121 protein-coding genes, 1 tRNA gene and 2 pseudogenes (2 of these 124 cut by a window edge) are annotated in these 113,187 nt (G+C 46.3%); 87 read left to right on the top strand and 37 right to left on the bottom strand.

Annotated features, from left to right (window positions below):
• From queE to AC3AP5_RS07210, 13 genes are all read left to right on the top strand, one after another.
• A protein-coding gene (gene queE / locus AC3AP5_RS07270; RefSeq protein ID WP_487326399.1) for a 7-carboxy-7-deazaguanine synthase QueE crosses the window boundary here: on the top strand, positions 1 to 256 show its 3' portion. Its footprint begins 416 nt before the window's first position; 256 of the gene's 672 nt are visible here — the last part of the coding sequence; its start codon lies off the left edge, out of view; its stop codon occupies positions 254 to 256.
• Positions 257 to 344: 88 nt separating this feature from the next.
• Positions 345 to 635 (top strand): Flp family type IVb pilin, encoded by a 291-nt coding sequence (locus AC3AP5_RS07265; protein WP_006955230.1) that lies wholly within the window; start codon positions 345 to 347, stop codon positions 633 to 635.
• Positions 632 to 1,864: a TadE/TadG family type IV pilus assembly protein gene (locus AC3AP5_RS07260; RefSeq protein WP_487326398.1), complete on the top strand. Its 1,233-nt coding sequence runs from the start codon at positions 632 to 634 to the stop codon at positions 1,862 to 1,864. Before AC3AP5_RS07265 ends, AC3AP5_RS07260 begins: the two co-directional genes overlap by 4 nt.
• Positions 1,848 to 2,411: a hypothetical protein gene (locus AC3AP5_RS07255; protein ID WP_487326397.1), complete on the top strand. Its 564-nt coding sequence runs from the start codon at positions 1,848 to 1,850 to the stop codon at positions 2,409 to 2,411. The genes AC3AP5_RS07260 and AC3AP5_RS07255 overlap by 17 nt, the downstream gene beginning before the upstream one ends.
• Entirely contained in the window at positions 2,399 to 2,902 is a 504-nt protein-coding gene (locus tag AC3AP5_RS07250) for a hypothetical protein (protein WP_040487724.1), read from the top strand. Before AC3AP5_RS07255 ends, AC3AP5_RS07250 begins: the two co-directional genes overlap by 13 nt.
• A complete protein-coding gene (locus AC3AP5_RS07245; protein ID WP_006955234.1) occupies positions 2,872 to 3,063 on the top strand; it encodes a hypothetical protein in 192 nt (63 codons plus the stop codon). The genes AC3AP5_RS07250 and AC3AP5_RS07245 overlap by 31 nt, the downstream gene beginning before the upstream one ends.
• Complete coding sequence (gene cpaB, locus AC3AP5_RS07240; RefSeq protein ID WP_487326396.1) at positions 3,060 to 3,740, top strand: Flp pilus assembly protein CpaB; 681 nt, start codon at positions 3,060 to 3,062, stop codon at positions 3,738 to 3,740. The genes AC3AP5_RS07245 and cpaB overlap by 4 nt, the downstream gene beginning before the upstream one ends.
• Before the next feature lie 13 nt (positions 3,741 to 3,753).
• Entirely contained in the window at positions 3,754 to 4,935 is a 1,182-nt protein-coding gene (locus AC3AP5_RS07235; protein WP_006955236.1) for a Flp pilus assembly protein CpaC, read from the top strand.
• A 2-nt stretch (positions 4,936 to 4,937) separates the two neighbouring features.
• Positions 4,938 to 6,149: a TadA family conjugal transfer-associated ATPase gene (locus AC3AP5_RS07230; protein WP_487326395.1), complete on the top strand. Its 1,212-nt coding sequence runs from the start codon at positions 4,938 to 4,940 to the stop codon at positions 6,147 to 6,149.
• 4 nt (positions 6,150 to 6,153) lie between these two features.
• Positions 6,154 to 6,999: a type II secretion system F family protein gene (locus AC3AP5_RS07225; protein WP_006955238.1), complete on the top strand. Its 846-nt coding sequence runs from the start codon at positions 6,154 to 6,156 to the stop codon at positions 6,997 to 6,999.
• 71 nt (positions 7,000 to 7,070) lie between these two features.
• On the top strand, positions 7,071 to 7,793 hold the full coding sequence (locus tag AC3AP5_RS07220; RefSeq protein ID WP_487326394.1) for a type II secretion system F family protein: 723 nt from the start codon (positions 7,071 to 7,073) through the stop codon (positions 7,791 to 7,793).
• Positions 7,794 to 8,120: 327 nt separating this feature from the next.
• Positions 8,121 to 8,558 carry a tetratricopeptide repeat protein gene (locus tag AC3AP5_RS07215; protein ID WP_083773239.1) on the top strand — a complete coding sequence of 146 codons (438 nt, stop codon included), beginning with the start codon at positions 8,121 to 8,123 and terminating at the stop codon, positions 8,556 to 8,558.
• Positions 8,545 to 8,943, top strand: coding sequence for a hypothetical protein (locus AC3AP5_RS07210; protein ID WP_006955242.1), 399 nt, complete (start codon positions 8,545 to 8,547; stop codon positions 8,941 to 8,943). Before AC3AP5_RS07215 ends, AC3AP5_RS07210 begins: the two co-directional genes overlap by 14 nt.
• On the opposite strand, the gene smpB is transcribed toward AC3AP5_RS07210, so the two are convergent.
• Positions 8,940 to 9,419 carry an SsrA-binding protein SmpB gene (gene smpB, locus AC3AP5_RS07205; protein ID WP_006955243.1) on the bottom strand — a complete coding sequence of 160 codons (480 nt, stop codon included), beginning with the start codon at positions 9,417 to 9,419 and terminating at the stop codon, positions 8,940 to 8,942. The two genes, AC3AP5_RS07210 and smpB, sit on opposite strands and share 4 nt — an antisense overlap.
• A 108-nt stretch (positions 9,420 to 9,527) precedes the next feature.
• Between smpB and AC3AP5_RS07200 the strand changes: the two genes are divergently transcribed.
• From AC3AP5_RS07200 to sixA, 3 genes are read left to right on the top strand one after another with little or no spacing between them, the layout of a single operon-like run.
• Positions 9,528 to 9,959, top strand: a complete 432-nt coding sequence (locus tag AC3AP5_RS07200; protein ID WP_006955244.1) for a type II toxin-antitoxin system RatA family toxin — start codon at positions 9,528 to 9,530, stop codon at positions 9,957 to 9,959.
• Positions 9,959 to 10,306, top strand: coding sequence for an RnfH family protein (locus AC3AP5_RS07195; protein WP_006955245.1), 348 nt, complete (start codon positions 9,959 to 9,961; stop codon positions 10,304 to 10,306). Before AC3AP5_RS07200 ends, AC3AP5_RS07195 begins: the two co-directional genes overlap by 1 nt.
• A 17-nt stretch (positions 10,307 to 10,323) precedes the next feature.
• Entirely contained in the window at positions 10,324 to 10,800 is a 477-nt protein-coding gene (sixA, locus tag AC3AP5_RS07190; RefSeq protein ID WP_006955246.1) for a phosphohistidine phosphatase SixA, read from the top strand.
• A gap of 3 nt (positions 10,801 to 10,803) precedes the next feature.
• Here the strand turns inward: sixA and smrB are convergent, their stop codons facing one another.
• Positions 10,804 to 11,379, bottom strand: coding sequence for an endonuclease SmrB (gene smrB, locus AC3AP5_RS07185; RefSeq protein ID WP_487326393.1), 576 nt, complete (start codon positions 11,377 to 11,379; stop codon positions 10,804 to 10,806).
• A 77-nt stretch (positions 11,380 to 11,456) separates the two neighbouring features.
• On the opposite strand from smrB, the gene prmB reads away from it, so the two are divergent.
• The 5 genes from prmB to AC3AP5_RS07160 are packed head-to-tail and all read left to right on the top strand — an operon-like array spanning position 11,457 to position 15,295.
• On the top strand, positions 11,457 to 12,383 hold the full coding sequence (prmB, locus tag AC3AP5_RS07180) for a 50S ribosomal protein L3 N(5)-glutamine methyltransferase (RefSeq protein ID WP_487326392.1): 927 nt from the start codon (positions 11,457 to 11,459) through the stop codon (positions 12,381 to 12,383).
• A 9-nt stretch (positions 12,384 to 12,392) separates the two neighbouring features.
• Positions 12,393 to 13,463, top strand: coding sequence for a chorismate synthase (aroC, locus tag AC3AP5_RS07175; protein ID WP_006955249.1), 1,071 nt, complete (start codon positions 12,393 to 12,395; stop codon positions 13,461 to 13,463).
• Positions 13,441 to 13,998 carry an elongation factor P hydroxylase gene (locus tag AC3AP5_RS07170; RefSeq protein WP_006955250.1) on the top strand — a complete coding sequence of 186 codons (558 nt, stop codon included), beginning with the start codon at positions 13,441 to 13,443 and terminating at the stop codon, positions 13,996 to 13,998. Before aroC ends, AC3AP5_RS07170 begins: the two co-directional genes overlap by 23 nt.
• 15 nt (positions 13,999 to 14,013) lie before the next feature.
• Complete coding sequence (locus AC3AP5_RS07165; RefSeq protein ID WP_006955251.1) at positions 14,014 to 14,145, top strand: entericidin A/B family lipoprotein; 132 nt, start codon at positions 14,014 to 14,016, stop codon at positions 14,143 to 14,145.
• A gap of 7 nt (positions 14,146 to 14,152) precedes the next feature.
• Positions 14,153 to 15,295 carry an ATP-NAD kinase family protein gene (locus AC3AP5_RS07160; protein ID WP_006955252.1) on the top strand — a complete coding sequence of 381 codons (1,143 nt, stop codon included), beginning with the start codon at positions 14,153 to 14,155 and terminating at the stop codon, positions 15,293 to 15,295.
• Here the strand turns inward: AC3AP5_RS07160 and AC3AP5_RS07155 are convergent.
• Complete coding sequence (locus tag AC3AP5_RS07155) at positions 15,292 to 15,612, bottom strand: 2Fe-2S iron-sulfur cluster-binding protein (RefSeq protein ID WP_006955253.1); 321 nt, start codon at positions 15,610 to 15,612, stop codon at positions 15,292 to 15,294. The two genes, AC3AP5_RS07160 and AC3AP5_RS07155, sit on opposite strands and share 4 nt — an antisense overlap.
• Before the next feature lie 109 nt (positions 15,613 to 15,721).
• On the opposite strand from AC3AP5_RS07155, the gene AC3AP5_RS07150 reads away from it, so the two are divergent.
• Positions 15,722 to 17,032, top strand: coding sequence for an NCS2 family permease (locus tag AC3AP5_RS07150; protein ID WP_006955254.1), 1,311 nt, complete (start codon positions 15,722 to 15,724; stop codon positions 17,030 to 17,032).
• A gap of 6 nt (positions 17,033 to 17,038) precedes the next feature.
• A complete protein-coding gene (gene gpt / locus AC3AP5_RS07145; RefSeq protein ID WP_487326391.1) occupies positions 17,039 to 17,524 on the top strand; it encodes a xanthine phosphoribosyltransferase in 486 nt (161 codons plus the stop codon).
• Between the two features lie 40 nt (positions 17,525 to 17,564).
• On the opposite strand, the gene AC3AP5_RS07140 is transcribed toward gpt, so the two are convergent.
• A complete protein-coding gene (locus AC3AP5_RS07140; protein ID WP_487326390.1) occupies positions 17,565 to 19,274 on the bottom strand; it encodes a proline--tRNA ligase in 1,710 nt (569 codons plus the stop codon).
• Positions 19,275 to 19,349: 75 nt separating this feature from the next.
• On the bottom strand, positions 19,350 to 20,063 hold the full coding sequence (tsaA, locus tag AC3AP5_RS07135) for a tRNA (N6-threonylcarbamoyladenosine(37)-N6)-methyltransferase TrmO (RefSeq protein ID WP_487326389.1): 714 nt from the start codon (positions 20,061 to 20,063) through the stop codon (positions 19,350 to 19,352).
• Between the two features lie 219 nt (positions 20,064 to 20,282).
• Between tsaA and AC3AP5_RS07130 the strand changes: the two genes are divergently transcribed.
• Positions 20,283 to 20,942 (top strand): hypothetical protein, encoded by a 660-nt coding sequence (locus AC3AP5_RS07130; protein ID WP_272977642.1) that lies wholly within the window; start codon positions 20,283 to 20,285, stop codon positions 20,940 to 20,942.
• Between the two features lie 19 nt (positions 20,943 to 20,961).
• Here AC3AP5_RS07130 and rcsF read toward each other — a convergent pair whose 3' ends face one another.
• The 11 genes from rcsF to AC3AP5_RS07075 form a co-directional block, all read right to left on the bottom strand.
• Positions 20,962 to 21,297, bottom strand: coding sequence for an Rcs stress response system protein RcsF (gene rcsF, locus AC3AP5_RS07125; protein ID WP_272977641.1), 336 nt, complete (start codon positions 21,295 to 21,297; stop codon positions 20,962 to 20,964).
• Between the two features lie 72 nt (positions 21,298 to 21,369).
• Complete coding sequence (locus tag AC3AP5_RS07120; protein ID WP_006955260.1) at positions 21,370 to 21,783, bottom strand: H-NS histone family protein; 414 nt, start codon at positions 21,781 to 21,783, stop codon at positions 21,370 to 21,372.
• Positions 21,784 to 21,945: 162 nt separating this feature from the next.
• Positions 21,946 to 23,592 carry an electron transfer flavoprotein-ubiquinone oxidoreductase gene (locus AC3AP5_RS07115; RefSeq protein ID WP_272977640.1) on the bottom strand — a complete coding sequence of 549 codons (1,647 nt, stop codon included), beginning with the start codon at positions 23,590 to 23,592 and terminating at the stop codon, positions 21,946 to 21,948.
• Positions 23,593 to 23,606: 14 nt separating this feature from the next.
• Positions 23,607 to 25,832, bottom strand: coding sequence for a putative bifunctional diguanylate cyclase/phosphodiesterase (locus tag AC3AP5_RS07110; protein WP_487326388.1), 2,226 nt, complete (start codon positions 25,830 to 25,832; stop codon positions 23,607 to 23,609).
• Positions 25,833 to 25,845: 13 nt separating this feature from the next.
• The gene (locus AC3AP5_RS07105) at positions 25,846 to 27,792 is read right to left on the bottom strand and encodes an acetoacetate--CoA ligase (RefSeq protein ID WP_487326387.1); all 1,947 of its coding nucleotides are present in this window, start codon (positions 27,790 to 27,792) and stop codon (positions 25,846 to 25,848) included.
• 5 nt (positions 27,793 to 27,797) lie between these two features.
• A complete protein-coding gene (locus AC3AP5_RS07100; protein ID WP_487326386.1) occupies positions 27,798 to 28,712 on the bottom strand; it encodes a hydroxymethylglutaryl-CoA lyase in 915 nt (304 codons plus the stop codon).
• Positions 28,713 to 28,714: 2 nt separating this feature from the next.
• Complete coding sequence (locus AC3AP5_RS07095; RefSeq protein ID WP_487326385.1) at positions 28,715 to 30,688, bottom strand: acetyl-CoA carboxylase biotin carboxylase subunit; 1,974 nt, start codon at positions 30,686 to 30,688, stop codon at positions 28,715 to 28,717.
• Between the two features lie 11 nt (positions 30,689 to 30,699).
• Positions 30,700 to 31,485, bottom strand: coding sequence for an enoyl-CoA hydratase/isomerase family protein (locus AC3AP5_RS07090; RefSeq protein ID WP_006955266.1), 786 nt, complete (start codon positions 31,483 to 31,485; stop codon positions 30,700 to 30,702).
• Positions 31,486 to 31,496: 11 nt separating this feature from the next.
• Positions 31,497 to 33,104 carry a carboxyl transferase domain-containing protein gene (locus AC3AP5_RS07085; RefSeq protein ID WP_286681762.1) on the bottom strand — a complete coding sequence of 536 codons (1,608 nt, stop codon included), beginning with the start codon at positions 33,102 to 33,104 and terminating at the stop codon, positions 31,497 to 31,499.
• An 11-nt stretch (positions 33,105 to 33,115) separates the two neighbouring features.
• Complete coding sequence (locus tag AC3AP5_RS07080) at positions 33,116 to 34,285, bottom strand: isovaleryl-CoA dehydrogenase (protein ID WP_286681763.1); 1,170 nt, start codon at positions 34,283 to 34,285, stop codon at positions 33,116 to 33,118.
• A complete protein-coding gene (locus AC3AP5_RS07075; protein WP_006955269.1) occupies positions 34,282 to 34,704 on the bottom strand; it encodes a MerR family transcriptional regulator in 423 nt (140 codons plus the stop codon). Before AC3AP5_RS07075 ends, AC3AP5_RS07080 begins: the two co-directional genes overlap by 4 nt.
• A gap of 77 nt (positions 34,705 to 34,781) precedes the next feature.
• Here AC3AP5_RS07075 and AC3AP5_RS07070 point away from each other — a divergent pair, with 77 nt between their 5' ends.
• Complete coding sequence (locus tag AC3AP5_RS07070) at positions 34,782 to 35,963, top strand: thiolase family protein (protein ID WP_006955270.1); 1,182 nt, start codon at positions 34,782 to 34,784, stop codon at positions 35,961 to 35,963.
• Here the strand turns inward: AC3AP5_RS07070 and AC3AP5_RS07065 are convergent, their stop codons facing one another.
• The gene (locus AC3AP5_RS07065) at positions 35,964 to 36,833 is read right to left on the bottom strand and encodes an EamA family transporter (protein ID WP_286681764.1); all 870 of its coding nucleotides are present in this window, start codon (positions 36,831 to 36,833) and stop codon (positions 35,964 to 35,966) included.
• Between the two features lie 66 nt (positions 36,834 to 36,899).
• Between AC3AP5_RS07065 and AC3AP5_RS07060 the strand changes: the two genes are divergently transcribed.
• The 11 genes from AC3AP5_RS07060 (at position 36,900) to AC3AP5_RS07010 (ending at position 46,805) form a co-directional block, all read left to right on the top strand.
• Complete coding sequence (locus tag AC3AP5_RS07060) at positions 36,900 to 38,396, top strand: CoA-acylating methylmalonate-semialdehyde dehydrogenase (RefSeq protein ID WP_286681765.1); 1,497 nt, start codon at positions 36,900 to 36,902, stop codon at positions 38,394 to 38,396.
• A gap of 23 nt (positions 38,397 to 38,419) precedes the next feature.
• Positions 38,420 to 39,577 carry an acyl-CoA dehydrogenase family protein gene (locus tag AC3AP5_RS07055; RefSeq protein ID WP_006955273.1) on the top strand — a complete coding sequence of 386 codons (1,158 nt, stop codon included), beginning with the start codon at positions 38,420 to 38,422 and terminating at the stop codon, positions 39,575 to 39,577.
• A 9-nt stretch (positions 39,578 to 39,586) separates the two neighbouring features.
• Complete coding sequence (locus AC3AP5_RS07050; RefSeq protein ID WP_287831885.1) at positions 39,587 to 40,723, top strand: enoyl-CoA hydratase/isomerase family protein; 1,137 nt, start codon at positions 39,587 to 39,589, stop codon at positions 40,721 to 40,723.
• Positions 40,724 to 40,752: 29 nt separating this feature from the next.
• Positions 40,753 to 41,649 (top strand): 3-hydroxyisobutyrate dehydrogenase, encoded by an 897-nt coding sequence (mmsB, locus tag AC3AP5_RS07045; RefSeq protein ID WP_487326384.1) that lies wholly within the window; start codon positions 40,753 to 40,755, stop codon positions 41,647 to 41,649.
• Between the two features lie 11 nt (positions 41,650 to 41,660).
• Positions 41,661 to 42,425 carry an SDR family oxidoreductase gene (locus tag AC3AP5_RS07040; RefSeq protein WP_071463645.1) on the top strand — a complete coding sequence of 255 codons (765 nt, stop codon included), beginning with the start codon at positions 41,661 to 41,663 and terminating at the stop codon, positions 42,423 to 42,425.
• Between the two features lie 89 nt (positions 42,426 to 42,514).
• On the top strand, positions 42,515 to 42,967 hold the full coding sequence (locus AC3AP5_RS07035) for a hypothetical protein (RefSeq protein ID WP_272978419.1): 453 nt from the start codon (positions 42,515 to 42,517) through the stop codon (positions 42,965 to 42,967).
• Between the two features lies 1 nt (position 42,968).
• Positions 42,969 to 43,877, top strand: a complete 909-nt coding sequence (locus AC3AP5_RS07030; RefSeq protein WP_006955278.1) for a transcriptional regulator GcvA — start codon at positions 42,969 to 42,971, stop codon at positions 43,875 to 43,877.
• A complete protein-coding gene (locus AC3AP5_RS07025) occupies positions 43,874 to 44,500 on the top strand; it encodes an alpha/beta family hydrolase (RefSeq protein ID WP_006955279.1) in 627 nt (208 codons plus the stop codon). The genes AC3AP5_RS07030 and AC3AP5_RS07025 overlap by 4 nt, the downstream gene beginning before the upstream one ends.
• Complete coding sequence (locus AC3AP5_RS07020) at positions 44,497 to 44,868, top strand: DUF423 domain-containing protein (protein ID WP_006955280.1); 372 nt, start codon at positions 44,497 to 44,499, stop codon at positions 44,866 to 44,868. Before AC3AP5_RS07025 ends, AC3AP5_RS07020 begins: the two co-directional genes overlap by 4 nt.
• The gene (rlmM, locus tag AC3AP5_RS07015; RefSeq protein WP_487326383.1) at positions 44,865 to 45,941 is read left to right on the top strand and encodes a 23S rRNA (cytidine(2498)-2'-O)-methyltransferase RlmM; all 1,077 of its coding nucleotides are present in this window, start codon (positions 44,865 to 44,867) and stop codon (positions 45,939 to 45,941) included. Before AC3AP5_RS07020 ends, rlmM begins: the two co-directional genes overlap by 4 nt.
• A gap of 339 nt (positions 45,942 to 46,280) precedes the next feature.
• The gene (locus AC3AP5_RS07010) at positions 46,281 to 46,805 is read left to right on the top strand and encodes a hypothetical protein (RefSeq protein WP_487326382.1); all 525 of its coding nucleotides are present in this window, start codon (positions 46,281 to 46,283) and stop codon (positions 46,803 to 46,805) included.
• Positions 46,806 to 46,841: 36 nt separating this feature from the next.
• Here AC3AP5_RS07010 and AC3AP5_RS07005 read toward each other — a convergent pair.
• Positions 46,842 to 47,084, bottom strand: a pseudogene (locus AC3AP5_RS07005) (transposase); the annotation flags it as partial.
• A gap of 315 nt (positions 47,085 to 47,399) precedes the next feature.
• Between AC3AP5_RS07005 and AC3AP5_RS07000 the strand changes: the two are divergent.
• From AC3AP5_RS07000 to AC3AP5_RS06985, 4 genes and pseudogenes are all read left to right on the top strand, one after another.
• Complete coding sequence (locus tag AC3AP5_RS07000) at positions 47,400 to 48,221, top strand: RHS repeat-associated core domain-containing protein (RefSeq protein ID WP_487326381.1); 822 nt, start codon at positions 47,400 to 47,402, stop codon at positions 48,219 to 48,221.
• 965 nt (positions 48,222 to 49,186) lie between these two features.
• Positions 49,187 to 49,807 (top strand): annotated as a pseudogene (locus AC3AP5_RS06995) (RHS repeat-associated core domain-containing protein); the annotation flags it as partial.
• Between the two features lie 392 nt (positions 49,808 to 50,199).
• On the top strand, positions 50,200 to 50,832 hold the full coding sequence (locus AC3AP5_RS06990; RefSeq protein WP_487326380.1) for a hypothetical protein: 633 nt from the start codon (positions 50,200 to 50,202) through the stop codon (positions 50,830 to 50,832).
• Positions 50,833 to 51,050: 218 nt separating this feature from the next.
• The gene (locus AC3AP5_RS06985) at positions 51,051 to 51,422 is read left to right on the top strand and encodes an RHS repeat-associated core domain-containing protein (RefSeq protein WP_487326379.1); all 372 of its coding nucleotides are present in this window, start codon (positions 51,051 to 51,053) and stop codon (positions 51,420 to 51,422) included.
• Here the strand turns inward: AC3AP5_RS06985 and AC3AP5_RS06980 are convergent.
• Positions 51,371 to 52,576 (bottom strand): IS256 family transposase, encoded by a 1,206-nt coding sequence (locus AC3AP5_RS06980; RefSeq protein ID WP_487326376.1) that lies wholly within the window; start codon positions 52,574 to 52,576, stop codon positions 51,371 to 51,373. The two genes, AC3AP5_RS06985 and AC3AP5_RS06980, sit on opposite strands and share 52 nt — an antisense overlap.
• 135 nt (positions 52,577 to 52,711) lie before the next feature.
• On the opposite strand from AC3AP5_RS06980, the gene AC3AP5_RS06975 reads away from it, so the two are divergent.
• The 7 genes from AC3AP5_RS06975 (at position 52,712) to AC3AP5_RS06945 (ending at position 57,619) form a co-directional block, all read left to right on the top strand.
• The gene (locus tag AC3AP5_RS06975; RefSeq protein WP_487326378.1) at positions 52,712 to 53,023 is read left to right on the top strand and encodes a M15 family metallopeptidase; all 312 of its coding nucleotides are present in this window, start codon (positions 52,712 to 52,714) and stop codon (positions 53,021 to 53,023) included.
• Positions 53,020 to 53,517, top strand: coding sequence for a hypothetical protein (locus AC3AP5_RS06970; RefSeq protein ID WP_487326377.1), 498 nt, complete (start codon positions 53,020 to 53,022; stop codon positions 53,515 to 53,517). The genes AC3AP5_RS06975 and AC3AP5_RS06970 overlap by 4 nt, the downstream gene beginning before the upstream one ends.
• A gap of 69 nt (positions 53,518 to 53,586) precedes the next feature.
• Positions 53,587 to 54,792 (top strand): IS256 family transposase, encoded by a 1,206-nt coding sequence (locus AC3AP5_RS06965; RefSeq protein ID WP_487326376.1) that lies wholly within the window; start codon positions 53,587 to 53,589, stop codon positions 54,790 to 54,792.
• A gap of 369 nt (positions 54,793 to 55,161) precedes the next feature.
• Positions 55,162 to 56,064 carry an RHS repeat-associated core domain-containing protein gene (locus AC3AP5_RS06960; RefSeq protein WP_487326375.1) on the top strand — a complete coding sequence of 301 codons (903 nt, stop codon included), beginning with the start codon at positions 55,162 to 55,164 and terminating at the stop codon, positions 56,062 to 56,064.
• Positions 56,057 to 56,290, top strand: coding sequence for a hypothetical protein (locus AC3AP5_RS06955; protein ID WP_487326374.1), 234 nt, complete (start codon positions 56,057 to 56,059; stop codon positions 56,288 to 56,290). The genes AC3AP5_RS06960 and AC3AP5_RS06955 overlap by 8 nt, the downstream gene beginning before the upstream one ends.
• Positions 56,291 to 56,376: 86 nt before the next feature.
• Entirely contained in the window at positions 56,377 to 56,928 is a 552-nt protein-coding gene (locus tag AC3AP5_RS06950) for a hypothetical protein (protein WP_487326373.1), read from the top strand.
• Between the two features lie 157 nt (positions 56,929 to 57,085).
• Entirely contained in the window at positions 57,086 to 57,619 is a 534-nt protein-coding gene (locus tag AC3AP5_RS06945) for an RHS repeat-associated core domain-containing protein (RefSeq protein ID WP_487326372.1), read from the top strand.
• Between the two features lie 386 nt (positions 57,620 to 58,005).
• On the opposite strand, the gene AC3AP5_RS06940 is transcribed toward AC3AP5_RS06945, so the two are convergent.
• Positions 58,006 to 58,224, bottom strand: coding sequence for a hypothetical protein (locus AC3AP5_RS06940; protein ID WP_487326370.1), 219 nt, complete (start codon positions 58,222 to 58,224; stop codon positions 58,006 to 58,008).
• A gap of 513 nt (positions 58,225 to 58,737) precedes the next feature.
• On the opposite strand from AC3AP5_RS06940, the gene AC3AP5_RS06935 reads away from it, so the two are divergent.
• Positions 58,738 to 59,886 (top strand): polymorphic toxin-type HINT domain-containing protein, encoded by a 1,149-nt coding sequence (locus AC3AP5_RS06935; protein ID WP_487326369.1) that lies wholly within the window; start codon positions 58,738 to 58,740, stop codon positions 59,884 to 59,886.
• Between the two features lie 3 nt (positions 59,887 to 59,889).
• Positions 59,890 to 60,414 (top strand): hypothetical protein, encoded by a 525-nt coding sequence (locus AC3AP5_RS06930; RefSeq protein ID WP_487326368.1) that lies wholly within the window; start codon positions 59,890 to 59,892, stop codon positions 60,412 to 60,414.
• Positions 60,415 to 60,734: 320 nt separating this feature from the next.
• Here the strand turns inward: AC3AP5_RS06930 and AC3AP5_RS06925 are convergent.
• A protein-coding gene (locus tag AC3AP5_RS06925; protein WP_487326367.1) for an IS3 family transposase occupies positions 60,735 to 61,822 on the bottom strand; the annotation gives its coding sequence in 2 pieces (ribosomal slippage) (positions 60,735 to 61,561 and positions 61,561 to 61,822; 1,089 coding nt in all).
• Between the two features lie 145 nt (positions 61,823 to 61,967).
• Between AC3AP5_RS06925 and AC3AP5_RS06920 the strand changes: the two genes are divergently transcribed.
• Both AC3AP5_RS06920 and AC3AP5_RS06915 read left to right on the top strand, forming a co-directional pair.
• A complete protein-coding gene (locus tag AC3AP5_RS06920) occupies positions 61,968 to 62,441 on the top strand; it encodes an IS3 family transposase (RefSeq protein ID WP_487326366.1) in 474 nt (157 codons plus the stop codon).
• Between the two features lie 44 nt (positions 62,442 to 62,485).
• Positions 62,486 to 62,875, top strand: coding sequence for a hypothetical protein (locus AC3AP5_RS06915; RefSeq protein ID WP_487326365.1), 390 nt, complete (start codon positions 62,486 to 62,488; stop codon positions 62,873 to 62,875).
• A gap of 418 nt (positions 62,876 to 63,293) precedes the next feature.
• Here AC3AP5_RS06915 and AC3AP5_RS06910 read toward each other — a convergent pair whose 3' ends face one another.
• The 5 genes from AC3AP5_RS06910 to AC3AP5_RS06890 form a co-directional block, all read right to left on the bottom strand.
• Positions 63,294 to 64,298 (bottom strand): isocitrate dehydrogenase, encoded by a 1,005-nt coding sequence (locus AC3AP5_RS06910; protein WP_006955288.1) that lies wholly within the window; start codon positions 64,296 to 64,298, stop codon positions 63,294 to 63,296.
• A 92-nt stretch (positions 64,299 to 64,390) separates the two neighbouring features.
• Positions 64,391 to 65,779 carry a hypothetical protein gene (locus tag AC3AP5_RS06905; protein ID WP_487326364.1) on the bottom strand — a complete coding sequence of 463 codons (1,389 nt, stop codon included), beginning with the start codon at positions 65,777 to 65,779 and terminating at the stop codon, positions 64,391 to 64,393.
• Positions 65,776 to 66,150, bottom strand: coding sequence for a DUF3192 domain-containing protein (locus AC3AP5_RS06900; protein WP_272977916.1), 375 nt, complete (start codon positions 66,148 to 66,150; stop codon positions 65,776 to 65,778). The genes AC3AP5_RS06905 and AC3AP5_RS06900 overlap by 4 nt, the downstream gene beginning before the upstream one ends.
• A 4-nt stretch (positions 66,151 to 66,154) precedes the next feature.
• Positions 66,155 to 67,510 (bottom strand): nucleotide 5'-monophosphate nucleosidase PpnN, encoded by a 1,356-nt coding sequence (gene ppnN / locus AC3AP5_RS06895; RefSeq protein ID WP_006955291.1) that lies wholly within the window; start codon positions 67,508 to 67,510, stop codon positions 66,155 to 66,157.
• A gap of 30 nt (positions 67,511 to 67,540) precedes the next feature.
• The gene (locus AC3AP5_RS06890) at positions 67,541 to 69,097 is read right to left on the bottom strand and encodes a GGDEF domain-containing protein (protein WP_272977915.1); all 1,557 of its coding nucleotides are present in this window, start codon (positions 69,095 to 69,097) and stop codon (positions 67,541 to 67,543) included.
• Positions 69,098 to 69,322: 225 nt separating this feature from the next.
• Here AC3AP5_RS06890 and AC3AP5_RS06885 point away from each other — a divergent pair, with 225 nt between their 5' ends.
• Positions 69,323 to 71,116 carry a M61 family metallopeptidase gene (locus AC3AP5_RS06885; protein WP_487326363.1) on the top strand — a complete coding sequence of 598 codons (1,794 nt, stop codon included), beginning with the start codon at positions 69,323 to 69,325 and terminating at the stop codon, positions 71,114 to 71,116.
• Between the two features lie 2 nt (positions 71,117 to 71,118).
• Here AC3AP5_RS06885 and queF read toward each other — a convergent pair whose 3' ends face one another.
• Positions 71,119 to 71,949: an NADPH-dependent 7-cyano-7-deazaguanine reductase QueF gene (queF, locus tag AC3AP5_RS06880; protein WP_487326362.1), complete on the bottom strand. Its 831-nt coding sequence runs from the start codon at positions 71,947 to 71,949 to the stop codon at positions 71,119 to 71,121.
• Positions 71,950 to 72,015: 66 nt separating this feature from the next.
• On the opposite strand from queF, the gene AC3AP5_RS06875 reads away from it, so the two are divergent.
• The 3 genes from AC3AP5_RS06875 (at position 72,016) to AC3AP5_RS06865 (ending at position 73,788) form a co-directional block, all read left to right on the top strand.
• On the top strand, positions 72,016 to 72,585 hold the full coding sequence (locus AC3AP5_RS06875; RefSeq protein ID WP_487326361.1) for a SecY-interacting protein Syd: 570 nt from the start codon (positions 72,016 to 72,018) through the stop codon (positions 72,583 to 72,585).
• Between the two features lie 144 nt (positions 72,586 to 72,729).
• On the top strand, positions 72,730 to 73,107 hold the full coding sequence (locus AC3AP5_RS06870) for a DUF3192 domain-containing protein (RefSeq protein WP_487326360.1): 378 nt from the start codon (positions 72,730 to 72,732) through the stop codon (positions 73,105 to 73,107).
• Between the two features lie 45 nt (positions 73,108 to 73,152).
• Entirely contained in the window at positions 73,153 to 73,788 is a 636-nt protein-coding gene (locus AC3AP5_RS06865) for a GNAT family N-acetyltransferase (protein WP_487326359.1), read from the top strand.
• On the opposite strand, the gene AC3AP5_RS06860 is transcribed toward AC3AP5_RS06865, so the two are convergent.
• Together AC3AP5_RS06860 and AC3AP5_RS06855 are read right to left on the bottom strand one after the other, a co-directional pair.
• Positions 73,785 to 74,096 carry a DUF3301 domain-containing protein gene (locus AC3AP5_RS06860; protein WP_006955298.1) on the bottom strand — a complete coding sequence of 104 codons (312 nt, stop codon included), beginning with the start codon at positions 74,094 to 74,096 and terminating at the stop codon, positions 73,785 to 73,787. The genes AC3AP5_RS06865 and AC3AP5_RS06860 overlap by 4 nt on opposite strands.
• Positions 74,093 to 75,115, bottom strand: coding sequence for a DUF3549 family protein (locus AC3AP5_RS06855; protein ID WP_487326358.1), 1,023 nt, complete (start codon positions 75,113 to 75,115; stop codon positions 74,093 to 74,095). The genes AC3AP5_RS06860 and AC3AP5_RS06855 overlap by 4 nt, the downstream gene beginning before the upstream one ends.
• A 93-nt stretch (positions 75,116 to 75,208) precedes the next feature.
• On the opposite strand from AC3AP5_RS06855, the gene AC3AP5_RS06850 reads away from it, so the two are divergent.
• Together AC3AP5_RS06850 and truC are read left to right on the top strand one after the other, a co-directional pair.
• A complete protein-coding gene (locus tag AC3AP5_RS06850; RefSeq protein WP_006955300.1) occupies positions 75,209 to 75,553 on the top strand; it encodes a YqcC family protein in 345 nt (114 codons plus the stop codon).
• Entirely contained in the window at positions 75,546 to 76,265 is a 720-nt protein-coding gene (gene truC / locus AC3AP5_RS06845; RefSeq protein WP_487326357.1) for a tRNA pseudouridine(65) synthase TruC, read from the top strand. Before AC3AP5_RS06850 ends, truC begins: the two co-directional genes overlap by 8 nt.
• A gap of 27 nt (positions 76,266 to 76,292) precedes the next feature.
• Here truC and dapD read toward each other — a convergent pair whose 3' ends face one another.
• The 3 genes from dapD to map are packed head-to-tail and all read right to left on the bottom strand — an operon-like array spanning position 76,293 to position 80,551.
• Positions 76,293 to 77,123, bottom strand: coding sequence for a 2,3,4,5-tetrahydropyridine-2,6-dicarboxylate N-succinyltransferase (dapD, locus tag AC3AP5_RS06840; RefSeq protein WP_286681780.1), 831 nt, complete (start codon positions 77,121 to 77,123; stop codon positions 76,293 to 76,295).
• A 10-nt stretch (positions 77,124 to 77,133) separates the two neighbouring features.
• A complete protein-coding gene (gene glnD, locus AC3AP5_RS06835; RefSeq protein WP_487326356.1) occupies positions 77,134 to 79,755 on the bottom strand; it encodes a [protein-PII] uridylyltransferase in 2,622 nt (873 codons plus the stop codon).
• 4 nt (positions 79,756 to 79,759) lie between these two features.
• Positions 79,760 to 80,551 carry a type I methionyl aminopeptidase gene (gene map / locus AC3AP5_RS06830; RefSeq protein WP_006955305.1) on the bottom strand — a complete coding sequence of 264 codons (792 nt, stop codon included), beginning with the start codon at positions 80,549 to 80,551 and terminating at the stop codon, positions 79,760 to 79,762.
• Between the two features lie 278 nt (positions 80,552 to 80,829).
• Between map and rpsB the strand changes: the two genes are divergently transcribed.
• From rpsB to AC3AP5_RS06750, 16 genes are all read left to right on the top strand, one after another.
• Positions 80,830 to 81,558 carry a 30S ribosomal protein S2 gene (rpsB, locus tag AC3AP5_RS06825; RefSeq protein WP_006955306.1) on the top strand — a complete coding sequence of 243 codons (729 nt, stop codon included), beginning with the start codon at positions 80,830 to 80,832 and terminating at the stop codon, positions 81,556 to 81,558.
• Between the two features lie 14 nt (positions 81,559 to 81,572).
• Positions 81,573 to 82,451: a translation elongation factor Ts gene (gene tsf, locus AC3AP5_RS06820; protein ID WP_006955307.1), complete on the top strand. Its 879-nt coding sequence runs from the start codon at positions 81,573 to 81,575 to the stop codon at positions 82,449 to 82,451.
• Between the two features lie 103 nt (positions 82,452 to 82,554).
• Positions 82,555 to 83,289 (top strand): UMP kinase, encoded by a 735-nt coding sequence (gene pyrH / locus AC3AP5_RS06815; RefSeq protein WP_006955308.1) that lies wholly within the window; start codon positions 82,555 to 82,557, stop codon positions 83,287 to 83,289.
• Between the two features lie 59 nt (positions 83,290 to 83,348).
• Positions 83,349 to 83,870 (top strand): ribosome recycling factor, encoded by a 522-nt coding sequence (gene frr, locus AC3AP5_RS06810; RefSeq protein ID WP_370215255.1) that lies wholly within the window; start codon positions 83,349 to 83,351, stop codon positions 83,868 to 83,870.
• Between the two features lie 66 nt (positions 83,871 to 83,936).
• A complete protein-coding gene (gene uppS / locus AC3AP5_RS06805) occupies positions 83,937 to 84,710 on the top strand; it encodes a polyprenyl diphosphate synthase (RefSeq protein ID WP_006955310.1) in 774 nt (257 codons plus the stop codon).
• 4 nt (positions 84,711 to 84,714) lie between these two features.
• The gene (locus tag AC3AP5_RS06800; RefSeq protein ID WP_006955311.1) at positions 84,715 to 85,578 is read left to right on the top strand and encodes a phosphatidate cytidylyltransferase; all 864 of its coding nucleotides are present in this window, start codon (positions 84,715 to 84,717) and stop codon (positions 85,576 to 85,578) included.
• Between the two features lie 2 nt (positions 85,579 to 85,580).
• A complete protein-coding gene (gene ispC, locus AC3AP5_RS06795) occupies positions 85,581 to 86,780 on the top strand; it encodes a 1-deoxy-D-xylulose-5-phosphate reductoisomerase (RefSeq protein ID WP_487326355.1) in 1,200 nt (399 codons plus the stop codon).
• Positions 86,773 to 88,128, top strand: a complete 1,356-nt coding sequence (gene rseP / locus AC3AP5_RS06790) for a sigma E protease regulator RseP (protein WP_006955313.1) — start codon at positions 86,773 to 86,775, stop codon at positions 88,126 to 88,128. Before ispC ends, rseP begins: the two co-directional genes overlap by 8 nt.
• Before the next feature lie 30 nt (positions 88,129 to 88,158).
• Positions 88,159 to 90,645 carry an outer membrane protein assembly factor BamA gene (bamA, locus tag AC3AP5_RS06785; protein ID WP_348671172.1) on the top strand — a complete coding sequence of 829 codons (2,487 nt, stop codon included), beginning with the start codon at positions 88,159 to 88,161 and terminating at the stop codon, positions 90,643 to 90,645.
• Between the two features lie 74 nt (positions 90,646 to 90,719).
• On the top strand, positions 90,720 to 91,241 hold the full coding sequence (locus tag AC3AP5_RS06780; RefSeq protein WP_272977452.1) for an OmpH/Skp family outer membrane protein: 522 nt from the start codon (positions 90,720 to 90,722) through the stop codon (positions 91,239 to 91,241).
• A 3-nt stretch (positions 91,242 to 91,244) separates the two neighbouring features.
• Entirely contained in the window at positions 91,245 to 92,273 is a 1,029-nt protein-coding gene (lpxD, locus tag AC3AP5_RS06775) for a UDP-3-O-(3-hydroxymyristoyl)glucosamine N-acyltransferase (RefSeq protein WP_272977451.1), read from the top strand.
• Positions 92,274 to 92,282: 9 nt separating this feature from the next.
• On the top strand, positions 92,283 to 92,741 hold the full coding sequence (fabZ, locus tag AC3AP5_RS06770; protein ID WP_006956098.1) for a 3-hydroxyacyl-ACP dehydratase FabZ: 459 nt from the start codon (positions 92,283 to 92,285) through the stop codon (positions 92,739 to 92,741).
• Positions 92,741 to 93,508 (top strand): acyl-ACP--UDP-N-acetylglucosamine O-acyltransferase, encoded by a 768-nt coding sequence (gene lpxA / locus AC3AP5_RS06765; RefSeq protein WP_006956097.1) that lies wholly within the window; start codon positions 92,741 to 92,743, stop codon positions 93,506 to 93,508. Before fabZ ends, lpxA begins: the two co-directional genes overlap by 1 nt.
• Positions 93,508 to 94,662, top strand: coding sequence for a lipid-A-disaccharide synthase (lpxB, locus tag AC3AP5_RS06760; protein WP_272977450.1), 1,155 nt, complete (start codon positions 93,508 to 93,510; stop codon positions 94,660 to 94,662). The genes lpxA and lpxB overlap by 1 nt, the downstream gene beginning before the upstream one ends.
• A gap of 75 nt (positions 94,663 to 94,737) precedes the next feature.
• Positions 94,738 to 95,658, top strand: a complete 921-nt coding sequence (locus AC3AP5_RS06755; protein WP_272977449.1) for a glutathione S-transferase family protein — start codon at positions 94,738 to 94,740, stop codon at positions 95,656 to 95,658.
• 10 nt (positions 95,659 to 95,668) lie between these two features.
• Positions 95,669 to 96,496, top strand: coding sequence for a pirin family protein (locus AC3AP5_RS06750; RefSeq protein ID WP_006956094.1), 828 nt, complete (start codon positions 95,669 to 95,671; stop codon positions 96,494 to 96,496).
• On the opposite strand, the gene AC3AP5_RS06745 is transcribed toward AC3AP5_RS06750, so the two are convergent.
• The gene (locus tag AC3AP5_RS06745; RefSeq protein WP_487326354.1) at positions 96,493 to 98,139 is read right to left on the bottom strand and encodes a response regulator; all 1,647 of its coding nucleotides are present in this window, start codon (positions 98,137 to 98,139) and stop codon (positions 96,493 to 96,495) included. The two genes, AC3AP5_RS06750 and AC3AP5_RS06745, sit on opposite strands and share 4 nt — an antisense overlap.
• Positions 98,140 to 98,244: 105 nt before the next feature.
• On the opposite strand from AC3AP5_RS06745, the gene AC3AP5_RS06740 reads away from it, so the two are divergent.
• Positions 98,245 to 99,207: an NAD(P)H-quinone oxidoreductase gene (locus AC3AP5_RS06740; protein ID WP_487326353.1), complete on the top strand. Its 963-nt coding sequence runs from the start codon at positions 98,245 to 98,247 to the stop codon at positions 99,205 to 99,207.
• A 10-nt stretch (positions 99,208 to 99,217) separates the two neighbouring features.
• Here the strand turns inward: AC3AP5_RS06740 and AC3AP5_RS06735 are convergent.
• Positions 99,218 to 99,302: transfer RNA gene (locus tag AC3AP5_RS06735), tRNA-Tyr, on the bottom strand.
• Between the two features lie 116 nt (positions 99,303 to 99,418).
• On the opposite strand from AC3AP5_RS06735, the gene AC3AP5_RS06730 reads away from it, so the two are divergent.
• The 7 genes from AC3AP5_RS06730 to AC3AP5_RS06700 all read left to right on the top strand — a co-directional run bounded on the left by AC3AP5_RS06730 (position 99,419) and on the right by AC3AP5_RS06700 (position 106,592).
• Complete coding sequence (locus AC3AP5_RS06730; RefSeq protein ID WP_487326352.1) at positions 99,419 to 99,901, top strand: VC2046/SO_2500 family protein; 483 nt, start codon at positions 99,419 to 99,421, stop codon at positions 99,899 to 99,901.
• Positions 99,902 to 99,937: 36 nt separating this feature from the next.
• Positions 99,938 to 100,837 (top strand): site-specific tyrosine recombinase XerD, encoded by a 900-nt coding sequence (xerD, locus tag AC3AP5_RS06725; protein WP_487326351.1) that lies wholly within the window; start codon positions 99,938 to 99,940, stop codon positions 100,835 to 100,837.
• 11 nt (positions 100,838 to 100,848) lie between these two features.
• Positions 100,849 to 101,571: a thioredoxin fold domain-containing protein gene (locus AC3AP5_RS06720; protein ID WP_272977445.1), complete on the top strand. Its 723-nt coding sequence runs from the start codon at positions 100,849 to 100,851 to the stop codon at positions 101,569 to 101,571.
• A complete protein-coding gene (recJ, locus tag AC3AP5_RS06715) occupies positions 101,568 to 103,280 on the top strand; it encodes a single-stranded-DNA-specific exonuclease RecJ (protein ID WP_487326350.1) in 1,713 nt (570 codons plus the stop codon). Before AC3AP5_RS06720 ends, recJ begins: the two co-directional genes overlap by 4 nt.
• A gap of 40 nt (positions 103,281 to 103,320) precedes the next feature.
• Positions 103,321 to 104,419 (top strand): peptide chain release factor 2 gene (gene prfB, locus AC3AP5_RS06710; protein WP_116287553.1). Its coding sequence is split into 2 segments (ribosomal slippage): positions 103,321 to 103,395 and positions 103,397 to 104,419, totalling 1,098 coding nucleotides; the frame shifts between segments, so codons are not numbered across the junction.
• A 46-nt stretch (positions 104,420 to 104,465) separates the two neighbouring features.
• A complete protein-coding gene (lysS, locus tag AC3AP5_RS06705; RefSeq protein WP_006956086.1) occupies positions 104,466 to 105,977 on the top strand; it encodes a lysine--tRNA ligase in 1,512 nt (503 codons plus the stop codon).
• Between the two features lie 132 nt (positions 105,978 to 106,109).
• Positions 106,110 to 106,592, top strand: coding sequence for a methylated-DNA--[protein]-cysteine S-methyltransferase (locus AC3AP5_RS06700; RefSeq protein WP_287831537.1), 483 nt, complete (start codon positions 106,110 to 106,112; stop codon positions 106,590 to 106,592).
• 38 nt (positions 106,593 to 106,630) lie between these two features.
• Here the strand turns inward: AC3AP5_RS06700 and AC3AP5_RS06695 are convergent, their stop codons facing one another.
• Both AC3AP5_RS06695 and ygfZ read right to left on the bottom strand, forming a co-directional pair.
• Entirely contained in the window at positions 106,631 to 107,113 is a 483-nt protein-coding gene (locus tag AC3AP5_RS06695; protein ID WP_006956084.1) for an FKBP-type peptidyl-prolyl cis-trans isomerase, read from the bottom strand.
• A gap of 5 nt (positions 107,114 to 107,118) precedes the next feature.
• Complete coding sequence (ygfZ, locus tag AC3AP5_RS06690; RefSeq protein WP_287831540.1) at positions 107,119 to 108,018, bottom strand: CAF17-like 4Fe-4S cluster assembly/insertion protein YgfZ; 900 nt, start codon at positions 108,016 to 108,018, stop codon at positions 107,119 to 107,121.
• A gap of 74 nt (positions 108,019 to 108,092) precedes the next feature.
• Between ygfZ and AC3AP5_RS06685 the strand changes: the two genes are divergently transcribed.
• Positions 108,093 to 108,365 carry an FAD assembly factor SdhE gene (locus AC3AP5_RS06685; RefSeq protein ID WP_006956082.1) on the top strand — a complete coding sequence of 91 codons (273 nt, stop codon included), beginning with the start codon at positions 108,093 to 108,095 and terminating at the stop codon, positions 108,363 to 108,365.
• A 248-nt stretch (positions 108,366 to 108,613) separates the two neighbouring features.
• Here the strand turns inward: AC3AP5_RS06685 and nadB are convergent, their stop codons facing one another.
• Entirely contained in the window at positions 108,614 to 110,218 is a 1,605-nt protein-coding gene (gene nadB, locus AC3AP5_RS06680; protein ID WP_286681786.1) for an L-aspartate oxidase, read from the bottom strand.
• 139 nt (positions 110,219 to 110,357) lie between these two features.
• Here nadB and rpoE point away from each other — a divergent pair, with 139 nt between their 5' ends.
• The 5 genes from rpoE to lepA form a co-directional block, all read left to right on the top strand.
• Entirely contained in the window at positions 110,358 to 110,936 is a 579-nt protein-coding gene (rpoE, locus tag AC3AP5_RS06675; RefSeq protein WP_006956080.1) for an RNA polymerase sigma factor RpoE, read from the top strand.
• Positions 110,937 to 110,953: 17 nt separating this feature from the next.
• Positions 110,954 to 111,628, top strand: coding sequence for a sigma-E factor negative regulatory protein (locus AC3AP5_RS06670; protein ID WP_487326349.1), 675 nt, complete (start codon positions 110,954 to 110,956; stop codon positions 111,626 to 111,628).
• A gap of 13 nt (positions 111,629 to 111,641) precedes the next feature.
• Complete coding sequence (locus AC3AP5_RS06665; RefSeq protein WP_487327291.1) at positions 111,642 to 112,607, top strand: MucB/RseB C-terminal domain-containing protein; 966 nt, start codon at positions 111,642 to 111,644, stop codon at positions 112,605 to 112,607.
• A gap of 3 nt (positions 112,608 to 112,610) precedes the next feature.
• Positions 112,611 to 113,051: a SoxR reducing system RseC family protein gene (locus AC3AP5_RS06660; RefSeq protein WP_006956077.1), complete on the top strand. Its 441-nt coding sequence runs from the start codon at positions 112,611 to 112,613 to the stop codon at positions 113,049 to 113,051.
• A 106-nt stretch (positions 113,052 to 113,157) separates the two neighbouring features.
• Positions 113,158 to 113,187, top strand: the 5' end (the start) of a protein-coding gene (lepA, locus tag AC3AP5_RS06655; RefSeq protein WP_286681789.1) for a translation elongation factor 4. Its footprint extends 1,782 nt past the window's final position; 30 of the gene's 1,812 nt are visible here — the first part of the coding sequence; it begins with the start codon at positions 113,158 to 113,160; its stop codon lies off the right edge, out of view.

Genomic DNA, 113,187 nt, shown 5'->3' with positions numbered 1-113,187 from the left:
CGATATGCCTGGGGGCTATTTAGTGCGCAGCGATTGCTTGAGTCGTGCCGATGAAATCAAGCACCCGATCGCGATGCAAAAACATATAGATGCTTTAGATAGATTGTTGCAAGGACAAAAGCTTAAATCGGATGTGGTTATTTGTTTGCAGCCTATTAGTCAACGTCCACGAGCCACCGAACTAGCGATGAAAACCTGTATTGAGCGCAACTGGCGTTTGTCGGTACAGATGCACAAATATCTGAATATCGAGTAAGTTAAAGTTAGATCGCCCTCGTTAGGTAGGGCGATACTCATATTTCCCTTCTATACTGCGGATTCCTTTCACAGCTCGAGGAATCAGTATGTGTCAATTTAATCACTTAACTCGAACCCATCACCGCCAACACGGTCAGGGAATGACAGAATACATCATTATTGTTGCCTTAATTGCGGTTGCTGCAATTGGTGTGTATTCCATGTTTGGGCAAAGCTTACGAAACCAAGTCGCGGGTCTGGCTAAAGAAATGACAGGTCAAAGTGCGTCTTCGGAAATCAATCAAGCAAGACAGTCAGCACGTACCGCATCAACGGTAGCGAAAAAGAATATTAACTTAGGCAATTACGACGAAGCTAACCAAACGGAAGAACAATGAACCGTCTTCTACGTAACCGAGGTATGGCACTACCGCTTTACCTAGCCTTATCAACCTTACTTTGTTTAGCGTTGCTCTCAGTCACTCAGTTAGGTCAACATGCGCGTCGACAGTTTTATCTACAAAGTGTCGCCGATAATGCTGCTATGAGTGCAGGTGTATTAATGGCGCGGCAGCTTAATTTTGCCGCGTTATTAAACCGAGCCCTGATTGGTAATCAAGTTGCACTTGCACAGTGGGTGGGCTTGCATAGTTGGTTCAATATGATGGTGTCATTAATCAACAATAGCGCCACGGTATTGTCCTTTGTTCCCGTTCTTACCGGACCTATGGTTACACTCAAACGAGCGCTTAAAGGTATTAAATTGGGCACTGAGCGTGGTTTGTCTGCCGTGGTTATGCTTCACGTTGCTATTATTCAAGCGATCTCGGCACTGCAGACCGTATTACAGCACACCTTAATTGCCGAAATTCCATTTTCGATCGAGGACGTGGTAGCGGCACATGACGACCGTTTAGAGTGGGACGCCTTTCATGGCGGTGGTATTGTTCCTTTTCCAGCGCTTTGGTGGCGGTTAACCCAAGTCGAGTCAACACGTGACAAAGAGCAGTCAGCGTTTTTTAAAACGCTAGTGCTGAAGAGCCGAGATCCGTTTTCTAAACAGCGAACCTACAATTGGCTCGATACTTATGCACTAAAAATTCGTCGAGCCGGAGGTAGTGACTTGGCAACGCGTTGGAATGGTGAATGGAATTGGCATGCTATCGATACAGTTTCAGCGCACTGGCGTAAATATTGGGCATTCGGCAGTATGAAAGAGCGTTTGCCGCTGGCGTGGGGGGCTTCGGCACAGTATGTTCGTGTAAAACGTTGGGCATCACTGTACGGTGAATCCGAGTGGATCAATCCTTGGGCAACGTGGCTAGGTTGGCAGTCGATGCCACGGCTCAAAGTGAAACAGCCTGCATTTCGCTTTGTTCGCTTACAACATAAAGCACGACTCGGTGCTGATAAAATTGTTATCAAAGTCACTGACCCTGAATCGGAGCAACAAGCCGTGGCAAAAGCCGAAGTGTTTTTTTCGCGTCCCAATAGTTTATTTCCGCGCTCCGACAGCAAACACGAGAAGGAAAATCTATTCAATGCGCTTTGGCAAACAAAGTTGTCGCCCCTATCGCTGATTGAACAAACTGTATTAGGCATCCAAGCCTATGAAAAGTCGACTTAACCTTCAATTAAATAGCGGTCACGTATTGGTCGAGTCGCTTATAGTGGCGGGGCTTTGGGTGCTGTTGGTGCTGTCTATTGCTGATGAACTCTTACCTGCTGTCAAGACGAGCGAGACGACGTTAGCTCAACAGCGACACCGCATCTTTTCTGAGCCTGAAGATTCCGAGCTATTGCAACGCTCAAGTGATTATACCTCGGCTCAGGTCAGTCATCGCGTTCTCGGACCGTTGGATAAACTCGTAAAGAATGAACTGGATATCGATAATTTCGTGCAGTCTGAACAAGAAACATCGCTATGGCCTATGGCGCAGATACGCAATGACTGGTCGGCGAGGGATGATGCGGCGTTACGCGACCGTCCTGCAGGTTGGGTGATTAATCGTGTATTAGACATGGGGTGGTTGAATGCAGTGCGTGACATCATCGCTATTTTGCCTTTTGCCAGAGAGTTCTCAAGTGATTCATTAATTTGGGGCCATATTGATGACGAAATCGTCCCTGAGGAGGAAGAAACGTGCTCGCGGATATTCCAATGGCTTTGTTGATGTGGACATGGGCTGACCCCGCTCCAGTCCATGAGCTGATACGTTTAGTAGAGCCGGCACAGCCGGACTGGCATCAATTAGAAGAACAGTTCCCTGATTGTCCTGTCACCACTGAACTCAAGCTATGGGTTTGTGAAATTGAACAAAAAATCTGGCTATTACATCAAGGAGAAAATAAGCACTGGTGGTTATCATCGATAGACATGAATAAGCCAACAACGCAACCTCCGCCAATAAATATTGGTCTGAAACCATTCGGCTACGGGACGCAACAAGGCTATCAATATTGGCTGTTTATTGAGCCTGTTGGACGCGTTGCTATGCGACGACAACTTGAATTTCGGTTGAGTCAGTTAAAACGTCAACGATTATCCGTAAATAGCTCGCACGAACTCATTCATTTGCCTGCATTAAACAGCTTACTTAGCCTCTATAACTATAGCCAATGGACGGTATTGATATGGTTAAAGCATCAGCAGGACAAGCGCTGACAGAGTCACTGATATTGTTATTAATGTGCGCTGTATTTTTGTTTGGCACCGATTGGGGACAGTCGGTTGTAGAGCAACTCAGGCAACTGGGAAACTTATTGACACTGCATTTTAAAACCATGCTCAACTTGATTAGCTTTGTACCAGGGAGTGGAATGTGAAAGCGAAAAAGCAATGGGTCATTTTATTGCTCATGAGTATTGTGTTGACGGCTTTCACCTTGTGGTTATTGCGCTCATACCTTAACTACGAGACGGCTAAACGTTTGAAGGCTGAGACACCTCCTGAACAAGCTATCGTGGTATTTAACCAAGACTTAGAGGCCGGCACCTTGGTTGATGCTTCGATGCTATCGCTACGTCAGTATCCGGCTCATTTAGTTAACCCAGGCTGGATGACAGAAGACTATGTCGGCACGATCTTAGATCTACCTATCAAACGCGCAGTAACCGCAGGTTCACCCGTTGAAGAGACTCAATTCGAGTTGAACTATCAAAAGCGGATGGCCGATCGCTTACCTGAAAACCACTGGGCGATTACCCTACCGGTCGACCTGATGCAATTACACGATGGACAGTTGCAACCCGATGATCGTGTTGACTTAGTCAGTAAAAAACCAATGCAAGATAGCTTAAGTGTGGTGGAGAATCTTCGCGTGCTCTCCGTAAATGGGACTGATCTTGGTCAAGGGATGTCGGTGACTTTGGCGGTTTCGGCAAAGCAACGGTTACGGTTAGGGCAGATGATCGGTGATGGCATACAGTGGTGGGTTCGTTCCACCGGTAAGCGGCAACCATGGCAGACATACGAGCGTCGTTCAGCAATTTTAGATTGGTAGGAGCATTGATAGGATGGTAAAGCGAATACTTATTATACTCTTTGCTGCTTGGGTTCAAACCAGTAATGCGGTCACCACCGAAAACTTGACCTTAACGGTGGGCCAAAGCGAACTATTAACTATCACACCCAGCACACAAGTGATGATTGCTGATGAAGCGCTCGCACAAGCCAAATTGATCTCGCAAGATACGCTCTTAGTTCGCGGTTTATTGCCAGGTACTACCGATATGTGGTTGATCGGACCGAACGATAAACGTGTCGTTATCACCATTGTGCATGCGGTGCCGAAAACTATCGTTACGCGTTTAAAAACCTGGGCACGGGATTATCCGAATTTTAATGTGCATGAAGAGGGTCAGCACATCGAACTGAGCGGAAGTTTACCAGCGCTAGAAAGAACGGCACTCAAGAAACTTATCGAACCTTATCCGAACATAATTGACCGAACCGTGTCGACGCGTGTCGACCACCCAATGCTTAGACTCAAAGTCACTATTTTGGAGATAAAGCAACAGTTTGTGCAGCAGTTAGGTATTCAATGGGACTCGCAAATAGACGGCCCGAATTGGCAGTGGGGCCGTCAAGGGGGCGTGCAGTGGAGTCCTCTTCTGATGTCAAACATTCAACTACTCGAACAGCAAGGCGCTGCAAAATTGCTCGCTACCCCCGTTTTGACTACACAGAGTGGACAGCCCGCCTCATTTCTTGCCGGTGGTGAAATACCGATTCCACAAGTGGTAGGACAAGGTATGCAGGACGTGAGCTTTCGAGAGTACGGTGTACGCCTAACAATCGAGCCTACGGTGTCTGCTGAAAGTAAAATTACAGCCAAACTGAGTGCCGAGGTCTCAAATATCGATCCGGCGGTAGAAGTCAACGGTGTTCCAGGCATCTTGACCCGTCGAACAGAGGCTGTACTAAGCTCGCGACACGGCGAAACTGTGGTTTTGTCAGGGTTGTTAAGTACCGATAGTAGTGAGTCAGAAGCGGGTCTACCTGGATTAAAGCAGTTACCTATCGCAGGAGAGGTATTTAAACATCGTGGTCAGCGAAATCAACATACCGAATTACTGATTTTTGTCACCAGCGAAATTGTTGCTTATGACCAACAGCGCCATCAACTGAAACAGCGCCATCAGCAACAAGCAAAGGAATGGTATTTACAAGCGGGTTGTATTGGACTCAAGGAGTGAGGATGAATAAGCAACAACTTAGACAAGCGTTGAAAAATCATTTGCAGCAACGCCAAAGCGGGCTTCAAGATATGCCAGCGAATCAGTTACGAGAGCACGCGAAACGCTATTTACTGGATTTGCACTCGCAACAAAGTGAAGTCTCGGAAGGAGCGGTGGCTGACGTGATTGACGAAGTTCTGGGCCTAGGGCCCATCGAGACTTTATTACGGGATGATAGCGTTTCTGAGATTATGGTTAATCGTCACGATCAAATTTTTATTGAACGTTCAGGTAGGCTTGCAGATTCGGGCTTAACGTTTAGTGATGAGCCGAGCCTACGTCGCGTGATCGAGCGAATAGTGTTACCACTGGGGCGGCATATCGACGATTCCTCACCGATGGTCGATGCACGCCTACCGGATGGATCTCGTGTGAACGCGGTCTTACAACCTCTAGCAGTAAAAGGGAGCTGTATTACTATTCGGAAGTTTTCTGCAAAGCCCTTAACCATTGATGATTTAATTAGCTATAAATCGCTATCACCTAAAGCTGCCGAATTTCTCAAACTGGCCGTTGAATGCCGACAGAATATTATTATTTCTGGAGGAACTGGCAGTGGTAAAACAACATTGCTCAATACGTTGTCTTCCTTCATTCCGAGTAATGAGCGAATCGTTACTATTGAGGATGCTGCGGAGCTTCGATTACAGCATCAAAACTTGGTCAGTCTTGAGGCTCGTCCGAAGAACCAAGAAGGCAAAGGGGCGATTCACATTCGCGATTTAGTTATTAACTCATTGCGTATGCGTCCTGATCGTATTGTGGTGGGTGAGTGTCGTGGTGCTGAGGCACTTGATATGTTACAGGCGATGAATACGGGGCATGCGGGGTCACTAAGCACCGTCCATGCAAACACCGCACGAGATGCCGTGCGGCGGTTGGAAATTATGGTTTTGATGGGGTCGATGGACTTACCTGTGTTTGCCATTCGACAGCAGATTGCAAGTGCGGTTGATATCATCGTTCAAACCGCTCGTTTAAGTACAGGTGAACGCGTCGTAACCAGCATTGATGAAGTAACCGGAATAGATGGTGAAACATTGCAAATTGGTGCCTTATTTGCTCGTGAACGAGGAAAATCGGGCTTAGTTAGTCAGGGAATGCCCGCGCGATTCGCCGCGTCACAAGCGTCAGAAGTGAAAGAGAAAATTGCTCAAACGCTGATGGAGTAAGGTGATGTTAATCGCTGTCGTTGGCTGCGTTCTAATGACTACCGTCGTGTGGCTGGCGTGGATGCGTCAGCTCAACAAGAATCGAATTCAAGCATTCGAGGGGACGCTTGCTCAACATACGCAGCGCTCACTACAAGAGTTTTTTGTATTTTTACCCGTTAAGTGGCTGATTCGAGGCTACTTGTTTGCGTGCGCTAGTTTACCTTTATTAGCGGGTTTGGTGTGGGGAGGCAAGGCAGCGCTAGTGACCCTGCTGGTATGCGTAGTGTCGCCTCCGGTTCTTTATCGAAGAATGAGAAATAAGCGCTATCGTGCGTTGCAAAGACAGCTGCCCATGCTGCTAATGAATCTATCCAATCAACTTAAATCTGGTATGAGTATGGTGAATGCGGTAACGAGTTTATTTGATGAATTTGAAGCGCCGTTGGGGCAAGAGGTCAACGAGCTTATACGTCAAGTCAGGTTGGGTGATGACTTACCAACCGCGCTGACTGACTGGCAACGTCGAGTACCAATTTTTAGCATCACGTTGGTCGTGCAGGCGCTCACGCTGGGTTATCGCAACGGTGGACAACAATCGCAAGTGCTTCGTCGGTTGGCTGAAAATTTGGGTCAGCAACAAAAGGTACGCGACCGGCAGCAAGCGCTATCGGCACAGGGACGGATGCAAGCTTGGGTGCTTATCTGTATGCCGCTGGCGTTATTCTTGTTGCTTAACTGGATGAAGCCGACACATACGGCTTATCTAACGAACACCTTGATAGGTCAGGTTGCACTCGGCGTGGCAATTGTGTTGACGCTGATAGGTGCGATGATGGTTAAGCGAATTTTAAATACCGATGATTTCTGATGCAGTTGATTGTCATTGTCGTTTGCCTATTTTTGTTGTGTTGTCTTACGAGTGCATTGCTAATTTGGCTAATGCGTAGACTTCGCCTTGGCCAATGGTGGGAATCGGTTTGCGACACGTTGTATCAAAAAATTCCGGTGCGAACACGTGTGATGTTACGTCGCTGGTTTGATTTAGAGCAGCAAGCCGATAATTTTCAGGTGCGTGTGGTCACTTTTGCATGCGTCATCGCACTGCTCGCTTTAGTGAGTCTCGTTTTACAGTTGAGCTGGTTAATGATGATGTTAACTTTACTTACTGCATTTATCATACAACGTGGTCAGCGGCAATTTCGTAGTAAACAAGCCCGAATATATCGCGAACTACCCGACTTTAGCGATTTGCTCGCGATGATGTTGGCGTCTGGACTGCCTTTGATTCCAGCGTTAGACCGAGTGTCTAAAGCATCTAGTATGGGCTACCTGGCTAATGAAATCAGCTATGTGGGGCAGCAAATTAGACGTGGACGAGATCTAACCAGTGCGTTCACAGGTTTAGCTGATCTTTATCGCGTGAACGCGCTCAGTGAGTGGTGCAAGTTGCTAAACAGAGGTTACCAACAAGGCAACAGTTTAACAGAGGCGCTGCTGTTCTTCTCTGAGCAGCTAAGAGATGAACAGCTCAATTTAGCAGAGAAGAAAGCGCAGGAAGCGCCTGTAAAACTCTTGCTTCCATTACTCAGTTGCTTTTTCCCGGTCAATTTCTTGGTCATTTTGGGTCCCATATTTATTCAGTTATACCAAGGGGGTTACTAATGTTCAGTGAGCTATTGTGGCCGGATACTCACTATTTGACCGGCTTTAGAGAGCGCTTTCGTGGAGTAAAGGGAGTACGAGAACTGACGCCTTTAAGTGCCTTTTGGTTTCCCCGCTGTCAAACCGTGCATACTTTCGGTTTGCGCTTTCCTATCGATGTTGTCGCTTTGGATGCGCATGCTCGAGTTATCGCGATTAAACGAATGCTAGAACCAAACCGAGTTTACTGGCAGTCACGGGCGCAAACACTCATTGAGGTCTGCGCGCTGTGTCCGTATCCGCTTGAGTCATGGATTGGCTTACAATTTCAGTTAGAAAGGAGACAAAATGAGAAGAATCGCTGGGCTATTCGCATTATCGTTGACGGCGTGCGCGAGCACTCCACAGTCCCCTCAGTACGCTCAGTACCAGCTAGGTAGTGCTAAATCGTGGTATGAGCAGGGCGACCTACTGTCCGCTGAACAACAGCTAAATGCGCTCCATCAGAATGGTGCAGGGAGTGCTGATAGCTGGCGGTTAATGGGGAACATTCATTTGCGTCAGCATCGGCTTGAGGCCGCGAGAGAAGCTTACAAACAATCCGTGAAGCTCAATCCTCATGAGGCCGATGTCTGGCATAACTTGGCATTAACAGAGTTGCGACAAACTACAGCAACCTTGATGCGGGCGCGCACGGAACTACAACGTTTACCGGACGAGGATGAGCGACTGCTTACCCTGTTACTTAAGCTGCAACGCGTCAAACTAGAGCATGAAAAAATTTAGTCACGGCTATGCGGTGGGCTTAATGCTGCTTGCTATTACAACTTTGATGATACCCGCTGGCTTTTACATGATCACTTTGCAGCGCGGACATTGGCTTGCCGGCGCATTGTTACGGGAGCGAATTACCATGCTCAATGACGCCTGGCAGGTTTTGTCATCACGGCTGCAAAGAACACCTTCACCCAGTGAATTCAATAACTATTTAACACAGTCAGAGGTGCCTTGGCGAGCTGATGTGACACTCGATAACGGCACGTACTTTGCGAAGATTCCATCAGTGACTCAGACTCAGGCGCGTTACCTGACGGACTACTTTAAAGTGATTCCACTTGATAACGCGATTCGCGTAGAATTGCTGACCCGCCCCGACATTGTGCAGTATTAACGGACAGAGTGTTTAAGAATACGTGACTTCTGACGTTGCCAATCACGCTCTTTTACCGTATCGCGTTTGTCGTGAGACTTTTTGCCTTTGGCTAAGTAGCACTCCAGTTTTACCCAGCAATGCTTCCAATACATGGCAGTTGCTACGACAGCAAAGCCCTCGCGCTCTGAGGCACCGATAAGTTTATCAAGCTCTTTCTTCTTGAGCAGTAGTTTACGAGAGCGGTCGGGCTCACAGTAGACATGACTGGATGCTTGGGTCAGTGGTTGGATCTCTGCTCCCAATAAATAAGCCTCGCCATTTTTCATAATGACGTAGCTGTCGCGGATGTTGACCTTTCCTTCACGAATGCTTTTAACTTCCCAGCCTTGTAGACTGATTCCCGCCTCGAATTTTTCTTCAAGAAAGTATTCGTGACGTGCTTTCTTATTCAGTGCGATGGTCGAACTATTTGTCTGTGATTTTTTCTTACTCATGGCAACTATTATACCCATGAAAAACTAAAAGAAAATTCATTTTAAGGGCTTCAATGAATACGTGTTTGAGTTATCATTGCGCTAAACGAAGTAAGCGATAGAGGATTCATGCCTAGCATATCAAAAAGCGCGCTTGTCTCATACAGTGCTGAGCAGATGTTTAATTTAGTTAACGACATCGAATCATATCCTGAGTTTGTGCCGGGATGTGTTGGATCACAAGTGCATGAGTCTGAGCCTGATTTTAAAATCGCAAGTCTTGATATTAGTAAGGCCGGCATTAAAAAAAGGTTCACTACGCGCAACCGTCTTTTCAAGCCAGAGCGGATAGATATGACGCTAGAAGATGGACCTTTTGAATCTCTAAGCGGTGGATGGCAATTCATTCCGCTTGCCGATGATGCCTGCAAAATTCAATTTGATTTAACGTTTGAGTTTTCAAACCGTTTATTGGGCATGGCATTTGGTAAGATATTCAGCGAAGTCACAGCGCGCATGGTCGATGCCTTTGCGAAACGTGCTAAGCAGGTTTATGGCTAATGATGGCGATGATGATGGTTGAAGTTGCTTATGCAACGCCAGAGCGACAAGCGATTGTTACGGTCACGGTTCCAGAAGGAACCGATGTGAAAACGTGTATCGAGCGGTCTGGAATACAGCAGCAATTTGTTGAAATCGATCTCGAACAACAAAAAGTGGGTATTTGGAGCAAGGCGACCAAACTAGATGCTCAGCCGCGTGATGGCGATCGCATCGAAATTTACCGTCCTCTAATAGCCGATCCAAAAGCGATACGTAAGAAGCGAGCGGAGCGGGCTAAACAAGAAGGACGCGCCGATAAGGTGACCGGTGGTCGTCCGGATACGAAACGTCGAACGAGCGAATAGGCGAAGTAGGAGTTGGGATGAAGCTTTATATCATGCGACATGGTCAAGCCGAACCAATGTCTGATGCGTGGCCAGACAGCGAACGCCGGCTTACGGACGAAGGTATTACTGAAGTCCAGCAGGCAAGTGAATGGCTGAGTCAGCAATGTGAAAGTTTGGAACAATGCTATGCCAGCCCTTATCGGCGTGCTCAAGAAACACAAAACGTGATGAATGAGCGGTTGAACTGCCAGCAACTTAAAACGTTATCTTGTTTAACACCAGAAAAGCGCGTTCATGAAACGGTGACTGAGCTTGCTGCTGAAATTTCGGTGGCGGGTGTGACCACCGCTTTGATTGTTACTCATATGCCCTTAGTGAGTTACTTGGTTGCTGAAATCGACAAAGCACAGCAACCACCGATCTTTGCAACGGCAGCAATCGCCGAAATTGAGTTTGATCCGCAGACGGGGACAGGACGCTTACAGCAACTGATGCAACCCGAGCATTGTTAGCACCTATTCTGGAGACTGCAAAAGAATAAGTATGGCTGCATCGCCGCCGTATGCTCGCGGCGCTTGATGGAAAGCTCGAACCGCGGGATGTTGAATAAGCCAATGAGGGAGTTGCTTTTTTAGAATCCCCGTCCCATGCCCATGCATTACTGAGCAGCACGTGATCAACTCGTTTTCGCAAGCTGTCAGCATTGCAGCAAGTTCTTGTTTGGCTTGCGCAACTGTCAGGCCATGTAAATCAAGTAACATCTCGGGGGCAAACTCGCCTCGCTTTAGTTGTTTCGTCAAGTAGCGACTTTCTCCAGGCGCTGTATAGTTGATTTTATCATCACCGAGATAGCCCTCGAAGTTGTCAGAGAAGGTATCGTTAACCACATCTTGAACTTGCTTTATCGCTTGTTTTTGCTGTTTGTGGCGCTTGCGGTTGACTTTTTGTCGCGCTGATAAAGGCTCAATCTCATCATTTTTTAACGGCTTGATACCCGCCATAGCTTGTCGAAATAGCTGATGTTCGTCAGCATCTGACCGGCTTTCTTGGTCGCCATTATTTTCCAGTTTTGCTTTGTATTTTGAGGCCATGATGGATGATTCCTAGCGCTGCTTAAGGTATCTTATACGGCAGTTAAGTATAACCGATTTACTAGCAGGGGATAAGTTTGGATTCAGAAGCTACTCAGCAAGCCGTGAATGAACTACACACCATTGACGATATTTTGCGTTGGAGTGTTAGTCAAATGGGCAAAGCAGGTACCTACTTTGGCCATGGGTATGCAAACGCAGTGGAAGAAGCGCGTGCGTTGCTTGGCTACGTTTTATCGCTCACACCGGATGAACTCATCGATATGAGGCATTGTCGTTTAACTCAGCAAGAAAAGACACAGTACGTCGAGTTGCTCGGAAAACGCATTGCTGATAGGAAACCAGCCGCTTATCTTTTGAATCAAGCGTGGTTTGCAGGTTTACCTTTCTACGTCGATGAGCGTGTGTTAGTGCCGCGTTCGCCATTCGCCGAGCTTATCGAGCAAGGTTTTCAGCCCTGGCTTACTCAAGCGCCTGAGCGTGTCCTGGACATGTGTACGGGCAGTGGCTGTATAGCGATCGCGTGTGCCTACGCGTTTCCAGAAGCCGAGATCGATGCGACAGATATTTCTGCCGATGCGTTGAGCGTGGCTGAATTCAACATCGGGGAACATGGGCTTGAAGAGCAAGTCTTTCCCATTCAGTCGGATATATTTGTCGGTTTGCAGGGTCAACTATATGACTTAATTGTAACTAACCCGCCTTATGTTGATGCTGAGGATATGTCTGATCTGCCAGATGAGTTTCGGCATGAACCTGAACTAGGTTTGGCGGCTGGCGACGATGGCTTGAGCCTCGTGGATACGATGTTGTTAGAAGCGGCTGATCATTTAACAGATAACGGCTTATTATTTTGTGAAGTCGGTAATTCAATGGCAGCACTCGATGAGAAGTATCCTGAAACAGGCTTTATTTGGTTGGAATTTGAGCGCGGCGGGCACGGTGTCTTTGTGCTCAATAAAGCGCAACTCGAACACCATCGTGCTTGTTACGGAAAGGCGTAGGAGCGAGAAATGGCCGGGAACACCTGGGGCAAATTATTTACAGTAAGCACTTTTGGTGAGAGCCATGGTGTGGGGCTAGGTGCAGTAGTCGATGGCTGCCCAGCCGGAATCGAGCTTAGCTGCGAAGATATTCAGCAAGCACTTGATCGGCGGCGTCCAGGGACCAGTCGCTATACGACACAGCGACAAGAACCTGACCAAGTTGAGATCCTGTCGGGCGTGTTTGAAGGGCGCACCACGGGGACTCCGATCGGTTTACTTATTCGCAATCAAGACCAACGCAGCCAAGACTACAGCGCTATCAAGCAACAATTTCGCCCAGGGCATGCCGATTATACTTATCAAAAAAAATACGGTATTCGCGATTACCGCGGTGGCGGTCGTTCATCCGCACGCGAGACCGCGATGCGGGTTGCGGCTGGCGCGATCGCAGCTAAGGTATTGGCTCAGCAAGGTATTAGCATTCGTGCCGCATTAACACAAATGGGGTCGGTTGTTGCGCCAGTTAAAGATTGGTCTGCTGTTAATGGGAATGCGTTTTTCTGCGCCAATCCCGATGCGGTCGAGCCTATGGATGCGTTAATTCGCGAGCTTAAAAAGCAGGGTGACTCAGTAGGCGCACGCATTTACGTTGAGGCCTGCGGCGTACCAGTGGGTTGGGGCGAGCCTGTATTCGATAGGCTTGATGCGGATATTGCTAAGGCACTGATGAGCATTAATGCGGCTAAGGCGGTCGCTGTGGGTGATGGTTTTGATGTAGTCACCCAACGCGGCAGTGAACATCGCGACGAAATGACCATAGAAGGATTCCAATCTAATCATGCCGGAGGTGTGCTCGGCGGGATTTCAACAGGGCAGACGGTAAACGCAGAAGTGGCGTTTAAGCCCACCTCAAGTATTAGTATTCCCGGTAAAACGATTACGACTGAAGGTGAAGCCGTTGATATCGTTACCAAAGGGCGCCACGATCCGTGTGTTGGTATTCGTGCTGTTCCTATCGTTGAGGCGATGATGGCTTTGGTTTTAGTTGATCATTTTTTACGTGATAGAGGTCAGAATGCAGGCGTCCAGCGAAGTTAGCTGTGAGCACCAGTCACGTCACTACCAGCAATTAGTCGATATTTTTAATCAGTGTTTTGCAGATACTGAGCACACGATATTGGTGCGCGGTGACGATGAGCCCTATTATCGTCCAGCCGCCGAAGGTGAAACTTATCATCAAGTGGTATTCGCTCACGGCTTTTTTGCTTCAGCACTTCATGAGGTAGCGCACTGGTGTATTGCTGGGCGGGTGCGACGCCATATCTTCGATTACGGTTATTGGTATGTGCCTGACGGGCGTAATGCAATGCAGCAGCAACAGTTTGAAAAGGTCGAAGTGAAGCCTCAAGCGCTCGAGAAGTTATTTTCCGTTTGTGCCGGGGTGCCGTTTCAGGTCAGTGTCGATAACTTATCGGGTGTTGAGGTTAATCGACAAGCCTTTAATAGTAAAGTAAGCGATCAACTTTTCGATTTTATGCGTACTTCATTACCGACAAGAGCGAAAGTTTTTGCTCAGGCATTATGTCGTTATTACCAACGACCTTGGCCTTCAGTCGAGTCGTTGGCACGTTAACAACGAGGAGGAATTATGAAACGCTATTTTGCGATGTTGATTGCGGTAATGGGTCTTGCAAGTTGCTCTACTATTGAGGGCATGGGACAAGATGTCGAAGATGCAGGCGAAGCTATCGAAGAGTCTGCGGATGAGAATGGAGCTTAGTTAATACATGCAGTATAGCCGTCGTTTCTCGATTGGATTAGTGATAAACCCTTTTGCAGGTATTGGTGGTGCTGTTGCACTGAAAGGAAGTGACGGCGAGCATACTCGCCAAACAGCACTCGCGTTAGGTGCAACGCCAAAAGCCAATCATCGAGTAACGACGGCGTTGCAGCAACTGCAGTATCTAGCTAACCAGATCCACTTTGTAACGGCAGCAGGGTCTATGGGAGCTGACGCCGTCGCAGGGTTGGGCTTTGATTATAACATTGCATATCAACCCCAAGCGCAACAAACAGAAGCGACTGATACACAGGCTGCGATCAGAGCCATTCAAGAACACAATCCCGATGTGATTGTATTTGCCGGCGGTGATGGAACTGCTCGTGATGTCTACACTGCGATTAAGCCGGAACAGTTGGTGCTCGGTATTCCTGCGGGGGTGAAAATTCACTCAGGTGTATACAGTATTAGTCCTAAAGCCGCATCTCGGGTTTTAGAAAATATGATAAGTGGTGGTCTATCCAGTGTCCGTTATGCAGATGTAATGGATATTGATGAAGATTTATTTCGTCAAGGTACGGTAAAAGCGAAACGTTTTGGCGAGATGTTAGTGCCTGACGAGTTGCAGTATATCCAAGCGGTGAAAATGGGCGGCAAAGAGAGCGATGAGCTGGTGTTGGCGGATATAGCAGCCGAAGTTGAAGAGCGTCTTGATGACGAACATTTAATTGTTGGTTCTGGTTCAACCATTAACGCCATTATGGAAGACATGGGATTGAATAATACGTTGCTCGGTGTTGACTGGGTCCACGATGGCGATGTTTTGGCACAGGATCTGACCGAATCAGAGCTCTATGAGCGTGTGAAGCAGGTTTCTTCAGGGCAGGTTAAGCTGCTGCTCACTGTGATTGGTGGTCAAGGTCATGTGATTGGTCGCGGAAACCAGCAATTAAGTCCACGTGTTTTAGACGCGGTGGGGCGAGAAAATGTTTGGTTAGTCGCCACAAAAAGTAAATTAAAAGGTTTGGAAGGGCGTCCGCTGCGAATCGATTCAGGAGATGATGCGCTCGACCACGCTTGGTCCGGCATGATTTCCGTTATTACGGGTTATCATGACGAGGTAGTCGTGCGCATTGAAGCGGTCGATTAAAACTGACGCTTCGGTAGGTGGACAACGAGACCATCAAGCTCTTCAGTCATTTCTATCTGACAACTCAGGCGGCTGTTATCTTCCGGATCTATTGCCATATCGAGCATGTCTTCTTCTTGCTCAGAGGCCTGAGGTAATTTACTTAACCAAGCTTTGTCGACATAAACATGACAGGTGGCACATGAGAGAACACCCCCACATTCACCGACGATCCCATCGATGAAATTTTCGGTAGCGGCTTCCATGACATTGGTGCCTACATCAACTTCGGCCTCGTGTTGACCACCCTCGGCATCAACAAAATATACGGTTGGCATGATTCATTCCTTATACTGCATTCATAATTATTGCCCGATAGGATAGAATACGCGGCTTTTAAGCTCAATCCAAAAATCGCATTTGTTGCACAAATAGGGTGGGAATTTCATGCAAGCAGTGGCGGCTTGGTTAGATAAGTGGTTTGGCTTTTACAGTCGCGGTAGTTCGGTGAAAAAGGAAGTGATTGGCGGCGCTACGACCTTCTTAACCATGGCTTATATTATTTTTGTGAACCCATCGATTCTGAGTGAAGCAGGGATGGATTACGGAGCCGTTTTTGTTGCCACATGTTTAGCTGCTGCAATAGGTTGTTTTGTGATGGGGTTTTGGGCGAACTATCCAGTCGCCTTAGCACCCGGCATGGGGCTCAATGCGTTTTTTACCTATTCGGTCGTTGGCGGCATGGGGTACGATTGGCAGACTGCCCTTGGTGCTGTGTTTTTCTCTGGTATTACTTTCTTTATATTATCGGTTTTTCGCGTGCGGGAATGGATCATCCAGTCCATTCCAATGACCTTGCGGCGAGCGATCGCTGCGGGGATTGGCGCGTTTTTAGCACTTATTGGATTAAAGAACGCGAATATTGTGGTGGCTAATGATGCCACCATCGTGACTTTAGGTCACTTAGGCGATCCATCGGTTATTCTCGCGGCGTTTGGTTTCTTTACGATTATTGGACTGGCAGCACGAGGTGTTCAAGGTGCTGCGTTGATGAGTATTCTTGCTATCACCTTAATCGCCTGGGTCCTAGGTTACGTAGATTTTACAGGTATAGCTTCGATGCCGCCTAGCTTGGCACCGACTTTTATGCAGATGAACATCGAGGCTGCATTTGACTTAGGTATGCTATCGGTCATTTTTGCGTTCTTGTTTGTCGACTTGTTCGACACCTCAGGTACGTTATTGGCGGTTGCTCAGAAGGCCGGACTGGCTAAAAGGGATGGTAGTCTTCCTCGTTTAGAGCGGGCTTTGATGGCCGACAGCACGGCGACAGTCGCTGGCTCAATGATGGGTACGTCGACTACCACCAGTTATGTCGAATCGGCCGCAGGTGTCGCCTCAGGCGGTAAAACGGGACTTGCAGCAGTGGTGGTCGGCGTTTTGTTTCTTTTAGCGATGTTTTTCTCGCCATTAGCCGGCATGATTCCACCGTATGCAACAGCCGGCGCAATTATTTATGTCGCAGTATTGATGTTGTTTACTTTGCAGGATGTTGATTGGAATGACATCACCGAAGCAGCACCGGTGATGGTGGTGCTACTCATGACACCACTCACGTTTTCTATCGCAGATGGTATTGCGCTTGGGTTTATCAGTTACGTCGTTATTAAGCTTCTGGCCGGTAAGACTAAAGAGTTAACCGTTAGCGTGGTATTATTGGCGTTATTATTTATTAGTAAATTTATTTGGTTGGGGTAACAGATTATGGGTTGGCACTCAAATAGAGAGTTTTTTGTTTCTTGGGAAGAACTACATCGCGCTACACGAGAGTTGGCACACCGCCAGTTACCCGCTGAACAATATAAAGGTGTAATCGCGGTGAGTCGTGGCGGTTTAGTTCCAGCTGCGATTATTGCACGTGAATTAAACTTACGTACTGTTGACTGTGTTGCGGTGAGTTCTTATGCACACGGTCAGCAAAAAGATGAGTTGGCATTATTGAAAGACGTATCAGCCACTGAAGATGGAGAGGGCTTCTTGGTTGTCGATGATCTTGTTGATACGGGGAATACCTTGAAGTTTTTACGTAAACGCTTGCCTAAGGCAAAGTTTATCACCGTTTACGCTAAGCCTGCGGGTATTGAGTTAGTAGACGATTATGTCGCTGATCTTGAACAAGAAACTTGGATTCACTTTCCGTGGGATATGCATTTGCACTATGTCGAGCCATTGGCGGGACAGGAAAGCTAAGCTGATAAAAAACCCCGCATTTGCGGGGTTTTTACTGTGATTATTCGTTGCGCAAGGTCTGATTCAAAAATTCAAGCACGCTGTTAATCGGCATTTTTTGTTTCTCACGGTCACTACGTGATTGATACTCGACCATTTCTTCATCGAGATTACGTTCACCAATGACGATTTGATGCGGCACACCGATCAATTCCATATCGGTAAACATAACACCTGGGCGTTCTTTGCGATCATCGAATAGCACATCAAAACCGGCATCGCGAAGTTGCTGATAAAGTTCGTTAGCAACTTTTTGTACACGCGCCGACTTATGCATATTCATTGGTACAATGGCAACCTCAAACGGCGCTAACTCATTTGGCCAGTTGATACCGCGGTCATCGTGGAATTGTTCGATCGCAGCTGCGACAACGCGAGAAACACCGATTCCGTAACAGCCCATGGTTAAGGTTTCGTGTTTACCCGTTTCCGACAATACACCCACCTTCATCGCATTGCTGTATTTCTTGCCTAATTGGAAAATATGACCCACTTCAATGCCGCGCGCAATCTGCAATGTGCCTTGACCACATGGACTAGGATCGCCTGCAACAACGTTACGAATGTCTTCTACAGCAGAGATTTCAGCATCGCGATCCCAGTTGACCCCAGTCAACCACTGACCCTGTTTATTTGCGCCACAAGCAAAGTCGGCTAGCACAGCGGCACTGCGATCAACGATGACCGGCATTGATGCATTAACAGGACCGATAAAGGAGCCGTGACAACCCATCAATTTATCGCTATCAAGCACCTCAATGGGCGCTGCGATCTGTGTTAGCTTTTCAGCTTTAATGGTATTCAGCTCGTGGTCCGCGCGCCAAACTAACATGACGGCCTCAGCCTCCACTTCATCGCTGGCTTTGACCAAAGTACATTGTACTGCTTGTTGTGCATCGACAGCTAATGGCTGCAGGAAAGCACTGACTTCATGACCTGTAACATCATGTACTTGTTTATCTTGACTGGGTTGTGAACGCTCAGTTTTTGGAGCGATTGCCTCTGCCATCTCCACGTTCGCCGCGTAGTCCGAACCATCAGAGAACGCGATGGCATCCTCTCCTGAGCCCGCTAGGACATGAAATTCGTGCGATGCGTGACCGCCAATCGAGCCTGTATCAGCAATAACCGGTCTAAAGTCTAGACCTAAGCGTTGGAAGATACGGCAATAGGCGTCGTACATTTCATCATAGGCTTGCTGCAGTGACTCATCCGTTAAGTGGAATGAGTATGCGTCTTTCATCATGAACTCGCGTGCACGCATCACCCCAAAACGAGGGCGAATCTCGTCACGAAACTTGGTTTGAATCTGGAACAGTGTCAAAGGCAACTGTTTATAGCTACTGACTTCTTTTCTTACCAACTCACTAATAATCTCTTCATGGGTCGGACCTAACAAGAAATCACGCTCATGACGATCTTTAATACGCAACAGTTCAGGACCATAGTCTTCCCAACGGCCAGACTCTTGCCACAAGTCAGCGGGTTGCACCATCGGCATTAAAATTTCTAAGGCGTTGATACGCTCCATTTCCTCGCGTACAACACGCTCAACTTTCTTCAATACACGAAGACCGGTCGGGGTCCATGTGTAGAGTCCCGATGCCACTTTTCGGATCATGCCGGCTCGCAGCATTAGCTGATGGCTGACAATCTCAGCATCAGAGGGCGTTTCTTTTAAAGTAGATAGTAAATATTGACTGCTGCGCATGGTCGAACAATCTCTATGTCAGTTGAACAAAATCGGAGGGAAGTTTAACAGCCTATCTGCAAGCGACAAAGCCTTTTACGGACAATAGCGGACAATTTTTTCTACGGTCACTTCGTTGTCCACAACTCGCCACTTTATATCTAAATCATATAGGCGGCTTGCGTAGGTTTTATTGTCAGTTTTGTTCTTTTTGTAGGCGGGACGCACATCAAAGCTAAGCAATTCAACAATTAACGACTCAAGCTGCGGATAAGTCTCTTTTTGCTGCTTTATGAAATGTGCCGCATCGCGAGCAAAAAAGACCGCGAAGCTGGCGCTAGGTGCTTCGGGTGCGAGCGAACTGCTAGCGTCGTCTATTTTGTCACAATACGGAATATAAGGCTTGATATCGATTAAGGGAGTGCCGTCAACTAAATCGGCACCGGCGACGACTAAATGAAAGTACGGTTCATTATTAACCGCTAATAATTTAACCGCCGACAAACCGATGTTGTTGGGTCTAAACGGTGAGCGGGTGGCAAATACGCCGACTTTTTGGTTTCCTCCAAGTCGCGGTGGTCTCACTTGTGCCTGCCACTGTGAGCCTTTGTTGTGATGAAACTGGAACACTAACCAAAGATGACTGTGTTGCTCGATTCCGCTGAACGCTGCGGGATAATCGTAATCACCGCAAGGCTTGATGATGCCCTGAACGTGGGTAGCGAGTCCTGGTTGGCGCGGTACAGAAAACTTTTCAGGAAAAGGTGTGTGTATATGAGCGATGGTTTGGGGCATTAGGTTGTTTGTCATTTATCTTAACTGTTAGCGGATTTAACTAAATTTTGGTGGTTGGAAAAAATAGAAGCATTGCACTAAAGCTATAAAATTTATCTAAGCTTCTGTATTTAAAAGAAAAAATAACTTTGGCACACGCTTTGCTAAATCTTTACTACAACATAACTGTTTAGTTTGACCTGTTCACGATGTTTGGAACGTCAGCTACAAAAATAACATAGAAAGGAAAGCAACATGATGAAAAATAAAGTATGGCCCATAGCAATTTTTTTAGTCGGTGGTTTGACCGTGACTTCAGCAGCTTGTGCGCAAGACGTTGTTAAGCGTTCACATACATTCAACGTGTCTTCAGATACAGAGCTGAGTGTTGAAGCAGCCGTCGGAACAGTTGAATTCGTGAAAGGCGATATAAACTCACAGGTTGTCGAAGTTGAGCTCGTTATAGAGGCCAATGATGATAGTTTTTTCTATGGTGGTGGTGATATTAACAGCGTGCACTTAGAGGCCGATCAACACGGTAATGAATTAGAATTAAGTATTGAACCGGATGACGAAGAGGTTGAAGTTACTTGGCGTATTACCTTACCCAAACTGAAAGGTGTTGATGCAGAGCTTGGTGTGGGTGAGATGTCTGGCGAACTGTATACCACTAATGCCTCTTTTGAAGTGGGCGTGGGTGAGATTGACTTAGTATTGCACGGTAGTGACGTAGAGCGAGTAAAAGCCGAAGCCGGCATTGGTGACACCCGTATCCGCGGTTCGGTGCGTGGAAACTCGAATCGCGAGCGCGTATTAATGACCTCAGAGAGTGAGTTGACGAGTTCGGGTGAATATCGCATTAAAGCGGAAGTCGGAGTAGGCGATATTACCCTAGATTTTGTGGAATTGAATTAACGCATTGGCGTGGCGACAGTTACTGCTTTGGTACTATCGCCTTGCCAACGCAACTGACTTGAGTGTAACACCGAGCGCTTGAATCTGTCGGAATATTAAAGCACTGTACAGCGAATACATCTGTCGCATTGAAACGTGCTGCATCGTTACGAAGTGCTTGTTGAGCATCTAGAGTTGAAGCAGGGGCGCCACGAAAGGTTGCTTGGCAACTATCTCCAGTAACAACACTCAAGATCTTATGGTGATTCGGGTTGAGCTGCTGGTCATGCAGCTCAACATCATTGGGGGCGACATTGAGGGCTCTTAGAGCAGATTCTTGTGAACCATATTGGTTACCAGTTGAACATCCAGCCATCAATGCACTGCAAAACACAACTGCTAAGAGTATTCGAATCCCCAATGACATTCTCCAATTAAATACTTTTCACTACTTTATCAAAAACTCTTCAAGTGCACGACCGTTGTCCAACGCGTTTTGTAGTGCTTTAGGCATACGCCCCTGACCTGTCCAAGTTTTTAACTCGCCGTTTTCGTCTTTAAATTCATACTTAGGGGGTTTAGGTGCGCGCTTACGTTTTGGTGATACGAGTTTATCACCACCAATTTCATCTTCTAAAATGTCAGAAATATCAATGCCGGCTTCTTGCATGTTGCGCTTAAGTTCGGCGACTTTCTGACGTTTTTCTTCAAGTGCTTTTTCTTGTTCGAGTGCGTCTTCTTCACGCTTGCTGATTACATTTGAGAGTTTCTTTTGAATGTCATATAGCTCGTTTAAATCTAATTCTTTAAGGGCTGCGTTCAAACGACGTTCGTGTGAAATTATATTAATAAACTCGCTCATGGATTCATCTCCGATAATTAAGTAATGGGTGCAGTGTTTATAAAACAATTCTCACTGGTAATTCTATAAGTAAATGCTAAATACGAGATATATTACAATTGGATTAGCTGTTTATTTATAAACATAAAAAAAGCGAGCTAAGCTCGCTTTTTTTCAATTGAATTACATATTGGGGTAAGTCGGGCCGCCACCCCCCTCAGGGACTACCCAAGTAATATTTTGACTCGGATCTTTTATATCGCAGGTTTTACAGTGGATGCAGTTTTGTGCATTAATCTTAAACACATCTTTACCATCTTCTTCTACGACTTCGTAAACCCCCGCTGGGCAATAACGTTGTGCAGGCTCAGCGTATTCAGGTAAGTTGACAGTTAAGGGAATATCCGCATCTTTTAATTTCAAGTGGCACGGCTGATCTTCAGCATGGTTAGTATTGGATAAGAAAACCGACGACAAACGATCAAACGTCAATTTATTATCTGGCTTAGGATAATCTATCGGCTGATAATGACTTGCCTTTTCCGTGCATTTATAGTCGGGCGTCCACTCTTTAAATTTAAATGGTAATTTGCCACCGAAATAGTTTTGGTCAAGCGTATTGTAAGCACCACCTAGTACCGTACCTAATTTGTGAACTGCGCCACCGAAATTACGTGAGCGGTACAACTCATCAAATACCCATGACTTCTCAAATGCGTTTTTATAGGCTTCCAAGTCATCATGCTGCTTGCCCTCAGCGAGCGCTTTAAATACCGTTTCTGCCGCAAGCATGCCAGACTTCATCGCCGTGTGATTACCTTTGATCTTAGAAAAGTTCAGCGTGCCGGCATTACAACCTAATAGAATTCCGCCTGGGAAAGTCATCTTAGGTAATGAATAATAACCACCTTTAGCGATCGCTCGTGCGCCGTATGTCACACGCTTACCATTTTCTAATACCGCTTTAATCGCAGGGTGGGTTTTGAATCGCTGAAACTCTTGGAATGGGTTGAGATAAGGATTCTTATAGTTCAAGTCGATAATTAAACCGACATACACCTGACCATCATCGGCATGATATAAATAACCCCCTCCTGAACCGTTGTCATTAAGAGGCCAGCCTGCGGTATGTACAACTTTACCCGGTTTGTGTTGTTCAGCCGGAATATCCCAGATTTCTTTAAAGCCGATACCGAAATGTTGTGGAGTCGCGTCTTTATCGAGTTGAAATTGTTGTAATAATTGTTTGCCTAAATGACCACGACAGCCTTCAGCAAAAAGCGTGTATTTTGCACGCAACTCCATGCCTGGCATGTAGCCATCTTTTTCTGAGCCATCTTTTGCAACGCCCATATCGCCAGTGATAACACCGCCAATACTACCGTCTTCGTTTTTAATTAACTCACTTGCGGCAAATCCCGGAAAAATTTCGATACCTAGGCTTTCAGCTTGCTCCGCTAACCAACGGCAAATGTTACCCATGCTAACGATGTAATTACCTTCGTTATGGAAGGTTTTCGGTACTGCAATATGCGGTAATTTACGACTATTTTGCGCATCATTTAATAGCAGTATTTCATCTTCTGTGACGGCTGTATTGAGCGGCGCACCGCGTTCCTTCCAATCTGGGAAGAGTTCGTTCATTGCGCGCGGCTCAAATACGGCACCTGACAATATGTGAGCACCAATATCAGCACCTTTTTCAACCACACAAATCATCAGTTCTTGCTCATTCTCTTGAGCAAGTTGCCCTAGTCGACATGCTGCCGCCAGCCCAGATGGACCGGCGCCCACGATGACAACGTCAAAGTCCATACTTTCGCGTTCCACGTTAACCTCCATAATCATGAGCTGATATCAATCGGCATCAGGCCATGATAGTTTTGCAATAGCTGTGTAATTTCGTCTGCGGGGACGGGTCGGCTGAATAAGTAGCCTTGTCCTATGCCACAGTCTCTACTTAATAAAAACTCGACTTGCTCGCTGGTTTCAATACCCTCAGCGACTAATTGAATATTTAGGTTTTTCGCTAAATTTATAATGGTTTGAACGATAACTGCATCGTCTTCGTTGTCTGGCAGATCGCGCACGAATGAGCGATCAATCTTGAGCGAAGTCACTGGAAAGTTTTTCAGGTAAGACAACGACGAATAGCCGACGCCAAAATCATCGATAGCAAGCGACATACCATGCTCACGCACGGAGTGCATAAAGTTGGTGTGCGATTGTATATTTTCGATAAACACTTGTTCCGTGAGTTCTAACTCAATACATTTGGGTGATAGTCGTGCTTCGCTTACATTATCAACAATGGTGTCAACTAAGTCAGGCAGGTGTAACTGCTTACCCGAGATATTGATTGCCATTGTGAGATCATTGAAGCCCATTTCGTGCCACCGTTTAAGTTGGTTACAGGCGGTCCGCATGACGTACTCGGATAGTGGTATAATTAAGCCTGTATCCTCGGCGATAGGAATAAATTGGTCAGGGCCAATCACTGTACCATCATCTTTTACCCAACGTACGAGCGCCTCAAGGCCTGTAATTCGGTGGCCAAGTAACTCTACTTTCGGCTGATAATAAACTTCTAAAGCCTCTTGCTCTACTGCATGACGTAGCTGTTTGACCATTTCTAATTTTTTTGCCAAATCGCGATGCACTGCTTGGCTATATATGTGATAGGTGTTGCGGCCATTATCTTTTGCTTGATAAAGAGCCGTATCAGCATTTCGAATTAAATACTCGGGATTATTGTCCGCATCTTCAGCGAATGCGATGCCAATGGATGCACTAATGAATAGCTCGTATTCATCGACATAGAAATGAGCGTCGAGTGCTTGCAATAATTGATCGGCAAGCGTCAGGATGTGCTCACGGGATGTCGAGTGAGGTACGGCCAATAGAAACTCGTCCCCGCCCGAACGAGCCAACACAGCTTCATTGGGCGCTAGCTTTTTGATGCGGCGAGCTACCCGCTTGATCAGCTCATCGCCAACGGTATGACCGAGCGCGTCATTGACTTCTTTAAAGCGATCCAAATCAATAAATAATATTGCAGTAAGGCCGTTCTTGGCGTCATCAGCGAGCCATTCGGAAAGAATTCGCATTAACGCATTGCGGTTTATTAGACGCGTCAGGGCGTCGTGTTCAGCAAGATATGCGATTTCTTTTTCAACGCGCTCTCGCTCGTCGATTTCTGAATAAAGTTCGATGTTCGCATCTGCGAGTTGCTGGGCTTTGTATCGGCTTTGAGCAACAATATAGAACACCAAGGTCAGCATCGCCGTGATGAATAACCCGGTAAATAACAAGGTGAGGGCAAGCCCTTGTCGTTCCTCTGCAAGCCTTGCGGGCGTCATCCACACATGCAATTGCCATTGTGAGCCTAGCAGCTGAAGGGTACGGCTAACGGCCCATTGGTCTCGCAAGGTGACGTCACCGGCAAACTGATAGAGCGTCTGACCGTCGCGACTAATAGCTACTTGATAACCTTCAGAAATATTCTGCCGAATGACATTATTTAATAAATCTTGCAGACTAATGATCAATCCTAAAAAGCCTTGGCGCGAGGCATTTTCGATGCGCGAAAACATAACAATGTCGCTACCGATTCGCCCTAAGTTACCGGCGCTACCTATCATCGCATGCTGATTACCCTCAGACTTCAGGAGTGTCGTTGTCAGTTCAGAACCTTTGAAAGGCGTGCCTAATAATTGCGCTTGACGATCGGGCGGATAGTATTTTTGAATGACTAAATCGGGGGATAACCACACCATCGCGGTGATACTTTGATAATAGAGTGAGATAATATTCGCATCGTCGTTCCATCTATCATCGAGCTCTTGTTTACTCTGTTTTAACTCACGCGCGAATAACTCAGTGGCGTATAAGTGCGCCACCAAGTTTTGTCGAACTTCGCGCTGAATATTATAAGCTTCGTTTTCAAGTGCCTCGCGTGCATCTATATTCTCTAGATAGCGTACATAGGAGAACGCGATGATTGAGATTAAGGCCCCTGTTACTATGGTAATAACGGCTTGCTTAGCACCTGCAAAAAGCTTTAAACGCATGAATTAGACTCTCTTAACGACTGAGCTCTGGACGATCCTTAAATTCGTTCAAGGCATCGGGGTTCGCCAACGCATCGGTATTTTGTACGGGTTGCCCATGCACAACGTTACGAACCGCAAGTTCAACGATCTTACCACTAATGGTTCTTGGAATATCGTTCACTTGTAATATAACCGCAGGCACGTGTCTAGGGGTAGCGTTTGCACGAATCGTTTGCTTGATGGTTTTTACTAAGGCGTCGTCAAGTTGCACGCCCTCACGTAGACGCACGAATAGTACCACGCGCTCATCGTCGTCCCATTGTTGACCGATAGCAATACTCTCTAGGACGACGTCCACCTTCTCAACTTGGCGGTAAATCTCCGCTGTGCCAATACGCACACCACCTGGGTTAAGTACTGCATCCGACCGACCGTAAATAATTACGCCGTCATGTTCGGTTAACTCGGCAAAGTCGCCGTGTGCCCAGATGTTATCGAAGCGTGCAAAGTAGGCGTTAAAATAGCGTTGGCCATCGTCATCACCCCAGAACCCAACGGGCATATTGGGAAATGAATTCTCGCACACCAACTCGCCTTTTTGTTGTTTAACAGCTTCGCCTTGATCATTGTACACATTGACCGCTAAACCGAGTCCTCGACATTGTAACTCACCGCGATAAACCGGCAGGATAGGGCAGCCTAGGGCGAAACACGAAACAATGTCGGTTCCACCTGAAATTGATGATAAGCAAAGGTCAGTTTTAATATCACGGTAGACGTAGTCAAAACTTTCTGGAGGCAAGACTGAGCCTGTGGTCAATATGCTCCGCAATGCTTTTAGCTCGTGAGATTGACGCGGTTTGACATCGGCTTTTTCTAGCGCAGATAAATATTTTGCACTGGTACCGAACACGCTGATGTGCTCTTCGTCGGCAATATCCCAAAGCACTTCCGGTTTAGGAGCGAATGGTGAACCATCAAACAAGACTAACTTAGCACCTAATGCGAGCCCGCTGACCAGCCAGTTCCACATCATCCAGCCACAGGTTGTAAAGTAGAACAGCGTATCTTCACGACCTAAGTCAGTATGCAAGCCGTGTTCTTTGTAATGTTGTAATAACGTGCCGCCAGCACCGTGAACAATACATTTAGGCACGCCTGTGGTACCTGAAGAAAACATAATATAGACCGGATGGTTGAACGGCTTTCTTACAAAATCAATATGGCTAGCATCATTATCTAGGAAATCCTCGTAACGCACCATGCGAGCGTCATCGACCACCTCTGACTGACCGCTAAAGTTAACAAGTACCAAATGCTCAACAGTCGGCAAGTTGTCTGCAATTTCGCTTACTTTATCCTTTATATTGAGATTTTTTTGGTTATAAAAGTAGCCATCGACTGTAATCAGGACTTTCGGTTCAATCTGGCCAAAACGGTCGAGTACACCTTGCACACCAAAATCCGGTGAACAGGATGACCAAATTGCACCTAAGCTCGTTGTGGCAAGCATCATTACGATGGTTTCAATGCAATTGGGCATCATTCCTGCGACACGATCGCCACTCGATACACCCTGCGTTTTTAGTGCATGTGCAGCACGAGCAACTTGCAAGTAGAGTGCTTCATAGCTGAGCTCTTGGCGCTCACCGTTCTCGCCGCGAAATACCAGTGCGCTGTGGTTATCTTTATGACGCAGTAGGTTTTCCGCAAAGTTCAACTCCGCCTCTGGAAACCACTTGGCACCTGGAAGCTTGTCTTTATCTTGAACAATGACGTCACCCTTGTCGCCAATCACATCAAAGTAATCCCAAATCAGCGACCAAAATGCTTCGTTGTTATCAATCGACCACTGATAGAGTTCGTGATAATTCGCAAGACCCGCGTCATTATGCACGTTTATCTGTTGCAGGAAATCGCTCATGCGCGCTTCAGCGATTTGATCCGCACTGGGTTGCCAAAGTCGTTCTGCTGCCATGTTAATTATCCTTTTTTTGCCAGTTCTGCGAGTGCCACTTGAGAGCGAGGGCCATGTCCGAGGTGCTGACAAATATCAGCACCTGCGCGGACGAGTGCATCAAGCTCGACGCCCGTTTTAATACCCATTCCGTTTAACATGTATACCACATCTTCGGTCGCCACATTACCGCTGGCGCCTTTTGCGTAAGGGCAACCGCCTAAGCCTGCCACCGCACTATCAACGGTATTCACGCCGAGTTCCAAACAGGCAAGAATATTAGCCAAAGCCTGCCCGTATGTATTGTGAAAGTGCAACGCCAACTGATCCGCCGGCACTACCTCAAGCACGGCTTTAACCATTTCAGCCGCTTGTAGCGGTGTACCGACACCAATTGTGTCGCCAAGAGACACTTCGTAACAGCCCATTTCGATCAATTGCTGCGCTACATGTGCGACATCTTTGAGTGGTACATCGCCTTGGTAAGGACAGCCTAGAACACACGAGACGTAGCCGCGCACGCGTACATTCGCTTGTCGTGCTTGGCTGATTACCGGACGAAAGCGCTCCAGTGACTCGTCGATAGAACAGTTGATATTACGCTGACTAAATTGTTCTGATGCGGCACCAAAAACGGCAACCTCATCAGTATTCACCGCGAGCGCGTTCTCCAATCCTTTTAGATTGGGTGTCAGAGCGGAGTAAGTAATCCCAGAGTGACGTTCTATCTGTTCCATGATCTCGCCACTGTCGGCCATCTGTGGCACCCACTTCGGGCTGACAAAACTAGCGCTTTCTATATATTTTAGGCCCGTTTTAGACAGGGCATTAATCAGCTCTATTTTAGCGGCGGTCGGAACCGCCACTTCATTTTGTAAGCCATCGCGTGGACCGACTTCGACGATATTGACTTCATCCGGCATAGCGCTGCGTTTAAACATGCTTACTCCTTCTCGGCAATAGCAACGAGTTCGTCACCATCACTCACTAAGTCACCCGAGGCAAAAAATACGTCAGTTACTTCACCTGCGCAATGCGCTTTAATGGTGTACTCCATCTTCATTGCTTCCATGATGACAAGGGCTTGGTCTTTCTCAACGTGGTCGCCTTTGCTGACCAAAACATCTGTGATTGTGCCATTCATCGGCGCGACCAGGCCTCCACCGGCATTGTCATCGACCAAGGTATCAGCCACCTTATGGCGATGCAGTGTCACTGGACCTTGTTCGGTAAATACAGTGAGTGTGTCATCACAGGTCGCAATGTAGCGCTGATAGCGATGACCGTTCACAACAACGTTGAGCTGATCATCTCGGATACTCGCTTGGATGGCAAAGCGCTCTTCGCCAATTGTCACGCTAAAGCCATTATCTGTTTGCTCGAGCTCAACATGATTCAGTTCTTCGCCGTCACTGAATTCAACCACGTGCACGGCGGCTTCATTCAAGCGCAGTGCATCAGCACGATTCCACGGACTATTGTTGGTGTTGATTTGCGTTTGACGTTGTAATACATCAAATACTGCCGCTTCAGTGCGTACCCAATTAAGATCTTGGGTCGACTCTGGGAATAACGATTGTTCATACTGCTGGATAAATTCAGTCGTGAGATCCATGCGCATAAATGCTGGATGGCTTGCTAACCGGTGTAAAAACTCAATATTTGTATGCAAGCCCGTCACACGGTACTGCTTCAAAGCGCGTTGTAACTTCAGTAAGGCGCGATCTCGGTCAGTATCCCAAACAATCAATTTGGCGATCATCGGATCGTAGAAACTCGAGATTTCATCACCTTGCTCGACACCCGTATCGATACGCACGCCGGCATTGACTGCTGGGGTACGAAGGTGACGGATCGTGCCCGTGCTCGGTAAAAAGTCGTTGGCAGGGTCTTCTGCATAAATACGCGCTTCGAAAGCATGACCGTTAACGGTGACGGCGTCTTGCGTCAACGGTAAGCTGTCCCCAGAGGCGACCATGAGCTGCCATTCGACTAAGTCTAAGCCGGTAATCATCTCTGTTACGGGGTGTTCGACTTGTAAGCGAGTATTCATTTCCATGAAGAAAAACTCGCCACTGGCGTCGTATAAAAACTCAACCGTGCCTGCACCCACGTAGTCAATAGCTTTTGCTGCTTTGACGGCAGCTTCACCCATCGCTTGACGGGTTGTTTCCGATAGCGCCGGCGCAGGCGCCTCTTCAATGACTTTTTGATGACGGCGTTGTACCGAACAATCTCGTTCTGCAAGATATACCGCGTTGCCATGTTGGTCGCAGAATACTTGGATCTCTACGTGGCGTGGATTACGGATAAAGCGCTCAAACAAGACTTTGTCGTTGCCAAACGATGATTTCGCTTCACGTTTTGCCGAACTTAGTGCAGATTTAAAATCCTGCTCCGATTCGACCACGCGCATACCTTTACCACCACCGCCATAAGCGGCTTTTAAAAGCAGTGGGAAGCCAACCTCTTTCGCTTTGGCAAATAGTGTGTCTTCGTCTTGTTCGCTACCATGATAACCAGGAACTAAAGGTACACCCGCTTCTTCCATAATGGCTTTAGCGGCACTTTTAGACCCCATTGCAGCAATCGCCGAAACCGGTGGACCGACAAAAATAATATCATTCTGCTGACAGAGTTCAGCAAACGATTCATTCTCAGATAAAAAACCGTAACCTGGATGGATAGCATCGGCACCGGCAGATTTTGCGACGTTGATAATCGTGTCTGCTTTTAAGTAACTTTCGTTGCTCGGTGCCGGACCAATGTAATAGGCTTCGTCAGCAAGTTGCGTATGCCGTGCCTGTGCGTCCGCAGCCGAGTATACCGCAATGGTGCGGATACCCATTTGGCGTGCCGTTTCGATAACACGGCAAGCGATTTCACCACGGTTTGCAATAAGAAGTGATTGAATCATAAATAATCCCGTTAACTTTTGCTTTGCCACTGCGGCGCGCGTTTTTCTAGAAATGCAGTGAGGCCTTCTTGACCTTCATCTGATACGCGAATTTTTGCAATTTCTTCGATAGTAAATCGGCGCACCGGGTCACTAGTGGGTTGGTGTGCAACGCCACGAATAAGGCGTTTACACGCGCCCAAGGCTTGTGGTGAATTGTTTAATAGTGCCTCAAGAAGTGATGGCAAGGTGTCTTCAAATTCTTCAACAATTTCAGTGACTAATCCTGCTTGCAAGGCTTTTTCGGCAAAGAAACGTTCGGCGGTCAGCATATAACGACGCGCTTGGCGCTCACCCATAACACGTACGACATAAGGGCTTATCACAGCGGGGATGAGGCCGATTTTGACTTCGCTCAGGCAAAAGCTGCTTTTGGGTTGTGCTAAAACCATGTCGCAACAGGCGGCTAAGCCAACAGCGCCACCAAACGCAGCGCCTTGCACGAGTGCGATGGTGGGTTTGCTTAACTGATCAAGTTGGCTCATTAAGCGATCGAGACCAGCGGCATCATCGATATTTTCTTGATAATCCTTATCCGCCATGGAGCGCATCCAGTTTAAGTCGGCGCCCGCGGAAAAGTTTTTGCCATTGGAACGCAACACTAAAACGCGTGCCTGTTCAGACTCTTCAACTTCAGTTAATGCGGCAACGAGCTCAGCGATCATTTTATCGTCGAAGGCATTGTGCACCTCTGGACGATTCAGAGTAAGCCATGCGACACCACGAGAATCGATAGAAAATTCAGTGTATTCACTCATGATTGCTCTCCTTACATCCGGAATACGCCGAACTGGCTGTCTTCAATCGGTGCGTTAAGTGAAGCGGCAATGCTAAGGCCCAGCACATCGCGGGTTTGTGCAGGGTCGATAATACCGTCATCCCACAAACGGCCCGAAGCATAGTAGGGGTGACCTTGCTTTTCGTATTGTTCAACAATCGGTTGTTTCAGCTTGGCTTCATCTTCCGCACTCAGTTTTTCGCCTTTACGCGCAAGATTGTCCTTGGTGACTTGAGCCATTACACCGGCGGCCTGTTCACCACCCATTACCGAAATACGTGCGTTTGGCCACATAAACATCAGGGTCGGATCGTAGGCTCGTCCGCACATGCCGTAGTTACCTGCACCATAGCTCCCGCCAATGAGCACGGTGAACTTAGGTACTTTGGCGCAGGATACAGCCATTACCATTTTAGCGCCGTGCTTAGCGATACCCTCGGCTTCATATTTTTTACCGACCATAAAACCGGTGATGTTTTGCAAGAACACGAGAGGAATTTTACGCTGCGCGCACAATTCAATGAAATGAGCACCTTTTTGTGCACTTTCGGAGAATAAAATACCGTTATTTGCCACGATCCCGACGGGATACCCGTGAATACGCGCAAATCCCGTCACCAGCGTGGTGCCATAGTTCGCTTTAAACTCATCAAAATCAGAGTCATCGACGACACGCGCAATCACTTCGTGAACATCGTAAGGCTTACGTAAATCGGTGCCAACGATGCCATAGAGTTCTTTTGCATCATAACGCGGCGGCTTGCTTTCGCGTTGATCTAACTGAGTGGGCGCGGGGCGGTTTAATCGTGCCACTGAACGGCGCGCTAATGCCAGAGCATGCTCGTCATTATGGGCAAAGTGATCGGCAACACCAGAAACCCGCGTGTGTACATCGGCACCACCGAGTTCTTCGGCGCTGACTTCCTCGCCCGTTGCCGCTTTAACTAACGGCGGACCGGCAAGAAAAATAGTGCCTTGCTCTTTTACAATCACGCTCTCGTCGGCCATGGCAGGTACATAAGCACCGCCAGCTGTACATAGACCCATGACAACCGCGATCTGCGGAATGCCCTTAGCTGACATGTTGGCTTGATTAAAGAAGATGCGACCAAAGTGATCTTTATCAGGGAATACGTCATCTTGACGAGGTAGGTTGGCACCGCCCGAGTCGACTAAATAAATACACGGCAAATGGCATCGTTCGGCAATTTCTTGCGCGCGCAGATGCTTCTTAACGGTTAAGGGATAATAAGTACCGCCTTTTACCGTTGCGTCGTTAGCAACGATCATACACTCAACGCCTTCGACGCGACCAATACCCGCCACGACACCGGCTGCCGGTACGTAATCGTCGTAAACGTCCCATGCAGCGAACTGACCGATTTCTAAAAACGCTGAACCAGCGTCAAGCAGCTTATTAATACGTTGGCGCGGTAAAAGTTTACCGCGCGACAAGTGACGCTCTTGATATTTAGGACCGCCGCCTTGTTTAATTTGTTCGACTTTAGCGTTCACGTCATCAACGACCGCTTGCATCGATTCATAGTTCGCTTTGAACTGCTCGTCGCGGGTGTTGACTTTGCTTGCAAGAATAGCCACAGCGTCTCCTTTTATTTGGACTCGTTGAACAACTCACGACCAATCAGCATACGGCGGATTTCTGATGTACCGGCACCAATTTCATAAAGTTTCGCATCACGTAACAGACGTCCAGTCGGGTATTCGTTAATGTAGCCGTTACCACCGAGCAATTGAATCGCATCAAGAGCAAGTTGAGTCGCTAGCTCGGCTGCATAAAGTATTGCACCCGCTGCGTCTTTGCGCGTGGTTTCACCACGGTCGCACGATTGCGCCACCGCGTAAACGTAAGCACGCGCTGCGTTAGTGCGCGTATACATGTCTGCGACCTTACCCTGTACCAATTGAAACTCACCAATCGCTTTGCCGAACTGGTTACGATCGTGGATATAGGGAACGACGGTATCTAGACACGCTTGCATGATGCCCAACGGGCCCGCCGCGAGTACAGCGCGCTCGTAATCTAAGCCACTCATCAATACTTCAACGCCACCATTAAGTTCGCCGAGAATATTTTCCGCAGGTACCTCGGCGTCCTCGAACACCAACTCACAAGTATTTGAGCCGCGCATTCCAAGTTTGTCGAGCTTTTGGGCTTGGCTAAATCCTGGGGTGTTTTTCTCAACGATAAACGCGGTGATACCACGCGAGGCCTTTTCGGCGTCAGTTTTAGCGTAAATCACAAAAACGTCGGCATCGGGACCGTTAGTAATCCACATTTTATTGCCGTTTAGTACGTACTTGTCGCCTTTCTTCTCGGCTTTCAGTTTCATGCTGACCACGTCCGAACCCGCATTAGGTTCGCTCATCGCGAGCGCGCCTACATGTTCGCCGGTACAGAGCTTAGGTAAGTATTTTTGTTTCTGTTCTTCGTTGCCGTTGCGCGCGATTTGGTTAACGCACAGATTTGAATGAGCACCGTAACTTAAGCCGACAGAGGCTGATGCGCGACTTATTTCTTCCATCGCGATGACGTGTTCAAGGTAACCCATACCTGAGCCGCCATACTGTTCGTCAACTGTCAAACCAAGTAGACCCATATCACCGAGTTTACGCCATAAATCACTTGGAAACTCATTGGCTTCATCAATTTCAGCTGCACGAGGTGCGATTTCATCGCGTGCAAATGCGTTGACTGCTTCACGCAGCATGTCCGCGGTTTCGCCTAAGCCAAAGTTAAAAGAATTAAATTGCGTAATCATAATGACTCCTGAGATGAGACTACTTTCTTGGTTGTCGTTCGCACTGACTCAAGTTCGTCTTGGCAACGTTGCTCAAGACCCGAGAGCTCAGTCAGTAATACGTTGATATCTTCCATTTGTTGCTTGAGTGATGCCTTTTTCTCGGCGATTAACTCAAGTACCTTTTCTAACTGTGCAGCCGAACTATTGTCTGCGTCATACAACTCAAATAAACGTCGGGTTTCAGCTAACGAGAAACCTAACCGCTTGCCACGTAAAATAAGTTTTAGACGGACGCGATCTTTATTATTGTAAATTCGATGTTGACCTTGACGACGAGGCGACAGCAACCCTTCGTCTTCGTAGAAGCGGATAGAACGGGTCGTAATGTCAAATTGTTTTGCCAATTCGCCGATCGTATAAGTGATTTTGTTACTCATCAGACTTGCTTTTTAGTTGACCTAAGATCTAAGCTTAGAGGAAGTTTACGTTAACGTAAAGTGGTATTGGAGGAAAGATGTCAAACGATTCGGTCGTAATTGTTGCCGCAAACCGGACAGCAATGGGGGGCTTCCAAGGTAGCCTGAGTGAAGTCAGTGCGCCTAATTTAGGGGCTACTGCGATTAAAGCTGCGTTAGGAAATAGCGGCCTCAAAGAAACCGATGTTTCTGAGGTCATTATGGGTAACGTACTGCCGGCGGGGTTAGGTCAAGCGCCCGCACGTCAGGCGATGTTATATGCCGGTTTACCGCAAAGCACAGGTGCTACGACCATTAATAAAGTCTGTGGTTCAGGCTTAAAAGCAGCGATGTTTGCAACGGACCTAATTCGTGCAGGCTCAGCAGATGTTGTTGTGGCAGGCGGTATGGAAAGTATGTCGCGTGCGCCTTACTTACTTGACAAAGGCCGTAATGGGTACCGTATGGGACATGGTCAATTGTTTGACCACATGATGCTCGACGGCTTAGAAGACGCGTACGAAGGTAAAGCCATGGGCTGTTATGCTCAGGATACCGCAGACAAGTATGGATTAGATCGCGATGCGATGGATAACTTCGCGATTAACTCGTTAGAGAAAGCGCAGGCCGCCATTGAAAAAGGTTACTTCAAAGGTGAAATTACGCCGTTGACTTATTCAACGCGCAAGGGTGATGTTACCGTAGATACCGATGAGCAGCCGGGTAAAGCACGACTCGATAAGATCCCACAACTACGTCCAGCGTTTAAGAAAGACGGCACTATTACAGCTGCCAACTCAAGCTCAATCTCGGATGGGGCTGCGGCGCTTGTATTGATGCGCGAGAGTGAGGCTGCTAAGCGCGGTTTGAAACCGCTTGCTCGCGTTAAAGGGCATGCAACTCATTCTCAGGCGCCTGCTGAGTTTACTGTGGCGCCTATTGGCGCTATGGACGCGTTGTTGAACCAAGTCGGGTGGAGCAAAGAAGACGTCGATTTATGGGAAATCAACGAAGCGTTCGCCATGGTCACCATGTTAGCAATCAACGAAATGAAGCTTGATGCTAACCGCGTTAATGTCCACGGCGGTGCGTGTGCGTTGGGTCATCCGATTGGTGCCAGTGGCGCCCGCTTGCTGGTTACCTTGCTTCACGCATTGAAGCAACGCGGCGAGAAACGGGGTATTACCTCACTATGCATTGGTGGTGGTGAAGCCGTCGCACTTGCCGTTGAAATGATGTAGTCAACGGCTTAGGTTACGTTGCTGGCGCGAAGCCAAAATAACAGCAATAACAATTAAGCTCGCGCCCAGCAACCATCTTAACCAGTCGGTATCGTGTTGCCAAAACAATACGTTAACGAGAATCCCAGCGGGAATTAAGGCATTATTCATAGCCGCGAGCTGTCCGGTATTGACCCATTTGCTGGCTAGGTTCCAGCCGAGATAGCCAAGGCCGGAGGCGACAATGCCGAGCCACAACAAAATGCCCCATTGTAAGGGTGTAGTAGGTAGCATTTGGTGATTGCCAAACAGTAAAACACCTAAGCCAGAGACGAGGCTAGCACCGGCAAAAAATGCGGCGAATTGTTGAATTTGATTTTGCGTTGAGCCGAGGTCTAAGCGTTTGTATGCTACTTGGCCGGCAGCGAAGCATAAATTGGCGGCTTGAATCAAAGCAAAGCCAATAATGAAATCAGCGCTTAGCCCCTGGTAACGAATGATGGCAGCGCCTAAGACTGAGATGGCGGCTGCGAGCCACCAAGTGAATGGTAAGCGGCGGCGCCCTAAAATGATTTCGTCGATGAGTGTAATGTAAAGCGGGGTGAATATCGTGAACAATAGTACCTCGGCGACACTCAAATAAAGAAATGCGTGATACAAAAACAAGTACATTAAGCCGATTTGTACGGCACCAATTCCGGCAAGTTGGGTCAGTGTTTTAACCGAATAGGCTTTGAGCTGACGCCATTTGAATAATGGCAAGATAGTAAACAAAGCCAGTAGCATGCGGATAAACACGACCCAATAGCCATCAACTTGGCCGGCAAGGTATTCGCCAATGAGCGAGAAGCTTGCCGCCCAGAGTAACGTAATAAGAATTAAAAGTGGCACGGTATGCGTCTCTTTTAAGGATTATGAAAATTTGGTTTATAAAATAACACAACAAGAAGGTGAGTTATGTCTAAAAAAGTGCCTCTGTATATCGACGGAGAGTTTCGCGCTTCAAAAGCTGAGTCTTGGATTCCGGTAACCAATCCAGCGACCCAAGAAGTGATTGCTGAAGCTCCATGCGCGACTCAAGACGAGATGGAAGCTGCTGTTGCGAGTGCACGAGAAGCCTTTAAAACGTGGAAAGAAGTGCCTGTTTCTGAGCGTGCTCGTGTCATGATGCGCTATCAGGCATTGCTTAAAGAACACCAAGAAGAAATTGCAGAAATCTTAGCGCAAGAGACTGGAAAAACCTTTGAAGATGCCAAAGGTGATGTATGGCGCGGCATTGAAGTGGTTGAGCAAGCCGCGAACATTCCATCATTGATGATGGGTGAGACGGTCGAAAACGTAGCACGCTCTATCGACTCTTACAGCTACATTCAGCCGCTCGGTATTTGTGCGGGTATCACGCCGTTTAACTTTCCCGCGATGATCCCATTATGGATGTTCCCGATGGCTATTGCCTGTGGTAACACTTTCATCTTAAAGCCTTCAGAACAAGATCCATTGACGCCAACACGCTTAGTTGAGCTATTTGAGCAAGCGGGCGCGCCTAAAGGCGTACTGCAGGTGATTCACGGTGGTAAAGACCAAGTTGATTTCGTTTTAGACCATCCTGAAATTCATGCGTTATCGTTTGTTGGTTCAGTACCTGTCGCCGAATACATTTATCGCCGTGGTACTGAGAACGGTAAACGCGTACAAGCGTTCGCGGGCGCTAAAAACCATTGTGTCATCATGCCTGATGCTAACAAGCAGCAAGTCATTAACAACCTCGTCGGTGCTTCTGTCGGAGCGGCAGGCCAACGTTGTATGGCAATTTCAGTCGCAGTATTTGTCGGCGCGGCGAAAGAGTGGATCCCTGAAGTCGCTGAAGCGATTGCAAAAGTTCGTCCAGGCGCTTGGAACGATGAGAACGCAGCGTACGGACCTGTCATTAGTCCACAAGCTAAAGAGCGTATTGAACAAATGATCACCGACGGTGAAAATGAAGGTGCCAAGCTACTTGTCGATGGTCGTGGTTGCACCGTGGAAGGCTTGCCGGACGGCAACTGGGTTGGTCCAACGGTATTCTCTGAAGTCACCGCTGATATGGATATCTATAAAAAGGAAGTCTTTGGTCCCGTGCTTAGTATGATGGAAGTCGAGGATCTAGACGATGCACTGACGTTGGTGAACAACAACCCGTACGGTAACGGCACGTCAATCTTCACTTCGAATGGTGCGGCAGCGCGCAAATATCAACACGAAGTCACTGTCGGTCAGGTTGGTATCAATATTCCTATCCCGGTGCCATTGCCGTTCTTCTCGTTCACTGGTTGGAAACGTTCATTCTTTGGTGACTTGCATGCTTATGGTAAGCAAGCGATCCGCTTCTACACCGAAACCAAAACCGTGACTGCGCGTTGGTTTGAGAGTGATATTGAGGCGAGTGGACCTAATATGTCTATTCACCTGAAGTAATTGATAAGTTAAAGGTAGTTAGCATGAACTTTGAATTAACAGAAGACCAACAAGCCTTTGTCGATACTGCCAAAGCGTTTGCGGATAAAGAACTTGCACCTAACGCAGCGCGCTGGGATGAAGAAGCTCATTTCCCCATCGAGGTTTTCCGTAAGGCGGGTGAGATGGGCTTTATGGGAATGTATACCCCAGAAGAGGCGGGTGGTTTTGGCATGAGTCGTTTAGACTCAGCGCTCATTTTCGAACAATTAGCGGGTGGTTGTACAGCCACCACCGCGATGATGACCATTCATAATATGGTGACCTGGATGATTGGCTCATTCGGTCAACAAGACGTCATCGATGAATGGGTGCCAGAATTAGTGACGGGTGAAAAGCTCGGCTCTTACTGTTTAACTGAGCCAGGCTCTGGTTCAGATGCCGCAAGTTTACGCACCAGCGCTAAAAAAGAAGGCGATGAGTACGTTCTCAACGGTTCTAAGATGTTTATTTCAGGTGCCGGTTCAACGGATGTGATGGTGGTCATGGCACGCACTGGAGAGGCGGGCCCTAAAGGTATTTCTGCCTTTGTTGTGCCAGCCGATGCAAAGGGCATCAGCTATGGCAAAAAAGAAGATAAAATGGGTTGGAACGCTCAACCTACCCGTCTGGTAACCTTTGAGGATGTGCGTATCCCAGCCAAGAACTTGTTGGGTGATGAAGGAGAAGGCTTCAAGTTCGCGATGATGGGACTGGATGGAGGTCGTATCAATATTGCGGTCTGTTCCGTAGGTACCGCGCAGGCGGCATTGGAGACAGCATCTGCATATATGCACGAACGCAGTCAGTTTGGTAAACCGTTAGCAGCATTCCAAGCGCTTCAGTTTAAACTGGCGGACATGGCGACTGAACTGGTTGCCGCACGTCAAATGGTTCGATTGGCTGCTTCGAAAGTGGATAACAATGATCCCGATAAGACAACCTATTGTGCGATGGCTAAACGCTTTGCGACGGATATCGGTTTCCAAGTGTGTAATGAAGCACTACAAATCCATGGTGGTTACGGCTATATCAAAGAATATCCGCTTGAGCGCCATGTTCGTGATGTGCGCGTTCATCAAATTCTTGAGGGAACCAACGAAGTGATGCGACTGATCATTGCACGTCGCATTCTAGCTGATAGCGACCGCCAAATTTTGTAAGGAGTCGGCATGCAAACTCCCGTAATTCTTGAAACAATCAACGCCGGTGACAAAGTCATCGGCGTTGCTACGCTAAACTCTGAAAAATCACTCAACGCGCTCAGCTTGGCAATGGCAGAAACACTGCTGCCCCAATTACAAGCTTGGGCTGATGATCCTCAGGTGGCTTGTGTTTGGCTGCAAGGCGCAGGTGAAAAAGCGTTTTGTGCCGGTGGCGACATCGTTGCTATGTACAAAGCGATGCAAGCACAGCCCGGCCAATTAGTTGAAGAAGTCGAGAACTTCTTTACTACGGAATATCAATTAGACTATGCCATTCAGACCTATCCAAAGCCGATCATCTGCTGGGGTGATGGTATTGTGATGGGCGGTGGTATGGGCCTAATGAATGGCGCCAGTCACCGTATTGTAACGGAACGCTCATTGCTAGCGATGCCGGAAGTAACCATCGGTTTGTACCCCGATGTGGGGGCAACGTATTTCTTGAACCGGATGCCGGAAGGTTGTGGTGCATTCTTAGGGATGACTGGCGCGACTATGAATGCGTCTGACGCTCTTTTCCTTAATCTTGCTGATCAGTTCGTCGGTCACGAACATAAAGCTCAAGTCATCGAAGCACTACAGGCTATTGAATGGGGTGATACGGGCGCACTGAATCATCAAAAAGTGACCGATACACTCGAGCGTCTTGCTGAACAAGATGATACTGCGTTACCCACTCCTCAAGTTGAACCCCATCTTGAGACCATACAACAATGTATGTCTGCAAGTAGTGTGACGGAAGCGACCCAACGAGTTTTGGCTGAGCAACAAGATGATAAGTGGTTCCAGAAGGCGCAAAAAAATCTAAGTCATGGTTGCCCAATCACGCCTCACTTAGTGTGGCAACAAACTCATCATGGTGCGGATCTGTCATTAGCAGACTGCTTTAGATTCGAGCTTACATTATCGTGTAATTGCGCCGTGCGTGGTGATTTCGCCGAGGGTATTCGTGCATTACTCATCGACAAAGACAAACAGCCGCAGTGGCAGTTTGCAAGCGTAGGCGATGTGACGGAAGAGGCCATCGACGGGTTTTTCGATCCACCGTGGGGCGAGCGTACACATCCATTAGCAGCGCTTGAGCAAGTGTTGATGAAAAAATAATAACTATCGACAACAAGAAGGAGTCGAACATGGCGAATGTCGCATTTATCGGATTAGGCAACATGGGTGGACCGATGGCCATGAACTTGGCTAAAGCAGGTCACAATGTAAATGCGTTTGATTTATCGAAAGACGCCCTAGCACAGGTTGAAGCTGCGGGCGCCCGAGCCTGTACAAGCCCTCGCGAGGCGGTTGAAGGCGTGGAGTTTGTCGTCAGCATGTTACCCGCCGACCATCATGTCGAGTCGGTCTACTTAGGTGATGAGGGACTTGTACACGTATTGACGGATAAGCAGTTGGTCATTGATTGCAGTACCATCTCTTCGGAAGCTGCGATCTATGTGGGTGAACAATTACAACAAGCGGGTATTGCCTTTATTGACGCACCGGTTTCAGGTGGTGTCGGTGGCGCCAAAGCGGGGACCTTAACGTTCATCTGCGGTGGCACTGAGGGCAATGTGGATCGTGCACGCACCGTACTCAATGACATGGGCAAAAATGTGTTCCGCGCGGGTGATGTCGGTGCGGGTCAAATCGCCAAAATATGCAATAATATGCTGCTTTCAGTACTGATGGTAGGTACTTCTGAGGCATTGCAACTTGGTAAAGCCAATGGTCTTGATCCGAAAGTATTGAGTGAAATCATGTTGCAAAGTTCAGGTCGCAACTGGACATTAGAAGTCTATAATCCGTGCCCTGACGTGATGGAAGGTGTACCATCGAGTAATGATTATCAGGGTGGCTTTATGGTTGATCTGATGAGTAAAGACTTGGGTCTTGCACAGCAAACCGCATTAAAGTCGGGCGCTGCTACGCCGATGGGCGCTTTAACCCGTAACCTCTATCATGGATGGTCGCAGCAGGGCCATGGTCGACAAGACTTCTCGAGTATTTTTAACTATTTGACACCGATCTCGAAAAAATAAAGAGGCAGTTCATGCAAGTAAAAGATAGCGTAATTGTAATCACAGGTGGCGCACAAGGCTTAGGCTTGGCGATGGCAGAAGATTTTGCCAAGCAAGGCGCACAACTGGCGTTAATTGATATTAACGGCGATGTATTAGGTGATGCACAAGAAGCCTGTGAAAAGTTGGGTGCTAAAAAAGTGATCGGCTATGAAGTCGATATCACCGATGAGGAATCAGTCGAGACGGTATTTGAGCAAATTCAACAAGAGTTTGGTGGCATTGATGTCTTAGTTAATAACGCCGGTCTATTGCGTGACGGGTTATTGATTAAGTTCAAAGATGGCGAAATCAAGCAGAAGATGCCACTGCAACAATTCCAGTCGGTGTTGGATGTTAACCTTACCGGTACCTTCCTGTGTGGTCGTGAAGCGGCAGCGCAAATGGTTAAAGCCGGTAAGAAAGGTGTCATCATTAATATCTCAAGCGTCGCACGCGCGGGTAATATCGGTCAAACTAACTATGCTGCCACCAAAGCCGGTGTTGTAGCAATGACGGTTACTTGGGCGCGTGAACTCGGTCGTTATGGTATTCGCTGTGGTGCTATCGCGCCAGGCTTTATTGAAACACCGATGACTGCCCAAATGAAGCCAGAAGCGGTAGAACGTGCTTTATCCATGGTACCTCTAAAACGTTGGGGTCAGCCGACTGAGATCGCTCATAGCGCGCGTTATATCATTGAAAACGACTTCTTCAGTGGTCGCGTCGTGGAGATTGACGGTGGTGTGCGTTTATAATTAAACGCTAAACCGAACCCCATGTGGCTCATAGCTGAGCGTCTCTGTTATAGTATTCGTTGCTCGAGTGCTAACAGAGACGCTTAACTATGAAAATGACGTATCCCTTACTCTTTAAAACCATTCCTATCTGCGCGATTTGGCTCGCACTGTGCATTTTAGCGTTAGCTTATTTAGAGTGGCCAAACGATTTACTGTCGCAAATACTCACATCTATCGTTGCCCTTGCGAGCGTTGTTTTCGCGTTTAAGCTATCCGGCGAGATTTTCTTTAAACAAATTAATTTGAAGCAATCAGAGCTCAGTTACACGCAGGCATGGTCTCAACCTCGTACGCAACGCTGGGCTGATGTTACTGAGGTCGACTACTCACCTCTATGGCACTCATTTAAGCTGAAGTTCGATAACGGCGAGCAGTTAAATGTCAGCGTAATTTTGACCCACCTTACTGAATTTTTGGGCTTAATGGCACACGAACTGCCCCGCGATAAGTATATCGATGCGGTGAATAAGTTCAGTGGCGCGATGGGCGGGGATAAATGACATGCGAAAATTGCCGCCGCTGAACGCGCTTAAATCTTTCGAAGCTGCAGCACGCCATTTGAGCTTTACTAAAGCAGCAGAAGAACTATTCGTAACCCAAGCCGCGGTGAGTCATCAAGTCAAAGCGCTGGAAGAATTTTTGCAAATTAAGTTGTTTATTCGGCGTAATCGGACACTATTACTGACCGAAGAAGGCCAGGCGTATTATCTGCAGTTAAGAGATATTTTTGCGCAACTAATACAGGCGACTGACAAGTTAAGACTGGTCTCTGAGAAGGGTGCCTTGACCGTCTCAGTGCCACCGAGCTTTGCTATTTTGTGGTTCGTGCCCCGCTTGAGCAGTTTTCGGGAGGCGCACCCGGATATGGATATTCGTATTAAGGCCGTGGATGAAATTACCGGCTCACTCACCGACGACGTCGATGTCGCCATTTATTATGGTGATGGACGCTGGCCAGGGGTAAAGAGTTACCGTTTGCACAAAGAGTATTTGTGGCCAGTGTGTTCACCTATTTTGGCTGAACGCATGAACGTCCAGACCCCGGCCGATTTGCTAAAGCATACGCTGTTGCATGATGAAACACGGAATGCCTGGAACGACTGGTTTGAAATGGTGGGCGAAAGAAAACCGATAAAAGATGGTGGGCCTGTATTTAGTCACTCAAGCCTCGCATTACAGGCAGCGGTGCATGGGCAGGGCATTGCCTTGGCGAATCACGTTTTGGCTAAACCAGAAATTGATAGCGGGCACTTGATACGTATTTTTCCTCAGGCGCTGCGCCGTAATAAGGCATTTTATCTTGTCTGCCGTGACAATCAGTCAGAAATCGGTAAGATCGCCACCTTTCGCAACTGGATCATGCAATTGGTGCACGAAGAAGAACGCGCCTTCGAGTTGAAATCAGAATGAAGCATCTAAAGGGAACGACCTATCAAGTCGTAGGTGAAAGCAACGCGCAACGTATCGTCTTTTTTCATGGCTCGGGGGGTGGCCCAGATACCCCTTTTATGGAGTTTTTTACCGACCAGTGGCAAGCACTCGGTTTTGAGATCGTACGCCCGGACTTTCCGTACTGGCAAAAAGTCCGAGCAACTGGAGTTAAGCGTCCGCCGGATAGGATGGAACGTCTAGTAGAGCAAATGCAGATGTGGTTATCTGCGTTGCAGCAAGACGGTAAACCTACTTGGTTTGCAGGGAAGTCACTGGGAAGTCGAGTCATGTTGCGACTGGCGGATGAATTTGAAGCGCAGGGTCAAATCGCGCTGGGATTTCCATTTAATCCACCGTCTAAACCCGAGCGCTCTCGCTTAGACGAGTTAGGGTATGCACGTAGTCCCGGATTAATTATCGAGGGGACGCGCGATCCATTTGCAAAACAGGTTCGCAATAGCGCGTTAATATTGCCGTCACATTGGCAGATTCAATGGCTTGAGGGCGGTGATCATGGGTTTGAACCGACGGCCGCTAAACGTCATTTACGTGAGCGCTTATGGCTTCAGGCGAGCCGACTTACTGAGGAGTTTTTAAAATGATGAGTCAGTTATTGATAATTATTGCAGCACTATATGGTGCGGTAGCGGTTGCACTCGGGGCATTCGCGGCACATGGGTTAAAGAGTCGATTGAGTGAACAGTTACTGACGGTATTTCAGACCGGTGTAACCTATCAGTTCTATCATACACTCGCGTTATTGCTGGCGGGGTTATGGCTTCGATTTGCCCCCTCACCATGGGTCGCTGCCGCGGGCATCTTCTGGGCGTTAGGTGTGGTATTATTCTCAGGTAGTTTATATGCGCTGGCGCTGACCAGCATCAAATGGTTTGGTCCGATAACACCGCTCGGTGGTTTGTTATTTATTTTGGGTTGGATTTGCTTATTAGTTGGAGCAGTTAAAGCATGAATGGATTGGTATTGCTGTGTCGTGCAGGTTTTGAAGGAGATTGTGCGGCAGAGATCCAAGAAAAAACAGCCGCACTCGGTGTATATGGGTACTGCCAAACACAGGCTGATCAAGCCTATGTAGTTTATCATTGCCAAGCAGAAGAAGCGGATCATTTAGCCAAAAAATTACCACTAAAGGAACTGATCTTCACCCGCACGTTTTTTGTTCTTTTAGCAAGTGCTCAGCTTGCAGGTATTGAGGATCGTGTCAGTGTCGTTAAAGAAGCGTTAGAACCTCATAAAGAGTGGTTTGGGCTTGCGGGGGCGTTACGTGTAGAAACACCTGATAGCAATGAAGCGAACGCGATCGCTAAGTTTTGTCGTAAGTTTGCTGTACCGTTACGCCAGGGCTTACGCGCTGTCGACTTGCTAAGCAAGAAGCCACTCGCGAAGCGTCCGTTTTTACACGTGTTTTTTGTTAATAAGGCGTACGCTTTATTGGGGTATTCCTACAGCTTCAATCAGAGTCCTTATGAAGAAGGGATTTTGCGTTTACGCATGCCATCCAATGGACCGAGTCGCTCTACGTTGAAGTTAGACGAAGCATTTCATGTTTTCGTGCCAGAAGAGGAACGTGAGCAGCGAATTCAAGCCGGTATGCGTGCAGTCGACCTCGGTGCCGCACCGGGCGGTTGGACATATCAACTGGTACGTCGTGGCATGATGGTACAAGCCGTCGATAATGGTCCAATGGCGGATAGCCTAATGGAGACCGGTCAGGTAGAGCACATTCGTGAAGACGGTTTTAAATATCGTCCCAAGCGTCGCAATGTCACTTGGCTCGTGTGCGATATGGTCGAAAAGCCTGCGCGGGTAGGTGAGCTAATGACAGCCTGGCTGTTAGAAGAATACTGCAAAGAAGCAATATTTAACTTAAAGCTACCGATGCGTCAACGCTACGCCTCTGTAAAGCAGTATTTGGAACAAATAACCGAGCAGCTGCAAGAGCAGGGCGAACGGAGCTTCGAAATTCAAGCCAAACATTTGTATCATGACAGAGAAGAAATCACGGTACACCTACGCTGGCTATAACCCAAGCTGAAAAAATAGATGTTTTACGCGTACGTCGCGCACATTGCGCGACGATGCACAAGACCCACCTGATGAGTGTATCGGGTCGTAGGCATCGCAGTAGGTCGCGCATTTTGCGCGACTTTGCGCTGGACGCGTCACCCATACGGGCATAGATAGTTTAAGCTATAACGGAGCGGGGCGTTTAACGCAATTAGGGGATACTGATATTTCAGTAACAGGAATGTCGGGTGCAGATCTGTCTAAAGCTGCTGTAAATTCAGGAACTGTTCATCTTGACCAAAAAAATGTTGGTCCGAAAACTCAGTTTTACAAACAGTGGGTAAGGAAGCCAAATCCATGATAAAAATCATTAATTTGATAGCCATTTCATTACTAGTTTTGGCAACTAGTTCATGTTCTTGGAAAGCTAATGGCATGACAAAAGTCGCTTTAATTACTGAAAAAAATATTTGTGAGCTTTATTTAGGGAAAAGTGAAAAACTATTCCAAGATTCTTTTGAAAAGCTAACTGTTTATACAGAAGATGGTGAAAGCTATAAATTTAGAGGCAAAGTATGTAACGGCACTACATTGGTTGAGTTTGAAACAAACAATTATGTTGTCAGTAAAATATCAATACTTGAACCTGACTTTTGTAATAACGGTGTATGTATTGGAATGTCGTTTGAAAAAGTCAAAAAGCTTTTACCAAGTGCTAAGCTGTTTTTTAGTGGTGAGGAAGGAGGTATCTTCTCACTTGAAGATTTGAATGGCATTCGATATGAGTTTGCAACTGATGGAATAAGTATTGACTGTTATGTTAATCAAGATAATTGCACAGATAAGATTCAAAAAGCACAATTAGAAGCCATTATTATTTGAATCGAGAGTGTTCAATATTCTGTGTCAGCCAAGTTTTCATAAATCTATATGGCCATCCAGTCGACCTTCAAAGTGGATGGTTAGCTGAGACAGTGTCAGATTCCAGTTCTGCACCGGGTGCGACCAGCGCTCAGTTGCTTTTAACATACCCGCGTACAGCAGCTTAAGCAAGCTACTCTCATTGCTAAAACCGCCTTTGGTTTTGGTTAGTTTTCGGAATTGGCGGTGTACGGCCTCAACGGCATTGGTTGTGTAGATAACGGTTCTAACATAATCCGGATTGGACTTCCCAGCTTTCACTAGACAGTCTGTATATTCTCAAAGTACGCTTTTTAAAACTTATCACTACGATGCACAAGACCCACTGATGAGAGTACCGGGTCGTAGGCATCGCAGTAGGTCGCGCATTTTGCGCGACTTTGCGCTGGACGCGTCACCCATACGGGCATAGATAGTTTAAGCTATAACGGAGCGGGGCGTTTAACGCAATTAGGGGATACGCAGTACCAGTACGATGCGCACGGTCATCGCCTCACTGTAGAGCAGGGTGGACAAAAACGGCTAACGGTATACAGTCGAGAGGGTGCGCTGTTAATGAGCGCGCAGAACGGACATAGTAGCTATAAGATAATCCTAGATGGTGAAACAGTGGCTCAGGTGGGAGATGATTTAAGTCCAGCCAGCCAACAAGGATACACGGGTCATGTTGGCGATAACACCGGGCTCGTTTATATGCAGGCACGATACTATGATCCGGTGATTGGGCGTTTCTATTCGAATGATCCTCTTGATGTTCTAGGGCATATTGGAAAAGGTAACCCCGTTCATGGGTTTAATCGATACACTTACGCAAACAATAACCCGTATAAATATACTGATCCGAATGGAGAGTTCCCATTTCTCCAAGTTGGAGCTGGTGTAATTGGATTTGCCATAGGTGCAATTTCAGAAGCAGTCACAAATGAAAATGCTTCTTTTGGTTCAGTACTGAAAGCCGGAGGAGTTGGCGCTGCGGTTGGTGTTGCTACTACGTTTGGTGGTGGCCTTTTAGGAACAATGGCTGTTGGTGCTGGTGCAAATGGACTCGGCGAAGTTGCAAACCAAGCGATGGATGGTGAGTTTAACACTGGGGATGTTATCAAAGCGGCGGCTATCGGGGCAGTTGGTGGAGCAGTTGCAAAGACAGCCGCAAAAGTTGCTGTCGCAGGTAGAGGGTTGCCCAATAACTCTGCTACACAGGCATCTAATAATATGACAGGAGCTAACTCCCAACGTATATTGGCTGATTCAAAGACGTTGAGTACAACACCGGGTAATCGGGCCGTTGCTGAGGTCAAACTTGGCGGGGCATACGGAACAGGAGCTGCCGCAGAAGCAGCACATCAAAAGATTCAGTGTAATGATGATTCTTGTTAAAGTTGAGAAATATGAAAATAGATGTTTCAGAGGGTAAATCAAAGAAAGCTAACAGATTGAGAGCAATGATTGGATATAGCAGCTTGATTATTGCTAGCTTAACTATTTACTTCTTGGGAAGTCTGGTCGTCGGCTTCTACGGTTTTGAACTTCAAACTCGTATACGAGACGTTGACCTGTCGAGCGCATCTTTAGTATTCATATCAATGTTACCAATTGTTGCTTTAGTAATTTGGGCAACTCTGGCAACTGTGCGTTGGATGTTTAAGATACTCAACATATAGAATATCGAGCTTTTGAATCCAAAGCTTCGCCCTCAGGGAGCGGGGCTTTGTTTTCTTGCTCTCATCAAGGAGAGTAGTCGCTGTTCAATATTCAGATGAGGCGGTGCAAGGTTTCGTATCAATGCCATACTTGGTGGCAAAAGCCATCAGTTTCTTATCGTAAAATTTGATATCCCGTTGGTAACGGCAGAAGAACTTTATTTCTGCATTTTCTTGGTCATAGATAGCCCGAATATCGTTTTCCCCGGCATCAATCGAGAAAGTTCCTAGACTTCCCAGCTTTCACTAGACAGTCTGTATATTCTCAAAGTACGCTTTTTAAAACCTATCACTACGATGCACAAGACCCACTGATGAGAGTACCGGGTCGTAGGCATCGCAGTAGGTCGCGCATTTTGCGCGACTTTGCGCTGGACGCGTCACCCATACGGGCATAGATAGTTTAAGCTATAACGGAGCGGGGCGTTTAACGCAATTAGGGGATACGCAGTACCAGTACGATGCGCACGGTCACCGCCTCACTGTAGAGCAGGGTGGACAAAAACGGCTAACGGTATACAGTCGAGAGGATGCGCTGTTAATGAGCGCGCAGAACGGACATAGTAGCTATAAGATAATCCTAGATGGTGAAACAGTGGCTCAGGTGGGAGATGATTAAGTCCAGCCAGCCAACAAGGATACACGGGTCATGTTGGCGATAACACCGGGCTCGTTTATATGCAGGCACGATACTATGATCCGGTGATTGGGCGGTTTTACAGCAATGATCCTGTTGGATTTACAGGTGAAATTGACACTTTCAATCGATATTCATATGTTGCTAACAACCCCTACAAATACACTGATCCAACAGGTGAGGAAAAACTATCCATTGGTGTAAGTGCCGAAATAGCGGTAATCGGGGGTGCTAAAGTTTCTCTGAAGACTTCGTTTGATGCTGAGACATTGGAGTTATCTGTAACTGTCTCTGGCGGACCTAGAATGGGATTAGCTGCTGGTGTGGTTTATGAAGGAGGGATTTCCGAAAGTTCTTCGTCTCCAGCAAGAAATGGGACGTCGTCTGATGTTAAGGTAAATGCAGGGGCAAGCGCTGTTATTGTTTCAGTATCTAAAGATGTGATGTCTCAAAACGCAGATGGATCTATTACGCCTTCGGGTGGAGAAGAAGCAAGTATTGGGGTAGATGCTGTGAAAATCAAACCATCAGTAAAAGTAGGCGCTACAGTTGGCGTTGAGTTTTCTGGTATAGCGACAACTTCAATTGTGAAAGATACTGTCGATGCTATAAAAGATGTGTTTTAAGATGAAAGAAAATGAGCTGAACATCAATAACCCTGATATTAAATATTCAACCGCAAGGTTAAAATTCTGGGGGGTACTGAGTACCTGCTGGATATTGATTTATCCAGTAACAGCGGTTACAGATCCGTTACTTAGCTGGGTGTTTTTTATTATTTATGCTATCGGATGTATTGGTATTTCATTAATCCGGTGTGAAAATTGTGGAGTTTTACTATACAGGTATAATTCTACATCGCATGGCATGCCTGATATTAGGACTCTAAAACCAGTGCCTAAATGTCCAAACTGCGGCATAAAAAGGCTTTAAGTAGTTATTCTTTATTTCTACGTACTCCCATTCAAAGGTTGGATGACTCAAAAAGACTACATTGGCCCTATTAATAAAAATAATCATGAAGAAAATATATTTTTTAATTTTAATGACACTGACCATTACTTATTCTCATTTATCTGTTTCAAGTGAGGATATATTAGAAAATGAGTCTGTGGCACTTGAGAGTTTGGCGTATCAACTTAGAATAGACCCTTGGTTTCTAAATAAATTGAAAGACACTAACTCAGGTGAATTGTTAAAAGTTTACAAAAGAATAATTAAAAAGTTCGAAAAAATAGGTAGTTTAGAAGACCTGTTAGTGCAAGTCGGCCACTATTGCCGTATTCAAGCTGGATACGGGGAATGCAATTTTAATGGGACTGGAAAATTCGGTGATTTTCTTTACATTTTGGAAGACGCTGTATGGAAAGCCAAAATGATTGTCGTAATTTCTCAGAGAAGCCCGGAAAGAACAAGAGTGTTTCAGTGGGGTAGTAATGAACCAGTATCCCTATTATATGATTCATTTAATGAAAAAAATAATATTTGCAAAATTTCTGCTGATATTTCTCCTTTAAGATTAGTGAAATCATTAAAATATGACGATATGCGATTGATTATTTTAGATGAAGATAATGCTGCTATAGAACCTAAAAGGATATTTCAACTCGATATTACGGACTCACAATGCGCTATTAAAAATCTGAAATAATGTTTTGAATCCAATGTCCCGCTCTTCGATGGTGGGGCTTTTTTTAGCCTTTGAATGCTGGTTGGGGGTGTTACCAAAGCTGGGGAACTGGCTTCGTAGCATTGAATCGAACCCTAAAGCTTCGTCCTCTCGGGGCCTTGTTTTTGGTGCTTAATTGGAGAGGCATCGAGAACTAGACTATACTTCTAACACATTGGATTAACGTAAATTTTTTTACTATGCACTATGGATCGTACTGTCGATTAATGTATATGCAGGCACGATACTATGATCCGGTGATTGGGCGGTTTTATTCGAATGATCCTGTTGGTTTTTATGGTGAAGTTGACAGTTTTAATAGATACTCTTACGTTGGAAATAATCCGTATAAATATACCGATCCAACAGGAATGACTAAGGAATCTTCATATGATAAGTGTGAAAATGATCCAAATTGTACAAATGTAATACCAAAGCAAACGGAAAACAAAACATGGGATAAACATACTAATGATAGAATTTTAACGAGAGTGTTCAATATTCTGTGTCAGCCAAGTTTTCATAAATCTATGTGGCCATCCAGTCGACCTTCAAAGTGGATGGTTAGCTGAGACAGTGTCAGATTCCAGTTCTGCACCGGGTGCGACCAGCGCTCAGTTGCTTTTAACATACCCGCGTACAGCAGCTTAAGCAAGCTACCTTCATTGCTAAAACCGCCTTTGGTTTTGGTCAGTTTTCTGAACTGGCGGTGTACCGCCTCAACGGCATTGGTTGTGTAGATGACGGTCCGCACATAGTCGGGGTATTTAAAATACGCTGAGAGTGTCGCCCACTTATTGCGCCAGGATTGAATAACGATGGGATATTTATCGCCCCATTTGGTTTCTAAATCATCCAGCGCGCTTTCGGCAGCGGATAGCGTCGCGGCTTTATACACGCATTTTAAATCGGCCATGAAGGCTTTCTGATTTTTGCTGGCCACGTACTTCAGCGAATTACGAATTTGGTGAATGATGCAGTGTTGCACCTCGGTTTTCGGGTAGATGCTTTCTATGGCTTCAGGGAAGCCTTTTAAGCCGTCTACGCAGGCAATCAGAATATCCTGAACGCCTCGATTATGGAGATCGGTCAACACACTCAGCCAGTGATGAGCGCCTTCTGACTCGGATAAATAAAGCCCCAGAAGCTCTTTTTTACCGTCAATATTGAGGCCTAGAATGGTATAAACAGCTTTGCTGATAAAACGCCCATTCTCTTTGATTTTATAGTGAATGGCATCGAGCCATACAATGGGGTAAACCGCTTCTAAAGGCCGTTCACGCCATGCCTGAAGCTCCGGCAGAAGCTTATCCGTGACGGCATTAATGGTGCCGTTTGAGACATGAATGCCGTACAGATCTTCAATGTGCATGCGAATGTCTTGATAGCTGGTTCCAAGCGAAAACAATGCAATAATTTTACGCTCCAGCTCATCGGTTAAATGCGTCTGATGTTTTTTAACCAGTTGCGGCTCAAACGAGCCGGCTCTGTCGCGGGGCGTATCTAATTCAAAGCTGCCGGCAGGACTCTTGACTGTTTTTGACGTCGAACCGTTCTTGCGGTTAGATTGCTCTTTATCACTGAGATGCTCTTCAAGCTCAGCCTGCATCGCGGCTTCGGTGAGTTGTTTAATAAGCGGTGTCAGGATGCCGTCTTTGCCGGTGAGGTCTTTGCCTTCACGCAACTGCTTTAAAGCGGCATCCATGTCGAAATTGTTTTTGGTCATATGTCATCTCTTTTTTGCTTAGTTTAACGAAATGACACAGAATTCTGAACACTACCATTTTAACTTTACATCCTAAAGTTCAAGGTGCAGCTACAGATTTTATTAATGACGTTGAATCAAAAGAAAATATAAAATTTGAGAATTACTCAAGCATTAAGGTCAATCAAAAAACAAGATGCTTTATATGCACAGGGTAGAACTACTAAAGGTCCTATTGTTACCAATGCAAAAGGTAGCGAAAGCTATCACAACTATGGGCTTGCGATCGATGTAGTGGAGATAAAAGGAAATGTTGCGGTATGGAACACAAATTGGGATGCTGTTTCAAAGGTTGGTATTAGTCATGGATTTACATGGGGAGGAAATTGGACAACGCCAGATAAGCCACACTTTCAAATGACTTTCGGTTTAACTATTAAACAATTACAGCAAGGGAGTAAGCCATGAAAATAATTAATATGGCGAAAGTGATATTGATTGCAATTATACATGCTTATCCTAGTTTGGCATTTGCAGAAGATTCTAATGACGCATGCAAGTATAGTGCTTTAGAAAACCTAGAAAAAGTTGAACTGTCGAGTTTAAACAAAACAAAGTTAGAACTTTTAGATTCGTCCACAGAAGGTGCGGAAATTTATGTTTATAAAAATTCAAATAATGAAATTATTTCAATAGCTTCGCATTTTTATGGAGAAACAGGGAATACAGAAATAAGGTATTACTTTAAAGAGAATAGGTTGAACTCATATTTTGTTAAACTAATTGATTCATATTATACAGCTCCAATTTATGATACGAACTCTCGAGTAGCATCCAAAATAATTAATAGCTTTGTTGTTTGTAATGAGCATTTGCCGAATTACCCCAATAGTGATGAGCTAAATAAAGTTTATAGTAGAGCGGTTAACTCATTGAAAAAAATAGTGAAAAATATTCAATAATATTTTTTGAACCGGTAGTGTTCAGAATTCTGTGTCATTTCGTTAAACTAAGCAAAAAAGAGATGACATATGACCAAAAACAATTTCGACATGGATGCCGCTTTAAAGCAGTTGCGTGAAGGCAAAGACCTCACCGGCAAAGACGGCATCCTGACACCGCTTATTAAACAACTCACCGAAGCCGCGATGCAGGCTGAGCTTGAAGAGCATCTCAGTGATAAAGAGCAATCTAACCGCAAGAACGGTTCGACGTCAAAAACAGTCAAGAGTCCTGCCGGCAGCTTTGAATTAGATACGCCCCGCGACAGAGCCGGCTCGTTTGAGCCGCAACTGGTTAAAAAACATCAGACGCATTTAACCGATGAGCTGGAGCGTAAAATTATTGCATTGTTTTCGCTTGGAACCAGCTATCAAGACATTCGCATGCACATTGAAGATCTGTACGGCATTCATGTCTCAAACGGCACCATTAATGCCGTCACGGATAAGCTTCTGCCGGAGCTTCAGGCATGGCGTGAACGGCCTTTAGAAGCGGTTTACCCCATTGTATGGCTCGATGCCATTCACTATAAAATCAAAGAGAATGGGCGTTTTATCAGCAAAGCTGTTTATACCATTCTAGGCCTCAATATTGACGGTAAAAAAGAGCTTCTGGGGCTTTATTTATCCGAGTCAGAAGGCGCTCATCACTGGCTGAGTGTGTTGACCGATCTCCATAATCGAGGCGTTCAGGATATTCTGATTGCCTGCGTAGACGGCTTAAAAGGCTTCCCTGAAGCCATAGAAAGCATCTACCCGAAAACCGAGGTGCAACACTGCATCATTCACCAAATTCGTAATTCGCTGAAGTACGTGGCCAGCAAAAATCAGAAAGCCTTCATGGCCGATTTAAAATGCGTGTATAAAGCCGCGACGCTATCCGCTGCCGAAAGCGCGCTGGATGATTTAGAAACCAAATGGGGCGATAAATATCCCATCGTTATTCAATCCTGGCGCAATAAGTGGGCGACACTCTCAGCGTATTTTAAATACCCCGACTATGTGCGGACCGTCATCTACACAACCAATGCCGTTGAGGCGGTACACCGCCAGTTCAGAAAACTGACCAAAACCAAAGGCGGTTTTAGCAATGAAGGTAGCTTGCTTAAGCTGCTGTACGCGGGTATGTTAAAAGCAACTGAGCGCTGGTCGCACCCGGTGCAGAACTGGAATCTGACACTGTCTCAGCTAACCATCCACTTTGAAGGTCGACTGGATGGCCACATAGATTTATGAAAACTTGGCTGACACAGAATATTGAACACTCTCTTTGAACCCAAAGCCTCGCCCTCGCAGGGCTTTTTTCTTTGCTTACATCAAGACAAGTAGTAGCTGTTCAATATTCAGATGAGGCGGTGCAAGGTTTCGTATCAATGCCATGCTTGGTGGCAAAATCCATCAGTTTCTTATCGTAAAAGTTCATATCCCGTTGGTAACGGCAGAAGAACTTTATTTCTGCATTTTCTTGGTCATAGATAGCCCTAATATCGTTTTCCCCGGCATCAATCGAGAAAGTTCCTAGACTTCCCAGCTTTCACTAGACAGTCTGTATATTCTCAAAGTACGCTTTTTAAAACCTATCACTACGATGCACAAGCCCACCTGATGAGTGTATCGGGTCGTAGGCATCGCAGTAGCGCTGGACGCGTCACCCATACGGGCATAGATAGTTTAAGCTATAACGGAGCGGGGCGTTTAACGCAATTAGGGGATACGCAGTACCAGTACGATGCGCACGGTCATCGCCTCACTGTAGAGCAGGGTGGACAAAAACGGCTAACGGTATACAGTCGAGAGGGTGCGCTGTTAATGAGCGCGCAGAACGGACATAGTAGCTATAAGATAATCCTAGATGGTGAAACAGTGGCTCAGGTGGGAGATGATTTAAGTCCAGCCAGCGAACAAGGGTACACGGGTCATGTTGGCGATAACACCGGGCTCGTTTATATGCAGGCACGATACTATGATCCAGTGATTGGGCGGTTTTATTCGAATGATCCTGCCGATGTTATGGAGCATATTGCTCGTGGAAATCCCATACATGGATTCAATAGATACACCTATGCGAACAATAACCCTTATAAGCATGTTGATCCTGACGGTGAGTTTGGACTACTAGGTGCCGCTGTAGGAGCAACTGGTAGGCTAGCTGGTGCCGCTGTGGCTAAAATTGGTTTGACTGGCGCGGAAGCTGCTGCAACCGTTCTTATCCCTTCTTCTGGTGTTGCTGCGGTTGGTGGGGCGGTTACTCAAATGGTTGAAAATACTGCAAATGGAGATCCACTTAATAAGGGGGTTGCACTTTCTGCTGGTGCAGCGGCAACAGGAACTATTGTGGGTGGCGTAACAGGCGATAAAATAGTTGGCGCTCTTACTAAGTCTCCAGTAATGAGAGAGGCTGGTAAATTAGCTGGTGGTAAAGCTACCGGTGAAGCAATAGCAACAGCTACACAGGAAGGTATAGCTCAGGGAATAACCAATAGTTGTACTGGTGAAATTTGTGAATAAATTTTTTAAAATTTTTGGAACAGGAATAAAAAATGCCACTATAGTATTTGCGTCGTTTTTTATTCCTATTTTCATTCTTGTGGCTCTTACTAGCGAGCAAGGAATTAGCTTACTATGGAGTTTAGATAATTACATTAGAGCCTTATCACACCCATTAATAATTGGTTTATATGTTATGCTCATCTTACTGTCTACAGTTAACAGTTACAAAAAGCTGGAACAATAACTAATAGTGGGTATTGATGATAAAAATAGCAGGACTTATCGGCCTGCTTGATATTACAACTAATCGCTTTACCAACGTATAAGGTAATGTGGGGAGATGATCCTCCCACGATAAGTAAAATAAATGAGAGAGGAAAAATGGATTCTGGCGTTTTAAGTGGGATCATTGGTGGTGTTATTGCAGTAGTTATTTGCAGTATTGTTTCTGCAAAGGTTAGTAATAACTCTAAGAATGGGCAGCTTAAATTTGGACTAATTGTTTCTGGATTGTTTTGGTCGTGTCTTTCTATTATTCTTGTATGCTCGTATGTCGTGTTATTTACGTCAATTAATCAAGAGAGAGATTTCTTACCATTACTAAGCTTGATCGCAGGTTTCGGTATAGCTGCTATTTATTCATTTGGTGAAGCATATAAAGTTCGTGGAAAATTTGATTCTGAAGGCATTGAATTTCACACTCCTTGGACTGGTAGTAAAAATGAAAAGTGGTCTGACTTAGAATCAGTCAAATTCAATGGTGCTGCAAATTGGTACACGTTTACTTTTAATAGTGGCTCTAAAGTTAGGCTGTCAGTATTGCTTACTGGTCATGGTCTAGTTTTAGCTCATGTAAAATCCTTAGGCTATTCTATAAAATAAATTGAGCGTCAACTTTAAATCGTATCACATCGCCTCGCCCTCGCGGGGCTTTTTTTGGGCGCTCAATGCAGTAGGCTTCAATAATCAAGCTATACTGCTAACGCACTGTATTAGTTTAATTTTATTGATGTTTTACTATGGCTCGTAGTGTCGATTAATGTATATGCAGGCACGATATTATGATCCAGTGATTGGGCGGTTTTATTCGAATGATCCTGTTGGGTTTACTGGCGAAGTAGATACTTTTAATCGTTACGCATATGCTGCAAATAATCCATATAAATATGTTGATCCAAATGGAGAAGAAAAGTTAAACCCAAACATTGGGGCGCAATTTGCTCGGGATGGCGGTGTTAGAGTAGGTCTTGGTATATCTATCGATTTTACTTATGGAGAAATATCAGTTTTAGGCACAGGTGGGGTTCGTGGAGGAGCAACCGCTGGTATAAAAGGTGGGATTACTATTAGTGATAGTAAAAAATTAGGGAATTCTGCTTCTTTAAAAGGTTCTGTAAATGCGGATGTTGGCTTAGTTGCAGCTCAAGGAAAGATTGATTTGGTCGCTGGAGCGGTATCGACGGAAACTACAGGGGTACAAAATATCTCTAATGGAGGCGAATTAACTCCTCTAGTTGGATTTAAAGACGGTAACGGCGGTACAGGGTTGGTTGTAAACGCAAAATCTGGCTAATGAATTTAAGGAGGTAGTTGACAAATGTATGAGTTCTGGATGTTAGTTAAAGCGTCAAGTATTGAGAGTTTATTATTGTGGAAGTAAATTCTGAATTAATTGTTTTAATATTTAATTTAACTCTATTTGGGGGAGTATGCTTAGTTTTTCCAAGGTTTGTTGGGAATATGATAAGTTGGCTTATTATTCATTCTGCCAAATTTACAGGAAGTAAAAGTTCAGATAAGCCACAAATTAAAAATTCAGTGGTAGTGGTTTTAGGGCTGATAAATCTACTTATTGGAATGTTGATTTTTCTAAGTGCTAAATGATTATTTCATTTGAATCCAAAGTCTCGCCCGTCGATGGTGGGGCTTTTTTGGGTCTTGGAATGCTGGTGAGGGTTGTTACCAAAGAAGACAAATCTCTTCAGCGAACTCACCATCTTTCCACTGGCCGAGAGACTTTTTACCATCTGGTGTGAATCGTTCAAGGTATTCAGGGAATAGATGATTCTTGCCATACAACGTCTGCCCCTGAGCCAGCAACTCACGGCTTAATTTCCCAGATTGGCTATCACGCTCAACCTCATCCGATAGGGCTAGTACATCAAGTTGGTTGGTCACAATACCGTTTCCCCAAAGTTAAGGCTAAGCTATCTCGACTGACTGGTAGCAGCAATGCCATGCTTGGTGGCAAAAGCAATCAGTTTCTTATCGTAAAAGTTCATATCCCGTTGGTAACGGCAGAAGAACTTTAATTCCACATTTGCTGCATCATAGATAGCCCGAATATCGTTTTCCCCGGCATCAATCGAGAAAGTTCCTGGACTTCCCAGCTTTCACTAGACAGTCTGTATATTCTCAAAGTACGCTTTTTAAAACCTATCACTACGATGCACAAGACCCACTGGTGAGTGTACTGGGTCGTACGCATCGCAGTAGGTAGCGCATTTTGCGCGACTTTGCGCTGGACGCGTCACCCATACGGGCATAGATAGTTTAAGCTATAACGGAGCGGGCCGTTTAACGCAATTAGGGGATACGCAGTACCAGTACGATGCGCACGGTCATCGCCTCACTGTAGAGCAGGGTGGACAAAAACGGCTAACGGTATACAGTCGAGAGGGTGCGCTGTTAATGAGCGCGCAGAACGGACATAGTAGCTATAAGATAATCCTAGATGGTGAAACAGTGGCTCAGGTGGGAGATGATTTAAGTCCAGCCAGCCAACAAGGATACACGGGTCATGTTGGCGATAACACCGGGCTCGTTTATATGCAGGCACGATACTATGATCCAGTCATAGGCCGTTTCTATTCGAATGATCCGGTGGGCTGGACTCCTAAAAACCCTGTCATGTCGTTTAACCGCTACTTATATGTTAATAACAACCCGTATAAGTACACAGATCCGAATGGCGAGTTTCTTAATTTCGCAGTGAAGTTTGTAGCAGATGTCGCTCTTGGCGCTGCATTAAACTACGCAGAAACAGGCTCTGTAAATCTAGGAGGTGCTGTAGTAGATGCCGCAGCAGGCGCTCTAAACCCCGCTAAGACTGTTCAGAAAGCTAAGCGGCTAGCTAAGGTGATTAAAGGCGGTTGTAGTTTTACACCTGAGACTATGATTTTGACTAAAGATGGCTATAAAAGCATTATTGAAGTCAACGTGGGTGATATTGTCCTATCCAAGAATGATGAAACAGGTGAAGTTTCATGGAGGAAAGTCACTGATACATTCAAAGACTGGCATAAAGAAACCATTACTTTTACAGTTGTAGATGAGAATGGCGTAGAAGAGTCGATTACCACGACAGCAGAACATCCTTTTTATGTAGATAATCAAGGTTGGTTGCCCGCTGGAGATGTAACAGAAGGTACTGTGATATCTGGCCCCAAAGCCGATAACAATATCAGTATTGTCAACATTCAGGTCAATAAAGAGCCTCAATACGCATACAACTTCACCGTTGATACAGACCACACATACTTTGTTGGCAAAACTAATATGTGGGTACACAATGCGTGTAACAAAAGCGGCAAGTTAGTTACAGGTAAAACTCAACCGAAAGTTGGCGATCAAATTGATACTGGTGAATATTCTAATAGGGTGAAAGTGAGTGGTGATAATCCTAAAATGGTTCACCCCAAAACAGGCAATTACCTTCAAAAAGATAGAGCTAAAAATAGTGGTGCTGGAACTCATGGCACTTCTGAGAACAAATTGTTCAATAAAAAAGGCGACCGTATTGGTACTGTTGACAAAGACGGAAATATTACACGAGATTAAATTATGGAATTATTTATATCAGATGAAGCACGTCAAAAGTGTTTCCAGCTAGACTCTATAGTGCCATTAGAGCTAGAGCTGATTAACAAACTTGAAGAAGATCAATTAGATTCGGGTCGGGAAAATTACGAATTCAAGTATTTGTCTTGTTTTCCTAAGTGGTTAGGTGAAGATGAAACCCATTTATTGGATACGTATTTCAATAAAGTAAATCAAGATAAATTAAATCCTGAAATGGATGAAAAATATGAAAAGCCGTTTATTGATTTCTTCAAAAAACAATATAATGAAGGAGACTTGTACGTAGTATTTTCTAAAGCTGACCAAAATCTTTGTTTTAGACCCAAAGGGGAATCTGAATTTTTGACATATGTGACCTCAGGGTTGCGAGAAATTCAGCTTTATTCTCTATATGATATTAAAAGCAAAACATATTTTATTTTTCTTCGGGATTTAACTTTACTGGTCGCGACTTTAAAATCAAGTTCACTTGATCTTAATGATATTCCGCTTCATATACTGGAATAGCAAATTACTATTTTGAATCCAAAGCCTCGCACTCGCGGGGCTTTTTCTTGTCGAGCATAAATGGGCTTTATTTTTGGCAGCTTTTGAAGCCAAAGGGATTAAGAAATACTATCGAAATTTGATCCAGTATGGGGCTGGACTATCTTGCGAATAATTTTTGTCAAAGCCTTTTCAATGCATAATCTTGCTTTTGTCGTAAGTCTTAAAATGTTTATATTTCGAAATATCTAATATTTACATCAATTAATTGAGGATAATAATTTGATTAAAAATTTTTTACAGTGTAATCCCCCCATTTTAAGCAGCAGTTATTCGTAGAATTAGTGAACCGCTTGCGTTAAATATTTAGGCGGGATGCCGCCAATGGCCGTATTCGGCCTCTCGTTGTTATAAATCCAAAGCCACTCAGTAGCAAGTTTTTGTGCCTGTTCAACGCTCTCGAACAGGTGTACATCCAGCCATTCATGACGAACTGTTCGGTTAAAACGTTCGATGTAAGCATTCTGAGTTGGCTTGCCGGGCTGGATATAAAGCAGCGTTATTTTCTGCTTTTCAGCCCAACTTGTTAACTCGGCCGAGATGTACTCTGGACCGTTGTCACACCGAACTGCTGCGGGTTTGCCGCGCCATTCGATGACTTGCTCTAGCGCTCGAATGACTCTCGCACTCGGCAATGATAAATCCGCTTCAATGGTTAAGCCTTCGCGATTGTAATCGTCGATCACATTAAATGTTCGTAATGAACGACCATCAGCTAAGCTGTCTGACATAAAATCCATCGACCAGACCTGATTTTTGGCTGTTGGTACGCTCAATGCGTCTGGTTTATCCCGTTTAATGCGTCGTTTCGGTTTTATCCGTAAGTTAAGCTCAAGCTCCCGATAAATGCGGTATACCCGTTTATGATTCCACGGAAAACGCTTCACGTTGCGCAGGTGATAAAAGCATAAGCCAAATCCCCAGCGCTTCTGAGCCTCTGTCAGGCGCAGCAGCCAGTCAGCGATAACAGCGTTCTCATCGCTGAATTTGCACTGATAATAATAGCAGCTTTCGCTAATTCCCAGGCAAATGCAGGCTAAGCGAATACTGATACCATGGCGTTCAATGGCGGCACGCGCCATCTCTTTACGTTGAGATGGCTTTACAGCTTTCCCTCAAGGGCTTCCTTGCGGATCTCGGCTTTAATGCGCTCTTCGGCGTACATTTTCTTGAGGCGTTTATTTTCATCCTCAAGCTCTTTGAGGCGCTTCATCATGGATGCGTCCATGCCGCCAAACTTGGCTCGCCACTTATAAAACTGAGCTGAGCTCATACCGTGTTCACGGCAAAGATCTGGAACGGCCACACCGTTCTCGTTCTGCTTCAATATCGCCAGGATCTGACTGTCTGTGTATCGTGATTTGCGCATAGAAAACTCCTTTGCTTTAGTTTAGCGGAATTTTCTACTAATAACTGCTCCGATTTTCTGGGGGGATTACAAACTGAACCTGCGACGCAAAGGCAAATAGCGACTGCCCAACCGTAACCCAGAGCCGTTAGCTGCACCGAATGCATTGGGTAAGTCTTGGTCAATGGACTTTATGAGTGACAGCTTGCACAACAAAGTCAGGCTTCGCACATTTAACGTTATTGACGACTTTAATCGCGAAGTTTTAGGTATTGATATTGCAACCAGCATGCCGTCATTGCGCGTCATACGCTATCTTGACCAACTTGCTGAGTGGCACGGTTACCCCGAGAAAATTCGGGTAGATAATGGCAGCGAATTCACCTCGGACGTGTTTGTAAATTGGGCAAAAGCGCATGACATTATGATTGATTACATTAAACCCGGTTGCCCATATCAAAACGCCTATATTGAACGATTTAACCGAACTTATCGCGACGATGTACTCGACTGCTACATCTTCAACAACCTGAACGAAGTGAAGCAAATAACCGAAGACTGGATTGAATTATATAACAACGAACGACCGCACGATTCACTCAATGATATGAAACCGTTTGAGTACCGAAATGCGGCATAAATATTCTACGAGATGACTGTGTTATAAATGGGGTATTTACATGTATGACTATCAAAAATAGAGAAACTTTAAATTTTTATACTGAAGCTCCTGCGCGATTAGTGATTTTCTCGTTTTTTTCTGCCGGGCTATATAACATGTACTATTTTTACAAAAATTTTTTGAAAAATAGTGACGCCTCATCACAATTGGTACTAGTTGCAAAATCAATCTTGTATCCGTTTTTCTGTTTTGGCTTGTTAAAAAAAGCGAGTAAAAATACTGGAGATGATTCCAAATCTAGCGTAAAAGTTGTGCTTTTGTGGGGCGCGCTTTTCATTTTTGTTTATGCAGGTGGATTGTTGCAAGGGGATTTAAAATATCTAGCTTTCGCTACATTTATACCCCTACTTGGTATCAACTCCCTATTTAAGCGTGCAAACTCGCGGATATAAATAAATCGTTTTGAACCCAAAGCCTCGCCCTCGCAGGGCTTTTTTCTTTGCTTACATCAAGACAAGTAGTAGCTGTTCAATATTCAGATGAGACGGTGCAGGGTCAGGGCATCAATAATTGGTGGCGAGGGTGAGTAAATACACCATCGCCACCGTAAAAATTAGTGAGAACGTAACTGTAAATTCACTCGTGACTGATTGGATAATCTAGTCGCGTGTAGATAACCGATACCTGCTCCGGACTCCAGTCCATCTCTAGATAAGCCCTATGATGTTTCGCTTATTCTCGTAAACTCTTTTGAGCTTTGGCTTGGGCGTAATGTTCTGCTATTTACACGAAGCCTTTTTCAGCTATCGACTTATAAAGATGGAATGCTATTTTTTCAATTCTAAATTAGACAATGAAAATTAGCTCTGTTTATAAACGCTCAATGATGGCGTCTGTAAAGTCAGTAGTGCCATGACTACCACCTAAATCGCGCGTTGTACGATCACCTGATTCGATAACCTCAGCTAAAGCACGAGTAATTTTCTCTGCTGGCTCAGGCATTTCTAAATACTCAAGCATTTGCACAGCGGCTAAAATGACCGAGCTTGGGTTGGCTAAATTTTTACCTGCGATATCCGGTGCTGAACCGTGTACAGCCTCGAAAATTGCACAATCTTTGCCTATGTTTGCACCAGGCGCCATACCAAGACCGCCAACCAGGCCTGCACAAAGGTCAGATAGAATATCGCCGAATAAGTTGGTGGTGACTAATACGTCGAAGTCTTCTGGGTTCATCACCAAGCGCATGCATGCTGCATCAACAATCATCTCGGCTGATTCAATGTCGGGGTATTCATCAGCGATTTCGCGGGCGACTTTTAGGAACAGTCCAGAGGTTGATTTAAGGATATTTGCCTTGTGTACCGCTGTCACTTTCTTACGGCCTTCGCGGCGAGCAAGGTCATAGGCAAAACGCACGATACGTTCAGCTCCAGCGCGTGTGATTTTGCTCATTGCTTCCGCTTCTGAACCATCTTCACTGACTTTCTGACCCAGACCTGAGTACATACCCTCGGTATTCTCTCGCACCGTGATAATATCGATATTGTCATAACGTGCTTGAGTACCTTTGAATGACTTCACTGGGCGTAAATTCGCGTACAGACCAAAGCGTTTACGCAAACTGACGTTAATTGAAGTAAAGCCTTCTCCAACCGGAGTTGTTAATGGGCCTTTTAAGGTAACGCCGTTCTTGGCTATGGCGTCCAATGTAGCTTGTGGCAACAACTCACCCGTTTTCTCGAGCGCTGTGAGACCTGCGTCGACAAATTCGTAGTCGAATTCACAGCCCGCTTTTTCTAGAATAGCGAGGGCCGATTTGACGATATCGGGACCAATACCATCGCCTGGGATCACTGTGATTTTTCTGCTCATATTCGTTCCTTATGCCTAGCTACTACATTAAATTAGGAGTTTGCGGATTCCGAAAGTCTAGCACTACAACCGCCGATGGACTAGCGTGGATATTATTCGCTTGGGTGATTGTAATCATTCACTGCGCAAATGTGTGTGTTTAATGGCGTATAACTATGACAAAACGATATGGCATCGTTTTTGATACGCAATAACTGCGTCGCATCTAAATTGAGGCGTTCGCAAAGTTTGGGCAGTAACGCGAGCCAGCGTTTAGGCGTTTGTTTTTCTCCTGCATAAAGCTGTTGTAAAAGGATGCAGCCGAGCAAGAAAACTGTTTGTTGTTTATTCGTCACTTCATGTTGAACCCTGATTAGGTGATTTACTTGTTCAGGTAGCCGCCAGCGATGAATTAGAATGGAGCTATATTTTTGCCTTTCAATTTCTACAACTGCGCCAATAATAGAGAATATACTGAGCGGTGTATCATCGGGTACAGTGGGCCATCGAATGGCACTGGCAAGCGTAGGATGATGTATTAGGTCAGTTGCAATAATCTGCGCGATTAGCTTCTCTCGTACAGGCCATTTAATTTGAGCAGTTTGATTAAGTCGCCGCCAGAGTTCAATAAGTAAGGACAGTCGCTGCATCAGGCTCTCATGCAGCGGAATACGATGGCGGTCAAGGTGTTGCTGCAAACTGGCGGACGCCAGCACACGAGACGCCCGTTGCGCGCCAAGATAGAGGTACGCGTGTTTTGTTGATTTAAACGGGGCTACCTGCGCATGCTCACGCGCAGCTTGATGGAGCGCCTTTCTAAGACCCGGCTGTTGTTCAATTGCTGCGATGATTGGAGTTAATGAATCTGTTCCATCCGCAAATCGCTTGATTGCTTTAAGCAGTGTCTTGGGCGGTTTGACTGAGTTATTCAGATACGCTGGCGTCGCTCTCTTGTGCTGTAAAGCCGGTTCGAGGTGTTCGTTGGTTAGCTTTTCTACCCTGTACGGTCGACTTAGTTCAGCGTAGGGCCAATACTCTAGGTGATGTTCGCCGATTAAAAGTTGGTTTAGGGTTCCTTTGCCGTCTAAGGCGAGTTGGTATCGCGCCAGGTGCAACGACCAATCGACTAAATAGTACGCATAGTGGTGACGTCGTTCTTTTTTATGAAGACATGCATGTAAAACTTCAGATTTTAGACGATTCGTATTGCTTAAGTGGGTCGGCAAAGTACGAATTAATACTGCAGTCATTAATAGTCTTCGGAAAGGTGTAGCTAAACCTAGCTCATAACTCAACTTGAATACATTGATTGCGCTTTGCAGCGCAAGCGTGTGTGGCAGGTTTTGCGCTCGATGACCCAGTGCCCAGTGAGCAAAATAGTCAGGCCACTGATATTCACTTATCTCGTATTCAAGCTTCTTGGTTTGTGCGTATATTTCAACGGCAGTGGAGTGTACTAGTGCAGAGCGAAACGACGTTAAAAATTCATCTAAACGATTCATTGAGTGCCTTTATAGCTATCGTATGCGCCACTCCCCCAAGCCGTTAGTTGGTTATTTTCAAATAATAACGCAGTACACTCGTCCTTGGTTGTGATACCGTCGGAAGTCACATGATGTGTGCGATAAAATAGCACGTGGAGATCACCGCGTGAGGTTTCCTTTGCTTCATTTATATCAGGCGATCCGAGCATACGGATCACCTGATCCTTTGACATACCGAGTTCGAGCTGACCGATTTGCATTGCGTTGTAGGTTTCGCGCTCCTGCCACTTCATATCCGCTGGATCTGCTTGGTAAAATACTTTTACCAGTCCTAGAATGGCGATGTAGCCGACAATACCTACAAACAATACTAAGCCAAGCTTGCGCATTCGATTAGTCCGTAATGACTTTATAGCACGGGTTGTATACTGAACCCGGCAGTTTCATGCGGCCTTGTTCAACAAACGCTCGTAATAGCTCATCAAGTCGCTTCATTAGACTTTGCTCACCATGAATCGTAAATACACCGTTTTTGCGTATCTGACGAATACCTTCATCTTTCACATTACCTGCCACGATTGCTGAGAATGCGCGACGTAAGTCCGCGGCTAAACGTTCTTTGGGTTGATCTGGATGAAGGTTGAGCGCAGCTACATTTTCATGGGTTGGACTGAAGGGACGCTGGAACTCTTCATTAATCTTTAATGTCCAGTTGAAGTAGTAAGCATCACCCGAGTCACGTCGATATTGTTTCACCGCTGCCATACCCGCATGCATGTGTTGAGCTACGGCTGCCGGATCATCAATGATTATTTTGTATAACTGGCGGGCTTCATCACCGATAGTCGCACCAATGAATTCATCTAAAGCTTCAAAATAGTCACGCGATGATGCAGGACCGGTTAAAATGACAGGTAAGCTTTGGCGCTGATTATCAGGGTGCATCAAAATTCCCAATAAATAAAGTAGCTCCTCAGCAGTTCCTGCACCACCTGGGAATATGACAATTCCGTGTGCGCACCGCACAAACGCCTCAAGACGTTTTTCAATGTCAGGTAAAATCACCAACTCGTTGACAATTGGATTAGGTGGCTCAGCAGCAATAATGCCTGGCTCTGTTAAGCCCAAATAGCGACCACCTTCAACACGCTGTTTTGCATGACCAATTGTTGCGCCTTTCATCGGACCTTTCATGGCTCCTGGCCCACAGCCAGTGCAGATATTGAGTCCACGCAAACCGATATGATAGCCGACATCTTTCGTGTATTTATACTCAATCTCATTAATTGAGTGTCCGCCCCAACAAACCACCATATTGGGCTCTTCTTGAGGGCGTAATGTACGTGCATTTCGTAAAATATCAAAAACAACGTGAGTCAAGGTCGCGCTGTCAGCGTGCTCTAAGTCAGTTTCTGAATAACGCTCACCCGTAAACAAGATGTCACGCAAGACTGATTCAAGTAGCTCTCGGATGCCGACAATAACCTCACCATCTACGAAGGCTTCTTCAGGTGGTTCGATAAGCTCGAGTTTGATCCCGCGCTCACGGCGAATGATATTGACTTCAAAGTCTTTATAACTGTCGTAGATATCCGCTGAGCTGTCGGTGTGGCTACCTGCGTTAAGAACTGCTAAGCAGCAGTTACGAAAGAGCTTATAAAGTTGACTATTTGATGATGCTTTTAATCGTTCGATTTCTAATTGTGATAGCAGGGACATGCTTCCCTGAGGTGAAATACTTGCTTTCATTACTTATTTCTTACTCCTAAACAGTGTTCCTCAATTCGATACAGCGCTTGCTAATACAATTTTATTTCTGCCTGTCTTCTTGGCTTCGTACAGTGCGTTATCAGCTGTTTCGAATAGTGAGGTTAACGATTGGTTGACCTGCTGTAACTCAGCAATACCAACCGATACGGTAATCCTAATATCTTCTGATCTAAATTTGAATGGGATATTACGGATACGTTCACACGCCTTTTCTAAGCGTGCTTGAGCATCTGCGATCGGTGTGTTGGGGAACAGTACGACAAACTCCTCTCCACCATATCGACAGACAAAATCTGATTCATTAACTGCCTTTCTTAACATACTTGCAATGACTTGTAACGTTTTATCGCCCGCGCTGTGACCGAAATTGTCGTTGATACGCTTAAAAAAGTCGATATCTAAGACGGCGATGCTGACAGGTTCTTTCGTTCGTTTGAAGCGTTGTTCTTCGACCCGCATACGTTCTTCGAGTGCGGCACGGTTAGGTAGCTTCGTTAGACTGTCTTGTAAGCTTTTAAATTTTTGCTCAGCCAACTTTTGTTTGTAATGATGCACCTGTTGTTCAAAATGTGTCAGTTTGCTGTTCAGTTTTGCCGTGGTGCGCTCGAAGTGCTGTCGCTCATGCTCTTCTAGTGCCAATTTTTCTTTCAATGTTTCATTTAACTGACACAGGTGGCTTGCTACTTCTTGCTTAAGTGTCTCTAAATGTTGTGCACTCTGCACCGATGCATTTAATCGATCAACGTTAGATTGGAGTTGTTCATTGAGGCTTGAATTTTCACTCTCATAATGACCTCGCTCATTTACACTTTGATTGAGTGTGCCTTGAACAACACCTAGGGTTTGCGAAATCTCTAACAGAAAATTCTGCGCCGATTGGCGCTCGAGACTGACGCCATCAATGATGGTTTCTAGTAAATTGACTAACACTGAGAGTAATTCGGTGTTGTCGAGTTTCCCTTTAAGTTTTCTCGCGATTAAGTTGAGCTGTTGCTCTGTCGAGCCATTAAACTCCAATTGCGTGATAAGCTTAAGCACTATTTTTTGATGCGCTTGGCTTTGCTGTTCTGGTGCACTTACGATGTCACTGCCAAGCCGCTGACAATAGTTGAGCAGTGTAATCATCAACGGCATATAATGCATGATTGAGACGTGTTGTGATTGACTCAATTCAATGATGCGTTGTAACTCCGAACGCGCGCTCTTTGATAGGTTGGGTTGCTTGAGTAACCAGTTGAGTGTTGCAAAGGTGACTTCGTGAGCATCTTTTAGGTTGCGCTGAACTTGGTTGGCAACAGATTGGATATGAGCTTCTGACTCTGTCATAACAGGTTTCAAAAGTTCCATTCCACTGTTTCTTTGTAATAAACCGCGCAGCTTGGTTAACGCGTTATCAAGATTTTGGTCTAAGCCTCCGCAAGCATATGAAAGCTGCGTTAGCATGTTGGAAAAATGAGTCCAGTCGTGTTGGTATTCGTCCTCGAGCTGTTTTCGCGACTGAATCGTTTGGTTGAGTCGCTTTTCTAATATAGCTAGTTTTTCTTCGGTCGAATTCGATTGATTCAAAACTCAGTCTCACAGCGTTTTCTTATGTTCATGCTCATAGTGTATACCATTCAATTATAAATGTTCGATGAAAGCACGTAAAAATTTGCCTGAAACCCGCTCATTAGACGGTAAAAATATGCGTCTAATCGCACAGACTCCCGCTCTTTGTTTCATCATGCTACTCTACGTCGGCATACTTACTTATAAAAATTAAAACCAGCGAGCTCATCACAAGGAGTTAACGTGTTTAAGAAATCTTTATTAGCACTTGCAGTCGCTGCATCAACGCCCGCTTGGGCCGATGTTGATTACCACCTTAATTTAACGAAGCCGACCCATCACACTGGCCAAGTTGATATTGTGTTCCCTGACGTTGAAAACGATTATATAGACGTCAAAATGCCAGCGTGGCGAACCGGTTATTATCGTATTTTAAATCTTGCCAATGGCGTACGTGAATTTAAAGCAACGTCAGAAGATGGTGAGTCACTGACTTGGGAAAAAATTGATAAAAGCACATGGCGCATTCACTTACCGAAGTCGGCGCAAGGTGATGACGTTAAGGTCAACTATCAAATTTATGCGAATCAACTCGGACGACGTAGTCGCCACATTGATGACTCTCACGCCTATTTAGACGCGTCAGCAGTGTTTATGTATGCCGACGAGTACCGCTCAGAGCCAGTGACGGTCAGCCTTGATGTGCAAGACGATTGGCGCAGCGTATCAGGCATGGAGAAAGAGGCAGAGCATACGTTTGTGGCGGATAATTGGGATATCTTAGTTGACTCACCCATTGAGACAGGTATCAACGAACTGTATAAATTCAGTGTTGACGATCGTGACTACGAAGTGGTTTTTTGGGGTGAAGGCAATTACGATGCAGAACAAACCGTTAAGGACTTAGAAAAGCTTGTTCAGCAGTCGCAGAATATTTGGCAAGGTCATCCCTATGAACGTTATGTATTTATGATCCATGCGACTTCGGGAGCAGGTGGCGCAACCGAACATCGCAACTCGACGATCATCCAGCGTCCACGCTATAGCTACGCAAGCAGAGACGACTATCTAAGCTTCTTATCAACAGCTTCTCACGAACTGATTCATACTTGGAACGTAAAAGCCTATCGTCCGGAAGCCTTAGTGCCATACGATTATCAGAAGGAAAATTACACTGACCTATTCTGGTTAGCTGAGGGCTCAACAAGTTATTTCCAAAATCATTTGCTGATGCAAGCAGATATCATGACGACTGATGAGTATTTCGAACGCGTTGCTTCTGGGATCGAGCGTTTTTACGGTAAACCAGGGCGTGAAATCATGTCTGTGTCAGAAGCATCGTTTGAAGCTTGGAGTGACCAGTATGGCGATCGCGCTCACAACTTCTCAGTTAATATCTACTCAGAAGGTGCGATGGTTTCATGGTTGTTAGATCTGGCGTTAATTGAGCGCACTGACGGCGAGGTGACTTATCGCGATGTTCATAATGCACTTTATCAGCGTTTTGATGCCGATGAGGAAGGCTTTAATAGTGATGATGTCGTCGCTATCTTAGATGAGCTGACAGGTCAGTCGTGGCAGCAGTGGTGGGATGAGCATGTTAATGCGCCCGTCGCTGAGATCAATTTTGATGAGTTGCTGAATACCGTTGGTATGAAGCTGACATTTGCTTCAGCTGATGAGCAAAAACCTTGGGCCGGTTGGCGTGGTAAAGCAGCCGCTGAGGGCGTTGAATTGGTTCAGGTAGAGCGAGGCTCACCTGCTTGGGACGCTGGTTTTACTCCAGGCGATGTGATTGTTGCTTATGATGGGCAGCGTGCGGCCAATGGACGTTTCGAAGAAGCTCTGCAAGAGCGTGAAGTCGGTGATACGGTTGAAGTCACATTCTTCCGTCGTGACCAACTTCATACTGCTGAACTAGTACTGGGCGAAGAGCAACATACAGGTGCGAAAATTGAGCCGATAGAAGCACCTTCTGCTAAACAGAAGGCACGCTTCTTACAATGGTTACAAATTCCTCACCCGAATGCGAGTTAATCCTACTGCCGTGCAAGGCGCTGCCCACTCGGTGGCGCCTTTTCAAAGTTCGAACGAAACGGATTGATATCTAATCCACCTCGACGCGTGTAACGGGCGTAGACAGTCAGTTGCGTGAAGCCCAAGCGCTGCAGGTCGATAAAAATACGTTCCACACACTGTTCGTGAAATTCGTTGTGTCGTCGAAAACTAATCAGATAGCGTAGTAAGCTTGCGCGATCGAGACGTGGTCCAACGCCATGTATGTAAACTGATCCCCAATCAGGTTGATTAGTAATTAGGCAGTTTGATTTAAGTAAGTGGCTATGCACTGAAATTGATTCAATGATCGAGCTATCGACTGTTAATAGGTCCGGTTGGTAATCGTAGGTGCTTACTTCAATATCTTGTTCGTCAATACACGCCCCTGGTAAGCCACTTATCGGCGTGCCACTTAATTCATCTAAAGAACTTAAGCTGACTAAGACATTAGCACCGGCGCAGGTCGACAAATCGTGCTGCATGATATCCGCAACAGTTTGCCAGTCTTCGAACCGACTCTCGTTAAAGCTATTTAAATAGAGTTTAAATGACTTTGATTCAATTAAATGAGGGCTATCACAGGGCACAGAAAATTCAGCAATAGCGACTTGCGGTAAGCCTCTATTATTCAGCCATGAGACCTCATATCCCGTCCAGTCGTCTTGACCATCAAACGGTAGTTTTTGAGTTATCCCAATGGGGGTGCGATTAAGTTCGCGAGCTACAGCATGCAACTGACTCGGGTCGTATGTGGTTGGGTAATCAGTGGCTTTACCCAAGTTTAGGTGAGCGAGTGGGTCGTTTTTTTGCATTGATGCGCTCCATGGTAAACTAAATTAGTTAAATCTATTTTACGCTGATAAAAGGAAATGCACCAGATGAACTCCGTATCAACTGAACACGCCGTTAGCGTTTTGTTAGAGCGCTACCTCGAAGTGATCCCTGAACCCAAAACCGAATGGGTTGAAGAGTGGGATGCTAAGATCTATCAGCAACGAATAGGTGAAGAGCAGGTTATTTGGCGGCCTGTAAAGCGTGATGAAGTGCAAGACTTTAGTACGTTAGAGTCAGCATTAGACATGCGGTTTCATGACAGTGTAAAACGATTATTTGGCGATTGGTTCAGCGGTGATCTCAGTCTCGCTTTTGCAACTGGTGAGACAACCCCGTCAATGGGCTTTGAATTGTTGATGCCGCAATGCCAAGAGGATGCTGAACGGCTGCTGCAAAATCTGACGGGGCACATTTTGATGAAGCGCAAGTTGAAGCAGCCTATCACGATTTTTATCGGTATTTTACATGAACATGATGATTGCTTGGTCTCGATAGATAACTCCACAGGAGAGGTCGCACTTGAGTGGTTAGGGAAGCTACAGCACCAAACCTTAGCGGTCGATCTCGCTACATTTTTATTGCAATGTCAGCCACATAGTGGTGAAAATGACTAAGCAATGCGAGCTTAAAGTAAAGTGAGACATCATTAAATGCATTAAAAACAACGGGTTATTATTTTGGTGCGATTTTTGCTTAATTTGTCGTGAGTGCGCGAAATGAGCACAATTCTTAAAATAACTAAAAATCGGAGATTGAAGATGGAATTCAGAAAGCTTGCATTGACTGGACTTGCGGGAATGATGACGCTCTCACTGTCGGGATGTATTGTTGTGAGTGAGCCTAGCTGGGATAAAGACGATCCACAGTATGATCAAATTCACGACGAGCGGGGCAATCGTCAGACAATTGCTCAATTAAATTTAAATGCTGATTTTGAGTCTGTCCGTAATAAGCTCGGCACACCTGATTTTACTGAACGATGGACCGAGGATGGCGACCAGTATCAAGTGCTTTTTTACCGGACGCAACGTGTTCACGCAGACGGTATGACCACTAAAGATGAGTGTACCCCGATTGTATTTAAGAATGGGTCAATGATTGGGACCGGCCAATTGGCACTCGACAAGGTGATGTAATCAGAGTAGGTTGGTGATAGCGTACTATGTAATAGGAGAGTTGCTATGCCAACCGAAGTTGCCGTATCAACACAGGACGTTGAGCTTGTAGAGCTGGACGTATGTCAGCTCAATAGCGTAGCGTCCTTATTGTTTCAAACCTACCAAAATGATGCGCTTATGCAGCGTATCTTTCAAGCCGACAAAGCGGACTATGAAAAGCGTTTACGCGCAGCGATACGCGAGGAATTGATTGCTCAGTGGGACAATGGGCAACCCATTATCGCGGCGATGCATGATGAAGCGCTGTTAGGTGTCGTATGTCTATCAAAGGTTGAACATCAATTCGGACCTACCAGCCGATGGAACTGGTACATTTCGATGTTATTGACAGCAGGTTGGGTAAGTACGCGTTACGTACTTGATAAAGAGCGCCAAATAAAGTCATTACTCAAAGATCAACCCTGCTATCTGATTTCTTTCATTGGTGTCGCCGAACAGTATCAAAACCAAGGTATTGGGCAGTTACTGTGCCAAGCAGCGTTACAGGAGAGTGTTGAACGCGGTGGCGTTAAACAGTTGGCGGTATTTACTTCTGATCAGCAACAACAAACGTTTTTCAACCGTTGTGGCTTTACGCAGCAGCACGCTGTTGACGTTCATGACGTACCCGGCGCACTGCTCACTCTGAACGTCGATTAGTTGGGTTCACGAAAAGGCGGGAGATCGACGGCAATTAACTGACTATTATGCAAGGTTAACGTGCCTTCATAACGTGAAGTGCCGTCACTACTAAAGCCCATCACAAAGCGGCTTCGCCAGCCCGGATGACGACCTTTAAAAGACCAACGCGTGCTGACTTTCTCTAAATCTAGCATTTGCAGTCTCTGTTGCTTGCAATACCAAAGCGCGTGTTGGTAGGCATGCTCCGTTTGACGTCGGTGTTGCCAGAACAACCAAATTACACACAACAATAGTAAGAATAATAGTACATCAAATAGAGTGATCATGAGGCTTGTTGCGTCTTAAGTTTTAGGAGCTGCTGCTTGACCTCGATAGAAATATCATTTTGGGCTATTTTACGCAGTACTAAAGGGCGCAATTCTGGCAGTGAAACAGCGTCCTCGAATAACGCCTGAAACCATGTCTGTTGAAGCTCAGCAATGCGATCAAGGTACAATCGGAGTAGCTCTTCATTTTGTAGTGTGGGCCATAAACGAGCGCCCACGACCGTTAATATATTGGCGTCGATTGGCTGCTTTAATAGGGTCATTACTGCTTTTTGCACACGTTTATCGTTGCTCATGCTCGCTAACGACCGCAGAGCGTATAACGCACGTGTCTCATTCGCTTCGGTCAACTCGTTCAGATAGAAGTCGCGCAACTTTGCGGGTATTGAGTGTTGTTCTAGCGCCTCCGCTAAATAACGTTGTACCGTGGGCGCATAGTTTGTGTAATGCTCAGTAATCGCGGTTGCCAATTCGGGCAGATTCATTAAACGAGCAGCACAATCATGTAAGCCCTGTACGCCGATATGTTGCCAATCGTCGTGTTTGCCCATCAAGTAGTCAAACGTAGTATCAAAGTACTGGCTCGGTGCAGCTTGACGCTGAGTTGAAATATGTGCATGTAGTGCGGCACGCTGGGTTTCGCTCGGAGTAAATAAATACGGATTATGCTTGAGCTGCTCTTCTTGTTCTTTAGTCAGGGCATCAGTGAGTTGCTGGCCTAATGCGGATACAACATACTCAAGATATTGGTCACGCGCAGCAACATTCAGAAGTCCCCGTTCGTCCAGAGGAAATTTTAAGAACCACAGATAGTCCTGTTGCGGATTACTCTTGTGGCGAAATAGAATGGCCAGGTGCGCGTGATGAGCAAGCGGAAACGGATGAGGTTGCTGCTGGTGTTCAATAGCGGCAAAGGTCTCTACTGAAATTTGACTGAGCCGCCGACCCAAGTCAAATACCTGAAATTCAGTGTTGCCTGCTGCCAAAAACTCGCCAATGGTTGCTATCTTATCAGTCACTCAACGTCTCCAAGCTTGAATTTAATTCGGTTTTCAATCAGTATTGTCGCCATTATATCGGTTATCAAACCTAAAGTGGTAATGGAGTCTCCGATGGAGCAGTATCAAAAAGCGGCCCGGCTACTCGATCGTATCGAACGAGAGTTAAATAGCTTGGGCCTCTGGCAATCTCATCAACCGCCTGTTGAAGCGTTGGATAGCCAACAGCCATTCGCTATGGATACCCTCGAGTTTCATCAATGGCTACAGTTCATAATGATACCGCGAATGTGGTCATTGATCGATGCAAAGCAACCGTTACCTGACTCGATCGCGGTCAGTCCGATGGCAGCACACTCTTATCGCAATGCGATCGAACAACATGAGCAACTCATCGAATTAATTCGTGAATTTGATGTCCTGTTAAGCGGCTCAGATCCGCTGCAAGACGATGTCTGACTCCGAGCTATTAACTATCGTCTATCAAGACGAATACCTCGTGGTAATCGACAAGCCCAGCGGTTTATTGGTGCATCGTAGTTGGATCGCCTCGGACGCAAAACAGTTCGCTATGCAAATGCTCCGAGACCAACTCGGGCAACATGTTTTTCCTGTTCATCGACTTGACCGACCTACATCTGGGGTATTGGTGTTCGCGCTGTCTTCGGAGATAGCACGTGCGCTTAACGAACAGTTTGCCGAGCGTGATATTAAAAAAACCTATCACGCCGTTGTACGGGGTTATGTGGATGATGCTGGCATTATTGATTATGCGCTAAAAGAAGAGCACGATAAAATTGCTGATAAGCAGGCGCAGGCGGATAAACCGGCTCAGGAAGCCGTCACGGAATATCAATGTGTTGCTCGCGTCGAGTTGCCATTTAAGGTCAGTAAGAAACATGATACGAGCCGCTACTCATTGGTGAAGCTCATGCCTAAAACAGGGCGTAAACATCAGTTACGTCGGCATATGTCGCACATAAGACACCCAATTATTGGCGATACTCGGCATGGGGAAGGGCGACACAATCGTTTTTTTCGTGAGCATTTTGATTGTCATCGCTTATTATTGGCAGCCACCGCAATCGAATTTCAACACCCAGTGACAGCCGAACAGCTGAGTATTGAGATTGAGATTCCAGACATACTAAAACGCCCGTTTCATCAGTAACGGGCGCTTAGTTAGTAAAAATAGATGTTATTCTGCGCTGCGCAAGAGTGCATTAATACCAACCTTTGCACGTGTTTTAGCATCGACACGTTTCACAATAATCGCGGCATAAAGGCTGTGCGTACCATCGGCAGAGGGGAGTGCGCCAGGTACAACAACAGCGCCTGCAGGCACACGTCCGTAAATAATTTTGTCGTTTTCACGATCGTAAATGCGTGTGCTTTGGCCTATATAGACGCCCATTGAAATGACTGCGCCTTCTTCAACGATCACTCCCTCGACGATTTCAGAACGTGCGCCAATAAAGCAGTTATCTTCAATAATCGTTGGATTGGCTTGTAATGGTTCGAGAACTCCGCCAATACCCACGCCACCAGACAGGTGAACATTTTTACCAATTTGTGCACACGAACCGACGGTCGCCCAGGTATCCACCATACTTCCATCGCCAACGTATGCGCCGATGTTTACATAGCTCGGCATGACCACTACATTACGACCAATGAAGGCGCCTTTGCGAACCATCGCAGGCGGAACGACACGCATGCCCTCCGCACGAAAACGAGCGCTGTCGTAGTCGGCGAATTTCGCTGGCACTTTGTCCCAAAAGCGGGTTTCGCCGCCTTCGATAAGATCGTTGTCGTTCAGTCTGAATGATAACAACACCGCCTTTTTTAGCCATTGGTGGACGATCCATTCGCCGGCTACTTTTTCTGCCACACGCAATTCACCGCGATCGATTTCATCAATGATGTAGCGAACGACTTCGCGCAGTTCATCATCGTCGGTACGGGGAGAAATTTGGTCACGCTGCTCAAAGGCATCATTAATTAGCTTTTTATACTTTTCGAACGACATGTTTGCCTCGTTATCCATCTAAATCTTTAATAATTTGTTGTTTAAGCGTCAATTTCTGCTCGTCTGAAAGCGCCTCTCCACGATTCGAAGAAACAATAAATAAATCTTCTGCTTGTTCACCGATAGTCGTGATTTTGGCAGCCAATAAACTAACATCTAAACGCTGTAAAATAGCAGCCAAGCGAGCAACTAACCCCGGTCTATCCAGCGCCACCAATTCGAAAGTGGTGCGCCCCCGGTGTTTCGCAGGCAAGAAATTCACTTGAGTCTTAACGCTAAAATTCTTCAACCGACGTGATAGCGGCCGATTATTTTTAGGTACTTTACGACGCTTGTGTAACACGTCGAGTAAGTGTTGTTTGACCTCTTCAATGCGACGTGCCTCGGTCAAGGGTTTACCATTTCGCTGCAACAACACGAAAGTATCCATCACAAAACCATCTCGAGTTGCCAGGATTTGCGCGTCTAAGATATTCAACTGTTGGCTGTCAAGCACGCCCGCCACAGCAGCAAAAAGATGCCCCTCGTCGTGGTGATAGACGAACAGCTCGGTTGTACCGTAGTTGTTTTCATCACCAATTAAAATTAATGGAAGTTCATCATCTTTAAGTTGCAAAATATGCTGGGAGTGCCAACTAATCTGCTCCGCCGTGTGACGAAAAAAGTAGTCCGCTGTAAAGCGTCCCCAAAGCGCAAGAATGGCCTCTTTTTCATAACCGCCACTCAGTAACAAAGCCATAGCGTTGGCTTTATTTTGCTGGATTTTATCACGCACGTCGAGCGTTGGTTTACTACTGTTTTGTTCTAATAAATAACGAGTCGCGTTATACAGCTCCTCGAGTAAGGTTGCTTTCCAGTTATTCCAAAGCGAATGGTTAGTCGCGCGAATATCCGCTACGGTGAGACAATAAAGAAAGTCGAGCCGTTCGACCGTATCAACAATATTGGCGAATTCCTGAATTACTTCTGGATCGTGAATATCGCGTTTTTGTGCAGTGACCGACATGGTTAAATGGTGTTCTACCAGCCAACTAATTAAATCGCTGTCTGCTTGACTGTAGCGATGCTGCAAACAAAAATTACTGGCATCCATCGCACCGAGTTCAGAGTGGTCTCCTCCACGACCTTTGGCGATATCGTGGAAAATGCCCGCCAAGTAGAGGCAATGTCGACGCGTCATTTGAGCTACGCGTTCTTCACATAAAGGAAATTGCCCGACATACTCTGGATCTGAAAAACGATAAAGGTTGCGTACTAAACGAAAGGTGTGTTCATCGACCGTGTAGGCGTGGAAGAGGTCAAACTGCATTTGACCTACAATCTGCTGCCATTGGGGCAAGTAGCTTGCTATGACGCCATGATGATGCATTAAGGCAAAAGCAAGACCACAGCCTGATGGATGTTCGATAAGTCGCTTAAACCAGAAACGACAGTCGGGATCATAGCTTAATGGTTCGTTGAGCTGAGCACGCGCGTTACGTAATTGACGAATCGTGTGTGAATGGATGCCTTCAATTTCTGGGTGTTCAGCAATAATTACAAATGCTCGGATTAGTTGGCTATGGTCTTCGAATACTTCATCGTGGCGTGCACTGAGCAGGTGTTGATTGATCGCAAAGTGTTCATCGATATCAACGGTATGATGCAGGTCTTGCGGGTTAAGGATAGCTTGCTGAAAAAACTGCAGTAGCATCTGATTCAGCTCACTGACACGAAGTACGACCTTAAAGTAGTCTTTCATCATCAGTTCTACTGATTGCTTGCCTTCATTCCCGTAACCAAGACGCACTGCAACGCCGGGTTGAAAATCGAATAGTAATCTATCCTCGCGTTTGCCTACTTCAAGGTGAAGTGCGAAACGAATACGCCAGAGCCAGTTCATACATTCACGTAGTTCAACAAATTCATCGGCCGTCATGTAACCGAACTCGACTAGGCTTTCGTCCGAGTGGGTTTGGAAATGACGTTTGGCAATCCAACCAATGGTTTGAATATCGCGAAGTCCGCCAGGGCTGGATTTAATATTAGGTTCAAGGTTATACGATGTACCGTGATATTGCTGATGTCGTTGCCTTTGTTCGTCAAGCTTCGCTTGATAGAAATCTCGGCTTGACCAGGGGAAGTCGGATAATAATCGCTGCTCATAGTCGCGAATGAGCGTTTCATCACCCACTACGGGTCGGCTCTCAATTAGGTTGGTTGCCGTGGTGATATCTTCAGAAGCGGCAGTTAAGCACTGGGAAACTGTGCGTACCGAGTGACCTACATCGAGGTGCAAGTCCCATAGAAAAGTGACAAATTCTGACACTGCACAACGTGATAATGTATCCTCGCAATCAACTAAAATGAGTAGATCTATATCGGATCCGGGATGTAAGGTATGACGACCATAGCCGCCTACCGCAATCAACGCCATAGATTCATTGGAAAAGTCAAAGCGATGCCAGAGTTCTGTTAACAATTGATCGAAAAATTGAGCCCTATGGTGAATGAGCTCGTCAATATCGGCAGTGACAAAGTGGCCTTCTGACCAACGATGATAATGAGCAATGAGTTCGCGGTAGGCTCCGGCCTCAAGCGCAAGGTTTGAGGCGGGCCAATGTGCATAAAAATCTGCTTGCTCGGTATCCATCGTGTTATTCGCTATGCTGAATGACACGGGGCAAGTCAGTTTCTTCCTCTCGCAGTGTGAGTACCTCAACACCGTTGTCGGTGACCAATAAGGTGTGCTCCCACTGTGCGCTCAGGCTGCGGTCTTTTGTAAGTACGGTCCAACCGTCTTTCATCAATTTAGTGTGGCGTTTACCTGCATTGAGCATCGGCTCAATCGTGAAGCACATACCCGGCTCTAACACTTCACCCGTACCGGCCTTACCATAGTGGAGCACTTGTGGTTCCTCATGGAATACCGCACCAATTCCGTGACCGCAGTATTCGCGAACAATCGAATAATTATGTTGTTCAGCAAATTTTTGGATGACCTCTGCGAAATCACCTAAGCGAATACCTGGCTTCACCATTTTTATCGCTTTGTAGAGCGATTCTTGCGTGGTTCTTATTAAGCGTTCGGCGAGGATAGAAGGTTTACCGACGACGAACATTTTTGAAGTGTCGCCATGATAGCCGTCTAACTTGACGGTGACATCAATGTTCATGATATCACCCTCTTTCAACTTTTTAGGTCCAGGAATGCCGTGACATACGCAGTGATTTACCGATGTACAAATCGATTTTGGAAAACCATGGTAATTGAGCGGAGCAGGGTATGCGCCGTGATCAACGATATAATCGTGACAGATTTTGTCTAACTCTTCGGTGGTCACACCAGGTTTGACGTGCTCACCAATCATCTCTAAAACACTGGCCGCTAAGCGACCCGCAGCGCGCATTTTTTCGATTTCTTCAGGCGTTTTGATCGATATACTCATTAAATACGGTCTCTTAAATTGGGCTACTTTTTTGCTTGTACACGCAGTCTACCAATTTAAGCCTCGCTTAGCCATGCTCGGATGAGGATCGACGGCGGCATTTTTGTCGCTTTATGATTGCAGGACAACAGTGGATATGGTATAAAATGCGCGCTTTTTAAAAGCAAAAATTCACTTTAAATTTAAACCACACATATATCGACACATACCACGGGGTGCCCAATCGGGTCGTGCTATGGGGTATATGGAGGCTTAACCCCTACAAAAGGAAAAGTATTATGGCAAACGTGTCAATGCGTGACATGCTGAAAGCAGGTGTCCACTTCGGTCACCAAACCCGCTTCTGGAACCCAAAAATGAAGCCGTTCATTTTTGGCGCTCGCAACAAGATCCACATCATTAACCTTGAAAAAACTGTGCCTATGTTCAACGACGCGTTGAGCTACATGCAGCACGTTGCTTCAAATAAAGGTAAAATCTTGTTCGTAGGTACTAAGCGCGCAGCCGCTGAGCCTGTTAAGGAAGCAGCGTTGAACTGTGGTCAGTACTACGTAAACCACCGCTGGTTAGGTGGTATGTTGACTAACTGGAAAACCGTTCGTCAATCAATCAAGCGTTTGAAAGATCTTGAAACCATGAGCCAAGACGGTACTTTCGACAAGCTGACCAAGAAAGAAGCGTTGGTTAACACCCGCGAAATGGAAAAGCTTGAAAAAGGCCTTGGCGGTATCAAAAACATGGGCGGCTTGCCTGACGTATTGTTCGTAATCGACGCTGATCACGAGCACATTGCGATTAAAGAAGCCAACAACTTAGGTATTCCAGTTGTTTCTGTTGTTGATACCAACTCAGATCCAGATGGCGTTGACTACGTTATCCCAGGTAACGACGACGCAATCCGCGCAGTACAATTGTATTTGAATGCTGCAGCAGACGCGATCAAAGAAGCTAAATCAGCGCCAGTAGAAGCAAAAGACGCTGACGATTTTGTTGAAGCTACCGAATAATTGAGGATCTAACCATGGCAATTACTGCTGCTCAGGTAAAAGAACTTCGCGAGCGCACAGGCGCTGGTATGATGGACTGCAAGAAAGCATTGCAAGAAGTTGACGGCGACATGGAAGCTGCAATCGAGCTAATGCGTAAAAGCGGTCAAGCAAAAGCGGCTAAGAAAGCCGGTCGTGTTGCGGCTGAAGGCGTTATCTTGGTTAAGTCTGAAGGCAACCAAGCGACACTCGTTGAGCTTAACTGCGAAACTGACTTCGTTGCACGCGATGATAGCTTCTTGGCATTTGGCGAGAAAGTTATCAACGCAGCGTTCGCTAGCAAAGAAAACGATGTTGAACAATTGAAAGCAACTGACATCGGCGGCGAAACTGTTGAAAAAACCCGTGAAGACCTTGTTGCTAAAATCGGCGAAAACATGAACGTACGTCGTGTTAAGACGATTGAAGAAGGCAACACTGTTGCTACATACACTCACGGTGCACGGATTGGTGTAGCTGTTGCATTAAATGGTGGTGATGAAGACTTAGCGCGCGACTTGTGTATGCATGTTGCTGCGAGCAGTCCTCAGTTTGTTAAGCCCGAAGATGTTGACGCTGAAGTCGTTGAAAAAGAACGTGCTATTCAGGTTGATATCGCAATGCAAAGCGGTAAACCAAAAGAAATCGCTGAGAAAATGGTCGAAGGTCGTATGCGTAAATTTACTGGCGAGATCAGCTTAACTGGTCAGCCGTTCGTAAAAGACCCTTCTATGACTGTTGGCGAATTGCTTAAGCAAGCGGGTGCAGACGTAGTTACATTCGTACGCTTTGAAGTGGGCGAAGGTATTGAGCGTAAAGAAGAAGATTTTGCTTCTGAAGTACAAGCTCAAGTGGCGGCGGCAAGCAAAGGTTAATTCTTTGTGCCAGGGTCCACAACCCCAATGTGAGTAATAGAAACCGCGTCTTGAGCGTTCAGGACGCGGTTTTTTTTAGAAAAATGGATATTGAGAGGCAAGCATGAGTACCCACCCAAAACCAACATATCGACGTATTCTTTTAAAACTTAGCGGTGAAGCATTAATGGGCGATGAGCCTTTTGGCATCGACGCAAAAGTGCTGGATCGCATGGCTCAAGAGATCAAAGAGCTGGTTGAGCTCGGGGTCCAGGTTGGACTTGTCATCGGTGGTGGTAATTTATTCCGTGGCGAAGGCCTGGCAAAAGCCGGAATGAATCGTGTAGTCGGTGACCACATGGGGATGCTTGCAACGGTTATGAATGGGTTAGCAATGCGAGATGCGTTGCATCGCGCATTCGTGAATGCCCGCTTAATGTCTGCTATCGAGTTGACAGGTGTCTGTGACAGTTATAACTGGGCAGAAGCAATCAGCCTACTTAAGTCTGGGCGTGTCGTTATTTTCTCAGCCGGAACCGGCAACCCATTTTTTACGACAGACTCAGCTGCGTGTTTGCGTGGCATCGAAATCGAAGCAGACATAGTGCTAAAAGGCACCAAAGTCGATGGCGTGTATTCAGACGATCCTGTTAGTAATCCAGACGCCACACTATATCGCCATATCAATTATCAAGATGTACTTCAACAACAGCTGAAAGTGATGGATTTAGCCGCCTTTACACTGGCTCGCGATCATGAATTACCGATTCGTGTATTCAATATGAATAAGCCAGGTGCGTTACGATCCGTGATTCTGGGCGAAGAAGAAGGTACACTAATCAGTAAAGACGCTGAATAAACGAAATCGAGAAGGTAAAAACAGTGATTAACGATATTATTAAAGACGCAAAAGAGCGCATGGAAAAGAGCGTAGAGTCGCTCCGTAGTCAAATGTCAAAAGTGCGTACAGGACGCGCGCATCCGAGTATTCTTGATAGTGTGATGGTGAACTACTATGGGGTTGATACACCACTTAAGCAGCTCGCTAACATTACTACAGAAGATTCTCGTACATTGGCATTGACCGTATTTGACAAATCGTCCGCTCAAGCTGTCGAGAAGGCTATTTTAACCTCTGATTTGGGTTTAAACCCAGCATCTGCAGGTGCAGTCATTCGTATTCCTCTACCACCGTTGACCGAAGAACGCCGCCGTGACTTGGTAAAAATTGTTCGTGCAGAAGCCGAACAAGCGCGTGTAGCGGTGCGTAACATTCGTCGTGATGCGAATAACGATTTAAAAGAGTTGTTAAAGGAAAAGGAAATCACTGAGGATGAGGAACACTCGGCAGAGGACGATGTCCAAAAGCTAACCGACACGTACGTCAAAAAAATCGACGAGTCATTGAAAGCTAAAGAACAGGATTTAATGGAAGTTTAATTCCATTCCGTGCTCTAGACGGCGCCGTGTAGTCTCTATGCGGCGTTTTAATTATTGGCGGACAGCATGAAGCAATCTCCAACAATACAGCAAGTGATGCCCAAGCATGTCGCTATTATCATGGATGGGAATGGGCGTTGGGCTAAGCAACAAGGCAAACGAAGAACGTTTGGTCACAAAAAGGGAGCCGAGGCGGTTAGGAGAGCGGTTAGCTTTGCACGTCGAAACGGGATCCAGTCGCTTACGCTATTTGCCTTTAGTAGTGAAAATTGGAATAGACCGGCCGCGGAAGTATCGCTACTGATGGAGTTATTCATCAATGTACTTAAAAAGGAAGCGGATAAACTCAAACAAAATGATATCAAGCTTCAAGTTATTGGTGATAAGACACAGTTTTCAAGTCGCTTACGAAAGCATATTGAACAGACTGAAGAGATGACTGCCGAGTGTCGCGGTATGACACTTAATATCGCCGCAAATTACGGTGGTCAGTGGGATATTACCCAGGCGACGCGTAAAGTGGCAACCGCGGTGGCCAATAATGAATTAGCGGCATCAGACATTACTGAACGTACTTTTGAGCGCTATTTATGTTTAGCTGATCAGGCAAAACCTGACTTGCTCATTCGTACGGGTGGCGAACAGAGGGTGAGTAATTTCTTGCTATGGCAAATAGCGTATGCAGAATTTTACTTCAGCCCGATACTATGGCCTGACTTTGACGATCAAGCATTCGCAAGTGCTGTTGCAGAATTCGCGCAACGGGAACGCCGTTATGGGCTTACCAGTGAGCAAATCACTGAGCTCTTTGAAACAATGAATGCGCGTGTAGAGGACTGAATTTTTGCTTAAACAACGAATTTTGACAGCTGTCATTTTGATACCCGTCGCCCTCTATGCGGTATTTTTACTGCCGCTGTGGGGCTTTTCCTTATTTATCCAAGCTGTATTGATGTTAGGCGCGTGGGAATGGGCACCGCTCATGGGGCTCACCAAAGTCCGTTCACGTATTGCGTATACACTCGGCATTGGAATAATAATTGGCGCATTAAGCCTTGCTGTGCCATTTGAACACTTGTGGAAAGCAGGCACGCTTAATCAAATTATTTATGCCACCATCGCTGCCGGTGGTATCTGGTGGGTCTGTGCATTGGCGTTGGTGGTCAACTATCCGTCGAGTCGACGTATGTGGTCCCGGACACGTTCGATCGTTGGTATTTTTGGCATGTTGATTTTTGTTCCAACTTGGGCAGCCTTGGTCACCGTGCGTTCAATCAATATTGATATACAACCCTATTTTGGCGGATGGGTGGTATTGTTTATTCTATTGTTAGTATGGGCCGCGGATGTTGGCGCCTACTTTGCAGGTGTCCGTTACGGACGTAATAAAATGATGCCTGCGGTAAGCCCGGGTAAGACAATGGAAGGTCTCTGCGGTGGATTAACGCTGGCATTTATCGTCATGATGGTGGTTTCACACTGGACTCAAATACCGGCGGACCAATTTACCGGCTATTATTTGACAGGATTATTTACTGTCGTGGCGTCTGTGTTTGGTGACTTGAATGAGAGTATGTTTAAACGCAGTGCCGGCGTAAAAGATAGCGGCTCAATCCTGCCAGGACATGGCGGCATATTAGATCGCATAGATAGTCTAACCGCGGCAGTGCCTGTGTTTACATTGGCTTACTTGGAGTTTTTACGTTAAGTATGAGTCAATCGATTACCATCTTAGGCGCGACGGGTTCTATTGGCCAGAATACGTTAGATGTCGTTGCTCGTCACCCTGATACTTATTCACTATTTGCCGTCACAGCTCATGGTAACGTGAGTGCCATGCTCGATATCGTGTGCCGTTATCAACCTCAGTATGCCGTGATGGTGGACGAACACGCAGCATCACAACTGCGTGCACAATTGCCGATGGATACGCGGACCGAAGTATTAGGTGGTGTGAGTGCATTATCTGACGTCAGTGCGTGTGCAGAAGTCGATGTCATTATGGCAGCGATAGTAGGTGCTGCTGGCCTGGCACCGACACTAGCGGCTATCAATTGCGGTAAACGTGTTTTGCTCGCTAATAAAGAAGCGTTAGTGGTGAGCGGTGAGTTATTTATTAATGCCGCGCGTGAAAGTGGCGCTCAAATTCTTCCTGTTGATTCAGAGCATAATGCAATATTTCAATGTTTACCGGATAGCGCACAACAGCAAGTCGGCTACATGCAACTGAATAATCATGGCATTGATAAACTGCTGCTAACGGGGTCGGGCGGGCCCTTTCGACATACTCCTATCGATGAGCTTGTTAACCAAACACCTCAACAGGCCTGCAATCACCCCAATTGGTCAATGGGACAGAAAATTTCTGTCGATTCTGCAACCATGCTCAATAAGGGTCTGGAATACATTGAGGCACGGTGGCTATTCAATTGTCGTCGGGAACAGCTTGATATTGTAATACATCCGCAGAGCGTTATTCACTCAATGGTACAATATGTTGATGGTTCAGTGATGGCGCAGATGGGAGAGCCTGACATGCGCACGCCTATTGCTCATGTATTAGGTTTCCCTGAGCGAATTTGCAGTGGTGTGAAGGGACTCGATTTCATGACGCTTGGTGAACTCAGTTTTATGCCAGTGGATTTTGCACGTTATCCTTGTCTGAAACTGGCGATAGATAGTTGTTGGCATGGACAGTCGGCAACGACCACTTTAAACGCTGCCAATGAGGTGGCGGTTGCAGCGTTTTTGAAAGGACAAATTCGCTTCACTGATATTGCTGAAGTGTGTGACTCAGCATTGCAAAACTTGGTGTCAGCGCACGTGGATTCGGTAGACGCACTTATGGCTATTGATGCACAAGCGCGACGTGCAGCATCACGACGTGTGGAGCAAGTTGTTTATGCTTGATTGGTTATGGTACGCCGGTTCGTTTGTAGTGACCTTAGGTATTTTGGTCGCTTTTCATGAGTTCGGACATTTTTGGGTGGCTCGACGCTGTGGCGTCAAGGTACTGACCTATTCGGTGGGGTTCGGTAAAGCGATATGGTCACGGGTGGCACGCGATGGTACGCGCTATCAAGTCGGTATTATTCCGCTAGGTGGCTATGTTCGTATGCTCGATGAACGTGTTGATGAGGTCAGTGAGCAAGACAAACATGTATCCTTTAATGCCCAGTCAGTGTATAAGCGCTTTGCCATTGTGGCGGCTGGACCGATTGCTAATTTCATTCTCGCCGTCGCTGTACTATGGCTTATGTTTGGTATTGGGGTCCCTACGGTTAAGCCCATTATAGGCGATGTTGCGCCCGGGTCTATTGCAGCACAAGCAGACTTTGTAGAGGGCAGTGAGATTGTAAAAGTCGACAACGTAGAAGCATACGATTGGCAGCAGGTACAACTCGGTTTGATGAGTGCCATTGGTAACGATGAACTCTCAATTACCGTAAGTAGCCCCGACGGCACGATACAGAAAAAAACCTTAAATATTTCGCAGTGGCAGTTTGATCCTGAAACGGAAACAACCTTTGGTAGCTTGGGGATTCAAGTTTACCGACCTAATGTTTCCACTACATTAGCGCAGGTTGTTGATGACTCTCCGGCGCAACAAGCGGGTCTAGAAGCGGGCGATAAAGTGACCGAGCTCAATGGTCAGCCGCTAGAAAGCTGGCAACAATTGACTGGAACTATCGCCGAGTCCGCAGGAGTTGCCTTGACCTTGACTATCGAGCGCCAAGGAGCCGAACAAAAAATAACTGTTATTCCTGGTGAACGCGAACGAGGTTCTGATGTCATAGGTTACCTAGGCATCGCCCCTGAGGTAGGAGAGTTGCCCGAGGGCTATGTGTTCAACCATCAATATGGTATTGTCGGTGGTTTAATGAAAGGCGCTGAGCAGACATGGGAACTCATGGTTGTAAGCGTCAAAATGATTGGAAAGCTAATCACGGGCGATGTGTCCGTAAAAAATCTCGCTGGCCCTTTGAGTATTGCTGAAGGCGCTGGCGTTAGCGCGAGTAGTGGATTTGTTTATTTTCTCAGCTTTCTCGCGCTATTAAGTGTAAATTTAGGGATAATCAATCTGGTGCCTTTACCCATGCTTGACGGGGGACATTTAGCATTTTTCGTTGCTGAATGGGTGAGAGGGAAGCCGGTGTCAGAAAAAGTTCAAGACATCTGTTACCGGATTGGTGGTGCGTTAGTCTTTGCATTGATGATAATCGCCATAAGTAATGACATCATGCGCTTCGCATTCTAATTCAAAGTCAACAATAAGTAGCTAGTTATAATGACGTTTAAAAAGCTGTTAGTGAGTGCCATGGTTGCGGCGGCTGTTTCGCCCGCAGCGCAAGCACAAGATGAATTTGTTGTCCAAGATATCGAAGTTAAAGGTTTACAACGTGTGGCACTCGGTGCTGCGTTGACATATATTCCTGTTCGAGTGGGTGATGAAGTGTCAGAGCTGCAAATTCGCAGTGCGATCAAATCACTCTATTCGTCTACTCACTTCGATTACATCGAAGCAGTACGTGACAATGACACGTTGATTTTCCGTGTCAGTGAGCGTCCAACAATTGCTGAAATTACCTTCGAGGGTAATAATGATATTAAGGACGAGCAGTTAGAGCAGAGCCTCCAAGATAACAACATTATTCAAGGAGAGCCGCTTGATCGAACGACGATCTCAGGTATCGAGAAAGGGTTAGAAGACTTTTATCAAAGTGTCGGTAAGTATAACGCTCAGGTTGACCTTGAGGTGGTTGAATTACCGCGTAATCGTGTCGAGCTTCGCATGAACTTTGAAGAAGGCGATGCCGCTGAAATTGCACAAATCAACATTGTCGGTAACAAGGCATTTCCAGACGAACTGCTTTTAGATACTTTTGAGTTGCGCGATAAATTACCGTGGTGGAATATCATCGGCGAAAAACGCTACCAGAAAGAGCAATTAAGTGGCGACTTAGAAACACTCGAATCTTATTATCGCGATCGCGGCTATCTTCAGTTCCAAGTTGAATCGGTACAGGTTTCTGTCACGCCTGATAAGTCGGGTGTCTACATCACGGTCAATGTGAATGAGGGCGAGAAATATTACGTAAGCGAAACTGATGTAATTGGTGATTTGAAAGGTCATGAGGACATCGTTAATCGCTTAACTACGATTAAAGAGGGGACGCTATATAATGCGGCTCAAGTCACTTATATTGAAGACCTCGTTGGTCGTTTCTTCGGTGGCTATGGGTATGCCTACCCAGAAGTAAAGGCGATTCCTGAGCGTAATGACGAAGACAAAACCGTTAAACTGACGTTCTCAGTCAATCCAGGTAATCGCGTTTACGTTCGTCGCATTGCGTTTGAGGGTAATTCAACGACCGAAGACCAAGTCTTGCGTCGTGAAATGCGTCAGCTTGAAGGTGCATGGCTATCAGATAACAAGGTCGAGCAAGGTAAAGTGCGCCTAGAGCGACTCGGCTTTTTCGAAACGGTTGAGACTTCGACGGAAAAAGTGGAAGGACAACCTGATCAAGTGGATGTCACGTATAAGGTAAAAGAGCAACCTTCAGGTTCATTTACGGCGGGTATTGGTTACGGTGACTATTCAGGCCTGCAACTCAACGCCGGTATTCAGCAAAGTAACTTTTTGGGTACGGGTAATCGCGCAGGTATCAATGTATCGACCAGTCGTTTCCAGAAGAACTTCAGCGTTTCGTATACCGACCCTTACTTTACTACCAACGGTGTGTCTTTGTCGGGCCAGGTGTTTTTAAGTGAATTCGATGCGGGACGAGCAGAAAACTTAATTCGGTACAATCAGCGCACCTATGGTGTCGGTAGTACGATTGGTTTCCCGGTTGACGAAATCAACAGCTTTAGTTTTGGTGTTGGCTACAAGCGCCAAGAGGTGACGAACGTCGATGGTTACGAGCAAATACGTAAGTTTTATCAAGCGTTTTTAAACCCTGAGAGCCCTGATTCAGGCGTTGGCTTTGATATCTACGACTTCAATGTTGGCTGGTCTCGAGTCACCCTTAACCGCGGTACATTCCCTACATCAGGTTCATCTCAACGTGCATCTTTTGAAGTGTCTGCGCCCTTTAGTGATATTCAATATTTCCAGGTGGGCTATGACTTTAAATATTATTGGCCATTATCTGATGATCAACAATGGACATTATTGACACGTTTTAATCTCGGTTATGGTAATGGTTATGGTGCCGATGACGCCGGCAACGATTACTTACTGCCGTTCTGGGAATCTTTCCGCGTTGGTGGACAGGGCGACTTGCGAGGCTTTGAGCCGAATACGGTAGGTCCTCGTGCTATTTATAGTTATGCGGATCAAGTCGCAACGCCGCCAGACTGGACAGGTTTGCCGGGCGGTTATCCGGCAGGTTCAGATGCTGAATCCATCACCGTGAGTCGTTATGCCGTTGGTGGTAATGCCAAAGTTGTGGGAGGGGTTGAACTTATTGTGCCAACGCCGTTTATTGATGAAAGTATGCGTAACACTGTGCGTACAAGTATTTTCGTTGATGTCGGTACCGTTTGGGATACTGAGTTTGACTATGAGAAGTATAAAGGCTTAGATTTAATAGGTCAGAGTCAGCCACTCAGCGACTACAGCGATCCAGGTGACTTCCGTGTTTCAGCCGGTGTATCTGTGCAATGGATTTCGCCGATGGGACCGCTCACTTTCTCTCTAGGTAGAGCGCTTAAAGAAGTGGAAGGCGACGAAACTCAGATATTCTCGTTCAACATCGGTACGACATTCTGATAAAGTATCGATGTAGACCGTTCAAGGCGATAGGTTCGCAATAAAAGAACAACAAATTTTTTGAGGAGTTAATTTTGAAAAAGTTAGTGAAAACAACCGTTGCAGCGCTGGCTGTTTCTAGTGCAATGTTTGCGGGTGCGGCGAGCGCACAACAGAAAATTGGCGTTGTTGACATGATGCAAGTGTTTCAACAATTGCCACAACGTGAGCAAATCTCACAGCAATTGCAAACTGAGTTTCAGGACCGTTTTGAAGAAATGCGTCAGTTAGAGCAAAAAATCCAAGAGCTTCGTCAGAAGCAAGAACGTGACGCATCTGTCATGTCTGCGGAAGAAAAGACGCAATTGAATCGTGAACTCGAGCAACTCGTTGCTGAGGCACAGTTAAAAAGCAAGGCGTTACAAGAAGATACGCGTCGTCGTCAAGCGGAAGAGCGGGATGAGTTATTAGGCAAGGTACAGAATGCCATTAATGCCGTTGCTGAAGCCGGTGATTATGATTTGGTATTGCAAAGTAACGCAGTTGCGTTCATGAAGTCTGATAATGATTTGTCTTCAAAAGTTGTTGAGCGTATGAGCGGCAATTCAGGTAACTAATCAATGACAGAATACTCTTTAAAGCAGTTAGCAGAGTATGTTGATGGTGAGGTTCGCGGCGACGCGAACCTTGTTGTTACTGGCATAGGAACGTTGCAGTCTGCGTCTGCGACGCAAATAGCTTTTTTGGCCAACAGTCGCTACAAAAGCCAGCTTGAATCAAGTCATGCGGGCGCAGTTATACTCTCACCGAAAGATGTAGAAGACACGCCTGCGATAAATGCCATCGTAGTCAACAATCCCTATGCCGCTTTTGCCAAAATTGCTCAACGCCTCGATACTACCCCGGCACCAGCCGAGGGCGTCGCCGAGACTGCGCGCGTACATCCCACAGCTAAGCTTGGTAGCAATGTTGCTTTAGGCGAGTACGTTGTGATTGAGGCGGGCGCAGTGATTGGTGATAATGTGGCGATAGGGTCGCATGCTCACATCGGACCTGAAGTGAGTATCGGGGAAAATACTCGAATTTGGTCAGGTGTGCACATTTACCACCGTTGTGTTATCGGCGCTCAATGTAATGTCCATTCGGGGGCAGTGATTGGCGCAGACGGATTTGGTTGGGCACCTGAAAATGGTCAATGGCTAAAAATACCTCAAATTGGCCGTGTGATCATCGGCAACGATGTAGAAATTGGGGCAAGTACCACAGTCGATAGAGGCGCGTTAGACGATACAGTGATAAGTAACGGCTGTATTATTGACAACCAGTGCCAAATTGCACACAACGTATTTATTGATGAAAATACGGCCATCGCGGGTTGTACCGTATTGGCGGGAAGCTGTCGTATTGGTAAACGTTGTATGATCGGCGGTGCATCAGCCATTAATGGTCACATCAGTATTTGTGATGATGTGCAAATTATGGGTTTTGCCATGGTCATTAAAGAAATCAATGAACCTGGCGTTTATGCTTCGGGTATCCCCGCAGCCAGTCATCGCGAGTGGCGCAGAAACGGGGCGCGTTATCGTCAGTTAGATGACCTTTTCAAACGTGTAAAAGGTATCGAGCAAGAACTGCAAAAAATTAAGTAAAGGGAGAGGATGTTGAAAGCCACTGACTCTGGATTTGATATTCAAGGTGTACTCGACTTACTGCCACACCGCTATCCATTTTTATTGATTGATCGTGTAATTTCTTGTGATTGCGAGAAAGAGATTCATGCAATTAAAAATGTGAGTTTCAATGAGCCGATGTTTAACGGCCATTTTCCGGGTAATCCAATTTTTCCAGGGGTCTTATTACTTGAAGGCTTAGCGCAAGCAGCGGGACTGCTAGGATTCCGCATCACTGAGCAAAAATCGACTGCAAACGATTTATACTTGTTTGCTGGTATCGATAATGCGCGTTTTAAACGGCAAGTTATTCCCGGCGATACGATTCACTTTCACGTAACGTTTGAAAAAGAGCGTCGTGGTATTTGGAAGTTTTCAGGCCGCGCTGAAGTTGAAGGTGAATTGGCCGCGTGTGCAGACATCATTTGCGCGAGAAGGGAAGTCTAGTGATCCACGAAACGGCAATTATAGATTCGTCTGCTAAACTCGGCGCTAATGTCTCTGTCGGGCCGTGGACATTCATTGGTCCTGACGTAGAAATAGGTGATGATTGCGACATTCGATCGCATGTGGTGATTAAAGGCCCTACGAAAATTGGTGCACGAAATACGATTTATCAGTTTGCCAGCGTGGGTGAGGACTGCCAAGATAAAAAATACGCTGGCGAGCCGACACAACTAGTGATTGGCGACGATAACGTTATCCGAGAATCAGTGACAATTCATCGTGGCACAGTTCAAGATGAGGGTATCACCCGTATTGGTGATCGAAACCTGTTTATGGCGTATGTCCATGTGGCGCACGACTGCATCATTGGTAATGACAACATTTTTGCCAATTTAGTGACGTTAGCAGGTCACGTTCACGTTGGCGATCAAGTCATTCTGGGTGGCTTAACAGGGGTACACCAGTTTTGCCATATTGGCTCGCACGCGTTTGCAGCCGTTAACTCAATCGTTGTACAAGATATTCCACCCTTTATTATGGCACAAGGACATAATGCGCGTCCTCGTACAATTAATTCAGAGGGATTAAAGCGCCGGCAATTTAGTGAGCATGAAATCCGTAATATTCGTCGCGCTTATAAATTGTTATATCGCTCGAGTTTAACGGTAGACGAGGCGTTAGAGCAAATTAGTGCACTTGAAGAGCCGAAACTCGACGAGTTTATTGAATTCGTTAAGCGCTCTCAAAGAGGCATTATTCGCCCCTAATGGATAAACCAGTGATGTCCGTGAAAGTTGCTTTGGTCGCAGGTGAGCACTCAGGAGATATTTTGGGTGCGGGTCTCATGGCGGCGTTAAAATCACGCTATGCAAATATTGAATTCGTGGGTGTTGGGGGGCCTCTTATGGAAAGTGAGGGGCTTCGCTCTTTTTTTCCCATGGAGGACCTATCTATCATGGGCGTGGCTGAAGTCCTTCGGCACTTACCTAAGTTATTAAAGCATCGTAAGCAACTCGTCACGTTTTTACGTCAGCAACAGCCAGATATTTTTATTGGAATTGATTCCCCAGATTTTAACCTTACGATTGAAAAAAGACTCAAAGACGTAGGTATTAAAACCGTTCATTATGTCAGTCCATCGGTTTGGGCGTGGCGAGAAGGTCGGATTAAAGGGATTAAAAAGGCTGTTGATCACGTGTTGTGCCTGCTTCCGTTTGAAAAGCAGTTCTATGATGAGCATGGATTGTCCGCGACCTTTGTTGGACATCCGTTGGCTGATGCTATTCCCCGAGAAACGAATAAAGCCGCCGCAAGACGACAACTGGGGTACCCCGAGTTAGGTCAATATGTGGGCTTACTACCGGGGAGTCGCAAAGGCGAGTTAGCGCGTATGGCGCCGACATTTTTACAGGTCTGTAAGGCACTAAAAAAGACCCATCCCGAGTTAAAGTTTATTGCTCCAATGGTCAATCAGGCGCGTGCGGATGAGTTTACTGCTCTGCTAGAAGATAATGACATGCAGACCGATGTCGAAGTGTGTCTCGGACATAGTAGAGAAGTAATGGGGGCGTGCGATTACCTACTGCTCACATCAGGAACGGTGGCGCTAGAGGCGTTATTAATCAAGCGTCCGATGGTCGTTGCTTATCGTTTTGCTTGGCTTTCTTATCAAATTATTAAACGGCTTTTTCATGCGCCTTTCTTCTCTTTACCCAACCTACTTGCGAATCGGGCTATCGTTCCAGAGTTGGCGCAAAGTGATGCAACGGTTGAACGGATCGTCGCACACATGGAACAGTTAATCGATGAAAACAACCAAGCGCTAGTCGCCGAGTTTGACCGTATCCATCAACAACTCGATCAGTCAGCGAGCGATGTGGCGGCGAATGTGATTTCAGATCTTCTAGAAAATCGAATGTAATCACGGAAAATCTGCGCTAATAATCCTAAAAAATATGTTCTATTATCACTGTAGTTGATAAATAGGAGATCAATAATGGGTTTGTTAGTTGATGGCGAGTGGCATGATAAGTGGTACGACACCAAAAAGCATGGCGGACGTTTCGTTAGAAGTGAGTCACAGTTTCGTAACAGTATCGAGCAGGGGGGCCCTTTCTTGCCAGAGTCGGGTCGCTATCATCTGTTTGTATCCTACGCATGCCCTTGGGCTCATAGAGCTCTAATTTTTAGAAAACTTAAAGGACTTGAGCAACATATTGATGTCTCAGTTGTTCATCCTTTGATGCTAGAAAATGGGTGGGAGTTTTCAGCTGCTCCGCTTAACGATCCGCTCTATCAGTCGGACTTTCTGTACCAATTATATCTGAAAGCTGATCCGAACTACTCCGGCCGTGTCACTGTGCCTGTGTTATGGGATAAGCAACAGGAAACTATCGTAAATAATGAGTCGGCAGAGATCATACGTATCTTTAACTCCGCGTTTAATGATTTAACCGGAAATGAGCTCGATTTTTATCCCGACCATCTGCAACAGGAAATTGATGAAGTCAATGAACGCGTTTATCACGGTATAAATAACGGTGTTTATAAATGTGGCTTTGCGACCGAACAGCGTGCGTATGAAGAGGCATTCAAAGCGTTATTTGACGCCTTAGAATGGGTTGAAGAGCGCCTAGACGGACGTGATTACTTAGTCGGCGACCAACTCACCGAAGCAGATTGGCGATTGTTTACCACGCTAGTACGTTTTGATGCCGTCTATTTTGGCCACTTCAAAGCTAATAAATACCGCATCAGTGATTATCCACGGATGCGTGACTATTTGAGCCGTTTGTTTCACTACCCGGGCGTTTCAGAAACGGTGGTAATGGATCATATTAAGCGCCATTATTATGGCAGCCATAAAACGATTAATCCCACTCAGATTATACCAGTGGGTCCTGAGTTATCATTCTAAGGAGTGGGTCATGGGTGTATTAAAACGCGTTAAGGGGATAGCGGCGCAAGACGGAGCGGGTGTTAAGCTATCTCGCATTATCAATCAGCCTGGCTTTAAACATCAGGACCCGTTTTTAATGCTGGACGAATTTCGCTCAGACGATCCCGATGATTATATTGCTGGTTTTCCACCACACCCTCACCGTGGTTTTTGTACGTTAACTTATATGCTGGCGGGTGAAATGGCTCATGAAGACTCGGTCGGCAACAAAGGGCTTGTTGGAGCGGGAGGTGTGCAGTGGATGAAAGCGGCTCGAGGAATTATCCATGCTGAAATGCCCAAGCAAACAGAAGGTCTTATGTGGGGGTTTCAATTATGGATAAACCTACCTGCCAAATTTAAGATGGATGCGCCCGAATGGTTCGACTACAAAGCAGATGTCATTCCAGAAGTTCATCTTCAGCAAAGTATGTTGCGATTGATCGCGGGTCGTTATGGCGAGCAAGAAGGACCGGTAAATTTACCTGAACAGCGTTTTTTAGTTGCTGACTTACGTTTTTCTGAAGCCAGCAGCGAAAAACTGGATATCATGGCCTACACAACGCAATTGCTATATGTGTATCAAGGCTCGATTACGCTTGACGGTGAGCAAGTTGAACGAGGCGAGCTTGTGGTCTTCGACGGCCCATTGAACACCAGTATTATTCATGGGGAGCAAGGCTCCGGCGTTATGTTGTTGTTGGGAGATGCAATAGGTGAACCTATCAGCCAATATGGTCCCTTTGTCATGAATACGACACAGGAGATAGAGCAAGCTATTCGTGATTACCAACAGGGAAGGCTGACTGAGGCTTAGCTAAGGTTAAAACGAGCAGTTTGTTTAATCAGCTGCTCGTAACGAGCGGCATGTGAATCCGTTAACGTTAAACCTTGTAGCGTACGTAAACATGAGAGGCATTCTTTTTTCAAGAAGCCAATTTCTTTATTCGAGTTTGCTTCGGCACAATATCGAACAGCAGCCTGTATAAAGTTAAGAGCGGCGCCGCTGTTGAGAGGAGCTACTTTTAGTGCTTCTCGGAAACTGTTGAGTGCTTCCTTATAAAAGCGCTCTTCATATTCTTTGATGCCGCGTTCATGTAGCTGTCGGAATTGACTGCGACGTTGTTCAGATCGTTTTACTCGATCTTTTAACAGACGGTCAGTGTATTCATCAACGGAGAACAGCTGTTGATACTGCTTCATAATGTCACCCGCTTTTTCAAATTCACCTAAATCCATCAAAATAGCGACGATATCGAAGCTTACTTCCTCAGGCAACGAGTGGCCTGCTGCTAAATCAACACCAAAAATTTGGTTAAGTCTGTCTTGAGCTTCGCGTAAGCGTCCGTTGAAAGCGTCGATGCGTGACAGTAATACGGACTCGATCGTTTCAAAAGCGATATCTGAATAAACGAGGTTTTCATCGTAGCGCGCACGCTGCAATTCCATGGTCGCTTCAGTTTGATATTTCGCTACTTGCTGGCGCGTTTCCGCATGCTCGGCGGCATCTAAGATGGAACGTAGATAATTGCACAGATGTTGCACGTTACGATGAACCGAAGTACGGGCGATTTGCAGTACATTGTTCATCGCTTGCTTGGCTATTTCGTAATTCTCTGAATCACGTGCGATGCGTGCTAGTAGAGTCTGCCGCTCGATCGAGAACGGCGCCATAGAAATGGCCATGCGGGCACTATCGAGGGCATCATCGAGCGCCGCCTTGCTGAGGTGACAGCGCGTTCTCAGATCGTGCGCTTCAATCGCATTCGGCATTTTTTTAATAACAATATTTAACAGTTCGAGTGCATCATCAGGGCGTTGCTGAAGTAAACGCGTTTCAGCCAGCTTTAAACTTGCCCAACTCTGACCACCTTCTTCCAATAAACGGGCAATCGCGGCATCAGCGGCCTCAAGTTGACCTGTTTTATTAAACAGTTCAATTTGTAATTTTTGACAGTAGTTGGCATAGCGACTTTGTGCGTCGATATGTTTTTGACAAGCGGTAATACACTGCTGATAGTCTTTATTAAACAATGTTTTGAATACATCTCTTAGCCACATTCTGCGTTTATAAGCTCTTAATAAACGCGCATGTAGAACGCGGTGTGAAAACGGTTTTGTCAGATAGTCGTCGGGCTGAAGCTCAAGTGCACTGAGTACCATTGGTCGCGTGTTGTCGCCAGTGATGATAAAAAATAGCGTTTCAGGCTTAAGCATACCGCGCTGCCGTAACTCCTCGAGCACTTGGCGACCGTTTTTTCCTCGGCCTAGATTGTAGTCAACCAACATAATGTCGTAGGGCCGACGCGCATAGGCTGCAATGCCCGCTTCACCGGTTCGTTTAGCGTCGACTTCTTTTGCACCGAGATTAATCAAAAGCCCCTTCAACATGACTTGAAAGGCTTTTTGATCCTCAATGATTAGGACACGTTTTTCCGATAAATCCAGTACTTCGCTCATACCGTAGACACTAATAGATGAATTAATGACAGCATACTGTCAAACATAAATTATGTTAAGTCTCTACTCGGTTTAACGCGCAATTTAAAGGGAAATAAGTAAATTATGAGAGTAGCATCCATTAAAGAAGGGCAAATTGAGTGGAATGAAGCGGAGCTATCAAAGGAACTCAGTGCTCACCAAGTAAAAATTGAAATTAGTCATGCAGGTATCAATCGCGCTGATCTAATGCAGGTCGCAGGAGCCTATCCACCTCCGCCGGGAGCGTCAGACATTCCCGGGCTCGAGTGTTGTGGTCAGATTATCGCTGTTGGCGATCAAGTGGATACTTTTGCAGTGGGGGACGATGTCTGCGCTTTGCTTGCCGCTGGGGGTTATGCTCAGCACGTCATTGTTGATCAACAACAAGTACTCCCGCTACCTCAAGGGTGGTCGAAAGCGCAAGGAGCAGGTTGGTTGGAAACTTTCGCGACCGCATATCTCAATGTTTTTCAATTGGCGCGTGTTAAACCGTCAGAGCGAGTGCTGGTGCATGCGGCAGCGGGAGGAGTTGGCACATCCCTACTTCAATTATGCAAAGAGAAAGGAATTAGTACGGTCGCGGTGGTAGGAACTGACGAAAAGCAAACTTTTTGCCAAAAGTTGGGCGCGAGTTTGTCGATAAATCGACATCATGAGCGAGACTGGAACGCTATAGAGAGAGAAGGCATTGACGTGATATTGAATCCCATCGGCGGTGACTCTATTGCCCGAGACCAACGCTTTTTAAATACCGAAGGTCGCATCGTGCTAATCGGTTTAATGGGGGGACGTGAGGGTCAGGTCGACTTTGGACGAATGCTAATCAAGCGACAACGTATCATCGGCTCAACGCTCCGGGCACTCTCCGCTGAACGCAAGGGGGCCATTTTGAGTGAATTGTGGGCGGAATTTGGAGACGCATTCAATGCGCGTCGGGTTATGTCTATGATTGATCAAGTGGTGCCCGCAACGGATGTGAATGAAGCGATGGACTACATGCGCGAAAATCGAACGTTTGGAAAAATAGTATTGGATATGAACGCTTAATAAGAAGAAGTGGTGGAGGGGGCAGGATTCGAACCTGCGAAGGCTGAGCCGTCAGATTTACAGTCTGATCCCTTTGACCGCTCGGGAACCCCTCCATCAGAAGAGCGCGTATGATAGCAACCTGAACTCTGTTGTAAAGGGTAAACTAAAAAAACTCATTGTTTCTCGTACTTTGCCGATATGACTGATATGTCAGTCAGCGGAGTTAGCAATGCAAGTGGTACGAGAACCACAATTGGATTCCTTTGTTAAAACAGCAGAGTCGTTTGCCAACGAAGCAATCAATGACGGTTTTGCCGCGACTTTTGCTTACTGGGTATCGGCACTGAGTGATAGGCCTGCCGTTGAAGGGATGACACCACCCGAGCCGAACTGGCAACGAAGGATTGGTGCTGCACGACCACGCCCACTGGATGCTGGCGGTCATTATAAATTGCCGGCTGGCGTTTATAACGATGCGTCTGAGCTGACCCAGCAGCGCCTTGTTGATGCCTTGAATCCGCAACCTCTTGTCTTAGACGCGTCGCCCAATCGTCTACCATTGGAGCTCATTGCAAACTTGGATTGGCAAACGAGACAGCGTCGTCAACGTAGCAAGCTCGTCAAGCCACAGCCGCAGCGACGCTCCAACCCATCTCGTTTGTACGATGTTTTGCAGTCGATGGGTATAGAAGATCAGCAACCGCTCATGTAAGCTGACATCTTTCCAGTTGTCAGTACAAGAATGGGCATGAAAATTCATCCACAAGATGCAGAACGTATTGAGCAATTTGTTGAGCATTTATGGCTTGCTCACGGTGTGAGTGAAAATACGCAAGCAGCTTACCGCAGTGACTTAAAGAAGTTTTGCGAGTTTTTGGCACAACACAGATTGGGTCTTCATCAGTTAACATCTGCGGTCGTGCAAGATTATTTGCTTTGGCGTCGTTCTCAGGGTCTGTCACCGCGGAGTACATCACGATTTTTGAGTGCTATGAAAAAGCTGACGCCATACGCCATAAAGTCGGGCTGGTTTGCCACCGATCCGATCGCTAAGCTTAAACGTCCTAAAATGAGCCCCGCAGTACCTCACTCACTGACTGAATCCGATGTGTTGTCCCTATTAGATGCACCTGATGTCGATACGCCCATTGGTTTGCGTGATAGAGCGATGCTCGAAGTATTGTACGCAACCGGTTTGCGAGTAACGGAACTGGTCCGGTTACAATATGACCAAGTCTCATTGGCACAAGGCTTGGTGCGCGTTGTCGGTAAAGGTGATAAAGAACGGTTAGTGCCGTTGGGTGAGGAAGCTATCGAATGGCTATCGCGGTATATGAAATCGGGTCGTCCAGTCCTCAGCGAGCGTCAGTCGGCTTGGGTGTTTATTACTCAGCGAGGGACGTTGTTAACGCGGCAAGCTTTTTGGTATCGGATCCGAACTTATGCCGAACAGGCGCAGATCAATAGCCATTTGTCGCCTCATACACTGCGTCATGCGTTTGCTACTCACTTGCTTAATCATGGCGCTGACTTAAGGGTACTGCAAATGTTGCTGGGGCATAGCGATCTGTCAACAACACAAATTTATACACAAGTAGCAAAAGAGCGCTTGCAGCAAATGCATGCAACGTTCCATCCACGAGGATAATCGAGGTCAATATGAAGTTGTTTCCTAGTCTTAGCGCCGTTGCGGTGTCGTTCTTGTTTTTGTCGGTCAATGCACTGGCTGAGCAACAGCCAGACGTGAGTAAATTGGAACGTTTGGGTGTCGAGATCTCAACTATAAAGCCAGCGGGCATTGATGGCCTGTATGAGCTGTCCACTAATCAGGGAATCGTTTACATGACCGCTGATGGTGAACACTTGCTAGTCGGAAACCTGTATCAGTTGGGTGAGGGCGCACCGTTGAATGAAACTGAGCAGGCATTAAAGGCATTGCGAAAAGAAAAAGTGGCTGAACACCAAGATGAAATGATTGTTTATCCATCATCTAAGCAACAGTATGCCATTACTATTTTTACCGATACAACCTGTGGCTATTGTCGGAAATTGCATCACAACTTGGGAAGTTATCTTGATAAAGGCATTACTATTCAGTATTTGGCATTTCCGCGGGGTGGCCTAGCTTCGAAGGGCGGACGGGAATTACAGCAAGCTTGGTGTGCAAAAGATAGCGCCAAAGCGTTGTCATCACTATTCAATGATCAAGCGATCCGCGCCACTACCTTATGCGATAATCCCGTCGCTGAACACTACCAGCTAGGACAGATGCTGGGTGTAACAGGAACGCCCGCCGTAGTTTTACCGAGCGGTCGTATGTTGCCCGGAATGCGAACAGCAGATGCAATCATTGATGAAATTAAAGCTGATAACGAGTTATGACGTTCAAAGTAGTTAAGCGTTATCCGGAGCACTTCGCCGAACAGCTACCAGCGGACTGGCCTGCGATCATTCGACAAATTTTAGCGCATCGAGGGGTTACTCGACCCGAGCAACTCGATCTTCGTTTGCAGGGTATGGCGCATTTTTCTCAGTTGCGAGGTATTGACGCGGCATGTGAAGCGATGCTAGAGGCACGTGAACACAATGAAGCGATTGTCATCTGTGGTGACTTTGACGCGGATGGTGCAACCAGTACCGCATTATTGATGTCCGCTCTACCGCAGTTAGGTTTCACCAAAGTCACTTATCGCGTGCCGAATCGAATGACTGAGGGGTATGGCCTTTCAGCAGCGATTGTTGAGCAGTTAGCGGAGCAACAGGTGGGGCTGATACTCACGGTCGATAATGGTATTGCCGCACATGATGCGGCAATACGCGCCGCCGAATTAGGAATCAAGTTAGTCATTACCGATCATCATTTAGCCCCTGCGTCATTACCGCCAGCGGCTGCGATAGTCAATCCTAATCAACCCGGCTGTGAGTTTCCGAGCAAAGCGTTAGCCGGTGTCGGCGTTGCATTTTATCTATTGGCGGCATTACGCGCACGATTGCGCGAAACGGGTGAGCAGACACCCAATTTAGCAGACTTTCTTGACTTGGTGGCCTTAGGTACCGTTGCCGACGTGGTGCCGCTCGATAAAAACAACCGTATTTTGGTTCAGCAAGGCCTCAATCGTATTAAAGCAGGTCAGTGTCGCGCCGGCATACGCGCATTAATTGAGCAAAGTGGTCGCGATATTGCAAAGTTACAAGCGAGTGACTTGGGATTTGCCATAGGGCCTCGTATAAATGCCGCGGGGCGCCTTGATGATATCAGCCTGGGTATCGAATGTTTGCTGGCGCCGTCTGAGCGTGCGCAACAGCTTGCTCAAACATTATGTGACTTGAATAAACAGCGACGGGAAATTGAGGCGGACATGAAAGCTGAGGCTGAGTCCATTGTGAGTCAGCTTCAGCTCGATAATCAAGGTCAGCTGCCGAATGTCATTGTGCTCTATAACGAACAATGGCATAGCGGGGTAATTGGTATCGTCGCAGGGCGTGTAAAGGAGCGAACCCATCGTCCGGTAATCGTGTTTGCTAAAGAAAGTGATACCCATTTAAAAGGCTCCGCGCGCTCAATTGATGGTGTACATATTCGCGACCTGCTTGAGCGTGTGGACACTCAATATCCCGATGTAATTGAACGTTTTGGCGGTCATGCGATGGCCGCTGGACTGTCTTTAGCCGAAGCACAACTAAACACCTTTCAAAGCGCAGTGTCGCAAGCGGCAGCTGATTGGCTGACTGATGAGGTTGTACAACCCGTTATCTGGTCCGATGGTCAGTTATCCGATAAACAATTAACGGTTGAATTTATTCAGCAACTCGAACGTTTTGGGCCTTGGGGACAAAAGTTTCCAGAACCTATTTTTGATGGCGAGTTTCGGATACTGCAGCAGCGTATCGTGGGGGAAAAGCATCTCAAGCTCGTCGTTCAAAGCCCCGAAGGCGGTATTTTCGATGCCATATCGTTTTATTGCGATATTGAGCAGTGGCCCAATCATCAGTGTCAGTGGGTCGAACTTGTCTATAAACCACAACTGAATCATTTTCGCGGACGTACTTCAGTGCAGTTGTTGGTGGAGCAACTGCGCGCTTTGCGGTAAAATACCCGTTTATGCCAATTAAACAACTAAGGGTCATGTGATGTTTGAGACAAACGCCACTTACAACGCCATTAAAGAGATGCGCTCACGTAGTGAGGCACTTAGGGGGTATCTTTGACTACGCTCATAAAAAGGAGCGTTTAGAAGAAGTTACCCGAGAACTTGAACAACCTGAAGTGTGGGATGATCCGCCCAAAGCCCAAAGTTTGGGTAAAGAGCGCGCTGCACTTGAGCAAGTGATTGAAACACTCGATAACTTAGAACAAGGGTTAGAGGATATCGAGGGTTTAGTCGACTTAGCTGTGGAAGCAGAGGATGAAACCACCTTTGATGAGGCTGAACAAGAGTTAAAAGAGTTATTGACTCAGCTAGAGGCGCTCGAATTTCGTCGCATGTTTTCACGCGACAATGACTCATCAGATTGCTACGTGGATATTCAGTCAGGCTCTGGGGGGACGGAAGCCCAAGACTGGGCAAACATGCTATTACGCATGTATTTGCGCTGGGCTGAAGCGCATGAATTCAAAACAGAGATTACCGAGCTTTCTGAAGGTGAGGTTGCGGGTATTAAATCGGCGACAGTGCGTATTGCAGGCGAATATGCATACGGTTGGTTGCGTACCGAAACAGGCGTACACCGGTTAGTGCGTAAATCGCCCTTTGATTCCGGCAACCGACGCCACACATCATTTGCATCGGTATTCATTTATCCTGAAGTCGACGATGATATTGAAATAGAAATTAATCCGTCAGATTTACGCATTGATACCTACCGCGCTTCTGGTGCGGGTGGACAGCACGTTAACCGGACGGATTCCGCGGTGCGAATAACCCATGAACCCACAGGGATTGTGGTGCAATGTCAAAGCGATCGCTCGCAACATAAAAATAAAGACTCTGCGATGAAGCAATTAAAAGCGAAATTGTATGAGTTAGAGATTCAAAAGCAGAACGAAGATAAACAGGCGCTGGAAGATTCAAAAGCGGATATCGGCTGGGGCAGTCAAATTCGTTCGTATGTGCTCGATGATGCGCGCATCAAAGATTTGCGTACCGGCATCGAGAACAGAAACACACAGGCGGTGTTAGATGGTGCGCTCGATCCATTTATCGAGGCCAGCTTAAAAAGCGGTCTGTAGCCAAGTTAAGTCGCGATAGAAACGTATTCGAAGAGGAAGCAAGATTATGACAGATAAGTCGCAAACGCCAGAAGTTGATGTAAACGAACAAATCGCGCAACGAAAAGCGAAGTTAGCGGCGTTACGCGAGAAGGGCGTTGCCTTTCCAAATGACTTTCGCCGTGATTCACTGGCAAAGGATCTTCACGCTGAGTATGACGAGGCGGACAAAGAGTCGCTTGAGCAACAGGGCGTTCGCGTTAAAGTCGCGGGTCGAATGATGACCCGTCGTATCATGGGTAAAGCGAGTTTTGCGACGATTCAAGATATGTCGGGAAAAATTCAGCTATACGTAGCCCGTGATAACTTGCCAGAGGGTTTTTATAACAGCGAATTCAAAAAGTGGGACTTAGGCGACATCATTGGCGCCAGTGGCGTATTGTTCAAAACCGGGACAGGCGAACTGAGTGTGTTAGTCGACGACGTGCGTTTATTGACCAAGGCGCTGCGTCCTCTACCAGATAAGTTTCACGGTTTGGCGGATCAAGAAACACGTTATCGTCAACGTTACCTTGACTTGATTACCAATGAGGAGTCTCGTAACACGTTTTTAGTGCGTTCGCGCGTCATTGATTACATTCGTCGCTACCTTAACGAACATCAATTCCTTGAAGTTGAGACGCCAATGATGCAAACCATTCCAGGCGGAGCTGCTGCGCGTCCATTTTCAACTCATCATAACGCGTTAGATATGGAGCTATTCCTAAGAATCGCTCCAGAGCTTTACCTCAAACGTCTCGTCGTCGGTGGTTTCGAAAAAGTATTTGAAATAAACCGCAACTTCCGTAATGAGGGATTATCGACTCGTCACAACCCTGAGTTCACCATGTTGGAGTTTTACTGGGGCTACGCAGACTATTTCGATTTGATGGATATGACGGAAGATATGCTACGGGGTATCGCTCAAGATGTATTGGGTTCAACCACATTTGAAAGTGGTGGCGTGACTTATGACTTCGGCCAGCGCTTCGAGCGCATGACGGTGTTAGAGGCGATTATTAAATATATGCCTGAAGTTACCGAGGAGCAGCTCAACGACCGCGAACAGGCGACCGCTATCGCAGAGCAAGTCGGTGTGGATGTCAATTCGGCTTGGGGTCTAGGAAAGATCCAGATTGAGATTTTCGAAACCGTTGCTGAACATCGTTTGATTCAGCCTACATTCATCACGGCGTATCCAGCAGAGGTGTCACCTTTGGCACGTCGTAATGACGAGAATCCATTTGTGACCGATCGCTTTGAGTTTTTTGCGGGTGGACGCGAGTTAGCCAATGGCTTCTCGGAGCTGAATGATGCAGAAGACCAAGCGCAACGCTTCCGCGATCAAGTGGAAGCTAAAGAGGCGGGCGATGATGAAGCAATGTTCTATGATGAAGACTATGTCACAGCGCTTGAACACGGCATGCCGCCAACCGCGGGTGAGGGTATCGGTATTGACCGTTTAGTGATGTTGTTGACAGATTCATCGACCATCCGAGACGTACTCTTATTCCCTCATATGCGTCCTAAAGCAGATTAAGTCCAAAATAATCTAACAGCCACCCTTGCCGGGTGGCTTTTTTTTGGTCTACCATTTAATAAATTAGAAAAAAGAGACAAGGAAACGTTCTTTACTATTCAATTTTATTAAACGTTATGCTTTGGAGATTGAATGTACCACTTAGAGTTTGACACACCGCTTGGGCACATGGTGGCTATGGCGAATGAGGCACATCTGACCGGTCTTTATTATAAAGATCAAAAGAATATGCCAGATTTAAGCCATTCGGTTGTCAACCATAAGCATCCTGTGTTGGTGCAAACACAAGCGCAACTTGAAGAGTACTTTGCTGGCGCGCGTCAGAAATTTAGCCTGCCTTTAAGAGTAAAAACGACAGAATTTCAACAGCAAGTGCTTTCGACACTTACACAAATAAAACCAGGCGACACATTATCGTATCAGTGTATTGCTCAGCGTATTGGACGACCTAAAAGCGTACGCGCTGTTGCTAATGCGGTTGCGAGAAATCCATTTATTATCGTCATTCCCTGTCACCGTGTGATAGGCATAAAAGGTGAACTAAAAGGTTTTTCGGCGGGAGTGCATCGAAAGCGAGCACTCATTAATCGAGAGCAAAAATTAAGGGGCGAATAATCGCCCCTCAATTCAATAAACCATTAATCATCGAGTGATTAGTGGTCTTCACCATCTGCGTGAACGTGACCGTGCTCAAGCTCTTGCTCAGTTGCGTCACGTACTTCGACAACTTCAACGTCAAAGTTCAAGTTTACACCTGCTAATGGGTGGTTACCATCGACAGTCACTTCGTCGTCATTAACTTCGACGATGATGACTGATTGGTCGCCTTGGTCGGTGCTTGCACGGAACTGCATACCGGGTTGAACATCGTTTTCGCCAAACAAGTTACGTGGAACTGTTTGGATCAAACCTTCGTGACGTTCGCCGTATGCTTCTTCAGGACCGATTTCGGCGGTAAATTTCTCGCCGACTTCTTTACCTTCCAATGCATTTTCTAAACCAGGGATCAGCATGCCTCGGCCATGGATAAAGCTCAGTGGATTGCCTTCCTTAGACTGATCCAATGTTTGACCTTCAGCTGTCTTAACAGTGTAATGGATGGCGACCACTTTATTCGGGGCAATTGCTTCGCTCATAATAGTTAACCTAATTGATACGGCAGTGTGTGTATTTCCAAGAGACCATCGTCGTCACCTTGCAAACGGAGTGGGGTATCGATCTCAATATCGATCGGTAATACCACTAAACCATCTACTTGGGTGTCGGTACGATTCACTGCCATAATTATCGTACCTCCTCGACGCCAATTTTCGCCCACTTTCCGCTCAACCTGCGCGCCCACCTCAAAGGGGACGTGTGCAGTACCACTTACACGAAATAGTGCGCGTTTTTGTTTACCCAAGTAACGCATTCGGGCAACAGTCTCTTGGCCGATATAACAACCTTTCTTAAAATCAATTCCGTCCCACGCGTGTACATTCAACATCTGGGGTACGAATTGTTGCGTAAGTTCACTTATAAGTTGAGGACGCACTCGCTCTATTTCAAGGGCATCCCATAACTTTTCGTCAGAATTTGATTCGATTTCTGATTTATATACTAGCACGAACTGATTTGGCTCGCTTCCAACCTTAAGTTTTGCAATAAGATCGGCCTCATTGGGAAGTTCAAATGTCTCGCTTGAACCCACTAAACCGATCAAATTAAGGTCTGACGATTTATCTTCAAAAGTGACTTTATTAAACACGCCATACTTTTCAAACTGTGCCAATGAGGGTGCGATAGCTGAATGTTTTAATATCAGCCAAAACTCATTATCGCTGTGGCAGTAGAGCCAGAATACGCTCAACGTTTTGCCGGTCGGTTCACAGTGGGCCGAATAACACAGATCACCCGGTTTGAGTGCATTAACGTTAGCCGTCAGTTGTCCCTGCAAAAAGCTGCGCGCATCGTCTCCAGTTACCGAAAGGAGTCCATAGCTCGCTAACGGACACAGTAACGTTTGGTCAGTAGAAGTGAGTTCTGACATGACTTTGCTCATTTAAAAGGCTCCTTTCATTGCCATGTCATGCTAATATGAGGCTATTGAAATTGAATTCAAGGTTGGGAGTAAAAATGTTCACACTAAAACAATCTGAGGAAGCATTAAAAGACAAACGACGGCTTAAATGGGCTTGTCGTCGCGGAATGCTCGAGTTGGATGTGTTGTTTGAACCCTTTGTCGATGAAGCGTATGACCACTTAAGCGAGGAAGACAAAGCGATTTTCCGCCGCCTTGTAACGTGTGACGACCCAGACTTGTTCGCTTGGTTTATGGGTCATAAAAAATGTCCTGATGCTGAACTTCAGCACATGGTCGACCTGATGTTGGCGCGCGTAAAAGTTTAACGGTTATGCTTCATCTGCAGTCTGAAAACAGGCTGCTTTCGGTCAGCGAAGATAGCTTACAATGGTGGGTCGATGGTCAGTTGTGGGCGGGCAAATGTAGATGGCGGTTTGTTTTAAATCGCTGGCTACTTATTCAGTTACGTCCTCATACGAACGTTGGCAAAAGGCGACGTCTTTATTTTTGTATCCATCGTCGCCGGATAACGCCGGCGCTGTGGTGTCAGCTCCGGCGTTGTTTGAATTGCCAGCTATAGGTGTTGCGGTAATAGTCGAGTTGGCTTAGCGTGAGGATCAAGATCGGGGTAGTCTAAGGTATAGTGAAGCCCACGACTCTCTTTACGTTGAAGTGCGCTGTGCACGATGAGTTCGGCTACTTGAACTAAGTTTCGCAACTCTAACAGATTATTACTGACCTTAAAGTTACTGTAATAATCGTGTATTTCTTGCTGTAGCAGCTGTATCCGATGCAGGGCGCGTTCTAGTCGCTTAGTGGTCCTGACGATGCCAACATAGTCCCACATAAACAAACGTAATTCGTGCCAATTGTGTTGTATCACCACCTCCTCATCGGAGTCACTGACTTGACTCTCGTCCCAAGCCGGCAGCCGATCAATGATAGGTGCTTCATGACTTTGTTCGAGAATATGTCGCGCAGCAGCACGGGCAAAAACTAAACACTCTAATAGTGAGTTGCTCGCCATTCGATTTGCGCCATGTAGTCCTGTGTAGGCGACTTCACCTACTGCGTACAGTCGAGGGAGGTCGGTTTGCGCATTGAGGTTAGTCGTAATACCACCACAGGTGTAATGAGCAGCCGGCACGACCGGGATGGGCTGCTTACTCATATCGATGCCAAGAGAAAGACACTTGTCGAAGATCGTTGGAAAATGTTGACGCAAAAACGCTTCGCTTTTGTGCGAGATATCCAGGTACATGCAGTCAGCACCTAAACGTTTCATCTCATAATCGATAGCTCGAGCAACCACATCACGCGGTGCTAATTCGGCACTTTCGTGAAAGCTATCCATAAATCGACTGCCGTCAGGGCGTCGCAACACGGCGCCTTCGCCACGTAACGCTTCGGTTAATAAAAAGCTTTGCGCGTTCGGATGATAAAGACAGGTCGGATGGAATTGATTGAACTCCATGTTAGTTACACTGCACCCTGCACGCCATGCCATGGCAATGCCATCACCACTGGCGATATCAGGGTTACTGGTGTATTGATACACCTTGCTTGAACCGCCTGTAGCAAGCACTACAAACCGCGCGGCGGCGGTCTCAACACGCTCAAGCTTACGATTCCATAAGTAAGCCCCATAACAACCCAGCTCACGCTGTAAGCGCCGACCCGTTATCAAATCGACGGCGTTAAATCGTTCTAATACCTTGATGTTGGGATGTGCCAATACCTTGCCTTGCAACGTTGTCTGAACGGCTTTGCCGGTGGCATCGGCGGCATGCAGTATACGTCGATGGCTATGACCACCCTCTTGGTTAAGATGATAGGTCGGCGCATCTGCTTTAGATTCGACCTGATCAAACCCCACGCCCTCATCGATCAGCCATTGTAAGGCTTCTCGCGCATGACGTGTGGTAAACTCAACGGTTTCGCGCTCACATAAACCAGCGCCGGCAATGAGGGTATCTTCGACATGGCTTTCGATGCTATCGGATTCATCGAACACTGCCGCGATTCCTCCTTGAGCGTAGTAAGTAGAGCCCTCGGTCAGTGGTCCTTTACTAACAATAATCACTGAATGGTGGTCTGCTAACTGCAAAGCGGTGGTCAAACCGGCGGCGCCTGAACCAATGACAAGAACATCTGATTGATAATTTGCTGCAGGTTCCATAAAGTACTCATTAAGGATTTTGCTCGATTTTACGCAAACTGAAAATTTTTGCGAACTTTTTACGAGCACGGCGGTCAGACCTAACGAATACATGAGCCGCCAGTGCTATGTAGTGATTAGCAAGGGAGACAAGGCTCGGATGAGCGAACAAATGACGGACCAACAGCTGGTCGAACGTGTACAAAAAGGTGATAACCGCGCATTCGACTTGTTGGTAAAAAAATACCAACATAAAGTCATGAGCTTGATCTCTCGTTATGTGAAACAACAAGGCGATGTAGCTGATGTGGCGCAAGAAGCGTTTATAAAGGCCTATCGTGCCCTACCTAAATTTAGAGGTGAGAGCGCATTTTACACGTGGCTTTATAGAATCGCGGTGAACACGGCGAAAAATCATTTGGTTTCACAAGGGCGCAAGCCGCCTGCATCGGATGTTGATGCAGAAGATGCTGAGTATTATGAAGGAAGCGGAGCACTAAAGGATGCCGGGAGTCCTGAGCATCAGTTATTAACGGATGAAATTCAAACCGTTGTGTTGCGTGCTATAGATGAATTACCAGAAGACCTTAAGCGGGCTATCACTTTACGAGAGATTGAAGGCTTAGGGTACGAGGAAATCGCTGTCGAAATGGACTGCCCGATAGGTACCGTACGCTCGCGTATCTTCAGGGCGCGAGAGGCCATTGACAGCCAATTAAGACCGTTGCTAGAACGGTAATTGATAGAGGAATCTTTATGTCTAAAGCCCATTTGTCCAACGACAATTCGGAGTCAGCAATGGACCGCCATGAGTCATGGTCGTCATTGTTTGATAGCGAGCTTGATGTGCTTGATCAAGCTGACTTTGATGCGCAGTTGGAAGATGCAGAGCAAAGCGATAGATGGTATCGGTACGGTGTAATTAGGAGCGCCATGAAAGGCGAGCTTAATCACAACGGTCCGTTGGATATCAGTGCTGCCGTAGCAGCAGAAGTCGATGCAATGCCATCTGCTAATAATGCGGTAGACTCCGACAACGTGGTGCAAGCGCACACTTCGTCGCGTTCAGCGGCAGCGCGCAAAGCTGCATTGCGCTGGTTTAATCCGTTAGCGAAAGTTGCGGTAGCCGCGGGTGTGGCAGCTGTCGCGCTAGTAACGGTACAAACGTATCAAGCGCCGATGGATGCGTCGGGTGTTCAACAACCATCGATTCTGACTAATCCGATGGGAGCACGAGAGCCGGTCAGCTTCAGTCCAAATGCTGCACCGTCTGCTTCAGCGCAAAAGGCGATCGAACAGTCTATGCGTCGGCAAGCGCAATCTTATATGATTGATCATCAACAACAGTTGATGATGTTGAGTAGTGAAGCGGCTAACAATGAAGAGACTACTGAGACAAACAATCAACAGGACCCGCAATCTCCGCAGTAATTGAGGAATGGATATGAAACCGGGTGTTTGGCTTGTATCGTTGACGCTGGTGTTGCTTTCAGCTTCGCCAGCGTTTGCACAACAAGAGGCAGAACAAGTCGCACAAAGCGATGGCGAGCGTTGGTACGACTTTATGTCGACAGCGCTTAATGAACAAAACTTTGAAGCCTCTTTGGTTTACGTGCTAGGCGAGCGTATCGAACCTTATCATTGGCTACACGCCGTTGAGCCGAATGGTGAACAGTTGGAGCTGATCGTACAAATGAACGGCCCTGGCTTTAGGGCGCTGCGTATTGGCGATAAGGTTTCTCATTTTCATCCAGCAGCGAGAGATTATTCATTACGCGCTAATTCAATTAATCACCTGATCCCACCTGCCTTTAGCGAAAAGTTTGAAAAAATTCAGGGTTATTATCGCGTAGTTGCTGTGGGCGGCGCACGTGTACTCGACAGAAAAGCGCAACACATTCGACTGATCAGCAAACATGATAATCGCTTTGGCTTCTCGGTCTGGGTGGATCGCGACTCAGGCATGCCGCTTAAAGTGATGATGATCAACGAAGACGGTATTCCCGTCGAACAGGTACAGATGACAAGCTTAGCTTTACGACAGGATCCTAGCCCTCTGCTTGAGGAGTTGAAGCGGTTGTCGATGCCTCCTTTGATTCAAGTAACGACAAATAGCCAACAAATGCAGCGCAGTCTTCGACCATTATGGCACCCAGAGGGATTTAAGCTTGTCGAGCAGAAACATCATCAACTCGCTGTTGATAATACGCCTGTCGATCATTATCTGTTCACCGATGGGCTGACAGAGTATTCGGTTTATATTGCGCCTCGCGATGCCGAGCAAACAGGTGCTATGAGCGTTGTCGGAAGCCAAAACCTCTATACTGAGCCACGCAATGATGTGATAATTACGGTCGTGGGGCAAATACCCATTCAAACAGCAAAACGCATTGTTGCAGAGGTGCAATAAGTAATGAAAGAACTGGCGCAGGTGGTTGCGGTTGATGGTGAAAAAGTAACAGTCTCGACGCAGCTAAAGAGTGCGTGTTCGGGGTGCGAACAGAATACAACGTGTGGTGCAGGTATTTTGAGTAAAGTGTTCTCCGATCGACACTCAACATTTGTTGTAAAAACTCAGTCTCCAGTGACGGTAGGTGAATACGTCGAGTTGTCGATTCCTGAACAACAAGTGACTCGCTTCGCGTTGTTACTTTACGGATTGCCCGTTCTCACCTTATTGTTGCTTGCCAGCGTGTTAACATCCTTCACCTCGATCTCTGAGGGCTACACGATTCTGCTCTCATTTGCAGGTTTTGCTTTGAGCTTTTTAGCTTTACGTTTGTGGTTCCGCCTTCGTGATGTGCGCGTAAATCAGTTGCTCGTCGTGAGCACACCCGCGCAGCCTAGCCTGTGAAAACCGATAAATATCTTTAGTCTTGCCGCTAACATCGGTATGATCAGGCGAGTTTTGAATTCGCTTCGAGCCACAGTAGCTCGCTGATTTTTGTAGAGGTGTATCAATGCCGGACAAGGCGTTTAAGCAAAGTAAT

Source organism: Idiomarina sp. D18, from assembly GCF_057748155.1.
Note: the sequence above shows the minus strand (reverse complement) of the source record. Positions and strands in the feature narration are given on the sequence as shown.

Bases quoted from the DNA above. Each gene is read 5' to 3' on its own strand.
- map (WP_006955305.1), bottom strand. From the start codon at position 80,551: ATGAGTATATCGATCAAAACGCCTGAAGAAATCGAAAAAATGCGCGCT.
- ppnN (WP_006955291.1), bottom strand. From the start codon at position 67,510: ATGAAAGCAAGTATTTCACCTCAGGGAAGCATGTCCCTGCTATCACAA.
- tsf (WP_006955307.1), top strand. From the start codon at position 81,573: ATGGCAATTACTGCTGCTCAGGTAAAAGAACTTCGCGAGCGCACAGGC.
- AC3AP5_RS07105 (WP_487326387.1), bottom strand. From the start codon at position 27,792: ATGGCAGCAGAACGACTTTGGCAACCCAGTGCGGATCAAATCGCTGAA.
- pyrH (WP_006955308.1), top strand. From the start codon at position 82,555: ATGAGTACCCACCCAAAACCAACATATCGACGTATTCTTTTAAAACTT.
- AC3AP5_RS07155 (WP_006955253.1), bottom strand. From the start codon at position 15,612: ATGCCAACCGTATATTTTGTTGATGCCGAGGGTGGTCAACACGAGGCC.
- AC3AP5_RS07260 (WP_487326398.1), top strand. From the start codon at position 632: ATGAACCGTCTTCTACGTAACCGAGGTATGGCACTACCGCTTTACCTA.
- aroC (WP_006955249.1), top strand. From the start codon at position 12,393: ATGGCCGGGAACACCTGGGGCAAATTATTTACAGTAAGCACTTTTGGT.
- AC3AP5_RS06695 (WP_006956084.1), bottom strand. From the start codon at position 107,113: ATGAGCGAAGCAATTGCCCCGAATAAAGTGGTCGCCATCCATTACACT.
- smpB (WP_006955243.1), bottom strand. From the start codon at position 9,419: ATGAGTAAGAAAAAATCACAGACAAATAGTTCGACCATCGCACTGAAT.
- AC3AP5_RS07070 (WP_006955270.1), top strand. From the start codon at position 34,782: ATGTCAAACGATTCGGTCGTAATTGTTGCCGCAAACCGGACAGCAATG.
- AC3AP5_RS07140 (WP_487326390.1), bottom strand. From the start codon at position 19,274: ATGCGCAGCAGTCAATATTTACTATCTACTTTAAAAGAAACGCCCTCT.
- rpoE (WP_006956080.1), top strand. From the start codon at position 110,358: ATGAGCGAACAAATGACGGACCAACAGCTGGTCGAACGTGTACAAAAA.
- AC3AP5_RS06980 (WP_487326376.1), bottom strand. From the start codon at position 52,576: ATGACCAAAAACAATTTCGACATGGATGCCGCTTTAAAGCAGTTGCGT.
- AC3AP5_RS07255 (WP_487326397.1), top strand. From the start codon at position 1,848: ATGAAAAGTCGACTTAACCTTCAATTAAATAGCGGTCACGTATTGGTC.
- uppS (WP_006955310.1), top strand. From the start codon at position 83,937: ATGAAGCAATCTCCAACAATACAGCAAGTGATGCCCAAGCATGTCGCT.
- AC3AP5_RS07250 (WP_040487724.1), top strand. From the start codon at position 2,399: ATGGCTTTGTTGATGTGGACATGGGCTGACCCCGCTCCAGTCCATGAG.
- AC3AP5_RS06985 (WP_487326379.1), top strand. From the start codon at position 51,051: ATGCACTATGGATCGTACTGTCGATTAATGTATATGCAGGCACGATAC.
- AC3AP5_RS07130 (WP_272977642.1), top strand. From the start codon at position 20,283: ATGATGAAAAATAAAGTATGGCCCATAGCAATTTTTTTAGTCGGTGGT.
- gpt (WP_487326391.1), top strand. From the start codon at position 17,039: ATGGGTTGGCACTCAAATAGAGAGTTTTTTGTTTCTTGGGAAGAACTA.
- AC3AP5_RS07010 (WP_487326382.1), top strand. From the start codon at position 46,281: ATGATAAAAATCATTAATTTGATAGCCATTTCATTACTAGTTTTGGCA.
- rcsF (WP_272977641.1), bottom strand. From the start codon at position 21,297: ATGGCTGGATGTTCAACTGGTAACCAATATGGTTCACAAGAATCTGCT.
- ispC (WP_487326355.1), top strand. From the start codon at position 85,581: ATGAGTCAATCGATTACCATCTTAGGCGCGACGGGTTCTATTGGCCAG.
- queF (WP_487326362.1), bottom strand. From the start codon at position 71,949: ATGCAAAAAAACGACCCACTCGCTCACCTAAACTTGGGTAAAGCCACT.
- AC3AP5_RS07040 (WP_071463645.1), top strand. From the start codon at position 41,661: ATGCAAGTAAAAGATAGCGTAATTGTAATCACAGGTGGCGCACAAGGC.
- truC (WP_487326357.1), top strand. From the start codon at position 75,546: ATGTCTGACTCCGAGCTATTAACTATCGTCTATCAAGACGAATACCTC.
- AC3AP5_RS06945 (WP_487326372.1), top strand. From the start codon at position 57,086: ATGTATATGCAGGCACGATATTATGATCCAGTGATTGGGCGGTTTTAT.
- AC3AP5_RS06900 (WP_272977916.1), bottom strand. From the start codon at position 66,150: ATGCGCAAGCTTGGCTTAGTATTGTTTGTAGGTATTGTCGGCTACATC.
- AC3AP5_RS07075 (WP_006955269.1), bottom strand. From the start codon at position 34,704: ATGAGTAACAAAATCACTTATACGATCGGCGAATTGGCAAAACAATTT.
- AC3AP5_RS06745 (WP_487326354.1), bottom strand. From the start codon at position 98,139: ATGAGCGAAGTACTGGATTTATCGGAAAAACGTGTCCTAATCATTGAG.
- AC3AP5_RS07150 (WP_006955254.1), top strand. From the start codon at position 15,722: ATGCAAGCAGTGGCGGCTTGGTTAGATAAGTGGTTTGGCTTTTACAGT.
- AC3AP5_RS06910 (WP_006955288.1), bottom strand. From the start codon at position 64,298: ATGAGCAGAAAAATCACAGTGATCCCAGGCGATGGTATTGGTCCCGAT.
- AC3AP5_RS07215 (WP_083773239.1), top strand. From the start codon at position 8,121: ATGAGAAGAATCGCTGGGCTATTCGCATTATCGTTGACGGCGTGCGCG.
- frr (WP_370215255.1), top strand. From the start codon at position 83,349: ATGGAAAAGAGCGTAGAGTCGCTCCGTAGTCAAATGTCAAAAGTGCGT.
- AC3AP5_RS07030 (WP_006955278.1), top strand. From the start codon at position 42,969: ATGCGAAAATTGCCGCCGCTGAACGCGCTTAAATCTTTCGAAGCTGCA.
- rpsB (WP_006955306.1), top strand. From the start codon at position 80,830: ATGGCAAACGTGTCAATGCGTGACATGCTGAAAGCAGGTGTCCACTTC.
- AC3AP5_RS06935 (WP_487326369.1), top strand. From the start codon at position 58,738: ATGAGCGCGCAGAACGGACATAGTAGCTATAAGATAATCCTAGATGGT.
- AC3AP5_RS07095 (WP_487326385.1), bottom strand. From the start codon at position 30,688: ATGATTCAATCACTTCTTATTGCAAACCGTGGTGAAATCGCTTGCCGT.
- AC3AP5_RS06960 (WP_487326375.1), top strand. From the start codon at position 55,162: ATGAGTGTATCGGGTCGTAGGCATCGCAGTAGCGCTGGACGCGTCACC.
- AC3AP5_RS06965 (WP_487326376.1), top strand. From the start codon at position 53,587: ATGACCAAAAACAATTTCGACATGGATGCCGCTTTAAAGCAGTTGCGT.
- AC3AP5_RS06990 (WP_487326380.1), top strand. From the start codon at position 50,200: ATGAAGAAAATATATTTTTTAATTTTAATGACACTGACCATTACTTAT.
- AC3AP5_RS07195 (WP_006955245.1), top strand. From the start codon at position 9,959: ATGATGGCGATGATGATGGTTGAAGTTGCTTATGCAACGCCAGAGCGA.
- AC3AP5_RS07025 (WP_006955279.1), top strand. From the start codon at position 43,874: ATGAAGCATCTAAAGGGAACGACCTATCAAGTCGTAGGTGAAAGCAAC.
- AC3AP5_RS07020 (WP_006955280.1), top strand. From the start codon at position 44,497: ATGATGAGTCAGTTATTGATAATTATTGCAGCACTATATGGTGCGGTA.
- AC3AP5_RS06915 (WP_487326365.1), top strand. From the start codon at position 62,486: ATGACTATCAAAAATAGAGAAACTTTAAATTTTTATACTGAAGCTCCT.
- AC3AP5_RS06870 (WP_487326360.1), top strand. From the start codon at position 72,730: ATGGAATTCAGAAAGCTTGCATTGACTGGACTTGCGGGAATGATGACG.
- AC3AP5_RS07120 (WP_006955260.1), bottom strand. From the start codon at position 21,783: ATGAGCGAGTTTATTAATATAATTTCACACGAACGTCGTTTGAACGCA.
- AC3AP5_RS07165 (WP_006955251.1), top strand. From the start codon at position 14,014: ATGAAACGCTATTTTGCGATGTTGATTGCGGTAATGGGTCTTGCAAGT.
- AC3AP5_RS07220 (WP_487326394.1), top strand. From the start codon at position 7,071: ATGCGTAGACTTCGCCTTGGCCAATGGTGGGAATCGGTTTGCGACACG.
- recJ (WP_487326350.1), top strand. From the start codon at position 101,568: ATGACGTTCAAAGTAGTTAAGCGTTATCCGGAGCACTTCGCCGAACAG.
- xerD (WP_487326351.1), top strand. From the start codon at position 99,938: ATGAAAATTCATCCACAAGATGCAGAACGTATTGAGCAATTTGTTGAG.
- AC3AP5_RS07050 (WP_287831885.1), top strand. From the start codon at position 39,587: ATGCAAACTCCCGTAATTCTTGAAACAATCAACGCCGGTGACAAAGTC.
- AC3AP5_RS06685 (WP_006956082.1), top strand. From the start codon at position 108,093: ATGTTCACACTAAAACAATCTGAGGAAGCATTAAAAGACAAACGACGG.
- lysS (WP_006956086.1), top strand. From the start codon at position 104,466: ATGACAGATAAGTCGCAAACGCCAGAAGTTGATGTAAACGAACAAATC.
- AC3AP5_RS06665 (WP_487327291.1), top strand. From the start codon at position 111,642: ATGAAACCGGGTGTTTGGCTTGTATCGTTGACGCTGGTGTTGCTTTCA.
- AC3AP5_RS07080 (WP_286681763.1), bottom strand. From the start codon at position 34,285: ATGATTACGCAATTTAATTCTTTTAACTTTGGCTTAGGCGAAACCGCG.
- AC3AP5_RS07235 (WP_006955236.1), top strand. From the start codon at position 3,754: ATGGTAAAGCGAATACTTATTATACTCTTTGCTGCTTGGGTTCAAACC.
- AC3AP5_RS06850 (WP_006955300.1), top strand. From the start codon at position 75,209: ATGGAGCAGTATCAAAAAGCGGCCCGGCTACTCGATCGTATCGAACGA.
- AC3AP5_RS07210 (WP_006955242.1), top strand. From the start codon at position 8,545: ATGAAAAAATTTAGTCACGGCTATGCGGTGGGCTTAATGCTGCTTGCT.
- glnD (WP_487326356.1), bottom strand. From the start codon at position 79,755: ATGGATACCGAGCAAGCAGATTTTTATGCACATTGGCCCGCCTCAAAC.
- AC3AP5_RS07225 (WP_006955238.1), top strand. From the start codon at position 6,154: ATGTTAATCGCTGTCGTTGGCTGCGTTCTAATGACTACCGTCGTGTGG.
- AC3AP5_RS07000 (WP_487326381.1), top strand. From the start codon at position 47,400: ATGAGCGCGCAGAACGGACATAGTAGCTATAAGATAATCCTAGATGGT.
- AC3AP5_RS07110 (WP_487326388.1), bottom strand. From the start codon at position 25,832: ATGCGTTTAAAGCTTTTTGCAGGTGCTAAGCAAGCCGTTATTACCATA.
- AC3AP5_RS06740 (WP_487326353.1), top strand. From the start codon at position 98,245: ATGAGAGTAGCATCCATTAAAGAAGGGCAAATTGAGTGGAATGAAGCG.
- AC3AP5_RS07060 (WP_286681765.1), top strand. From the start codon at position 36,900: ATGTCTAAAAAAGTGCCTCTGTATATCGACGGAGAGTTTCGCGCTTCA.
- rlmM (WP_487326383.1), top strand. From the start codon at position 44,865: ATGAATGGATTGGTATTGCTGTGTCGTGCAGGTTTTGAAGGAGATTGT.
- AC3AP5_RS07055 (WP_006955273.1), top strand. From the start codon at position 38,420: ATGAACTTTGAATTAACAGAAGACCAACAAGCCTTTGTCGATACTGCC.
- AC3AP5_RS07170 (WP_006955250.1), top strand. From the start codon at position 13,441: ATGCAGGCGTCCAGCGAAGTTAGCTGTGAGCACCAGTCACGTCACTAC.
- sixA (WP_006955246.1), top strand. From the start codon at position 10,324: ATGAAGCTTTATATCATGCGACATGGTCAAGCCGAACCAATGTCTGAT.
- tsaA (WP_487326389.1), bottom strand. From the start codon at position 20,063: ATGACAAACAACCTAATGCCCCAAACCATCGCTCATATACACACACCT.
- mmsB (WP_487326384.1), top strand. From the start codon at position 40,753: ATGGCGAATGTCGCATTTATCGGATTAGGCAACATGGGTGGACCGATG.
- AC3AP5_RS07200 (WP_006955244.1), top strand. From the start codon at position 9,528: ATGCCTAGCATATCAAAAAGCGCGCTTGTCTCATACAGTGCTGAGCAG.
- AC3AP5_RS07100 (WP_487326386.1), bottom strand. From the start codon at position 28,712: ATGTTTAAACGCAGCGCTATGCCGGATGAAGTCAATATCGTCGAAGTC.
- AC3AP5_RS07265 (WP_006955230.1), top strand. From the start codon at position 345: ATGTGTCAATTTAATCACTTAACTCGAACCCATCACCGCCAACACGGT.
- lpxB (WP_272977450.1), top strand. From the start codon at position 93,508: ATGGATAAACCAGTGATGTCCGTGAAAGTTGCTTTGGTCGCAGGTGAG.
- bamA (WP_348671172.1), top strand. From the start codon at position 88,159: ATGACGTTTAAAAAGCTGTTAGTGAGTGCCATGGTTGCGGCGGCTGTT.
- AC3AP5_RS06730 (WP_487326352.1), top strand. From the start codon at position 99,419: ATGCAAGTGGTACGAGAACCACAATTGGATTCCTTTGTTAAAACAGCA.
- AC3AP5_RS06860 (WP_006955298.1), bottom strand. From the start codon at position 74,096: ATGATCACTCTATTTGATGTACTATTATTCTTACTATTGTTGTGTGTA.
- AC3AP5_RS07035 (WP_272978419.1), top strand. From the start codon at position 42,515: ATGAAAATGACGTATCCCTTACTCTTTAAAACCATTCCTATCTGCGCG.
- AC3AP5_RS06755 (WP_272977449.1), top strand. From the start codon at position 94,738: ATGGGTTTGTTAGTTGATGGCGAGTGGCATGATAAGTGGTACGACACC.
- ygfZ (WP_287831540.1), bottom strand. From the start codon at position 108,018: ATGAGCAAAGTCATGTCAGAACTCACTTCTACTGACCAAACGTTACTG.
- AC3AP5_RS07160 (WP_006955252.1), top strand. From the start codon at position 14,153: ATGCAGTATAGCCGTCGTTTCTCGATTGGATTAGTGATAAACCCTTTT.
- AC3AP5_RS06865 (WP_487326359.1), top strand. From the start codon at position 73,153: ATGCCAACCGAAGTTGCCGTATCAACACAGGACGTTGAGCTTGTAGAG.
- AC3AP5_RS06700 (WP_287831537.1), top strand. From the start codon at position 106,110: ATGTACCACTTAGAGTTTGACACACCGCTTGGGCACATGGTGGCTATG.
- AC3AP5_RS06875 (WP_487326361.1), top strand. From the start codon at position 72,016: ATGAACTCCGTATCAACTGAACACGCCGTTAGCGTTTTGTTAGAGCGC.
- AC3AP5_RS06930 (WP_487326368.1), top strand. From the start codon at position 59,890: ATGGAATTATTTATATCAGATGAAGCACGTCAAAAGTGTTTCCAGCTA.
- dapD (WP_286681780.1), bottom strand. From the start codon at position 77,123: ATGTCGTTCGAAAAGTATAAAAAGCTAATTAATGATGCCTTTGAGCAG.
- AC3AP5_RS06670 (WP_487326349.1), top strand. From the start codon at position 110,954: ATGTCTAAAGCCCATTTGTCCAACGACAATTCGGAGTCAGCAATGGAC.
- AC3AP5_RS07090 (WP_006955266.1), bottom strand. From the start codon at position 31,485: ATGAGTGAATACACTGAATTTTCTATCGATTCTCGTGGTGTCGCATGG.
- lpxD (WP_272977451.1), top strand. From the start codon at position 91,245: ATGACAGAATACTCTTTAAAGCAGTTAGCAGAGTATGTTGATGGTGAG.
- AC3AP5_RS06660 (WP_006956077.1), top strand. From the start codon at position 112,611: ATGAAAGAACTGGCGCAGGTGGTTGCGGTTGATGGTGAAAAAGTAACA.
- rseP (WP_006955313.1), top strand. From the start codon at position 86,773: ATGCTTGATTGGTTATGGTACGCCGGTTCGTTTGTAGTGACCTTAGGT.
- AC3AP5_RS07245 (WP_006955234.1), top strand. From the start codon at position 2,872: ATGGTTAAAGCATCAGCAGGACAAGCGCTGACAGAGTCACTGATATTG.
- smrB (WP_487326393.1), bottom strand. From the start codon at position 11,379: ATGGCCTCAAAATACAAAGCAAAACTGGAAAATAATGGCGACCAAGAA.
- AC3AP5_RS06720 (WP_272977445.1), top strand. From the start codon at position 100,849: ATGAAGTTGTTTCCTAGTCTTAGCGCCGTTGCGGTGTCGTTCTTGTTT.
- AC3AP5_RS06750 (WP_006956094.1), top strand. From the start codon at position 95,669: ATGGGTGTATTAAAACGCGTTAAGGGGATAGCGGCGCAAGACGGAGCG.
- nadB (WP_286681786.1), bottom strand. From the start codon at position 110,218: ATGGAACCTGCAGCAAATTATCAATCAGATGTTCTTGTCATTGGTTCA.
- AC3AP5_RS06905 (WP_487326364.1), bottom strand. From the start codon at position 65,779: ATGAATCGTTTAGATGAATTTTTAACGTCGTTTCGCTCTGCACTAGTA.
- AC3AP5_RS07230 (WP_487326395.1), top strand. From the start codon at position 4,938: ATGAATAAGCAACAACTTAGACAAGCGTTGAAAAATCATTTGCAGCAA.
- AC3AP5_RS06950 (WP_487326373.1), top strand. From the start codon at position 56,377: ATGTGGGGAGATGATCCTCCCACGATAAGTAAAATAAATGAGAGAGGA.
- AC3AP5_RS06970 (WP_487326377.1), top strand. From the start codon at position 53,020: ATGAAAATAATTAATATGGCGAAAGTGATATTGATTGCAATTATACAT.
- fabZ (WP_006956098.1), top strand. From the start codon at position 92,283: ATGTTGAAAGCCACTGACTCTGGATTTGATATTCAAGGTGTACTCGAC.